90 protein-coding genes, 1 pseudogene and 1 riboswitch (1 of these 92 only partly in view) are annotated in these 108,418 nt (G+C 74.0%); of the genes and pseudogenes, 61 read left to right on the forward strand and 30 right to left on the reverse strand.

Features of this window, described 5'->3' with window-relative positions; translation table 11 throughout:
- The 9 genes from ACFYUZ_RS25890 to ACFYUZ_RS25930 form a co-directional block, all read left to right on the forward strand.
- Positions 1 to 1,734, forward strand: partial view of a serine/threonine-protein kinase gene (locus ACFYUZ_RS25890; RefSeq protein ID WP_389313020.1) — the 3' portion only. 156 nt of this gene lie to the left of the window's left edge; 1,734 of the gene's 1,890 nt are visible here — the last part of the coding sequence; the start codon falls outside the window, past its left edge; the stop codon is at positions 1,732 to 1,734.
- A gap of 128 nt (positions 1,735 to 1,862) precedes the next feature.
- Positions 1,863 to 3,452 (forward strand): sensor histidine kinase, encoded by a 1,590-nt coding sequence (locus ACFYUZ_RS25895; RefSeq protein ID WP_389313022.1) that lies wholly within the window; start codon positions 1,863 to 1,865, stop codon positions 3,450 to 3,452.
- The gene (locus tag ACFYUZ_RS25900) at positions 3,449 to 3,850 is read left to right on the forward strand and encodes a roadblock/LC7 domain-containing protein (RefSeq protein ID WP_030212242.1); all 402 of its coding nucleotides are present in this window, start codon (positions 3,449 to 3,451) and stop codon (positions 3,848 to 3,850) included. Before ACFYUZ_RS25895 ends, ACFYUZ_RS25900 begins: the two co-directional genes overlap by 4 nt.
- A complete protein-coding gene (locus ACFYUZ_RS25905) occupies positions 3,847 to 4,200 on the forward strand; it encodes a DUF742 domain-containing protein (protein WP_382870144.1) in 354 nt (117 codons plus the stop codon). Before ACFYUZ_RS25900 ends, ACFYUZ_RS25905 begins: the two co-directional genes overlap by 4 nt.
- The gene (locus ACFYUZ_RS25910) at positions 4,181 to 4,807 is read left to right on the forward strand and encodes an ATP/GTP-binding protein (protein WP_389313024.1); all 627 of its coding nucleotides are present in this window, start codon (positions 4,181 to 4,183) and stop codon (positions 4,805 to 4,807) included. The genes ACFYUZ_RS25905 and ACFYUZ_RS25910 overlap by 20 nt, the downstream gene beginning before the upstream one ends.
- A complete protein-coding gene (locus ACFYUZ_RS25915; protein WP_389313025.1) occupies positions 4,804 to 6,033 on the forward strand; it encodes a cytochrome P450 in 1,230 nt (409 codons plus the stop codon). Before ACFYUZ_RS25910 ends, ACFYUZ_RS25915 begins: the two co-directional genes overlap by 4 nt.
- Complete coding sequence (locus tag ACFYUZ_RS25920; protein WP_389313027.1) at positions 6,030 to 7,274, forward strand: cytochrome P450; 1,245 nt, start codon at positions 6,030 to 6,032, stop codon at positions 7,272 to 7,274. Before ACFYUZ_RS25915 ends, ACFYUZ_RS25920 begins: the two co-directional genes overlap by 4 nt.
- Positions 7,275 to 7,495: 221 nt before the next feature.
- Positions 7,496 to 8,581: a tryptophan--tRNA ligase gene (trpS, locus tag ACFYUZ_RS25925; RefSeq protein ID WP_389313029.1), complete on the forward strand. Its 1,086-nt coding sequence runs from the start codon at positions 7,496 to 7,498 to the stop codon at positions 8,579 to 8,581.
- 55 nt (positions 8,582 to 8,636) lie between these two features.
- On the forward strand, positions 8,637 to 9,074 hold the full coding sequence (locus ACFYUZ_RS25930; protein WP_389313184.1) for an Lrp/AsnC family transcriptional regulator: 438 nt from the start codon (positions 8,637 to 8,639) through the stop codon (positions 9,072 to 9,074).
- 9 nt (positions 9,075 to 9,083) lie between these two features.
- Here the strand turns inward: ACFYUZ_RS25930 and ACFYUZ_RS25935 are convergent, their stop codons facing one another.
- Positions 9,084 to 9,536: an SRPBCC family protein gene (locus tag ACFYUZ_RS25935; RefSeq protein ID WP_389313031.1), complete on the reverse strand. Its 453-nt coding sequence runs from the start codon at positions 9,534 to 9,536 to the stop codon at positions 9,084 to 9,086.
- Between the two features lie 469 nt (positions 9,537 to 10,005).
- Between ACFYUZ_RS25935 and ACFYUZ_RS25940 the strand changes: the two genes are divergently transcribed.
- From ACFYUZ_RS25940 to ACFYUZ_RS25955, 4 genes are all read left to right on the forward strand, one after another.
- A complete protein-coding gene (locus ACFYUZ_RS25940) occupies positions 10,006 to 11,094 on the forward strand; it encodes a substrate-binding domain-containing protein (RefSeq protein ID WP_389313033.1) in 1,089 nt (362 codons plus the stop codon).
- A 103-nt stretch (positions 11,095 to 11,197) separates the two neighbouring features.
- Entirely contained in the window at positions 11,198 to 11,977 is a 780-nt protein-coding gene (locus ACFYUZ_RS25945) for an ATP-binding cassette domain-containing protein (RefSeq protein WP_389313035.1), read from the forward strand.
- A complete protein-coding gene (locus ACFYUZ_RS25950; RefSeq protein WP_389313037.1) occupies positions 11,974 to 13,251 on the forward strand; it encodes a sugar ABC transporter permease in 1,278 nt (425 codons plus the stop codon). Before ACFYUZ_RS25945 ends, ACFYUZ_RS25950 begins: the two co-directional genes overlap by 4 nt.
- 37 nt (positions 13,252 to 13,288) lie before the next feature.
- Entirely contained in the window at positions 13,289 to 13,792 is a 504-nt protein-coding gene (locus tag ACFYUZ_RS25955) for a DUF6328 family protein (protein ID WP_389313038.1), read from the forward strand.
- 27 nt (positions 13,793 to 13,819) lie between these two features.
- Here the strand turns inward: ACFYUZ_RS25955 and ACFYUZ_RS25960 are convergent, their stop codons facing one another.
- Positions 13,820 to 14,827, reverse strand: coding sequence for an aminoglycoside phosphotransferase family protein (locus ACFYUZ_RS25960; RefSeq protein ID WP_389313040.1), 1,008 nt, complete (start codon positions 14,825 to 14,827; stop codon positions 13,820 to 13,822).
- Between the two features lie 232 nt (positions 14,828 to 15,059).
- Between ACFYUZ_RS25960 and ACFYUZ_RS25965 the strand changes: the two genes are divergently transcribed.
- Together ACFYUZ_RS25965 and ACFYUZ_RS25970 are read left to right on the forward strand one after the other, a co-directional pair.
- A complete protein-coding gene (locus tag ACFYUZ_RS25965) occupies positions 15,060 to 16,361 on the forward strand; it encodes an amidohydrolase family protein (RefSeq protein ID WP_389313042.1) in 1,302 nt (433 codons plus the stop codon).
- A gap of 185 nt (positions 16,362 to 16,546) precedes the next feature.
- Entirely contained in the window at positions 16,547 to 17,896 is a 1,350-nt protein-coding gene (locus ACFYUZ_RS25970; RefSeq protein ID WP_389313044.1) for an amidohydrolase family protein, read from the forward strand.
- Positions 17,897 to 18,022: 126 nt separating this feature from the next.
- On the opposite strand, the gene ACFYUZ_RS25975 is transcribed toward ACFYUZ_RS25970, so the two are convergent.
- The 3 genes from ACFYUZ_RS25975 to ACFYUZ_RS25985 form a co-directional block, all read right to left on the reverse strand.
- Positions 18,023 to 18,397 (reverse strand): VOC family protein, encoded by a 375-nt coding sequence (locus ACFYUZ_RS25975; RefSeq protein ID WP_389313046.1) that lies wholly within the window; start codon positions 18,395 to 18,397, stop codon positions 18,023 to 18,025.
- 457 nt (positions 18,398 to 18,854) lie between these two features.
- Positions 18,855 to 19,541 (reverse strand): hypothetical protein, encoded by a 687-nt coding sequence (locus tag ACFYUZ_RS25980; RefSeq protein ID WP_389313047.1) that lies wholly within the window; start codon positions 19,539 to 19,541, stop codon positions 18,855 to 18,857.
- Positions 19,542 to 19,654: 113 nt separating this feature from the next.
- Positions 19,655 to 20,215: a L,D-transpeptidase gene (locus ACFYUZ_RS25985; protein WP_389313049.1), complete on the reverse strand. Its 561-nt coding sequence runs from the start codon at positions 20,213 to 20,215 to the stop codon at positions 19,655 to 19,657.
- Positions 20,216 to 20,414: 199 nt separating this feature from the next.
- Between ACFYUZ_RS25985 and ACFYUZ_RS25990 the strand changes: the two genes are divergently transcribed.
- Positions 20,415 to 21,650, forward strand: coding sequence for a hypothetical protein (locus tag ACFYUZ_RS25990; protein WP_389313050.1), 1,236 nt, complete (start codon positions 20,415 to 20,417; stop codon positions 21,648 to 21,650).
- A 65-nt stretch (positions 21,651 to 21,715) separates the two neighbouring features.
- On the opposite strand, the pseudogene ACFYUZ_RS25995 reads toward ACFYUZ_RS25990, so the two are convergent.
- Positions 21,716 to 22,062: pseudogene (locus ACFYUZ_RS25995) on the reverse strand (alcohol dehydrogenase catalytic domain-containing protein); the annotation flags it as partial.
- Positions 22,063 to 22,273: 211 nt separating this feature from the next.
- On the opposite strand from ACFYUZ_RS25995, the gene ACFYUZ_RS26000 reads away from it, so the two are divergent.
- Positions 22,274 to 22,972, forward strand: a complete 699-nt coding sequence (locus ACFYUZ_RS26000; RefSeq protein ID WP_389313186.1) for a beta-glucanase — start codon at positions 22,274 to 22,276, stop codon at positions 22,970 to 22,972.
- Positions 22,973 to 23,002: 30 nt separating this feature from the next.
- Here ACFYUZ_RS26000 and ACFYUZ_RS26005 read toward each other — a convergent pair whose 3' ends face one another.
- A complete protein-coding gene (locus ACFYUZ_RS26005; protein WP_389313052.1) occupies positions 23,003 to 23,212 on the reverse strand; it encodes a hypothetical protein in 210 nt (69 codons plus the stop codon).
- 695 nt (positions 23,213 to 23,907) lie between these two features.
- Between ACFYUZ_RS26005 and ACFYUZ_RS26010 the strand changes: the two genes are divergently transcribed.
- From ACFYUZ_RS26010 to ACFYUZ_RS26025, 4 genes are all read left to right on the forward strand, one after another.
- Complete coding sequence (locus ACFYUZ_RS26010) at positions 23,908 to 24,639, forward strand: hypothetical protein (RefSeq protein ID WP_389313054.1); 732 nt, start codon at positions 23,908 to 23,910, stop codon at positions 24,637 to 24,639.
- A gap of 196 nt (positions 24,640 to 24,835) precedes the next feature.
- Entirely contained in the window at positions 24,836 to 25,888 is a 1,053-nt protein-coding gene (locus tag ACFYUZ_RS26015; protein ID WP_389313056.1) for an iron-siderophore ABC transporter substrate-binding protein, read from the forward strand.
- A 15-nt stretch (positions 25,889 to 25,903) separates the two neighbouring features.
- A complete protein-coding gene (locus tag ACFYUZ_RS26020) occupies positions 25,904 to 26,938 on the forward strand; it encodes a FecCD family ABC transporter permease (RefSeq protein ID WP_389313058.1) in 1,035 nt (344 codons plus the stop codon).
- Entirely contained in the window at positions 26,935 to 28,023 is a 1,089-nt protein-coding gene (locus ACFYUZ_RS26025; protein WP_389313060.1) for a FecCD family ABC transporter permease, read from the forward strand. Before ACFYUZ_RS26020 ends, ACFYUZ_RS26025 begins: the two co-directional genes overlap by 4 nt.
- 24 nt (positions 28,024 to 28,047) lie before the next feature.
- On the opposite strand, the gene ACFYUZ_RS26030 is transcribed toward ACFYUZ_RS26025, so the two are convergent.
- A complete protein-coding gene (locus ACFYUZ_RS26030) occupies positions 28,048 to 28,623 on the reverse strand; it encodes a histidine phosphatase family protein (protein WP_389313062.1) in 576 nt (191 codons plus the stop codon).
- Positions 28,624 to 28,788: 165 nt separating this feature from the next.
- A riboswitch (cobalamin riboswitch) is annotated at positions 28,789 to 28,867 on the forward strand.
- Between the two features lie 59 nt (positions 28,868 to 28,926).
- Here ACFYUZ_RS26030 and ACFYUZ_RS26035 point away from each other — a divergent pair.
- The 3 genes from ACFYUZ_RS26035 to ACFYUZ_RS26045 all read left to right on the forward strand — a co-directional run bounded on the left by ACFYUZ_RS26035 (position 28,927) and on the right by ACFYUZ_RS26045 (position 30,586).
- Positions 28,927 to 29,154, forward strand: a complete 228-nt coding sequence (locus tag ACFYUZ_RS26035) for a CbtB-domain containing protein (RefSeq protein ID WP_356904422.1) — start codon at positions 28,927 to 28,929, stop codon at positions 29,152 to 29,154.
- 14 nt (positions 29,155 to 29,168) lie between these two features.
- Positions 29,169 to 29,996: a CbtA family protein gene (locus ACFYUZ_RS26040; protein WP_389313064.1), complete on the forward strand. Its 828-nt coding sequence runs from the start codon at positions 29,169 to 29,171 to the stop codon at positions 29,994 to 29,996.
- A 182-nt stretch (positions 29,997 to 30,178) separates the two neighbouring features.
- Positions 30,179 to 30,586: a VOC family protein gene (locus ACFYUZ_RS26045; protein WP_389313066.1), complete on the forward strand. Its 408-nt coding sequence runs from the start codon at positions 30,179 to 30,181 to the stop codon at positions 30,584 to 30,586.
- Positions 30,587 to 30,630: 44 nt separating this feature from the next.
- Here ACFYUZ_RS26045 and ACFYUZ_RS26050 read toward each other — a convergent pair whose 3' ends face one another.
- On the reverse strand, positions 30,631 to 35,367 hold the full coding sequence (locus ACFYUZ_RS26050) for a hypothetical protein (protein ID WP_389313068.1): 4,737 nt from the start codon (positions 35,365 to 35,367) through the stop codon (positions 30,631 to 30,633).
- Positions 35,368 to 35,569: 202 nt separating this feature from the next.
- Between ACFYUZ_RS26050 and ACFYUZ_RS26055 the strand changes: the two genes are divergently transcribed.
- Complete coding sequence (locus ACFYUZ_RS26055) at positions 35,570 to 36,595, forward strand: LacI family DNA-binding transcriptional regulator (RefSeq protein ID WP_389313069.1); 1,026 nt, start codon at positions 35,570 to 35,572, stop codon at positions 36,593 to 36,595.
- Between the two features lie 60 nt (positions 36,596 to 36,655).
- Here ACFYUZ_RS26055 and ACFYUZ_RS26060 read toward each other — a convergent pair whose 3' ends face one another.
- The gene (locus ACFYUZ_RS26060) at positions 36,656 to 39,424 is read right to left on the reverse strand and encodes a glycosyl hydrolase (RefSeq protein ID WP_389313071.1); all 2,769 of its coding nucleotides are present in this window, start codon (positions 39,422 to 39,424) and stop codon (positions 36,656 to 36,658) included.
- Positions 39,425 to 39,714: 290 nt separating this feature from the next.
- Here ACFYUZ_RS26060 and ACFYUZ_RS26065 point away from each other — a divergent pair, with 290 nt between their 5' ends.
- The 4 genes from ACFYUZ_RS26065 to ACFYUZ_RS26080 all read left to right on the forward strand — a co-directional run bounded on the left by ACFYUZ_RS26065 (position 39,715) and on the right by ACFYUZ_RS26080 (position 44,533).
- Positions 39,715 to 41,019 (forward strand): extracellular solute-binding protein, encoded by a 1,305-nt coding sequence (locus ACFYUZ_RS26065; RefSeq protein WP_389313073.1) that lies wholly within the window; start codon positions 39,715 to 39,717, stop codon positions 41,017 to 41,019.
- 167 nt (positions 41,020 to 41,186) lie between these two features.
- Entirely contained in the window at positions 41,187 to 42,149 is a 963-nt protein-coding gene (locus tag ACFYUZ_RS26070; protein ID WP_389313074.1) for a carbohydrate ABC transporter permease, read from the forward strand.
- On the forward strand, positions 42,146 to 43,072 hold the full coding sequence (locus ACFYUZ_RS26075) for a carbohydrate ABC transporter permease (RefSeq protein WP_389313076.1): 927 nt from the start codon (positions 42,146 to 42,148) through the stop codon (positions 43,070 to 43,072). The genes ACFYUZ_RS26070 and ACFYUZ_RS26075 overlap by 4 nt, the downstream gene beginning before the upstream one ends.
- Positions 43,073 to 43,129: 57 nt before the next feature.
- Positions 43,130 to 44,533: a GH1 family beta-glucosidase gene (locus tag ACFYUZ_RS26080; RefSeq protein WP_389313078.1), complete on the forward strand. Its 1,404-nt coding sequence runs from the start codon at positions 43,130 to 43,132 to the stop codon at positions 44,531 to 44,533.
- A gap of 127 nt (positions 44,534 to 44,660) precedes the next feature.
- Here ACFYUZ_RS26080 and ACFYUZ_RS26085 read toward each other — a convergent pair whose 3' ends face one another.
- Positions 44,661 to 46,079 (reverse strand): chondroitinase-B domain-containing protein, encoded by a 1,419-nt coding sequence (locus ACFYUZ_RS26085; protein ID WP_389313080.1) that lies wholly within the window; start codon positions 46,077 to 46,079, stop codon positions 44,661 to 44,663.
- A 560-nt stretch (positions 46,080 to 46,639) separates the two neighbouring features.
- Here ACFYUZ_RS26085 and ACFYUZ_RS26090 point away from each other — a divergent pair.
- Entirely contained in the window at positions 46,640 to 50,368 is a 3,729-nt protein-coding gene (locus ACFYUZ_RS26090) for a choice-of-anchor D domain-containing protein (protein WP_389313082.1), read from the forward strand.
- A gap of 60 nt (positions 50,369 to 50,428) precedes the next feature.
- Complete coding sequence (locus ACFYUZ_RS26095) at positions 50,429 to 51,766, forward strand: hypothetical protein (RefSeq protein WP_389313084.1); 1,338 nt, start codon at positions 50,429 to 50,431, stop codon at positions 51,764 to 51,766.
- Positions 51,767 to 51,823: 57 nt separating this feature from the next.
- Here the strand turns inward: ACFYUZ_RS26095 and surE are convergent, their stop codons facing one another.
- Both surE and ACFYUZ_RS26105 read right to left on the reverse strand, forming a co-directional pair.
- Positions 51,824 to 52,897 carry a 5'/3'-nucleotidase SurE gene (gene surE / locus ACFYUZ_RS26100; RefSeq protein ID WP_389313086.1) on the reverse strand — a complete coding sequence of 358 codons (1,074 nt, stop codon included), beginning with the start codon at positions 52,895 to 52,897 and terminating at the stop codon, positions 51,824 to 51,826.
- A gap of 189 nt (positions 52,898 to 53,086) precedes the next feature.
- Positions 53,087 to 53,944 (reverse strand): PaaX family transcriptional regulator C-terminal domain-containing protein, encoded by an 858-nt coding sequence (locus ACFYUZ_RS26105; protein WP_389313088.1) that lies wholly within the window; start codon positions 53,942 to 53,944, stop codon positions 53,087 to 53,089.
- Positions 53,945 to 54,099: 155 nt separating this feature from the next.
- On the opposite strand from ACFYUZ_RS26105, the gene ACFYUZ_RS26110 reads away from it, so the two are divergent.
- Genes ACFYUZ_RS26110 through ACFYUZ_RS26125 form a run of 4 tightly spaced genes read left to right on the forward strand, consistent with a single transcriptional unit; the run spans position 54,100 to position 57,913 of the window.
- Positions 54,100 to 55,011 carry an SDR family NAD(P)-dependent oxidoreductase gene (locus ACFYUZ_RS26110; RefSeq protein ID WP_389313090.1) on the forward strand — a complete coding sequence of 304 codons (912 nt, stop codon included), beginning with the start codon at positions 54,100 to 54,102 and terminating at the stop codon, positions 55,009 to 55,011.
- Between the two features lie 50 nt (positions 55,012 to 55,061).
- Entirely contained in the window at positions 55,062 to 55,901 is an 840-nt protein-coding gene (locus tag ACFYUZ_RS26115) for an amidohydrolase family protein (protein WP_389313188.1), read from the forward strand.
- 10 nt (positions 55,902 to 55,911) lie between these two features.
- Positions 55,912 to 57,426 (forward strand): long-chain fatty acid--CoA ligase, encoded by a 1,515-nt coding sequence (locus ACFYUZ_RS26120; RefSeq protein ID WP_389313092.1) that lies wholly within the window; start codon positions 55,912 to 55,914, stop codon positions 57,424 to 57,426.
- A 31-nt stretch (positions 57,427 to 57,457) separates the two neighbouring features.
- Positions 57,458 to 57,913: a MaoC family dehydratase gene (locus tag ACFYUZ_RS26125; RefSeq protein ID WP_389313094.1), complete on the forward strand. Its 456-nt coding sequence runs from the start codon at positions 57,458 to 57,460 to the stop codon at positions 57,911 to 57,913.
- A gap of 66 nt (positions 57,914 to 57,979) precedes the next feature.
- Here the strand turns inward: ACFYUZ_RS26125 and ACFYUZ_RS26130 are convergent, their stop codons facing one another.
- From ACFYUZ_RS26130 to ACFYUZ_RS26160, 7 genes are read right to left on the reverse strand one after another with little or no spacing between them, the layout of a single operon-like run.
- Positions 57,980 to 59,161, reverse strand: coding sequence for a 4-hydroxybenzoate 3-monooxygenase (locus ACFYUZ_RS26130; protein WP_389313096.1), 1,182 nt, complete (start codon positions 59,159 to 59,161; stop codon positions 57,980 to 57,982).
- A 35-nt stretch (positions 59,162 to 59,196) separates the two neighbouring features.
- A complete protein-coding gene (gene pcaD / locus ACFYUZ_RS26135; RefSeq protein WP_389313098.1) occupies positions 59,197 to 60,615 on the reverse strand; it encodes a 3-oxoadipate enol-lactonase in 1,419 nt (472 codons plus the stop codon).
- Positions 60,612 to 62,105, reverse strand: a complete 1,494-nt coding sequence (pcaB, locus tag ACFYUZ_RS26140) for a 3-carboxy-cis,cis-muconate cycloisomerase (RefSeq protein ID WP_389313100.1) — start codon at positions 62,103 to 62,105, stop codon at positions 60,612 to 60,614. Before pcaB ends, pcaD begins: the two co-directional genes overlap by 4 nt.
- A complete protein-coding gene (gene pcaG, locus ACFYUZ_RS26145) occupies positions 62,092 to 62,667 on the reverse strand; it encodes a protocatechuate 3,4-dioxygenase subunit alpha (RefSeq protein ID WP_389313102.1) in 576 nt (191 codons plus the stop codon). Before pcaG ends, pcaB begins: the two co-directional genes overlap by 14 nt.
- Positions 62,664 to 63,494 (reverse strand): protocatechuate 3,4-dioxygenase subunit beta, encoded by an 831-nt coding sequence (gene pcaH / locus ACFYUZ_RS26150; RefSeq protein ID WP_389313104.1) that lies wholly within the window; start codon positions 63,492 to 63,494, stop codon positions 62,664 to 62,666. Before pcaH ends, pcaG begins: the two co-directional genes overlap by 4 nt.
- Positions 63,491 to 64,132, reverse strand: coding sequence for a CoA transferase subunit B (locus tag ACFYUZ_RS26155; RefSeq protein ID WP_389313106.1), 642 nt, complete (start codon positions 64,130 to 64,132; stop codon positions 63,491 to 63,493). Before ACFYUZ_RS26155 ends, pcaH begins: the two co-directional genes overlap by 4 nt.
- Entirely contained in the window at positions 64,129 to 64,914 is a 786-nt protein-coding gene (locus ACFYUZ_RS26160; RefSeq protein ID WP_389313108.1) for a CoA transferase subunit A, read from the reverse strand. Before ACFYUZ_RS26160 ends, ACFYUZ_RS26155 begins: the two co-directional genes overlap by 4 nt.
- A gap of 184 nt (positions 64,915 to 65,098) precedes the next feature.
- On the opposite strand from ACFYUZ_RS26160, the gene ACFYUZ_RS26165 reads away from it, so the two are divergent.
- Positions 65,099 to 66,874, forward strand: coding sequence for an IclR family transcriptional regulator C-terminal domain-containing protein (locus ACFYUZ_RS26165; RefSeq protein WP_389313110.1), 1,776 nt, complete (start codon positions 65,099 to 65,101; stop codon positions 66,872 to 66,874).
- 46 nt (positions 66,875 to 66,920) lie between these two features.
- On the opposite strand, the gene ACFYUZ_RS26170 is transcribed toward ACFYUZ_RS26165, so the two are convergent.
- Positions 66,921 to 68,159 carry a pyroglutamyl peptidase gene (locus tag ACFYUZ_RS26170; RefSeq protein WP_389313112.1) on the reverse strand — a complete coding sequence of 413 codons (1,239 nt, stop codon included), beginning with the start codon at positions 68,157 to 68,159 and terminating at the stop codon, positions 66,921 to 66,923.
- Positions 68,160 to 68,326: 167 nt separating this feature from the next.
- Positions 68,327 to 69,031 (reverse strand): helix-turn-helix domain-containing protein, encoded by a 705-nt coding sequence (locus ACFYUZ_RS26175; RefSeq protein ID WP_389313114.1) that lies wholly within the window; start codon positions 69,029 to 69,031, stop codon positions 68,327 to 68,329.
- A gap of 92 nt (positions 69,032 to 69,123) precedes the next feature.
- On the opposite strand from ACFYUZ_RS26175, the gene ACFYUZ_RS26180 reads away from it, so the two are divergent.
- Positions 69,124 to 70,758, forward strand: coding sequence for an amidohydrolase (locus ACFYUZ_RS26180; RefSeq protein WP_389313116.1), 1,635 nt, complete (start codon positions 69,124 to 69,126; stop codon positions 70,756 to 70,758).
- 6 nt (positions 70,759 to 70,764) lie between these two features.
- Here ACFYUZ_RS26180 and ACFYUZ_RS26185 read toward each other — a convergent pair whose 3' ends face one another.
- Positions 70,765 to 71,823 carry a LacI family DNA-binding transcriptional regulator gene (locus ACFYUZ_RS26185; protein WP_389313118.1) on the reverse strand — a complete coding sequence of 353 codons (1,059 nt, stop codon included), beginning with the start codon at positions 71,821 to 71,823 and terminating at the stop codon, positions 70,765 to 70,767.
- A gap of 141 nt (positions 71,824 to 71,964) precedes the next feature.
- Here ACFYUZ_RS26185 and ACFYUZ_RS26190 point away from each other — a divergent pair, with 141 nt between their 5' ends.
- Genes ACFYUZ_RS26190 through ACFYUZ_RS26210 form a run of 5 tightly spaced genes read left to right on the forward strand, consistent with a single transcriptional unit; the run spans position 71,965 to position 77,213 of the window.
- A complete protein-coding gene (locus ACFYUZ_RS26190; RefSeq protein WP_389313119.1) occupies positions 71,965 to 73,602 on the forward strand; it encodes an ABC transporter substrate-binding protein in 1,638 nt (545 codons plus the stop codon).
- Complete coding sequence (locus tag ACFYUZ_RS26195) at positions 73,599 to 74,552, forward strand: ABC transporter permease (protein WP_389313121.1); 954 nt, start codon at positions 73,599 to 73,601, stop codon at positions 74,550 to 74,552. The genes ACFYUZ_RS26190 and ACFYUZ_RS26195 overlap by 4 nt, the downstream gene beginning before the upstream one ends.
- Positions 74,549 to 75,418 (forward strand): ABC transporter permease, encoded by an 870-nt coding sequence (locus ACFYUZ_RS26200; RefSeq protein WP_389313123.1) that lies wholly within the window; start codon positions 74,549 to 74,551, stop codon positions 75,416 to 75,418. The genes ACFYUZ_RS26195 and ACFYUZ_RS26200 overlap by 4 nt, the downstream gene beginning before the upstream one ends.
- 5 nt (positions 75,419 to 75,423) lie before the next feature.
- A complete protein-coding gene (locus ACFYUZ_RS26205) occupies positions 75,424 to 76,425 on the forward strand; it encodes an ABC transporter ATP-binding protein (RefSeq protein WP_389313125.1) in 1,002 nt (333 codons plus the stop codon).
- A 5-nt stretch (positions 76,426 to 76,430) separates the two neighbouring features.
- The gene (locus tag ACFYUZ_RS26210) at positions 76,431 to 77,213 is read left to right on the forward strand and encodes an ABC transporter ATP-binding protein (RefSeq protein ID WP_389313190.1); all 783 of its coding nucleotides are present in this window, start codon (positions 76,431 to 76,433) and stop codon (positions 77,211 to 77,213) included.
- 40 nt (positions 77,214 to 77,253) lie between these two features.
- On the opposite strand, the gene ACFYUZ_RS26215 is transcribed toward ACFYUZ_RS26210, so the two are convergent.
- Positions 77,254 to 78,753, reverse strand: coding sequence for an alpha/beta fold hydrolase (locus tag ACFYUZ_RS26215; protein ID WP_389313127.1), 1,500 nt, complete (start codon positions 78,751 to 78,753; stop codon positions 77,254 to 77,256).
- A gap of 144 nt (positions 78,754 to 78,897) precedes the next feature.
- Here ACFYUZ_RS26215 and ACFYUZ_RS26220 point away from each other — a divergent pair, with 144 nt between their 5' ends.
- The 9 genes from ACFYUZ_RS26220 (at position 78,898) to ACFYUZ_RS26260 (ending at position 88,932) form a co-directional block, all read left to right on the forward strand.
- Positions 78,898 to 79,830 (forward strand): MerR family transcriptional regulator, encoded by a 933-nt coding sequence (locus tag ACFYUZ_RS26220; protein ID WP_389313129.1) that lies wholly within the window; start codon positions 78,898 to 78,900, stop codon positions 79,828 to 79,830.
- A 167-nt stretch (positions 79,831 to 79,997) separates the two neighbouring features.
- Positions 79,998 to 80,765, forward strand: coding sequence for a GntR family transcriptional regulator (locus ACFYUZ_RS26225; protein ID WP_389313131.1), 768 nt, complete (start codon positions 79,998 to 80,000; stop codon positions 80,763 to 80,765).
- Positions 80,766 to 80,805: 40 nt separating this feature from the next.
- Positions 80,806 to 81,033, forward strand: a complete 228-nt coding sequence (locus ACFYUZ_RS26230) for a ferredoxin family protein (RefSeq protein ID WP_030689518.1) — start codon at positions 80,806 to 80,808, stop codon at positions 81,031 to 81,033.
- 20 nt (positions 81,034 to 81,053) lie between these two features.
- The gene (locus tag ACFYUZ_RS26235; RefSeq protein WP_389313192.1) at positions 81,054 to 82,388 is read left to right on the forward strand and encodes an ABC transporter substrate-binding protein; all 1,335 of its coding nucleotides are present in this window, start codon (positions 81,054 to 81,056) and stop codon (positions 82,386 to 82,388) included.
- Positions 82,385 to 83,359 carry an ABC transporter permease gene (locus ACFYUZ_RS26240; RefSeq protein WP_389313133.1) on the forward strand — a complete coding sequence of 325 codons (975 nt, stop codon included), beginning with the start codon at positions 82,385 to 82,387 and terminating at the stop codon, positions 83,357 to 83,359. Before ACFYUZ_RS26235 ends, ACFYUZ_RS26240 begins: the two co-directional genes overlap by 4 nt.
- Positions 83,356 to 84,111, forward strand: a complete 756-nt coding sequence (locus ACFYUZ_RS26245; RefSeq protein ID WP_389313135.1) for an ABC transporter ATP-binding protein — start codon at positions 83,356 to 83,358, stop codon at positions 84,109 to 84,111. The genes ACFYUZ_RS26240 and ACFYUZ_RS26245 overlap by 4 nt, the downstream gene beginning before the upstream one ends.
- Before the next feature lie 34 nt (positions 84,112 to 84,145).
- Positions 84,146 to 86,878, forward strand: a complete 2,733-nt coding sequence (locus ACFYUZ_RS26250; RefSeq protein ID WP_389313137.1) for a fumarate reductase/succinate dehydrogenase flavoprotein subunit — start codon at positions 84,146 to 84,148, stop codon at positions 86,876 to 86,878.
- 141 nt (positions 86,879 to 87,019) lie between these two features.
- Positions 87,020 to 87,847: a VOC family protein gene (locus ACFYUZ_RS26255; RefSeq protein ID WP_389313139.1), complete on the forward strand. Its 828-nt coding sequence runs from the start codon at positions 87,020 to 87,022 to the stop codon at positions 87,845 to 87,847.
- A gap of 113 nt (positions 87,848 to 87,960) precedes the next feature.
- Entirely contained in the window at positions 87,961 to 88,932 is a 972-nt protein-coding gene (locus ACFYUZ_RS26260) for an SMP-30/gluconolactonase/LRE family protein (protein WP_389313141.1), read from the forward strand.
- A gap of 3 nt (positions 88,933 to 88,935) precedes the next feature.
- On the opposite strand, the gene ACFYUZ_RS26265 is transcribed toward ACFYUZ_RS26260, so the two are convergent.
- Positions 88,936 to 90,117, reverse strand: coding sequence for an amidohydrolase (locus ACFYUZ_RS26265; protein ID WP_389313143.1), 1,182 nt, complete (start codon positions 90,115 to 90,117; stop codon positions 88,936 to 88,938).
- Complete coding sequence (locus ACFYUZ_RS26270) at positions 90,114 to 91,514, reverse strand: MFS transporter (RefSeq protein ID WP_389313145.1); 1,401 nt, start codon at positions 91,512 to 91,514, stop codon at positions 90,114 to 90,116. Before ACFYUZ_RS26270 ends, ACFYUZ_RS26265 begins: the two co-directional genes overlap by 4 nt.
- A 370-nt stretch (positions 91,515 to 91,884) precedes the next feature.
- Between ACFYUZ_RS26270 and ACFYUZ_RS26275 the strand changes: the two genes are divergently transcribed.
- Positions 91,885 to 92,925 carry an Lrp/AsnC family transcriptional regulator gene (locus ACFYUZ_RS26275; protein ID WP_389313147.1) on the forward strand — a complete coding sequence of 347 codons (1,041 nt, stop codon included), beginning with the start codon at positions 91,885 to 91,887 and terminating at the stop codon, positions 92,923 to 92,925.
- A gap of 62 nt (positions 92,926 to 92,987) precedes the next feature.
- Here the strand turns inward: ACFYUZ_RS26275 and ACFYUZ_RS26280 are convergent, their stop codons facing one another.
- Positions 92,988 to 94,457 carry an MFS transporter gene (locus ACFYUZ_RS26280; RefSeq protein ID WP_389313149.1) on the reverse strand — a complete coding sequence of 490 codons (1,470 nt, stop codon included), beginning with the start codon at positions 94,455 to 94,457 and terminating at the stop codon, positions 92,988 to 92,990.
- 120 nt (positions 94,458 to 94,577) lie between these two features.
- Between ACFYUZ_RS26280 and ACFYUZ_RS26285 the strand changes: the two genes are divergently transcribed.
- Positions 94,578 to 95,033: a MarR family winged helix-turn-helix transcriptional regulator gene (locus ACFYUZ_RS26285; protein WP_389313151.1), complete on the forward strand. Its 456-nt coding sequence runs from the start codon at positions 94,578 to 94,580 to the stop codon at positions 95,031 to 95,033.
- A gap of 30 nt (positions 95,034 to 95,063) precedes the next feature.
- On the opposite strand, the gene ACFYUZ_RS26290 is transcribed toward ACFYUZ_RS26285, so the two are convergent.
- The gene (locus ACFYUZ_RS26290; RefSeq protein ID WP_389313153.1) at positions 95,064 to 95,432 is read right to left on the reverse strand and encodes a YrdB family protein; all 369 of its coding nucleotides are present in this window, start codon (positions 95,430 to 95,432) and stop codon (positions 95,064 to 95,066) included.
- Between the two features lie 204 nt (positions 95,433 to 95,636).
- Between ACFYUZ_RS26290 and ACFYUZ_RS26295 the strand changes: the two genes are divergently transcribed.
- The 4 genes from ACFYUZ_RS26295 to ACFYUZ_RS26310 all read left to right on the forward strand — a co-directional run bounded on the left by ACFYUZ_RS26295 (position 95,637) and on the right by ACFYUZ_RS26310 (position 103,404).
- Entirely contained in the window at positions 95,637 to 98,615 is a 2,979-nt protein-coding gene (locus ACFYUZ_RS26295; protein ID WP_389313155.1) for a carbohydrate binding domain-containing protein, read from the forward strand.
- Positions 98,616 to 98,834: 219 nt separating this feature from the next.
- A complete protein-coding gene (locus tag ACFYUZ_RS26300; protein WP_389313157.1) occupies positions 98,835 to 100,610 on the forward strand; it encodes a S8 family serine peptidase in 1,776 nt (591 codons plus the stop codon).
- A 202-nt stretch (positions 100,611 to 100,812) separates the two neighbouring features.
- Positions 100,813 to 101,715, forward strand: a complete 903-nt coding sequence (locus tag ACFYUZ_RS26305) for a diiron oxygenase (RefSeq protein WP_389313159.1) — start codon at positions 100,813 to 100,815, stop codon at positions 101,713 to 101,715.
- 33 nt (positions 101,716 to 101,748) lie between these two features.
- Entirely contained in the window at positions 101,749 to 103,404 is a 1,656-nt protein-coding gene (locus ACFYUZ_RS26310; RefSeq protein ID WP_389313161.1) for an FAD-dependent oxidoreductase, read from the forward strand.
- A gap of 63 nt (positions 103,405 to 103,467) precedes the next feature.
- Here the strand turns inward: ACFYUZ_RS26310 and ACFYUZ_RS26315 are convergent, their stop codons facing one another.
- Together ACFYUZ_RS26315 and ACFYUZ_RS26320 are read right to left on the reverse strand one after the other, a co-directional pair.
- Entirely contained in the window at positions 103,468 to 104,052 is a 585-nt protein-coding gene (locus ACFYUZ_RS26315) for a Type-2Aa cytolytic delta-endotoxin (RefSeq protein ID WP_093872544.1), read from the reverse strand.
- A gap of 253 nt (positions 104,053 to 104,305) precedes the next feature.
- Positions 104,306 to 105,112: a LysR family transcriptional regulator substrate-binding protein gene (locus tag ACFYUZ_RS26320; RefSeq protein ID WP_389313163.1), complete on the reverse strand. Its 807-nt coding sequence runs from the start codon at positions 105,110 to 105,112 to the stop codon at positions 104,306 to 104,308.
- 64 nt (positions 105,113 to 105,176) lie between these two features.
- Between ACFYUZ_RS26320 and ACFYUZ_RS26325 the strand changes: the two genes are divergently transcribed.
- From ACFYUZ_RS26325 to ACFYUZ_RS26340, 4 genes are all read left to right on the forward strand, one after another.
- Positions 105,177 to 105,575 (forward strand): DUF5997 family protein, encoded by a 399-nt coding sequence (locus tag ACFYUZ_RS26325; protein WP_389313164.1) that lies wholly within the window; start codon positions 105,177 to 105,179, stop codon positions 105,573 to 105,575.
- 104 nt (positions 105,576 to 105,679) lie between these two features.
- Positions 105,680 to 106,639: a universal stress protein gene (locus ACFYUZ_RS26330; RefSeq protein WP_389313166.1), complete on the forward strand. Its 960-nt coding sequence runs from the start codon at positions 105,680 to 105,682 to the stop codon at positions 106,637 to 106,639.
- A 247-nt stretch (positions 106,640 to 106,886) separates the two neighbouring features.
- Positions 106,887 to 107,387, forward strand: a complete 501-nt coding sequence (locus ACFYUZ_RS26335) for an NUDIX hydrolase (protein ID WP_389313168.1) — start codon at positions 106,887 to 106,889, stop codon at positions 107,385 to 107,387.
- Positions 107,388 to 107,485: 98 nt separating this feature from the next.
- The gene (locus tag ACFYUZ_RS26340; RefSeq protein WP_389313170.1) at positions 107,486 to 108,286 is read left to right on the forward strand and encodes a VOC family protein; all 801 of its coding nucleotides are present in this window, start codon (positions 107,486 to 107,488) and stop codon (positions 108,284 to 108,286) included.
- Positions 108,287 to 108,418 lie beyond the last annotated feature (132 nt).

The following is a 108,418-nucleotide window of genomic DNA, read 5'->3' on the forward strand; positions in this document are numbered from 1 at the left end:
GTGGCGATCAAGCTGATCCGTCCCGAGTTCGGCGAGGACGCGGAGTTCCGCCGCCGGTTCGCCCAGGAGGTGCGCTCGGCGCAGCGCGTCCAGGGGCTGTTCACCGCCCCCGTCATCGACGCGGACCCCGACGGCGCGCAGCCCTGGCTGGCCACCGCGTACGTGCCGGGACCCTCGCTCGCCGACGCGGTCGTGGCGCACGGCGCGCTGCCCGTGGAGACGGTGCTGCTGCTCGTCGCGGGCATGGCCGAGGCCCTGCACGTCATCCACGGCGCGGGCATCGTGCACCGCGACCTGAAGCCGTCGAACGTGCTGCTCGCCGCCGACGGGCCCCGCGTCATCGACTTCGGCATCGCGCACGCCGCCGACGCGACCTCCCTGACGGGCAGCGGGGTCACCATAGGGACGCCGTCGTTCATGGCGCCCGAGCAGGCGGCGGGCCGGCGGGTCACCCCGGCCACGGACGTGTTCGCGCTCGGTCAGGTCGCGGCGTACGCGGCGACGGGCGTCCCGGCCTTCGGGGAGGGGACCGGGCACGGGGTGCTGTACCGGATCGTGCACGAGGAGCCGGACCTGAGCGCCGTGCCGGAGCGGCTCACCGAGCTGGTCACGCGCTGTCTCTCGAAGGAGCCCGAGGACCGGCCGACGCTCTCCGAGATCATCCGGCTCTGCCAGGCCGCGAACGCGGCGACGGTGCTGCGCCGGCCCGAGGACTGGCTGCCGGGCGCGGTCTCCGCCGAGATCACGGCCCGGGCGGCGGCGCCCGCTCCCCCGCAGGCTCCTCCGCCGCCGACCGTCGCCCCGTCCGCGCCTTCCGTGCCCTCCGCGCCTCCTGTGGCGTACTCGCCGACGGCGCCGGCCGTGCCCTCCGCGCCGTCGACCCCGCCGCCCGGCTACGGCCCGCCGCCGAGCACCGTCTCCGGCGTTCCGGCGGGCCCCGTCCCGCCGGCGGCGCCGGTCGCCGCCGCTCCGGCGCCCGCCTTCGCGTACGCGCCGACGCAGGGCCCCGGCGCCCCCGCGTACCCCCGGCAGCCCTGGCAGGGGCAGCCGGGGCCGATGGGTCATCAGCCGCCGCAGCCGCCCGGGCAGCAGAAGAAGGGCGGCGGGCGCGGCCTCGTCGTCGCCCTGGCCGCCGTCCTCGCCTTCGCCGTCGCGGGCGGCGTGACCGCCTACGTCGTCCTGAAAGACAAGGACGGGCAGGCCTCCTCGACCGCCGGCGGGAAGGGCTCGGCGGGCGCGGGGAGCTCCGGGGGCACGGGGACCGGGACGGGCACGGGGACCGGGACGGGCACGGGATCGGGGAGTTCGGCCCCGAAGCCCTCGACGGCACCGGCCCCGCGGGCGGCCACGTACAAGGACATCGACCTCACGGCCGGCTACCACCTGACCCTGGGGGACGAGAACGTGCGCCCGCAGGACGGGGAGGACAACAACTACGAACTCTCCTACGACACGGGCGGCTACCTCGACGCCGAGAGCAGCGGCGGCAATCTGGTCCTGCTCGACCCGGGCCAGGAGGGCTCCCTCGAAGCGTGCCGCGCGGAGACCCGGTTCACCCAGAACATCTACGTGAACAAGCTGTCGCCGGGCCGTCAGGTCTGCGTCACCACGGGCACGGGCCATCTCGGTCTGCTCACCGTCAAGGCCTTCTCCCCGGAGGACTCGCCGAGCACCTACATGACGCTCGATCTGACGGTGTGGCGCAACGCGGCTCCCTCCGCGTCGTCGAGCTGATCGCTTTTGATGACATATTCCGTGACCTGAATACCGATCCGATCAAGGGAGGTTCCGAACCGATCAAGATCGGATCTATAGTGCCGTCGTTACGACTCCCCCCGTGCCTGCCCTCGAGAGTCTGGTTGATGTCGGCGCCGTCCACCCCCCTCCGCCCTGCCCTGCTCGCCTCGTTGCTGACGGCCGCGGTGGGTGGTGCGCTCGCCGTCGCGGCGACCGCCGCGGCGCCGGCCGGGATCCGTCCCGCGCTCGGCTGGTTCGCCGGCGGCGGCGTCCTGCTCCTCGCGGCCGCGGCCTTCGCGGTCACCTGGTACGGGCGGACCTCCCGCTCCCTGAGCCGGCGGGTCGAGGCCCTCACCGCCGAACTCGCCGCCCAGGAGGCCCGGGCCGTCCGGCACGCGGCCGACTTCGCGCGCGAGGCGGCGGCGTCCAAGGAGCGGTACGAGACGGAGGCCGCCGCCTCGGAGGCGGCCCACCGGGCACGGACCGAGGAACTGGTCCGCGCCCACACGGCCCGGACCGCCGAGCTGACCGCGGATCGGGCCGCCGAGGTGCGGCGCCTCGAAGCCGAGCTGCGCCGCGCCGAGTCCGGCCGGTCCGCCGCCATGGCCGCCGCGGCCAACGCGGCCGGCCGCATGCAGGCCCTCGCCACGAGCATGCTCGCCGACCTGCGGGAGATGGAGCACCGGCACGCCGACGAGGACGTCCTCGCCGACCTGCTCCACCTCGACCACCGCACCGCACAGGCCGGACGCCTGGCCGACTCCGTCGCCGTGCTGACCGGCGCCCGGTCCGGCCGCCGCTGGGCCCGCCCCATCGTCATGGAGTCGATCCTCCGCGGCGCCATGGGACGGATCGGCGGCTACCAGCGGGTGCGGCTGCACTCCAGCAGCGACGCGGCCGTCGCCGGGCACGCGGCGGAGGGCGTCATGCACGCCCTGGCCGAACTGATGGACAACGCGGCGAACTTCTCGCCGCCCACCGCCGAGGTCCACGTCTACGTGGAGGAGGTCCCGGCCGGGGTCATCATCGCGGTCGAGGACAGCGGTCTGGTGATGAGCGACGTGCAGCTGCGCCGCGCGGAGGCCGCCGTCGGCTCGACGGCACAGGACCTGGCCGGCCTCTCCGGCACCCGTCTCGGCCTGGCGGTCGTCGGCCGACTGGCCCGGAAGCACGGCCTGACCGTGTCGTTCCGTCCCTCGGCGCGCGGCGGCACCGGCGCCCTGCTGATGCTGCCCCAGGAACTGATCAGCCACGCGCCCGTCGAGCCGCCGGCCGCGCCCGCCGCCGCCCTGCCGCCCGTGACGGGCCGCGGACCGACGGCGCCGGTCCCCCGGGAGGCTCCGGCCGCCCCCGCCCCCGCCGCGGCCGTCGAACCCGAGACCGTCCACGACAGCGCGTCCGAAGGCACCGGCGAACACCCCCGGTTCGGCGAGAGCGGTCTGCCCCGTCGCCGTCGCGGCCGCGCGATGGCCGCCGCCCACCCCGAGGGTCCGGAGGCCGCCGTGAAGCCGCGCGCCACGGGTCCGCGCACCGGCGCCGCGGCCGGGGCCGCCACACGCTTCGGCACCTTCCGCCAGGCTGTCCGCGGCACCGGCACCCCGCCGGCCGGGACACGGACGACGCCCGACGACGAGCCCGCCGCCGAACCCCCCGCCGCGCCGAGCGCCGGCACCCCCACCACGAACTCCCCGCACCCGGAAGGCACCCCGTCATGACCGGCACCACCACCGACGAGAAGCTCAGCTGGCTCCTGGAGGGCCTGCTGGAACGCACCCCGGGCACCCGCCACGCCCTGGTGCTCTCCCGTGACGGCCTCAAGCTCTGCCGCACCCCCGAGCTCTCCGTCGACCAGGCCGACCAGCTCGCCGCGATCGCCGCCGGCATCCAGAGCCTGTCGCACGGTGCCTCCGTGGAGTTCGGCGACGGCACGGGCGGAGTCCGCTCCGCGATGGCCGAGTTCTACGGCGGCATCCTGTTCATCGTGGAGGCGGGCGAGGGCGCGCACCTCGCGCTGGTCGCCGACGAGGACGCCGACGCCGGGCTCGTGGGCCACAACATGTCCGAGCTGGTGGAGCAGTTGGGCGAGCACCTGGTCGCGAGGCCCCGGGGATGAGCCGCGGCAGGCCGGGCCGGGACGACTCTCCCGACCGGCTCTACACCCTGACCGGCGGTCGCAGCCGCGCCGGGTCCGACGCCTTCGACCTGGTGACGCTCGTGGTCTCCGAGAGCGATCCGGTCGCCGGCATGCAGTCCGAGCACGCCGCCATCCTGCGCATGTGCCGTTTCCCCACGGCCGTGGTGGAGGTGGCGGCGGGGCTCGGCCTGCCGGTGTCGATCACACGGATCCTCCTCGCCGACCTGCACGACACCGGCCGGATCAGCGCACGGCACCCCCGCGCCGCGTACCGCCTTCCCGATCACGACATCCTGGAGCAGGTGCTCGTTGGACTCCGTAACCTCTGAACAGCGCCAGGCCCTGCACAGCACCGCCGACAACGGCCTGAAGATCGTCGTCGTCGGCGGTTTCGGAGTCGGCAAGACCACCCTGGTCCGCTCGGTCAGCGAGATCCGTCCGCTGAACACCGAGGAGACCATGACCCAGGCCGGCGAGGGCGTCGACGACACCGTCGGCGTCGCCGCGAAGACGGCCACCACGGTCGCCTTCGACTTCGGCCGGATCTCGCTGGACGCGCACAACGTCCTGTACCTGTTCGGGGCGCCCGGCCAGGAGCGCTTCTGGTTCCTGTGGGACCGGCTGTTCTCCGGGACGCTCGGCGCGGTCGTCCTCGTCGACACGCGGCGCCTCGCCGACTCCTGGTACGCGATCGACCGCCTGGAGCACCACGGCACGCCGTTCGTCGTCGCCTGCAACGACTTCGGCGGCCCCGCCCACACCCCCGCCCAGATCCGCGAGGCCCTCGACCTCGCCGACGAGGTGCCGCTGGTCTTCTGCGACGCCCGGTCGCGCGAGTCCAGCAAGCAGGTGCTGATCTCGCTCGTGGAACACCTGCGGACCGTCGTCGCGGCCTCGCGGCCGGCCCCCCACCCGATCCCGGAGCCCACCCCGTGACCCTCCCCGAGCCCCAGCCGGTCCCGCTGAGCGGCCCCCGGTTCCAGACCGACCCCACCGAGCTGTACCGGCAGATACGACGCGAGCACGGGACCGTCGCCCCGGTCGTGCTCGACGGGGACGTGCCGGCCTGGCTGGTCCTCGGCTACCGCGAACTGCACCAGGTCACCAGCGACCCGGTCCTCTTCTCCCGCGACTCGGACCTGTGGAACCGGTGGGACGCGATCCCGGCGGACTGGCCCCTGCTGCCGATGATCGGCCGCAAGCAGCCCTCCATCCTCTACACGGTCGGCGAGCGGCACCGGGAGCGGGCCGGAGTGATCTCCGACGCCCTGGAGGCGATCGACCCCTTCGTGCTGCGGGAGCGGGCCGAGCGCTTCGCCGACGAGCTCATCGACGCGCTGTGCGGCAAGGGCTCCTGCGACATCATCGCCGAGTACGCGATGCTCCTGCCGGTCCGGGTCCTCGCCAGCTGCTACGGCTTCGCCGACGAGCAGGGCCCCGGTCTCGTCACCGCCATGAACGACATGATCAACGGTCAGGAGGGCGCGCTCGCGGGCCAGCGCCACCTGGCCGAGTCGATGTTCGCGCTGCTCGCCGCCAAGGCCGAGGCGCCGGGGGACGACGTCGCCTCCCGGATGCTGGCCAACACCGCCGGGTTCACCGTCGAGGAGGTCGCCCAGGACCTCATGGTGATGCTGGCCGCGGGCCACCAGCCGACGGCCGACTGGATCGGCAACTCGCTGCGCCTGATGCTCGTCGACGACCGGTTCGCGGCCTCCCTCGCCGGCGGCCGGCACAGCGTCGGCGAGGCGATGAACGAGGTCCTGTGGGAGGACACCCCGACCCAGAACGTCGCCGGGCGGTGGGCCTCGCGCGACACCCACCTCGGCGGACGGCGGATCGACCGGGGCGACCTGCTGCTGCTCGGTCTGGCCGCGGCCAACTCCGATCCGCACGTGCGCACCGACTCCGGCGCGTTCACCGGCGGCAACAACGCCCACCTCTCCTTCGGCCACGGCGAGCACCGCTGCCCGTTCCCCGCCCAGGAGGTCGCCGAGACGATCGCCCGGACGGGGATCGAGGTGCTGCTCGACCGGCTCCCGGACGTGGACCTCGCGGTCGCCGAGAACGCCCTCGCCCGCCGTCCCTCCCCCTGGCTGCGCGGCCTGACCGCGCTCCCCGTGACGTACACCCCGACCCCCGCCCTTGGAGCCCTCGGATGAGCTGCCCGTACGACCACACCGCCGCGCCCGGCACCGACGTGATCGAGCTGGACCCCTTCGTCGCCGACCTCGACGGCGAGAGCGCCCGGCTGCGCGCCGCCGGTCCGCTGGCCCGTGTCGTCCTGCCCGGCGGGGTGCCCTGCTGGGCCGTCACCCGGCACGCCGAGGCGCGCAAGCTGCTCACCGACGCCCGTCTCGTCAAGGACATCGACGTCTGGGGTGCGTGGCAGCGCGGCGAGATACCCCTGGACTGGCCGCTGATCGGTCTCGCGAACCCCGGCCGGTCGATGCTGACCGTCGACGGCGAGGAGCACCGGCGGCTGCGCTCGCTGGTCGCGCAGGCGCTGACGGCGCGTCGGGTGGAGCGGCTGCGGGCGGGCATCGAGTCGCTCACCGGGGGGATGCTGGACCGGCTGGCCGAGCGGCCGTCCGGCGAGGTCGTGGACCTGAAGGCGGAGTTCGCGTACCCGCTGCCGATGAACGTGGTGGGCGAGCTGATGGGCGTCGACCCGGCCGACCACCCGCGGATGAAGGCGCTGTTCGACAAGTTCTTCTCGACGCAGACGCCGCCCGAGGAGGTGCCGCAGATGATGGCGGACCTGGGCACGCTGTTCGCGGGGATCGTGGCGGGCAAGGCGGAGAAGCCGGGTGACGACCTGACGAGCGCGCTGATCGAGGCGTCGGAGGGCGGTGACCGGCTGACCACGGAGGAGATCACCAACACCCTCCAGCTGATGGTGGCGGCCGGGCACGAGACGACGATCAGCCTGATCGTGAACGCCGTGGTCGCCCTGGAGACCCACCCGGAGCAGCGGGCGCTGGTGCTCAAGGGCGAGGTGCCGTGGGAGAACGTGATCGAGGAGACCCTGCGCTGGTCGACGCCCACCTCGCACGTGCTGATCCGCTTCGCCACCGAGGACGTCGAGGTCGGCGACCGGGTCCTGCCGAAGGGCGAGGCGCTGATCGTGTCGTTCGGGGCGATCGGCCGGGACGAGGAGCAGCACGGTCCGACGGCGGGCGAGTTCGACGTGACCCGGACGCCGAACCGGCACATCTCCTTCGGCCACGGCCCGCACGTGTGCCCGGGCGCGGCGCTCTCCCGGCTGGAGGCCTCGGTGGCGCTCCCCGCCCTCTACGCGCGCTTCCCGGAGCTGCGCCTCGCGGTGCCGCGCGAGGAGCTCCGCAACAAGCCGGTCGTGACCCAGAACGACCTCTTCGACCTCCCGGTCCTGCTGTCCTGACGGCCCCCGGCGGGTCCTGCTCGAAACGCCCCGTGGCCTCGGCCACGGGGCGCTATGCTGGCTCCATGCATCTGTCGTCGTGCCTCAACTGGTGGCGCTCCTCCTAGGAGCGGCCACCACTCGCGCACGACCGGGCCGTTCGGACGAACGGCCCTTCTGCGTTTCCCGGCTCATGGGTCCTGTCGTCCCGACGGCGCCACCGACCCACGCCAGGAGACGCCATGACCATCCTCGCCACCGACGACGCCACCACCACCGACGACGCCCTCGGCACGTCCGCCGCACGGACCCGCAGCGCGGTCCTGGAGCGACAGATCCACGAGAACCCGGGGCGCTTCCGTGTCCTGACCGGCGACCGCCCCACCGGGCGGCTGCACCTGGGGCACTACTTCGGCACCCTGCACAACCGGGTGCGGCTCCAGGACCTGGGGGTGGAGCTGTTCGTGATCATCGCGGACTACCAGGTCCTGACCGACCGCGACGTGGCGGACAACCTGACCGGGCACGTCGAGGAGCTGGTGCTCGACCACCTCGCGATCGGTGTGGACCCGGAGCGCAGCACGGTCTTCACCCACAGCGCCGTCCCCGCCCTGAACCAGCTGCTGCTGCCCTTCCTCAGCCTGGTGTCGGTGGCCGAGCTGAACCGCAACCCCACCGTCAAGGACGAGATCGCCCACTCCCGGCAGTCCGCCGTCAGCGGCCTGATGTTCACCTATCCCGTCCATCAGGCCGCCGACATCCTGTTCTGCAAGGCGAACCTCGTCCCCGTCGGCCAGGACCAGCTGCCGCACCTGGAGATCACCCGGACCGTCGCCCGCCGGTTCAACGACCGCTACGGCGCCGTCTTCCCCGAGCCCGACGCCCTGTTGTCGGGCGTCCCGCTGCTGCTCGGCACGGACGGCGCCAAGATGAGCAAGAGCCGTGGCAACGCCATCGCGCTCGCCGCCGACGCCGACGAGACGGCCCGGCTGATCAAGGGCGCGAAGACCGACTCCGAGCGTCACATCTCCTACGATCCGGCCGGCCGCCCCGAGGTGTCGTCCCTCCTGCTGCTCGCGGCCCTCTGTCAGGGCCGCGCCCCGGAGGAGGTCGCCGCCGACATCGGCTCCGCGGGCGCCGCCGCGCTGAAGCGGACCGTGACGGAGTCGGTCAACGAGTACCTGGCGCCGGTCCGGTCCCGCCGCGCCGAGTACGCCCGGGACCGCGCGTATCTCCGCCGGGTCCTGCGCGAGGGCAACGAACGGGCCCGGGCGGTCGCGGACGCGACCCTCGCCGAGGTGCGCACGGCGATGAACAGTCACTACTGACGTATGTTTCCCGCATGGGAACGACGGAGGGGAGCCGGGAGTGACGGAGGGGACCGTGGACGCCATCGACCGGGCGCTGCTCGCCGAACTGCAGCGGGACGCCACGCAGGCGTACGCGGCGCTGGGCAGGGCGGTCGGCCTGTCGGCCGGCGCCGCGCACGAGCGGGTGCGGAAGCTGCGGGAGCGCGGTGTCATCCGCCGCACCACCGTGGACGTCGATCCCGCCGCGCTCGGGCAGGAGGTGCTCGCCTTCGTCATGGTCGACTCGTCCGCCTGGATCGGGGACTCGGCGGCGGCGTTCGCCGCGATCCCCGAGATCCAGGAGGCGCACGTCATCGCCGGCAGCTCCTCGGTCCTGGTGAAGGTGCGCACCGCGACCACGGCGCGACTCCAGGACGTGCTGCGCCGGTTGTACGCGATCGAGGGCGTGAGCGGCACGCAGGCGACGGTGTCCCTGGAGACCTTCTTCGAGCGGCCGGTCTCCGCGGACTGACGCCCGCCGTCAGCCGGTCGTGCCGCTCTCCAGGATGCCCTTGAGGGTCAGTTCGTCCCTCGGCATCTCCCTTCGCACCTGCGGGCGGACGACGAGGGGGACCAGGGCCTTGCCGACGCCGTGGCCCTCGAAGTCGAGGGAGAGCGTCAGGCGGCAGTGCTCGCCGTCCTCCAGCGGCTCGATCGTGCCCTGCACGTCGCCGCGCACGGGGCCGTCGATGCCGTGCACGTGCCAGTGCGTCGGCGGCTCCCACTCGATGACCTGCATGGTCGAGGTGAACTCCCGCTTGCCGAGCCGCCGGGTGACGGCGACCTTGGAGCCGACCGCCAAGGGGGTGTCGACGATCTTGCGGACCGAGACCGCGCTCTCCTGCCACTCGGGCAGGTGCGTCGGGTCGGTCACGTAGGAGAAGACCTCCGCGGGCTTGCGGGAGATGTCGATGGTTTCGGTGATGGCAGACATGGCGCCTTCTCCGTTCGACGGGAGGCCCCGCCGGAAGCCGATGCCGACGCGGGCCCGTAGTCGCTTCGTACAAATCGTCCCACTCCCGTCGGTGCCCCGCCAGCCTCGATCCGAGGAGCGGTGCTCATGCCGGGATCCGGCTCCGGCGGGGGCATGACGGCAGGCGGACGGGCCGGTCCGGAGGGGGTCGCATGAGTCGCGCGGGCAGGGTCGTGGGCGTGTTCGGTGGGGTCCCGCGCACGGCTTCTCCTCGCCCGGTCGGCGTCATCTTTTTATGACGATCGTCATAAACAAGGGTCACGCCAGGCCATCACGAGCGTCCTATCCAGGGAAAGGCCACCCGCCGGCTCCAGGCTCACCCGCTTGCCGGTCCTCCGGTTGACGCTAATGTCGATATATAGGCGATATGTACATCCTCGTTCCCGCGCTCACGAGGTGAGGGAGAGGGGGCGTACGAAAGGAGCCTCCCATGACCCGTACTCTGCGGAGCGCGATAGCCCTGGCCGGAGCCGCAGCCCTCTCCCTCGGAGTGGTGGCGACGAGCGCGACGGCCCTGGGCGCGGGGAGCGAGAAACAGGGGAACATCCGGATCGGACTGCTGCTGCCGGAGAGCAAGACCACCCGGTACGAGAAGTTCGACCGGCCCTACATCGAGCAGAAGATCAAGGAACTGGCGCCCGACGCCCAGATCGACTACTACAACGCCGCCGAGAGCGCCACCACCCAGCAGCAGCAGGTCAACACCGCGCTCGCCAAGGGCGACAAGGTCCTCATCCTCGATGCCGTGGACGCCAAGTCCATCCAGTCCTCCGTGCAGAAGGCCCATGACGCGGGCGTCAAGGTCGTGGCGTACGACCGCCTCGCGCAGGGCCCCATCGACGCCTACGTCTCGTACGACAACCACAAGGTGGGCGAGCTGCAGGGCCAGGCGCTCCTCGCCGCGCTCGGCGACAAGGCCAAGAGCGGCGAGATCGTGATGCACAACGGGTCGCCGACGGACCCGAACGCCGCCGAGTTCAAGGCCGGAGCGCACTCCGTCCTCGACGGCAAGGTGAAGATCGGCAAGGAGTACGACACCCCCAACTGGGACCCGAACAACGCCAACCAGCAGATGTCCGGCGCCATCAGTTCCCTCGGCAAGGACAAGATCGTCGGCGTCTACTCGGCCAACGACGGACTGGCCGCCGGCATCGCCACCGCCCTCAAGGCGGCCGGCATCAACGTGCCGCTGACCGGACAGGACGCCCAACTGGACGCGATCCAGCGGATCCTGATCGGCACCCAGACGATCACGGTCGAGAAGCCGTACAAGCCGGAGGCCGACATCGCGGCCACCATGGCCGTCAACCTGGCGGAGGGCAAGAAGCTGTCGTCCGACCTGGTTCCCACCACCGTCACCAGCGACGGCGACCGCAAGGTCGCGGCCCGGCTGCTCAACCCGGTCGTGGTCCACAAGGACAACATCAAGGGCACCGTCGTCAAGGACGGGCTCTACACGGTCCAGGAGATCTGCACCCCGACCTATGCGGCGGCCTGCAAGGACGCCGGTCTCGAATAAGGACGCCGGTCTCGAATCACCGGCCTCGGACAGCCGGTCCCGAACGACCGACCGGCTTCGAACAGCCGCGGAGCGGTTCGCGCGAGCGGAGGAGGCGGTTCCCTTGCCGGAGCCAGCCGTGCTCACCCTGCGGGGGATCTCCAAACGGTTCGGCGCGGTCCAGGCGTTGAAGGACTTCGATCTGGAGGTCCACGCCGGCGAGGTCGTCGCCCTCGTCGGCGACAACGGCGCCGGCAAGTCCACCGCCGTCAAGTCGATCGCCGGGGTGAACCCACCCGACGAGGGCGTCATCGAATGGGAGGGCCGGCCGGTCAGCATCAACCGGCCCCACGACGCCCAGAACCTCGGCATCGCCACCGTGTACCAGGACCTCGCCCTGTGCGACAACCTCGACGTGGTCGGCAATCTCTTCCTCGGCCGCGAACTGCGCCGCTTCGGCGTCCTGGACGAGGTGCGGATGGAGCAGCGCTCGCGCGAACTGCTCGACACGCTCTCCATCCGCATCCCCAGCGTCCGGATCCCGGTCGCCTCCCTCTCGGGCGGCCAGCGCCAGACCGTCGCGATCGCCCGCTCCCTGATCGGCGACCCGCGGATCGTCATCCTGGACGAACCCACGGCCGCCCTGGGCGTGGAGCAGACCGCCGAGGTGCTCGACCTGGTCGAGCGGCTCCGCGAGCACGGCCTCGGCACCATCCTGATCAGCCACAACATGGTGGACGTGATGGCGGTCGCCGACCGCATCGCCGTCATGCGCCTCGGCCGGAACAACGGCCTCTTCGACAAGCGCTCCACGACCACCGAGGAGATCATCTCCGCCATCACCGGGGCCACCGACAGCGCCGTCACCCGCCGCCAGGCCCGCAAGCGGGAGGAGGAACGATGAGACGGGACCGCACCCCCGGCGACACCTCCGCCCAGGAACCGGCACCCCAGTCGATGCCCGCGGTGGACACCCGGCTGCTCGTCCGAGAGGAGGGCCTGAAGGGGTACCTCGGGGAGTTCCGCCGCAAGGTGCGCAGCGGAGAGCTGGGGTCCCTGCCCGTCATCATCGCCGTGATCATCATCTGGACGGTGTTCGGCAGCCTCGACAGCACCTTCCTCTCGGCGCAGAACCTCTCCGACCTCAGTCAGCAGATCGTCGGCACCGGCATGATCGCCGTCGGCATCGTCTTCGTCCTGCTGCTCGGCGAGATCGACCTCTCCGTCGGCTCCGTCAGCGGCCTGTGCGCCGCCATCTTCGCCGTGCTCAACGTCCTGAACGGCATGAACGAGTGGCTGGCGCTCCTCGTCGCCATCGCGGGCGGAGCGGCCGTCGGGCTCATCCACGGCTTCTTCTTCGCGAAGGTCGGTGTGCCCGCCTTCGTGGTCACCCTCGCGGGCAACCTCGCCTGGAACGGTCTGATGCTCCAGATCCTGGGCAGCAGCGGCACGGTCAACATCCCGAGCGAGAGCATCGTCTCCAAGCTCTACTCGACGATCTTCCACAGTCCCGCCGCGGCCTACGTGACCGCGGCCGTGGGCGTCGGGCTCTTCCTCGCGGCCTCGCTCCTGGACGCCAGACGCCGCCGGGTCGCCCGGGTGCCGTTCCGGCCGGTCGCCGAGATCGTGCTCCGTACGGCCGTGATCGCCGCGATCGCGTTCGTCTCGGCGTACATCCTCAACCGGTACCAGGGGCTGCCGCTCGCGCTCCTCATCTTCCTGATCCTGCTGGTGGTGCTGGACTTCGTGCTGCGCCGTACGACCTACGGGCGGCGGATCTTCGCCGTCGGCGGGAACATCGAGGGCGCGCGCCGGGCCGGCATCAGCGTGCCGTTCGTCCGGATGACCGTCTTCTCGATCTCCGGGACCATGGCGGCGGTCGGCGGCCTCTTCCTGGCCGGACAGATCCAGTCCGCGAGCCAGACCTCCGGCGGCGGCAACCTGCTGATGAACGTCATCGCCGCGGCCGTCATCGGCGGCACGAGCCTGTTCGGCGGGCGCGGCTCGGTCTGGTCCGCCCTTCTGGGCGCACTGGTCATCGGATCCATTCAATCGGGCATGAACATCATGGGGGTCAGCAACGCCGTTCAGTTCATGATCACCGGATCGGTGCTGCTGGCCGCCGTCGTCGTCGACTCGCTGTCCCGCCGGAGCCAGAAGGCCGCGGGGCGCGCCTGACCCACCGGGCTCCCCGGGAAAGGAGACAGAAGACCTCATGGAGGCGGAGCCGAACCGGCGGAACGGGCGGCGTCACGGCCGCGACGAGACCGAGGAGGAACGGGCCGACCGGCGCTGGACGGATCTCATGCAGGAGATCCGGGTGGCGCAGACCGGCGTGCAGATCCTCCTCGGCTTCCTCCTCACCGTGGCCTTCACCCCGCACTTCCAGGGGCTGGAGCAGACCGACAAGACGATCTACGTCATCACGATCGTCCTCGGGTCGCTGGCCACGGGCGCGCTCATCGGCCCCGTCGCCTTCCACCGGGTCGTGTCGGGGCAGCGGATCAAACCCCAGGCGGTCGTCTGGGCCTCCCGCCTCACCTTCACCGGTCTCGTCCTGCTCCTGGCGACCCTGACATCGGCGCTCTTCCTCGTCCTGCGGGTGGTCACGCACGACTCGTACGTGCCCTGGCTCGTCTCCGGGGTCCTGGCCTGGTACCTGCTCTGCTGGTTCGCCCTGCCCCTGTGGACGCGTTTCCACCACACCGAGGAGGACTGAACGCCGGGCCGGCGGGGGACCGCGGGTTCAGAGGACCGCCGATTCGGCGAAGAGCTCGTTCACCCAGTGGGCGCTCGCCTCCGCGCACCCCGTGGTCGGCGTGCCCGGGAAGAGACGGAACCAGGAGACCGCCCGGCCCAGCGCGGCGAGCCGCGTGGCGAGCGCCGCGGCGCGGCGGAGCTCCGGCAGGGAGGGGCCCAGGTCGGTCCAGGGCTCCAGATAGGCGTCGCGCAGCCGGTCCACGTGCTCGGGGCCGTGGCGCTCCCGGACGGCGCGGGCGGGGACCAGCAGGCTGGTGAAGGGATGGGCGACGTTGGCGTCGCCCCAGTCGAAGAAGGTGAAGCGGCCGGCGGCGGGGGCGAGGAGCTGTGCGTCGTGCAGGTCGCAGTGGTCGAGCGAGTCCGGGATCCCGTACGCGTCGAGCTCGGCGCACCAGTCGAGGAGCCGGGGACGCCGCTCCCGGAGGGCGCGGCGGGCGTCGGGGTCCAGGGTGGCGTTGCCCTCGACGAGGCCGTCGAAGATCTCCGGCAGCTGAGCGGTGCGGCCGCCGGGCACGCCGAGGGCGGTCATCCGGTCCGCGTACGGGGTCAGCGCCCGCTGCATCCGCGCGTACTGGCCGAGCGCCTGCGCCCAGGACTCCGGCCCGGCGCCGCCGGCGTCGAGGACGTTCCGGAAGAGGGGTCCGCCGTCGGGAAGGAGCGACCAGCCGCGCTCGGCGTCGACCGCGAGCGGCGTCACGACGTGTCCGGGCACCCAGTCGGCGAGCGCTCCGCCGAGGGCGGCCTCGAAGGCGGCGTCGGGGGCGCTCGCCTTGAACCACACCGCGTCGCGTTCGCCCGCTCCGGTCCGGAACCGCACGAGGATCGACCAGGGCCGGACCCTGACGTCACGGGGCCCCGTCTCCTCCAGACCGTGCCGGCCGAGCTCCCGCTCCGACCAGCCGAGGGCCTCCGCCCGCCAGCCCTCTTCCTCCCAGGGGGTGACCGCGTCGGCGAACTGCCCGCGGTCGACCGTCATGGATGTCACTCGTCCCATCGGGCGATTGCACCATCCGGGAGGGTCCGGCGCACCCGAATATCCGGGGCGCGCACGAAAGCGGAACGACCCCCTGGAGATATTCGTATACCAAAATCACGGACCACGAAACCCCAGACTCAAGGCAGGCCAGGTCCAAAGCTCCATCTTAGATCTTCACCCTTGTCCGCCTCCCCGAACTTGGTATACAAAACGGGGAGCCGCCGTCGGCCCACTCCCCCAAGGAGCTCCCATGTGCCTCGAAGCCACCCCGCCGCCCTCCCCCTCGGTGACCCGCCGGGGCGTCCTCGCGGGCGCGGCCGCGCTCGCCGGCACCGTGGCCGCGGCCGGCACGGCGACGGCCGCGGGCTCCTCGACAGCCGTGGGCTCCTCGACGGGCGCGGCCCGGGGCGGGGGGACTCCGGCGGGAGGCGACCTCGTGATCCGGGGCGGCACCCTCCTCGACCCCGCCACCGGCGAGGTCACCGAGAACGCCGTCGTCGTCATCGAGCGCGGGACCGTGCGCGCGGCGGGCCGCGAAGACGCCGTCGCCGTCCCGCAGGGCGCCGAGGTCCTCGACGCCCACGGCCACTGGGTCCTGCCGGGTCTGGTGGACGCGCACATCCACCTCGGCACCGCCGCCGAGGCCCGCGAAGCCGTCCGCCGGGGCGCGACCAGCGCGCGCAGCGGATCGACCACCTTCTACCAGGACATCGCCGTCCGCGAACTCGCCCGGCACAGCCCGGCACTCGCGCCCCGCCTGACGGCCGCCGGCGTCTTCGTCACCCCGGACCTCGGCGACACCGTCCTCGCCGACCCCGACCTCACCCCGCTCGCCCGCCTCAAGGAGGGCGTGCGCTCGGCCGAGGCGCTGCGCCGGGTCGTCGAGGTCAACCTCGCCCGAGGCGCCGACGTCATCAAGACCCGCGTCAACGAGCGCGCCGGGCTGCCGGAGCAGGACCCGCTGGCCCAGGTGTACTCGTACGAGCAGCTCGCCGAGATCGTCGCCGCCGCCCGGCGGCGCGGCAAGGGCGTCCTGTGCCACAGCTACAGCGAGCAGGGCTGCCACGACGCCGTCACGGCCGGCATCCGCTCCCTGGAACACGGCGCGTTCGTCGGCGAACGCACCCTGCGCGAGATGCGCCGCAGGGGTACGTACTTCACCCCCACCCTCACCGCCATCGCCGGCCTCGCGGAGTCCACGAACCCGATCCTCGCCGAACGCGGCCGCACCTACCTCCCCGTGCTGAAGCGGGCCGTCCTCGCCGCGCACGAACTCGGCGTCCCGCTCGCCGCCGGCACCGACTCGTCCGGCGGCACGGTGCGCCCGATCGGCCGCGAGGTCGAACTCATGCGCGCCGCGGGGCTGTCCGCGCTCGACGCGATCCGCACCGCGACCACCGGGGCCGCCCGTCTGCTGGGCGCGGACCGCACGGTGGGCCGCCTGGCCCGGGGCTACGCGGGCGACGCGATCCTCGTGGCGGGCGACCCCCTGGCCGACGTGAGCCTCCTCAAGCACCCGACCCGCGTGATCCGAGCGGGCCTCCCCCTCTGACCCCACCGGTCCGGCGCCCGCGTGGTGGTGCCGCCCCACCCCACCGCCGTGTGGGCAATCGTCCCGCTGGGGCGATGGGGGTCCCCCGGACGGAGTCCGGGGGAGGAACGACCGCCCACAACGGGGTGGGAACCGCACCGGACCGCCCGACGACCTCCCCGCCCCACCCCTCCCAAGGAGCCCCCATGCAGCCCCCGTCCACCCCCTCCGCCCTCTCCCGTCGCACCGTGCTCGCCGGTGCCGCCGCCCTCGCCGGTGCCACGGCCACCGCGGCCGCCACGACCGGAACCGCGCAGGCGGCAGGCGCTCCGGCCGCCACCGGAGCCGCGACGTCCCCCCGCGCCGGCCGCCGCGACAGGACCGTCGTGTTCCGCGACGTGCGCCCGTTCGGCGCGGCGAGGCCCACGGACCTCGTCGTCGTCGACGGCCGGATCTCGGACGGCCCCGCGCCGCACGGCGCGAAGGTCGTCGACGGCGGCGGCCGGATCGCCCTCCCGTCCCTCGTCGACGCGCACGTCCACCCCGACAAGACCACCTGGGGCGGCTCCTGGGTGAGCCGGCGGCCCGCCTCCGCCATCGCCGACTACGTCGCGCAGGACGTCGAGCTGTTCCGCGCCCAGCGACGGCCCGTCGCCGAGCGCGCCTACGGCCTGATGAGCCACGCCGTCTCCCGCGGCACCCGCGGCATGCGCGCCCACGCCGACGTGGCCCCGGCCTACGGCCTGGCCGGCGTGGAAGGCCTGGCGGAGGCCCGCGAGCGGCTGCGCCACGCCCTCGACGTCCAGATCGTGGCCTTCCCGCAGCACGGCGTCATCCGCACCCCGGGCACGGCGGCGCTCCTGGAGAAGGCGGCGCGCGAGGGCCTCGTCGACATGATCGGCGGCATCGACCCGATCGGCTTCGACCAGGCCCTCGACGAGCAGCTCGACGTCGTCTTCGGCATCGCGGACCGCCACGGCGTCGGTGTGGACATCCACCTGCACGACCGCGGCGAGAAGGGCATGCGGGCGATGCGCGGCATCGTCGAGCGCACCCGTGCCCTCTCCCTCACCGGCAAGGTCACGGTCAGCCACGTCTTCTGCCTTCCGGGCCTGACGGACCGTGAGCTCGGCTCCATCGCGACGGACTTGGGCGAGCAGGACATCGCGCTCACCACGGTCGCGCCCTCGGACTCCCTGGTGCTCCCGATCGCCCGGCTGCGCGAGCACGGCGTGCGGGTCGGACTCGGCTCGGACGGCGTCCGGGACTCGTGGAGCCCGTTCGGCGACGCCGACATGATGCACCGCGCGCACATCCTCGGCTGGGTGACGGACGTGCGCCTCGACGACGAGCTGTCGGAGTGCTACCGGGTCGCGACCCACGGCGGCGCGGACGTGATGGGCCTCGCGCACGCCGACTTCCGGGCGGGCGCCCCGGCCGACTTCGTCCTGGTGCGCGGCGAGTGCCTGCCGCAGGTCGTCGTCGACATGCCGCGCCGGGACATGGTCGTCCACGGCGGCGTGGTCGTGGCCCGCGACGGGGAGTTCCTCGCCTGACGGGCGCGGCACCGGGTGCGGGTCGACGGGCCGGGCGCGTCCCGGCCCGTCGACCCGCGGACGTCTCCTCCGTCATCGGAGGAGACGCCCCGGCCCACGGCTCTACGGTTCCACGGCTCTACCGGCCTACAGGTACGGGCGCGTGATCAGCTCGATCGCGTGCCCGGACGGGTCCTTGAAGTAGACCCCGCGCCCGCCGTGTTCGGTGTTGGTCTCACCGGGGCGCCGCATCTGCGGGTCGGCCCAGTGCTCGATGCCGCGCTCGCACAGGCGCTGGTACGCCCGGTCGAACAGTTCGTCGTCGACCAGGAACGCGTAGTGCTGCATCTGGATGTCCACCGGGGGCTCGGCGAACTGGAGCAGGACGCCGTCGGCGAGCTGGATGTTGAGGAAGGGCCCCCAGGACGGCGCCTCGGGGATCTCCAGCAACTCCCGGAAGAACCGGGCGGATTCCTCGCGGTCCTTGGACGCGATGATGGTGTGGTTGAACGTGACTGCCATGTGGATGACCTCGCTGTTGATTCGACACGTGGAAGGGATGCGCAGTGCTGACGCACTGGGGGCCCTCGTGCCGAACCTTCGGGGTGCCTGTCGCGCACCCGCCGAGCGATCAGCCTTCCACCGGATCGCCCGTCCGTGCATGGCGTATCGCCGGTCCGGTGTTCATGACGGGCGACGCTACTTGATCAGGAGGGCAGGGACAAGGCGGGCCGTCGGTTCGGCCCCGGAAATGACCGGAAACGCATGCCGCCCGCAGGCAGTCCCGTAGAAAGTCGGCAGGCGATTCCCCCACCGAGTCCCCCACCGAGGGAAGACGAGCACGAGACGAGGATCGCACGACGATTCCAGGCGGCGCCGACACGACCGGCTCCGTGTCGATCGAGTGGGGCACCCCCACCGCCGTCCCCGTGATCGCCGTCCGGGAGACGGCGGGCACCACGGGCCGCATCGGCTCCTCTCACTCCGTACCGGTCACGAACTCCCGGTCGCCGTACCGCACCCGTGCCTGGTCCCAGTCGGCGCCGAGGGAGGTGGTGAGCCTGCGGGCCGGCGGCAGGTCGTCGACCGGAGCCACGAGGACGAGCCGGCCGTCGAGGGTGACGGAGCCGCCGCCCAGCTTGTCGCGGGCCTCCGGGTCCGCGACGAGCGCCTCCCGCAGGCCGCTCGCGCGGACGCCGGGGACCTCGATCTCGACCGCGTCGGTCTCCGGCGACGTGCGCGGCAGGCAGCGGAAGGTGAGGACGGCCTCCTGGTCGTACTGCTTGGCGATGACGCCCGCGATGTGGTGGAGCCCGTCGCGGCCGATCCTCTCGACGTCGAACCCGCGGGACCGCTCGTACGTCGCCTGCTTCAGCTCCTCGGACCAGAAGACGCCGTCCAGCAGCTCCGATCCTCCCGGGCGTGCCCCGTGGGCGCGGATGATCCGCCGCACCTCGTGTCCGAAGCGGGTGAGGCGGGTGTCGAGCCTCGGGTCGTCGGGGTCCGTGATGATCGCGGTGTTGTCGGTCGCGAAGACCTCCGCCGCCGGACAGTCCTGCGCGTCGGAGCCGGCGTACGTGCTCGGCGCACCCGCGACGCCGAGCAGCAGGGCGGCGACGGTCGAGGCGAGAAGGCGGGCGCGTCGTCCGGTGTCGGCGTTCTTCATGGCGTGGTCAACGAGCCTCGGTGGAGATCGTCGCGTCGCGGTCCGGACAGGCGCCCGCGTCCCGGGCGCGCCGACCGGTGGCGGCGCGCCCGGGACACGGGGAGGTGGGCAGGTCAGGCGATGACCTTGAGGGTCTTCGCCTCTCCGTACGCGTCGAGGGTCCTGAACAGGGCCTTGATGTGGTTCGGGTGCAGCTTCACGCAGCCGAGGGACTTGTAGTCCCGGTCGCCGCGCCACTGCGAGGCGCCGTTCACGGTCATGCGGCTGTGGATGAAGAGCTCGTCCCGGTTGGCGCCCTCGCCCCCCTTGCACTTCTTGTCGGCGAGCCGGATCGCGTACCCCTTGATCGCGTCGCCGTTGTAGGTCCTCGTACGGGAGGAGATGGCGTACGTGCCGTTCGGCAGCCATCCGCCGCTGTTGCGACGGCCGACCTGGCACTCGTCGGTGGTCGTGCCCGACCCGGCGCGCCACTGGCCGAGCACCCGCTTGCCGAGGTACGCGGTGAGCTTGGAGTACGTGGGGTGCTTCGGGTTCTTGTCGAAGACCAGCGTGACCGGGCCGCGGGCCTCCCGGCTCTGGGGCGCGGCGGTGGCGGCGGTGCCCGCGGGGGCGGCCAGGGCGAGGGCGAGGACGGTCGAGGCGAGGGCGAGGGCGCGTGTCCTGGAACGAAGCATGATCGTTCTTCTCCTGTCAGAGAGGTGGGAGCGCCGGGCCGTCGAGCGGCTCGGCGGAATCAGAATCCCGGGGGCCCGGCGGGGGCGGCAGTACCTTCGCCGGGTCGGCTCACCCGGCGTCGTTTCATCCCGGTCCCGGGGCCGACTCACTTCTCTGACCTGCGGGTTCGATCGGTCGTGGGACGGCGGAGGGATGACGATGGGTGAGGCGTCCGGCACGACGGGGGGCGGCACGGCCCGTGCGGAGCTCGCCCGCCGGATCGGTGAGGCGTGGACGCGGTCGGGTTGTCTGGCGCAGGAGCGGATCGAGGCGCGCCTCAAGTCCCGTTTCGCCGGCCGGGGCATGCGGGGGCTGAGCGATTCCAGCTTCAACCGCTACAAGGATCCGGAGGCCACCGCGTTACCGGACGCGGAGGTGCTGGCGGCGTTGGCCGAGCTCTTCGGCGTCGGGGACGAGGAGGGGGAGCGGTGGGCGCGGCTGCTGGAGGAGGCGCGGACCGAGGCGCGCAGGCGCAGGGCCGCCGTACGGGGGACGAAGGCGTCCCCGGAGCCGTCCGGCGGCGTCGGGGACGCGTCGCCCGCCGCTCCGACGGAACCGCCGGTCGGGCGGCCGGGGCGGGTGGTGGGGCCGGCTCCGTCCGGGGTCCGGGAGGCGGACCGGAGCGAGGGACGACAGGAGGACCAGCCTCCGGACGGGCAGGAGGACCAGACACCGGACGGGCACGAGGGGCGACGCGAGGACCGGGCCCCGGCGCTGTACGAGGGCCGGGACGCCGCGCGTGCCGAGGGTCCTGGGGTGGGGCGCCGTCGCGCCGGTCGGCGGGTGGTCGTGGGCGTGGTCGCGCTGGGGGCGGTCGTGGCGGCCTGGGCGGTCTTCCACCTGCCGTCCCCGCCCGTCGGCGACCCGCCGACCGGCCCGTCGGCCGGGCGGGCCGCACCGCCGGGCGTCGCCGCGGCGGAGGACGGCGCCGACGCGCTCGGAGGGCCGGTCGGGCCGTCGGCGGTCACCGGCACGGCGGCCCCCGGACCGATGACGGGCGACTACCGCTGCGGCAAGGTGCGCCCGGTGGAGCATGCCGCGTGGAGCGCCTGCAGCCAGGTCCTCGACGGCGGCGACACCCTGCGGTTCGCCGTGCGGATCGACAACCCGGGCAGTCGCGCCGTGACCGTACGCGCGCGGCTGTCCTGGGTGCGGAGCCGTGTCGTGACGCCCTGTCCCGCGCCCTGGGGCACCGGGGTGCGGCTGACCGTCCCGGCCGGCCGGTCCGCCGTCACCCCGCTCGACGCCTGCCCCCGGAAGTCCTCGCGTCCGAGTGCCTACCAGGCGATGGCCTGGGTGATCGGCGAGTCGGACATGGGCTGGGGAGAGCGGGAGACCTCCATGACGGTGCACGTCCAGCCGGACCGCTACCGCTGGAACGACCAGCTCCCCTGACCGGGCGTCACCGGCCGTCTCCTCGGCGGGGAGCCGGCCGGCCCGGCGGCAGCGGAGGCCGCGCGCGGAGTGGCGTGCGCCGGGTCGGGGTCGCCGAGCGGCACCAGGGGGCGCGGGCCGTCGACGATCATGTACTCGGCGAGGGCACCGGGCGCGCCGAGCCCGGGCGGCCTGATGCCGAGCTCCCCGGCGCCGGGGCCGAGGGCGGTGACGGTGCCGACGCCCTCGTGACCGAGGGTCAGGGGCAGCGAGAAGGGCGGCTGGTCGACGGGCCGGCTCATCACGGGGATGTCGGAGTGGCAGACACCGGCGGCGGTGGCCCGGAGGAGCACCTGACCGGGCCCCGGCTCCGGGCCGGGGACGGTGACGACCTCGGGCGGGCGCCCACGGCGCGGTACTGGAGTGCCTTCACGGCCTTGTCCTTCCGTTGGCTCGGCGGTCGGCGCGGGCGGCGCTGCCCGGCGTGGTCCGAAAGGCAGGCCTTGGCGCCGTCCGTGACGACTTGTCGCCAATAGACCGCTCTCGACGCGTGTGCCGGGCAAGGTTGGGCAGATTGTCCGTGGGCCGACGGAGGTCCGCGCGAAAGGAAGGGGGGCGCCGTGCTGAAGGACTTCTTCGACCGGCTGCGGCGGGGCGGTGGGCGTTCCGGTGGGGGCGGTTCGGTGTCGGCCCCCGCCGACCTCGTCCTCGAAGCGGACTTCTCGTCCACCGAGCAGTGGGTGGCGGGCCGCTCGTGGGCCTATCCCGGCGGCGGGCCGACGAACCCCGGCGACAACAAGCTGGACCACCTGGTGGAGGACCCCTCGTACAGTCGGACGGGGACGTTCCGGGCCACCCGCAGGAGCGACGGCTTCTGGGACGCCGGGCTGCTCACGACGGAGGGCAGCGCGGAGGGCTTCCAGGTGCGGGCGGGCGACGTCCTGGAGGCCCGGGTGCGCCTGCCCGAGGAGACGGGCGCCTGGCCGGCGATCTGGACCTGGCTCGACGGCGGCCAGGAGGTCGACGTCTTCGAGTACCACCCCGACAATCCGGACCTCCTGGAGCTGTCGAACCGGGTGCGGGGCCGGTACCTCTACTTCCGGGACCCCGCCGTCCGGCCCGGGGCGTGGGTGGACCTCCGGGTCGAGTTCGGGGCGCGGTCCGTCGTGTGGTGGGTCAACGGCGCCCGCGTCTTCGACGACCGCCGGGGCGTGGGCCGCTCCTGGCGGGCCCATCTCATCGTGAACCTGTCGGTCTGCGCGGGCCGGTACCACCCGGCGCCCGACCCGGACGCGTCGGAGATGTCGTACGAGGTGGCGGAGCTGCGCGTGTACCGACGCTGAACCGCCCGGGATCGAAGCACCCCTCCCCTCTCAGCGGTCCGCGAGCAGTGTGCGTGGGCCGGCCGCGAGGCGGTCGTACTCCTCGGCCCGGTTGTAGATCCGCCCCGAGATCCGGATGTCGCCTCCGTCGGGCCACGGCCGGATCAGCACCCGGCAGCCGGGCCGGGCGACGACCTCCTCGCACAGCGTTGCGGCCTCCTGCCGGGTGCGGCGAGGCCCCTGGGCAGGCGCGGCGACCACATCGCGAGGCCCTCGGTGTGCGGCAGCGGGGTCAGGGCGGGGATCTCGGCCGGCAACTCGGCTCCGTGGCACAAGAGTTCGCTGTTGTGGATGTGGACGCGACCGGCGCCGAGGGGCGCGATCAGACCGAGGCCTTCGGGCGGCGAGCATGCCGGGCGCGTGGGCCCCGTCGACGAGGTTGGTGACCCCGCGCTCACGGAGCTCGGCGAGCAGCCGGCGGCCGGCGACGGTCCGGGCCCGGCGGGCCGCCGCCGCGACGACCGTGCCGCAGCCGTGGTCGGTGGCCGGGATCTCGTCGTCGGCGTCCAGGCGCAGGGCGTCGAGGGCGAGCCGGGCGGCCTCGGTGGCATGGGTGACGAAGGCGATCCCGTCCGGGTCGGCGCCCAGGGGGCGGCGAGGCGCCGGCGGACCTCGGCGACGCGGCCGGGGACGCCGGGGAAGAAGGCGTCGGGGTCGGCCGCCGCCTCGGCCGCCGGGTCGCGGTGCGCCCGGGCGACCGGGGTGGGCAGGGCGCCGAAGGAACCGCGGTCGAGGTGGGCCACGTCCGGGCCGAGGCGGAACAGCTCCGGTCCGCCCGGGAAGCCGGCCGGCGGGCTCGTCGCGCCTCGACGGGCCCGGCTGCCCGCTCGTCGCGCCGGGTGTTGCGTAGGCTCGAACTGAGCGTTTCGCACAGCCGTCATGACGAGGAGGACCCTGTGAGCACCGCCGGAGAAGGACGGCAGCAGCTGGACGAGGCCAGTGTCCTCAATGCGAAGAGGACGCTGCTCCAGCTGCTCGCCCGGGCGGGCGTCTGGTCCGGTGACGCGGAGGAGCTGATCGGGTTCGTCGAGGCGGGCGCGCTGGCCCTCGCGTACGAGGAGGTCGGCGGGGCCGGGCGGAGCGCGCCCGAGGGGAAGGGCGAGCCGTACGCCTCCGGCTGGCTCGACGGGGCGCGGGCCGTCGTCGACGAGCTGGGCGCCGTCGCCGAGCGGGCGCTGAGGCACGCCGTCGCCTCGGATCCGTCGGCCGCCTCCCCGGACGACCGTCCGCCCGTCGGGCGGACGGAGCTGGAGCGGACCAAGGTGGCGGTGACTCCGCTCTACCTCTCCTTCGCCGACGTCTCCGATCTCGACCCGGAGGTCACCGAGCAGGTGCTGCGGGCCCTCCTCGGCACGATGAGCTCGCGTCAGCGGGCGGGGTACGCGGGCCGGCTCACCGAGTTCACCTCGGCCCACCGTGCGCGCCTGGAGCGGCTGTACACCGAGTACGGGCCGGGCAGCGCGATCGCGATCCACGGCCGGTACTCCCTGATCCACTCCCCCACCAGTGTCGCCGTCCTGGAACGGCTCGCCACGTCCCCGGCGGACCTGCACGAGGAGTGGGACGCCGCCGAGCTGCCGCCGGCGTGGCTGGACGGCCTGACGACGGCGTGGGAGGCGTCCGCCTGACGGCGCCTCACACCACGGCCGGGCGGCCGGGGCGGGGTGCTCCCCGCCGAACGGCACCTGGCACTCCACACCGAACGGAGATAGGTTAGGCTCACCTAACAAGCGCCTCGCGATGGCCGCTGCCCCGGCATTCCCATGACGGGAGGGGCGTCGGGCGGGGCGTCAGCACACCTCTGCCCGGAGACAAGGATCCGCCATGCCTGCTGTGTTCACCCCCCTCCGCCGTCGCGTTCTCGTGGCGGGCGCCGCCGCGGTCTCGCTCGGCCTCATGGTGACCGGGTGCGGCTCGGACGACAAAAAGGACGACGCGAAGGACACGGCGGCCAAGGCTCCGGCGGGCGCGTTCCCCGTCACCATCAAGAGCGCGCTCGGCGAGGCCGTCATCAAGGAGAAGCCGAAGCGCGTCGTCACCCTCGGCCAGGGCTCCGCCGAGACGGCCATCGCCCTCGGCAGCGTCCCCGTCGGCATCGAGAGCTACCCGTGGGGCAGCGACAAGACCGGCTACCTGCCCTGGATCCACGACGCGGTGACGAAGTCCGGCGCCAAGCTGCCCCAGCAGTTCGACGGCGGCGAGGAGCTCGACATCGAGGCCATCACCGAGCTGGAGCCCGACGTCATCCTCGCCCCCTGGTCGGGCATCACGCAGAAGCAGTACGACCTCCTCAAGGACATCGCGCCGACCGTCGCCTACCCCGACAAGGCGTGGAGCACCGACTGGGACCAGCAGATCGAGATCGTCGCGAAGGCGCTCGGCCAGCCGGAGAAGGCCAAGGAGCTCACCTCCAAGATCGACAAGCAGCTCGCCGACGCCGCCGCCACGCGCCCGAACTACAAGAACGTCACGTTCTCGTACATCTACAACACCGGCCCCGGCACCCTCGGCGTCTTCAAGCCCGAGGAGCAGCGCGTCGCGATGGTCTCCAAGCTGGGCCTCAAGGTCGACCCGGTCGTGAACACCTTCAAGGAGACCGAGGGCACCGACTCCGCCCTCATCGGCCTGGAGAACGCCAACAAGCTCTCCAAGAGCGACATCGCCTTCACCTTCTACATGGACGAGAAGTCCCGCAAGGAGATCGAGGCGCAGCCGCTGTACGCGGCCATCCCCGCGGTCAAGAAGGGCGCCCTCGTCCACAGCAACGACCAGCCCTTCGTCACGGCCTCGTCGATGATCAACCCGCTCACCGTGCCGTACAGCATCGAGCGGTACCTCCCCATGATCGACAAGGCCGTCGCCAAGGCCGGGAAGTAGCAGCGGGTCCCCAGCGTGACCACTCTCTCCCGGATCGGCCAGGGCCCCGCCGTCGTACGGCGGGGCCCTGCCCGGCACTTCGCAGCCGCCGCCCTGTGCCTGGTCCTGCTCGCCCTGGCGGTCCTCGCCAGCGTGATGTTCGGCAGCAAGCCGACGTCCGCCGCCGACGTCCTCCGGGTCGTCACCGGTGACGGCGACGGCTATCTCCGCACCGTCGTCGAGAGCCGCTATCCGCGCACCGCGCTCGGCCTGCTCGCGGGCCTCTGCCTCGGGGTCGCCGGCACGCTGATGCAGGGCATCACCCGCAATCCGCTCGCCGAGCCGGGACTTCTCGGCATCAACGCGGGCGCGTCCGCCGCCATCGTCGCCGCGACCGCGTTCCTCGGCGCCTCCGGGCAGCGCGAGACCATCTGGTGGGCCCTCGCCGGCGCCCTGGCGACCGGTGTGGTCGTCCACCTCGTCGGCACGGCCGGCGGCGGCAGCGGGCCGGTCCGCCTGGTGCTCGCCGGCGCGGTGCTCGCCGCCGTCCTCGCCGCGTTCATCCAGGCCGTCGCGCTGTCCCGGCCGCAGGTCTTCGACACGTACCGCTACTGGGTGGTGGGCTCGCTCGGCGGGCGCGGCTTCGACGCCTTCTGGGCGGTCCTGCCCTTCGCCGCCGTCGGCCTCGTCCTCGCCGTGCTCCTGGCGCCGGGACTCAACGCCATGGCGATGGGCGACGACAAGGCCGCCTCCCTCGGCATCAGCCCCGCCCGCGTCAAGGGCGCCGGTCTCCTCGCGGCGACGCTGCTCAGCGCCGCCGCGACGGCCGCCGTCGGCCCCATCGCCTTCGTCGGGCTCGCCGTCCCGCACCTCGTCCGGGTGCTCGTGGGCGCCGACTTCCGCCTGCAGATCCTCTTCACCTCGCTCCTGGGACCCGCCCTGCTGCTGTTCGCCGACGTCATCGGCCGGGTGCTGCTCCGCCCGCAGGAGCTCATGGTCGGCGTCGTCACCGCCTTCGTGGGCGCGCCCGCGCTGCTGTTCGCCGTCCGTCGCATGAGGGGAGCGGCATGAAGACCGCCGAGCGGATCGACACCCCGGCCGTGACGGCGTCGCGGCCCGTAGGGCCCTCGGGCCGTGGCCTCCTGAGGATCGGGCCGTGGGTCGCCGTCCCCGTACGGCGCCGCACCGCGATCGCCGCCGCGGTGACGCTGCTGCTGCTCCTCGGGGCGGCCGTGGCGACCCTTTCCCTGGGCCGCCTCGGCATCCACCTGGCCGACCTGCCGTCGGCGCTGGCGGGCGAGGCCAGGGGCAAGAACGCCTTCGTGCTGAACCGGCTGCGCGGCCCGCGGCTCGTCGTCGCCATCGCCACCGGCGCGGCCTTCGGCCTGTCCGGGGCCCTCTTCCAGTCGGTCACCCGCAACCCGCTGGGCAGCCCCGACGTCATCGGGCTCGGCGCCGGTTCCGGAGCGGGTGCGGCGGCCGCCGCCCTGTTCTTCCCCGACCTCGTGCCGGTGCCCGTCGGCGCGCTGCTCGGTGCCGTGATCGCCATGGCCGTCGTCTACTTCTCCACCGGTTCGGGATTCCGCAATCCCGGGCGCCTGGTGGTGGCCGGCATCGGCGTGTCCGCGATGTCGACGGCCCTCACCCAGTACGTGGTCTACGCCGTCGAGCGGGACAAGGCGAGCGCGCTGACCGCCTACATCAACGGAAGCCTGTCCGCCCGCTCCTGGGACGACGCGCGGACGATCTGGCTGGTGCTGCTCGTCTGCCTGCCGCTCGCCGCGCTCCTGGCCCGGCCGCTGGGCATCGGCGAGATGGGCGACGACCTCGCGACCGGCCTGGGCGCCCGTCCGGCCCGCACGGCGACCGCGGCGGTCTCGCTGTCGATCGTCCTCTCCGCCGGCGCGGTCGGTGTCGCCGGACCGATCGCCTTCGTCTCCCTGACGGCGCCGCAGATCGCCAAGCGGGTGACCCGGGGCGGCGGCCCGCACCTGGTCATGTCGACCCTGCTCGGCGCCCTGCTGCTGGTCCTCGCCGACCTCGCCGCCCAGCAGCTGCCGCTCTTCGACAACCTGCCGGTCGGCCTGTACACGATGGCCGTCGGAGGGGCGTACCTCGGCTACCTCCTGCTGCGGGAGTGGAAGCGCCCGGCCTGACCGGGCCCGCGGCTGACGGGACGTCTACCGCCGCGGTACGAGGGGCTCGCCCGGGCGCAGGTTCCAGCGCCCGGCACGGCCGCTGAGGTGGACGGCGGACAGGGGGCGGACGTCCAGGCGCCAGGCCGTCGCGTCCGGTGCCGCGAGGGCGTGGACCATCGCGGCGCGGATCACGTCCGGTTCGGCGACCGCGGTGACGCGGCCGGATCCGTCCCCGAGGCCGTCGAGCCAGGCGCCCACGCGGGCGCGCAGCTCGCGCAGGGACTCCCCGCCGTGCGGCGCCGCCGCCGGGTCGGACAGCCAGGCGGCGACCCCGGCCTCCTCGGCGGCGGCCACGGCCTCCAGGGTCTGCCCGCGCCACCTGCCCATGGCGCAGCCGGCGAGTTCGTCGAGGGCCTCCGCGCGCAGGCCCAGGGCCCGCGCCGTGCCACGGCAGCGCCGGGACGGGGAGGCGTACGCGGGCGGGGACGGGTCGACGGCGGAGGCGACGGCCTCGGCGCGGGCGATGCCCGCCGGGTCGAGAGGGCCGTCGTCGTCGAACCGCACCTCACGGAGCGCTGCGCTCGTCGCGGGCGAGATCAGCGTCAACCGGACTGTCATCGGGATCCTTTGCGGCGGGCGGGACGGCGGGGCCGTCGTGGCCGGAGTGGTGCGCGGGACTCTACCCGGGGGCGTACGAAGGTGATCCGGGCCTCACACCCTTGGCGGCGCCTCCCCCGCGCGGTACGGTCAGGCGACATTTGAACAGCGTGACGACGGCGAGACGGAAGTCCGGTGAGAATCCGGCGCGGTCGCGCCACTGTGAGCCGCGGCGCCCCCAGGGTGACGTCACGGCGAGTCAGACCCGTGGACCGTCGTCCTGCACCACCGTCTGGGACGCGAGTTCCCGCAGGAGGTTCCATCATGGCCGAGGCCGTCGTCTCCGCTGCCGTTTCCACCCCTTCCGTCGCCGTACCGGCTCCGCTGCCCGTGCGCGCGGTGCTCCCCTGGGCCTTCTTCGTCGGGCTCCTCGCGCTGATCGCGCTCTACTTCGTCGGCGCCGAGCAGGGCGCCACCTCCCTGATCGCGGGCACCGACGTGCACGAGTGGGTGCACGACGGACGCCACCTGCTCGGCTTCCCCTGCCACTGAGGGGCGACCGGCACATGCACGCCTCGACCGTTCGGTCCCTGCTGGTCCGCGGCATGCTCGCGGGCCTGATCGCGGGGCTCTTCGCCTTCGCCGTGGCCTACGCGGTGGGCGAGCCCCCCGTGAACGGCGCGATCGCCGTGGAGGAGGCCAAGGCCGCCGGGGAAGCCCCGGCCGGCCACGGCTCCCACGCGGGCCACGGCGGCGGCACCGTCGCCGTGGAGGCCGCCGGGGAAGAGGAGGAGGGGATCAGCCGCTCCGCCCAGTCGACCTTCGGCCTCGCCACCGGCGTCCTCGTCTACGGCGTGGCGCTCGGCGGCATCGCGTCCCTGGCGTTCTCCTTCGCGCTGGGCCGCGTCGGCCGCTTCAGCCCCCGGGCGACGGCGGCGCTCACGGCCGCCGCCGCGTTCACCACCGTCTACCTGGTGCCGTTCCTCAAGTACCCGGCGACCCCTCCGGCCGTCGGCAATCCGGACACCATCGGGAAGCGCACCACCCTGTTCTTCCTGATGATCCTGCTCAGCGTGCTGCTCGGGGTCGCCGCCCTGATCGCCGGACGGCGGCTCGCGCCGCGCCTGGGGAACTGGAACGCCACCCTGGCGGCCGGCGCCGGCTTCGTCGTCGTGACGGCCGTCGCCTTCGGCGTCCTGCCCGACAACGAGGACGCCGTCGCGGCGGGCTTCCCCGCCGGGCTGCTCTGGGAGTTCAGGCTCGCCTCCCTGGCCGTCCAGGCGGTGCTGTGGGCGGTGTTCGGGATCGCCTTCGGCGTCCTCGCGCAGAAGACGCTGGCCCCCCGGGCGGCCTCCGACCAGGAGGTCCGACGGGGAGCCCCCGCCGCCGGCTGACCGGCGAACCGTTCCGCGACGCCGCCCCGCCCACCCTCCCGGTGGGCGGGGCGGCGTCGTCGTTCCGCCGGCCGCCCGCGCGCCCACGGAGGCGGCCCGCCGCATCGGTGGACCGTCCCCCGTCACGTTCTCCCGCCGGGCTCCGTCAGTGAGGCAGGACCAAGGAACGGAAGGACACCACCATGTTGTCGAACATCATGTACGTGACGCTCTACGTCACCGACCAGGAGCGCGCGCTGCGGTTCTACACGGAACAGCTCGGCCTGGAGAAGCGCGTCGACCACACCGGCGCCGAGGGACGCTTCCTCACCGTCGGCGTCCCCGGCAGCGCGACCGAGATCGTCCTCTGGCCCCACGCGGCGTCGGCCGGGCAGCCGACCGGGGCACGGGCGGGCACCGCTCCCGGACCGCTGTTCCTCGAATCGGAGGACCTGCGGGCGGACTTCAAGGTGCTGCGCGACCGCGGCGTGACCTTCGACCAGGCCGAGCCGGACGACTACGGGTTCGGCATCCGCATCGAGGCGGTGGACCCGGACGGCAACCGGATCTCGCTGCGTCAGCGCGGCGGGGCGAGCCGCGGCGACGGCTGACGGGCCCGGCGGGGCGGCCCCGGTCGCACGGGGCCGCCCCGCCGCTAGCCGGACACCCGGTCCCAGGCCTCATCGAACATCTCGTGCAGGGGTGCCGTCGGCAGCACGCGTACGAACGGGGAGCGGATCCACTTGTCCCACATCGGCCGCACCAGGTGGCTCGTCAGCTTCGCGGTCTCCAGCGGCAGGTGCGGGGCCTTGAGGTCGGTCCAGTCGCCGGGCAGGAACAGGGTCCGGCCGGCCCGTGCCCGCTTGGCCTCCAGGACCGCGCCGGTGGCGAGGAGTTCCGCCCGGACCTCCGTGTGCCGCTTGGCCGACCAGCCGTTCCACCGCCGTACGTTCCGGTCGGTGGGCGCGGCGAGGGTCGCCAGCTGGAGGTACAGGGCCGCCGCGTCCGGGCCCACGCCGAGCTTCGCCGTCGCCCGGGCGACGAGCTCCGGGCAGGAGTGGCGCGGATCGGCCTCGTACGCCCCGGCCGGTACGGCTCCGGACCCGGCGCGGCGCATCATGCGGGCGAGTCCGCCGCCGGCGAGGAGCGGTGCCATCCGGTCGAGGTCCTCGGCGAGGTCGGCGACCTCGCGGACCCGCCGCCACGTCCCGGGGTCGGCGACGGCCGCAGGGCGCAGGAAGGCCGTGCCGTGCGGGGCGCACACCACCAGCGGTCCGGAGTCGTAGGCGGTGGCCGGTTCGGTCCGGTTCTCCGGGTGCGCCGCCACCGGCATCGTCCGGGGCCCGAACCGCTCGGCGATCCGCTCCGCCGTGTCCCTCACGCGGGTCTCGGAGAGGGCGAGCAGCAGCTCGGGGCGGTCCAGCTCGGCGCGCAGCCGCTCGTACAGGGCGGGCGCCCCGGCCAGTGCCGGATCCCCGACGGGCCGGTCCGTCCACGCCCAGACGAGGGCGCTCGCGACGTCCGTCAGCGCGAGCCCCACCGGGGTGCGGTACGGCAGTTCGGGCCCGGCCGGCGGCACGGGCCTGACCTCCACCCCGCTGCCCTGCCGGCTCGCCGTGAGCGCCCAGCCCGCCGCGGGGACGGTGGCGTCCTCGGCGGCGTCGTACCCTCCGGCCAGGCGCCGGGCCCACACCTCGCCGAGTCCCAGGTCGGCCTCCAGGGCGTCGGCCGTCTCCTCGTGCACGGCGGGCCGTGCCCCGAGGAGCTCCCGCCACACGCCGGCCATCCGCTCCACGGCGGCCTCGATCCCGCCCGGCCGCCACAGCTCGGCCGGGTCGTCGGGCAGGGCGGCGGCCAGCACGGCCCTGCGGCCCGCGCCGCCCAGGCGGGTGCGCAGCAGCTCGTACGACTCCGCCGTCAGCGGGGTCGCCTTGTACGGGGCCTTGCGCACCAGGGCCCGCTCCTCCTCGCGGTCGGCGCGGCCGACGAGCCCGGCGACGACGAGCCGGGCCACGGAGCGCCGTACGCCCGTCAGTTCGGCGAAGCGCGCGGCCGCCGACTCCGGCACCGCGACCGGCCCGTGGGCGTCGACGGCGGCCAGCAGGGCGCGCAGCCGCCCGGCGTCGTCCCGCTCCACGCGCACGTGCCGCGCCTCGGAGGCCTGGACCGGGACGGGGTCGCTGTGCGGGTTCTCCGCGACGGGCGCCACGAACCAGTGCTCCGCGCCCCCGTCCCGCACGCCGGCGGACACGACGACCGCGCCGGCGGCGCGCAGGAGGTCCACGAACCCCGGGCCGGACATCCGCCCCGCCCACCAGCGGCTGCCCGCGCGGGCGAACGGCTGGTCGGCCCAGGTGTCCAGGAGCGCGAGGAGAGCGGTCCGCTCCGCGTCCGGGGTCGGGGCCACCGCCGCCCGCCAGGCGACGGCGTCGATCGCGCCGAGGAGCTGCGACCAGTCGTGCGGCGGGGCGGGCGGCGAGAGCCGGCGCACCTCCTCGGCGATGCTCCCGGCCAGGCAGGCGCCGTCGGCGGCGAGCGCGGTCAGCGTCGCCGGCAGCGCCACGTCGGGGGTGCGCCGCCACCGATCGGACCCGCCGGTGTCGACGAGGCCGTGCAGCGCGGGGACGAGCTCGGTGTCCGGCGCGGGCCGGCCGAGCCGCACGGGCGGCGCCTCGGCGAGGAGGGTGACGCGCCGGTGCAGGGCGCGCCGCCGCTCCTCCACCCGGGCGGCCCGCTCGGCCACCGCGACGACGGCTTCGGCCAGGACGGGGTCGGTGACGTCCGGCAGCTCCCGTGCCACGGCCCCGCGGAGGGCCGCCGTGCCGTCGGACGCGGCCGCGAGCAGCGTGTCCGCCGTCTCCCGGCGCACGGTCCGCAGCGCCCGCGACCCGGCGGCGTCCCGGGTCCGGAGCAGGTACCAGAAGGCCGGGGGCAGGGCCACGCCCCCGGACGGGGTGGCCCGCCGGCCCGGCTTCACCCGGGGGTGCCGGGGCGAGTGGTGCCCGTCCAGCTCCCACAGCAGGACGCCGTCGGCGGTGTACGCGCGCACGCCCGTCCGCGTCTCGGCCTCGGCGAGGACCACGTCCTCCGCGGCGCCCTCCGGCGGTGCCCACAGGGCCCAGGGCTTCTGTCCCTGCCGGTCGACGGCGAACCGGGCCGTGCGCCCGTCGATGCTCTGCACCAGATAGTGGTCGGGCGCGGGGTCGCGGTGCGGGGTGCGGAACAGGATCCGGGTCCCGACGAGGCCGTCCCTGCTGCCGAGCGGGGAGTCGGTCAGGCCGGCGGGCAGCGGGGCGAGGTGGAGTGCCTCGGCGGCCAGGGCCATGCCCGCCTCGGACGGTTCCGTCGCCGGGTCCGCGCTCGCGGGGCGGCCGGGGAAGTCGGGTACGTCGGTGCCGCCCCGCGGCTCTCCGGTGACCGGGTCCACCAGCTCCCACGGGCGGTCGCGGTACACGCCGTTGGTCCAGGTCCGGGAGCCGTCGGAGAGCTGCAGCTCGTTGCTGTCGATGCCCTCGGTGCCGCCCGGCCGCAGCGCGCGGCCGCCGCCGTGCCGCCCTCCTCCGTCGGCGGTCTCGAACTGGAAGCCGTACCCGCCGTCCAGCTCTCCGCCGAACGGCACGAGGCCGCCCTGCTCGTCCGGGGTGAACGGCTGGTCGGACCGGTCCGCCCAGCGGGCGGTGTCGCAGAAGCAGGGGTCCGGCTTGACCGACCAGCTGACGAGGAAGGATCCGCCGACGTGATGGACGGCGTGCATCGTCGCGTCCTCGGGCAGCGTGAACCGGCAGGAGGCCCGGACCCCGTCGGGGGCGACGGCGACCGCCCGGTCGGTCCCGAAGACGGTGAGCACGGGCCAGGTGCAGGTCACCCCGGCGACTCCCGGCACGGGTCCGGTGCCGGCTTCGCCTCCGGGCTGCTCGGCGGCGAACTCCGCGTACACCGACTCCAGGGCGGGCCAGGCCAGTTCCTCCGGGAGGCCCGCCGTGAGCGAGCGGTGCAGGGCGCCCGCCGCGCTCGTCGCGCCGAGGGCGTCGGCGACACCGCCGAGCGCCGTCACGGTCGGCCGGTCGAGGAGGGTCTCCAGCTCGGCCACGGACTCCTCGGCGCCCGCCATGCCGCCGCCCCCGACGGTGTCGACGAGCTTGCCGACGCGTCCGGCCACCTCGTGGGCGATGCCCTCGTTCCCCGGGAGGAGCGTCACGGCCGATCCGGGCCGGCGGCCGTGCGCCACGGGCCGGCCGGGCAGCAGGTCCGCGTGCACGGTCCCCTCCAGGCGGGGGCCGAACACGGGGTCGGCGGCCAGCGCGGCGAGGTCGCGCCGGGACCTCTCGCCCCAGAAGCGCATCCGGACGTCCGGGCCCGGGTCGGCGACCGCGACCCCGGCCGCCAGGCAGGCGTCGAGGACGTCCGCGTCGAATCCCTGGTAGTGGTGGCGGGTGGTGTGCAGCGTCACCGGGGTGCCCTCGTCCCGCAGGCGGGGCCCCAAGCGGCCGATGAGATCGAGGAGTTCCGGCGGGAGCGGCCGGCGCCCGACCCCTCCGCCGGGCTGCGGGGCGTACTGGTACATGCGGACGAAGGTGCCGAGCCAGTGGTGGAGGCCGCCCTCCGGCACGACCCGTCCGGCTTCCATCGCCGCCGTCGCGCCGCAGCCGATCAGCATCCGCAGCCATGCGCCGCCGTCGGTGGCCCCCTCGGGGAAGACCTCCAGCAGACCGGCCGCGATCGCGTCCGTCGGCGGACGGGCCGTCAGGATCGGCTCGGCCGCCGTCAGCAGGGCGTCCGGGACGGCCTTCTTCCGCGTGACCGAGAGGATCGCGCCCACCATCCGGGCGGTCTCCGCGTCCCCGAGTCCCGCCGCCCTTGCGGAGGCCCGGACCCGGCGCACCAGATCCGCCGGCAGGTCCGCGGGCGAAGCCGCCCACGCGGTCAGGAACGCCTCCAGGGCGGTGTGCGCCTCGGCGGGCTCCAGCGTCTCGGCCAGGAACCGCTGGTGGGCGCCGAACTCCTTGGCGGGCATGGCGCCGCCCTCGGCGAACAGCAGTCCGTTGGCCCGGCGGTAGGCGGGGTCCACCGGAAGCCCGTGCCGGGCCTCGGCCGCGCGCGCCGCGGCGTAGGCCCGGCCGCCCGGCCGGCTCCCGTATCCGATCAGCCGGTGTCCCACGGTGTCCCAGAACCACGGCAGGTGCGCCGGCGGCAGCTGTCGCGCGCGCCGCGCCATGGCGTCGACGACGGCACCGGGCTTCGTCCAGGACCGGTCGACCTCGGCGCCCATGTCCTGGACCAGGCCGCGCGCGGCCTCGACCGCGCCCGGGTCGTGGGCGGCGACCCAGTCGACGTAGGTGGTCGACACGTGCGCACCGGTGGTGGGCAGCAGGGCATCCAGCGAGACGATCATGCCCAGGATCGTCGCACGTCCCACTGACACGGCCCCGGTCGGCGGGTGTTCCCGGGGCCCGCTCCGGAGGGGGTTCCCACAGGTCCTGGGAGCGCTCTCAAAAAGCGGCGGCCACCGATATCCTGGTCCGCGCGGGACCGCGCACCACCGGACGCGCCCACCCCACGCCCCGTACAGCCGACGCAGCAGAGGAGCGCACGCCTTGCCCGAGCAGAGCACGGGGCCCCGTCCCACGCTGGAAGCCGTCGCCGACCGTGCCGGGGTCTCCCGCGCCACGGCCTCCCGGGTCGTCAACGGCGGCGCGGGCGTGCGCGCTCCGCTGGTGGAGAAGGTGCGCCGGGCCGTCGAGGAGCTCGGATACGTGCCGAACCACGCGGCCCGCACCCTGGTCACCCGGCGCAACGGCGCCGTGGCCGTGATCATCGCCGAGCCCGAGTTCCGGATCTTCTCGGACCCGTTCTTCGAGCAGCAGGTGCGCGGGATCAGCCGGGAACTGACCGCCCACGACGCCCAGTTGGTGCTCCTGTGGGTGGAGGGGCCCGGGGACCACGAGCGGATCTCGCGCTACCTCGGCGGCGGGCACGTCGACGGCGCGCTGGCGTTCTCGCTGCACAGCGACGACGCCCTGCCGTCCGTGATCGAGCGGGCCAGGATCCCGGTGGTCTTCGGCGGGCGGCCCGCGCCGGGGACCGACCCGGCCGTGCCCTTCGTCGACTGCGACAACCGCGGTGGCGCCAGGGAGGCGGTGCGGCACCTGGTGGAGCTCGGGCGGCGGAACGTCGCGCACATCTCCGGTCCCCCCGACCAGACGTCCGCGATCGACCGGATCCACGGCTATCGGGACGTCCTCCTCGACGCCGATCCCGCGCTGCTCCGGCGGGGCGACTTCACGGAGGAGAGCGGGGCCCGCGCGATGGCGGAGCTCCTCGACCGGCGGCCCGACGTCGACGGCGTGTTCGTCGCCAACGACCTGATGGCCTCGGGGGCGTTGCGGACCCTGCGGGAGCGCGGGGTGCGGGTCCCGGAGGACGTGGCAGTGGTCGGCTTCGACGACATGGCCTCGGTGGTCGACAGGACCGTCCCGGCCCTCACCACCGTGCACCAGGACATCGAGGGGATGGGGCGGCTGATGGTGAAGCTGCTCATGCGGCTGCTCGACGGGACCGGGCCCGGGGTCCCGGCCTCCGTGATCACCCCGACCTCGCTGGTCCGGCGCGCCTCCGCCTGACGGCGCACGAGGGGCGGCGGGCCCGGAACGCGTCCGGGCCCGCCGCCCCTCGCCCGGGGGTCAGTCGTACGGGATGACGAGGACGGACCGGTCCGTGCCCGTCTGGAGCCGTGAGTCGCCGTTGCCGATCGCGCTCCAGACCTCCAGCCGGACCGTGCCGCCGCGCAGGTCGCCGAGCGTTCCGGTGGCGGACTTCAGCCCTCGGGACTGGCCGTACTCCTCCCAGCCGGTGACGGGGTCCGTCGCGAAGTACTGGTACGTCTCCGTCCGGTCGAAGGTGCCGTCGCCGGTGAGGTCGTAGCTGACGCGGGCCTGCTGGCCGAGTCCGACCGTCGTGCCGGCGTCCACCTGGAGGCGGAAGGCCGTCGAGCCTCCGCTCCTGAGCGTTCCGTCGACCCCCCTGGCCTCGTAGACGAGGGGGCGGTACGGGGTGCCGTCGTGGTTGGCGCCCTGCGCCGAGGCGATGGTGTCGCCGCCCGCCGCGGCTCCGCCGGCCGTGGTGAGGGCGCCGCCGGTGCGGAGCTGGAAGGTGTCGCCCGTGGAGGGCCCCGGGCCGGGGTCGGTGGTGCCCGCGCCCGTGCCGGTCGCCGTGGAACGGGCCGGGACCGAGAGGGACCTGCCGTCGGAGAAGGTCACCGTGCGGGCGGTCGTGCCGTGGTTGTGGGCCACGTACGTCCTGGTCGCCCCCTTGGTGAAGACGGCGGAGGTGGGGATGGATCCGGTGACCGTCGCGTCGGGCGCGCCGAGGGTGTCGAGCGCCGTCAGCCAGTGGTACGTGTGGGCCTTCGACTCGCCCGCCTCCGGGGTGTAGCCGGCGTTGCCCGCGTCCCACTTGGCCTTCGCGGCTCCGGGGTCGGCGAGGGACTGGAACTCCCAGAGGATGTCGCGCCACTCGACCGCCGGTCCGCCGTTCTCGCGTTCCATCTCGGCGATGTTGCGCCGGACGGCGTCCTTGCGTCCGCCGAGCTGGAGCGAACCGCCCGTCACGGGAAGGACGTTGATGCCGTGGATCTCCTCCGGGTTGGCGGTCCACCAGGTGGAGTACGCGGCGCCGCTGCCCCACACCATGCCCACGGTGTCGTGCTGGAAGGCGGCGGGGAAGACCTGCTGGTCGGCGTCGAACCAGTACTGGGCGACGGCCTCGCCCTCGGTCGTCAGCAGATAGCTGCCGAGGTCGCGGAGCTGGATGTCGCCGGTGGCCGCGCCCCAGAGGACGAGTGCGGCGCTGAGGTTCGTCGACTCGGAGGACGACTCCTGGTTGTTGCCGGCGGCGAAGCCCTGGTGGCCGCTGGCCCAGCTGTGTCCGGCGTAGACGTCGAAGCCGCGCAGGAAGGGGAAGGCGCTGTCGGTGCGGCTGGGGTTGGCGGTGTCGCGGACCAGGGTCTTGACCATCGCGCCCCATGCGGAGTCGGCGGCCCAGGCCGGGTCGTACTGGGCGACGATCGCGGCGGCGTACACGTAGTAGCCGTAGTGGAAGTGGTGGTCGTTGAGTTCGGTGTCGCTGCCGTAGGAGGCCGGGTAGCCGGTGAGGGCCTTCCAGGTCCGGTCGTAGGAGAACTCGTTGGCGCCGCCGGCCGTGAACCAGTCCTGGAGGCGGGTCTTGATCAGCCCGAGGAGCTTGTCGCGGATCGTGCCCTCGCCGATCTGGTCGGCCAGCGGGACCAGTTGGGCGAGCTTGCCGAGGGCCTTGCCGGTCCAGTACGTGTCGACGGCGCCGGAGAAGGGGTCGGCGGCGTTCGCGACCTCGTTCAGGTGGCCGCGCAGCCGGGCGGGGTCCACGCCGGCGCCCGGGAGCGCGGGCAGGGTGGCGGCGGCGCGCTGCGAGGTCGTGAAGGAGGCGGACTCGCGGACCTTCATGGTGCCGCGCGGCGAGACGTAGGCGTACGGGGTGAGCGGGTCGGCGGTGTGCAGCCACTGGTGCCGGTAGAGCGCCTGGAGGGTGCCCCGTTCGGTGCCCTCCTTCGCCTCGGTGGTGAGGGTGTAGGTGGCGCGGACGGTCCCGGCGTCGTAGCTCCAGTTCACGGTGGAGCCGGTGACGAAGCTGTACGCGTACTTCCGGTAGGTCGCGAGGGCGTCGGTGGAGGGCAGGACGGCGACGGAGAAGTAGTCCTTGCCGCCGAGGCCGGCGGTGACGGTCGTGCCGGAGACGTTCCAGTCGGTGCCGGTGGGGGCGAAGAGGGCGTAGTGGTGGCCCGCGACGGTGATGCCGAGGACGTTGCCCTGGTCGGCGAAGACGGCGGGCGGCTCGGCGGTGGTGATCCGGGCGTCGCCGCCGCTGCCCTTGGCGTACACGAAGGGCAGGCCGTGGCCGATGGTGGTGCGCAGGGTGCGGGCGCCGTCGGACCAGTAGGGGGTGACGGTCCAGTCGGACCAGGCGTCGGCCCTGGTGTCGGGCGAGTTGAGGCCGGTGAGGCCGAGGGTGAGGTCGCGCTTGTGGGCGAACTCGTACTGCCGTCCGTCGCCGACGACGGCGGGGCTGGTGGGGTAGCCGATCTCCAGGCCGCCGGCGACGGCCTGGTAGGTGAGCGGGTGGCCGTACATGGGGGTGGAGTACGGGTTGCCCCCGTAACGCTGGAAGGCGAGGGAGGACCACCAGTCGTTGGTGGGGACCGGCTTGCCCTGGGCGGCCGGGGTGACCTTGGGGGTGACCGGGGTGCCGGTGTCGGTGGTGGGGCCGGACGTGCCGGCGGGGCGGGTGTCGGAGTAGCTTCCGGCGCCCACCGGGACGGTGGCCGCCGCCGCGGGACCGGCGGCGGGGCCGAGTCCCAGGGCGGCGAGGGCGGAGACCAGGACCAGCGCTGCGGCCGGCCTGCTGCGGGGGGCTGGCATGAAGGAGCACCTCATGTCGTCGTGGGGACGGGGGACGTGACACAGGAATGTGTGAGAGCGCTCTCAGGCCGCCGGAAACGTAAGACCCGCGAAACGACTGTGTCAATAGATTGAACACAGAGGGGAGTTGAACCTCCCGCTCGCCCGATACGCCTTCGAGCCTTGACGGAAACCCCTCTCCACGGGCACGCTCCCCCCGCAGGCTTGAGAGCGCTCTCAGAAATCGCCGTCGCTCTCGTCCGCGTGCGACCACCGCTCTCGCTCGACCACCGCAGCCAAGGAGGCTTCCCATGCCCATCGCCCGAGCCGCCAGGAGAACCGCCGCCCGCCTGGGGGCGGTCGTGCTCACCGGGGCCCTGCTCGCCGCCTGCGGGAGTTCGACGGACGGCGCGTCCCGGGACGGCGCCGGGGGCGGGGTCACGATCACCGTGGACCTGTTCGGCTCCTTCGGATACAAGGAGGCCGGGCTGTACGCGGAGTACGAGAGGCTCCACCCCGGCGTCACGATCAAGCAGACGGACACCGAGGACGAGGCCGACTACTGGAAGTCCCTCCAGACCCGGCTCGCCGGCGGCGGCGGCCTCGCCGACGTGCAGGCCGTCGAGGTCGGCCGGATCGCCTCCGTCACCCAGCAGCAGGCCGAACGCTTCGAGGACCTCGGGAAGTACGGGGCGGGCGCCCTCAAGGACCGGTTCGCCCCGGCCAAGTGGGCCGCCGCCACCGGCAGGGGCGGCGAGGTCCTCGGCCTCGGCACGGACGTCGGCCCCGAGGCCCTGTGCTACCGCACGGACCTGTTCGCGCAGGCCGGACTGCCCACCGACCGCGAGGAACTGGCGAAGAAGTGGGCCACCTGGGACGGCTACCTGGAGCTCGGTAAGCGGTACAAGGCGAAGGCCCCCGGCAGGAGCGCGTGGATCGACAGCGTCGGCAGCCTGTACTCGATCATGATCGGACAGGAGAAGGAGCGGTACTACGACGCCTCCGGGAAGCTGATCTGGGAGGACAACCCCGCTCTGCGCACCGCCTGGGACCACGCCGTCGAGGCCGCGCAGGGCGGGCTGAGCGCCAAGCTCGACCAGTGGTCCCCGCAGTGGAACCAGGCCTTCGCCGCCGGTTCCTTCGCCACGATCCCCTGCCCCGCCTGGATGCTCGGGTACATCAAGGGCCAGGCCGGTGAGGCGGGCAAGGGCAAGTGGGACGTCGCCGCGCTGCCCGGCGGCGCGGGCAACTGGGGCGGCTCCTACCTGGCCGTGCCCAGGGCGGCGAAGCACAAGAAGGAGGCGTACGAGCTGATCGAGTGGCTCACCGCGCCCGAGCAGCAGACCCGGCTCTTCGAGAAGCAGGGCAACTTCCCCTCCGCCACCGGCGCGATCGACAAGGTCGCCGGCGCGAAGGACCCCTTCTTCTCCGACGCCCCGATCGGGAAGATCTTCGGCGACGCGGCGAAGGCGGCCCCGGTCCAGGTCCTCGGCGTGCACGACCAGAACATCGCGCAGCAGATCACCAACGCGCTGAGCGAGGTCGAGCGCAAGGGCACCTCGCCCGAGGAGGCCTGGTCGAACGCCAGGAAGGGCGTCGAGAACACCATCGGCTGACGCGGAGCCGGCCGCCGGCCCGCCGCGCACTCCTGCCGTCCGCCGCGTATGCCCGCCGGGCACCACGCACGGCCGCCGGGTCCCGCGTACGGCCCAGCCACCGCGCACGCCCGTCCGGCGCCGTCCCGCACCCCCCTCGCCCCGACCCCTCATCGAAGGGCCGCATCGTGACCCTCACCGCACCCCAGGCGCCGCCCGTGCCGCGCGCCGTCCCGCCGGCCCGGCCGGGGGCCGCCCGGCGGGCCTGGCGGACGGTCTCGCCGTACGCCTACCTGGCCCCGTTCTTCACCCTGTTCGCCGCCTTCGGCCTCTTCCCGCTGCTCTACACGGCCTTCGTCTCGCTGTACCGGGTGGAGCTCCAGGCCCCCGGCGACATGGAGTGGCGCGGCCTCGGCAACTACACCGCGCTCCTCGGCGACGCGTACTTCTGGGTGTCGCTGCGCAACACCTTCACCATCGGCGTGCTCTCCACCGTGCCGCAGCTGGTCATGGCCCTCGGGCTCGCGCACCTGCTGAACTACCGGATGCGCGGCCGCACCTTCCTGCGGACGGCGGTCCTGCTGCCGTACGCGACCTCGGTCGCCGCCGCCACCCTCGTCTTCGCCCAGCTCTTCGGCCGCGACTTCGGACTGGTCAACTACGCGCTCGGCCTCGTCGGCGTCGACCCCGTCGACTGGCAGAACGACACGGTCGCCTCGCAGATCGCGGTGTCCACGGTCGTCGTCTGGCGCTGGACCGGCTACAACGCGCTGATCTACCTGGCCGGCATGCAGTCCGTCCCGGACGAGCTGTACGAGGCGGCCGCGATGGACGGCGCCTCGCGGTGGCGCCAGTTCTTCCACGTCACGCTGCCGGGGCTGCGGCCCACCATCCTCTTCACCGTCATCGTCTCCACGATCGGCGCGACCCAGCTGTTCGGCGAGCCGCTGCTCCTCGAAGGCTCGGTCTCGGGCGGCATCTCGCACCAGTACCAGACGCTCGGCCTCTACATGTACGAGCAGGGCTGGGGCTTCTTCCACCTGGGGCGGGCCGCCGCCGTCGCCTGGGTGATGTTCCTGCTCATCGTGGTGATGGTCGGGCTCAACGCCCTGGTCGCGCGCCGCCGTTCCCGCAAGGAGGCCGGCCGATGACCGCGCCCGCCGCCCCGGCGAAGGCCGCCGGGCCGACCGTGCCCGCCGGTCCGCCGGCCGCTCCCCCGGCCCCCGTACGCACGCGTGGCACCCGGCGGGCCGGACGCACCCTGCACGCCGGGCCGCTCGCCCACGCGGTCCTCGTCGTCGCCGTGCTGTTCTCCGCCTTCCCCCTCTACTGGACGGTCGTCGCCGCGAGCCGCTCCAACGCCGATCTGGCGAAGGTCCCGCCGGCCCTGCTGCCCGGCCCGCACCTGATGCGGAACTTCGAGGCGGTCCTCGAAGAGGCCGACATCGGCAAGGCGCTGCTGAACTCGCTCCTCGTCTCCGGATCGATCACCCTGGGCACGGTCCTGTGCTGCACGCTCGCCGGTTTCGCCTTCGCGAAGCTCCGCTTCCGGGGCCGGGGCGCGCTGCTCGCGGTCACCGTGGGCACCATGATGATCCCGCCGCAGCTGGGGGTGATCCCGCTGTTCATGCTGATCGCCGAGCTCGGCTGGGTGAACCAGCTCCAGTCGGTGATCCTGCCCGGCCTGGTGTCGGCGTTCGGGGTGTTCTTCATGCGGCAGTACCTGGTGCAGTCGCTGCCGGACGAGCTGATCGAGGCGGCCCGGGTCGACGGCGCGTCCACCGCCAGGATCTTCTGGTCCATCGTCGTGCCGGTCGCCCGGCCCGGCATGGCCGTGCTCGGTCTGCTGACCTTCATGGCCGCGTGGAACGACTTCTTCTGGCCCGTCGTCGCGCTCTCCTCCTCCGAGCCCACCGTCCAGGTCGCGCTGCGCCAGCTCGGCGGCGGCTACGTCCACGACCAGTCCGTGATCATGGCGGGCACCCTGCTGGGCACCCTGCCGGTGCTGCTCGTCTTCGGCCTCCTCGGCCGGCAGATCGTCGGCGGGATCATGCAGGGCGCGGTCAAGGGCTGACGCCGGTCGTTCCCCTCCCCTTCCCCTCCACCTCTCATTCCAGGGAGTTGTCACCTCATGACCGCGCTCGACACCCGCTCCGGCCCCACGACCCCCCTCCGCTTCCCCGAGGGCTTCCGCTGGGGCACGGCCACGGCCGCGTACCAGATCGAGGGGGCGGCGGCCGAGGACGGCCGCGGCCCCTCCATCTGGGACGTCTTCAGCCGTACGCCCGGCAAGGTGCGCAACGGCGACACCGGTGACATCGCCGCCGACCACTACCACCGGGTCGACGAGGACGTCGCCCTGATGCGGCGGCTCGGGGTGACCGACTACCGCTTCTCGATCGCCTGGCCGCGGGTGCAGCCCACCGGGCGCGGACCGGCCGTCCGCGAGGGCCTGGACTTCTACCGGCGGCTCACCGACACGCTCCTGGAGGCCGGCATCCGGCCGGTGGCGACGCTCTACCACTGGGACCTGCCGCAGGAGCTGGAGGAGGCGGGCGGCTGGCCGCACCGGGAGACCGCGTACCGGTTCGCCGAGTACGCGCACGTCATGGCGGACGCGCTCGGCGACCGGGTCGCCACCTGGACCACGCTCAACGAGCCCTGGTGCGCGGCCTTCCTCGGCTACGGGAACGGCGTGCACGCCCCGGGCCGGACCAGTGACCTCGCCGCGCTGCGCGCCGCGCACCACCTCAACCTGGCGCACGGCCTCGCGGCCCGGGCGCTGCGCGGAGCGGCGCCCGGTGCGGCGGAGGTGTCCCTCACCCTCAACCTCCATGCCGTGCGGGCTCGTTCGCAGGCGCCGGAGGACCTGGACGCGGCCCGCCGGATCGACGCCGTCGGCAACCGGATCTTCCTCGACCCGGTCTTCCACGGACGGCTGCCCGAGGACCTGGTCCGTGACACGGCGGCCGTCACGGACTGGTCGTTCGTCCGGGACGGCGACCTGGCGACGGCGGCCGCGCCGATCGACTCGCTGGGCATCAACTACTACTCCCCGGCCGTCGTCGCGGCCGGCACCTCGGAGTCGCCGTCGCCGTGGGCGGGCGCCGAGCGGCACGTACGCTTCGAGCCGGCGCCCGGGCCGCGCACGGCCATGGACTGGCCGGTGGACGCGGACGGGCTGCACGAGCTCCTGGTCCGGCTGCGGGACGAGCTGCCGGGCGTGCCGCTGGTCATCACCGAGAACGGCGCCGCGTACGACGACTACGCCGACCCCTCGGGGAACGTGAAGGACCCGGAGCGGGTGGCGTATCTGCACGCGCACCTGGCGGCGGTGCACCGGGCGCTCGCGGACGGCGCCGACGTGCGCGGCTACTTCCTGTGGTCGCTGCTCGACAACTTCGAGTGGGCGTACGGCTACAGCAAGCGGTTCGGCATCGTCCACGTGGACTTCGCGACACAGCGGCGGACCCTGAAGGACAGCGCCCTCTGGTACGCGGAGGTCATCGCCCGGGGCGGCCTCGGAGAGGCCTGAGAACGCCCGGACGCCACTTCTTCGGGGCGCCGTGCGGACGGTGCGTCGACACCGCCCGCGCGGCGGCCCGCACGACGGCACGACCGGAGAGGGCCCGTACGCCCCGGCCCTCGGCGGCCGACCCCCGTCAGGAGGCGTTCGGGCCCACGTCCGTCGGGGTGAGCGGGCGGCGGACCGGCGCCAGGGTCGAGTACTCGTCGGAGCCGATGTCGCGGGCGGTGCCCCGGGCGTGGCCGTCGATGTCCTCCGGGACCGGCGTCGTGGTGAGGGTCGCGGCGCCGATCGCGGGGCTGCCCGCCGAGAGGCGGAAGACGCCGTCGGGGGACTGCGTCAGGCGGGGGTCGACGCGGGTGTAGCCGGCGTTGGGGAGGGTGCCGTCGGAGGCCGCGCCCCAGAGGATGTTGCCCTGCCAGAGGAAACCGGTGGTCGCTCCCATCGCGACGAGGCTGCCGCTGTCCCCGACGATGAGGTTGTCGGCGACGACCACGTCGCTCGGCGCGTAGGTGCGGGTCTCGCCGGAGAGGGAACTCTTGTTGCCGCGGAGGGTGTTGTGCACGATCACCGCACGGTCGCAGGCGTCGTTGCCGCGCCGCTCCGCGGTGGTCTCGCCCTCGTGGTGGTCGCGCGTGGTGCCGCTGCCGATGACCAGGGCCCGGCCGGTGAGGCCGGCGAGGTGGTTGTTCACGACGAGGTGGTCGTTGCCGTAGAGGCGGATGCCCTCCTTGCCGCCGAGGAGCCAGTTGCCCTCGACGGTGGAGCCGTTGCCGTGGCGGAGCACGATGCCGCCCTGGCTGTCGCGGATCGTGTTGTACCGGATCGTGTTGCCGGAGGACTTCACCGAGACGGCCTCGGGGTCGCCGTCGCACCGCTCGAACAGGTTGTACTCCACGATCGCGTCCGCGGTGGACAGCGCCCGGCTGCTGACGCCGAGCCGGATCGCCTCGCCGCCGTTGGCGCCGGTGTAGCCGTGGTCGGAGAAGTGGTTCTTGAAGACGTGGAGGCGCTGGGCCACGGCGGTCGTGCCGGGACCGTCCACGACGAGGAAGATGCCCTGGGTGGTGCGCTCGTGGAAGTGGTTCCGGTCGATCTTGGCGTCGTCGCCCTCCACGAGGACCCAGTCGAGGCCGTCCACGTCCGCGAACCGGATGTCGTTGCGGGTCAGCCGGATGCCCGTGCTGTCGGCCGGGATCTCCAGGGTGCCGCTCTGCCGGAGCGCGAAGCCGCTGATGGTGACGGCGCTCGCGCCGTCGAGGACGAAGCTGCGCTCGCCGCGCAGGACGGCTCCGCCGCGGGTCTGCGAGACGATCGTGATGCCGCTGCGCCCGGAGACGTCGATGGCACCGCCCGAGGGGACGGTGTACGTGCCGTCGGCGACGACGATCCGGTCGCCGGGGACCGCGCGGTCGATCGCGCTCTGCAGCGCGCTCAGGGAGGTGACCGGTGCCGGTTCGGCCGCCGAGGCGCCGGTGGCGAGCAGGGTGTCGAGCGGGACGGCGGCGGCCGCCGCACCCAGCAGCGAGCCCTTGAGGAAGGTACGTCGTCGCATGATGTCTCCTGGTAGTAGGGGAGGTCGTCGTTCTGTGCCCTGTCACCAGGGACGTGCCGGTGTCGGTCCGGTCCCGTCGGCCTGGGCGCCGGGGCGGCCCTGACGCGTCGGGGCCCGGGGCGGGCCCCCACGGCCCGCCCCGGGTCCCGACCGGTCGGAGGCGGTCCGGAGCGCCGCCTCGCGGCGGCCCCGCTCCGTCCTGCCCGGTGCCGCCCCCACGACGGCATCCGTCAGGACGGCGGCCGCCACGGCGGCCGCCTCGGTCCCGCTCGTTCCGGTCCGTTCCTCGGAACGCGCCGGCGGGCGTGCCGGGCGGACGGTCGTCCCTCCCTGGCCTGCCGGCACGCACCAGCCTGCCGCGTGCCGCTCACGTCTCGCTCACGTTCCGCTAACGCCCGGGGACATGACGGGCCGGCGGGAAAGGCCGCCGGATCCCTCCGTTCAGGTGGATTTGGGGCGAGCGACCCGACACGATGGCGTCCTCGCCAGACGGCAGGCCGACGATGGGGCCGGCGGAGCGTCCCGGTCTTCGTCCTCGTGCGTCCACGTGAAGGGGAGAGATGGCCGGCCGACGCAGAGCGATCGCCCGTTTTCTGACGATGTCCCTCACGGCGGGCCTCCTCGGCGGCGCGGCCGTCGGGACGGCAGCGCCCGCCGGGACCCGGCAACCGGCCGCCCCCGCCGCCGCCGACCAGACGACGATCTCCCACGACGACCTGCGCACCGGCTGGGACCGGGACGAGCCGAGGCTCGCCCCCGACCAGGTGTCCAGCTCGGACTTCGGGCTGCAGTTCTCCACCACCGTCGACGGCCAGGTCTACGCCCAGCCGCTGGTCGTGGGGCGCACCCTGGTCGCGGCCACCGAGAACAACAAGGTGTACGGGATCGACGCGGCCACCGGCGCCATCGGCTGGACGAAGGACTTCGGCGCCCCCTGGCCCGCCTCCGCCATCACCTGCGGCGACCTGGTGCCGAACATCGGGGTCACCTCGACGCCGGTGTACGACCCGGCGAGCGATGCCGTGTACCTCACCGCCAAGGTGAACGACGGCCCGGACGTCCAGCACCCCGGCTGGTACGTGCACGCCCTCGACCCGGCGACGGGCGCCGAGCGGGCGGGCTGGCCCGTGAAGGTGGCGGGCGCCCCGGTGAACGACCCGGGCCGGGCGTTCAACCCGTACACCGCGGCCCAGCGGCCCGGACTGCTGCTGATGGGCGGGTCGGTGTACGCGGCGTTCGCCTCGCACTGCGACCGGGGGCCGTACGTCGGTTACGTCATGGGGGTGAACACCTCGACCCGCAGGACGACGCTGTGGGCCACCGAGGACTCCTCCGCGAACGGCATGGCGGGCGTGTGGATGAGCGGGGGCGGTCTGGTCTCCGACGGTCCGGGCCGGATCCTGTTCTCGACGGGCAACGGGGTCTCCCCCGCGCCGGGTCCCGGCGACCGGCCGCCGGGCCAGCTTGCGGAGTCGGTGGTCCGGCTCGGGGTGAACAGCGACGGCACCATGTCGGCGCAGGACTTCTTCAGCCCCTCCGACGCGCCGCTGCTCGACCAGAACGACACGGACCTCGGTTCGGGCGGCCCGGTGGCCCTCCCGGAGCCGACCTTCGGGACCAGCCGGTACCCGCGGCTCCTCGTCCAGATCGGCAAGGACGGACGCCTGTTCCTGCTGGACCGGGACGACCTCGGCGGCCGGAGCCAGGGCCCCGGCGGCACCGACAAGGTGCTCGGCACCTTCGGTCCGTACGAGGGCGTCTGGGGGCATCCCGCGGTGTACGGCGGGCAGGGCGGCTACGTGTACACGATCGGCAGCCGGGGGCCGCTGCGGGCGTTCGCGTACGGTCTCACCGGCTCGGGCCTCCCGGGGCTCACCAACACGGGCAGCAGCGCGGAGCGGTTCGGCTACACCTCGGGTTCGCCGGTGGTGACGTCGACGGGGACGAACCCGGGTTCGGCGCTGGTGTGGGCCGTCGCGTCGGACGGGGCGAACGGTGCCAACGGGCAGCTGCGCGCGTACGACGCCGTGCCGGTGAACGGGGCGCTGCGGCTGCGCTGGTCGGCGCCGATCGGCGTGGCCTCGAAGTTCGCGGTGCCGGCCACCGACGGCGGACGGGTCTACGTGGGGACGCGGGACGGGCACGTGATGGCCTTCGGCCGCCCCGCCAACTCGGCGCTGACGGGTGAGCCGGTGGACGCCGGCGAGGTCGCGGTCGGGGCGACGGGGACGGTGACGGCGACCGTCACGGCGACGCGGGACGTGACGGTCAACGGGGTGAGCACGCCGGCGGGCAGTGCGTTCTCGGCGTCCTCCTCGGGTCTGCCCCGGACGCTGCGGGCGGGCGAGACCCATGCGGTGCGGGTGGCGTTCTCGCCGACGGCCCCGGGGCCCGACACCTCGGCCCTGACCTTCGCCACCGACCTGGGCGACAGCGCGCTCGGCCTCACCGGCTACGGGACGAGGCCCGGGCTCGTCGCGTCCCCGGCCGCGCTGGACTTCGGCACGGTGGCCACGACGACCCGCAAGACGCTCGGCGTGACGTTCACCAACACGGGAACGGCGGACGAGAGGGTCTCCTCGGTCTCCCCGCCCGGCGGCCCGTTCACCGCGTCCGACCTCCCGGCGGCGGGCACGGTCGTCCCGCCGCGGCAGTCCGTCACCGTGCAGGTGGCGTACGCGCCGACGGCCGCCGGCCAGGACACCGGGACGCTCGCCGTCACCGGGACGAACGGCACGGTGTCCGTCGCCCTGAGCGGCACGGCCGTGACCGGGCGGGCACAGCTCACCATCACGCCGACCTCGACGGACTTCGGGCAGGTGAAGGTCGGCGAGTCCGTGACGAGGACCTTCGACATCAGCAACACCGGAAACATCCCCCTCACCCTGACCAAGGCGAAGCCTCCGGCGGCCCCCTTCCACGTCAGCAACCCGGTCAGCGAGGGCCAGGTCCTCGGCCCCGACGACGTGGTCCACCAGGCCGTCACCTTCTCCCCCACGTCCATCGGTGCGGCAACGGCCGCGTACGAGCTGACCTCCGACGACGGGAGCGGTCCCCACAACGAGACGCTGACCGGATCCGGTGCCACCGGGACCACGGTCACCGTCCCCACGCCCGGCGCGGGCGGCTGGAAGCTGAACGGCTCCGCGCGGATCTCCGGCAACGACCTCCAGCTGACCCAGGCGAGCACCTCCCAGCGGGGTTCCGCGGTCTGGCCCGTGCCCGTGCTCACCGACGGGCTGAAGGCCTCCTTCACCACGGTGATCGGCGGCGGCACCGGCGGCGACGGGCTCACGTTCTCGCTGCTCGATCCGGCGAGGACCACGCCCTCCGCGCTCGGCGGCGTCGGCGGCGGCCTCGGCTACGTCGGTCTGCCGGGCGTGGCCGTCGCCTTCGACACCTACCGGAACCCGGGCGATCCGTCCGCGAACTTCGTCGGCATCGCCACCGGGGGCAGCGGCTCGGCCCTCACCTACGCGTCGACCACGTCGAGCGTGCCGAACCTGCGGTCGGGCACCCACACGGTCTCCGTCTCGGTCACCGGCAGCACCGTCACCGTCTCCGTCGACGGCACCCAGCGGCTGCGGACCACGGTCGCCTCGCTCCCCCCGGCCGCCCTGCTCGCCTTCACCGGCGGGACGGGCGGCGTGACCGACATCCACGCCGTACGGGGCGCGTCGGTCACCGCCGCCTCGTACGCCGTGCCGCCGCCCGGCCCCAACGGCTGGAAGTACAACGGCAGCGCCGCCCTGTCGGGCACCACGCTCGTCCTGACCCCGGCCCAGACGTACCTGAGGGGTTCGGCGGTCCAGGCCACCGCCGTGCCCTCGGCGCGGCTCAGGGCGCGCTTCACCGCCACGCTCTCCGGCGGCACCGGCGGCGACGGGCTGGCGCTGCTGCTCCTCGACGCCTCCCGTACGACGTCCGGCGCCCTCGGCGGCGGAGGGGGCGGCCTCGGCTTCGCCGGCCTGAGCGGAGTGGCGGTCACCCTGGACACGTACCGCAACGCCGGGGAGCCCTCGTCGAACTTCGTGGGCGTCGCGACCGGCGGCTCGGGCACCACCCTGCGGTACGCGGCCACCTCGACGGCCGTGCCCGCGCTGCGTACGGGCAGTCATGTGATCGACGTCTACGTCACCGCCGCCGGCCGCCTCGTCGTCCTGGTCGACGGCGCCCAGGTCATCGACGCGGCGGTCACCCTGCCCCAGAACGTCCTGGTCGGTTTCTCGGCCGCCACCGGCGGATTGACAGACCGTCACGCGATCACGGGAGTGCGCATCGGTTACTGAGGTACCCTGCTCGCCGCTCGGAGCACGTACCCGATCTCTTCGAAGAAGCGAGCGACGCCGATGACCGACCTGAGCCGGATGTACGTGGACGAGTGCCTGCGCGGGGAGGGCGGGCTCGCGACGGCCGTCGCGCGGGCCGAACTGCCACCGGCCTTCGAGGAGGCCTGGCGGGCCCACCTGCTGCCGCGGCCCTGGTTCGTCCGGGCCTCGGAGACGGCCGCGTTCGCGCGGGACCTGGAGGGTCTGTTCGACCTCCTCCTGTCGCTGCCGGAGAGGCTGTTCGGCGGGGACGTCGAGCGGTACGCGGCGGAGATCGGGCTCGCACCGGAGCTCGTGGCCCTGCTCCGCCGGGGCGGGTCGGGCGTCCCCGCCAAGCTGGGACGCGCCGACGCGTACCACGACGGCACCTCGTTCAAGCTCCTGGAGTTCAACCTCGGCAGCGAGGTCGGCGGCCTCGACATGGACGTCCTCGACCAGGCGCTGCTGAAGGTCCCCGAGTTCGCCGCCTTCGCGCGCGAGCACGGCCTCGGCCATGTGGACATCGCCGAGCGGATGGCCGCCGTCCTGCGCGACCGCGCCCGCCCCGCGCTGTCCGGCTCCTCGGAGCCGGTGATCGGTCTGATCGAGGGGCGCGGCGGCGTCGGCCCGTACGGACGGCTGATGCGCGCCACCCAGGAGGCGATGGCCGGGCAGGGCCTCGACCTGAGGATCGGCGAGATCGGCGACGTACGCGCGCGTGCCGACGGGAAGCTCACCCTGGACGGCACCCCGCTGGACCTGGTGCTGCGGAACTTCGCGGCGAGCCAGCTGCTCGACGACCCCGAGGGGCCGGGCGTGGCGGAGCCGTTCTTCCGCGCCCACGAGGCGGGCAGGACCGTGCTGTTCACCTCGCTGGAGAGCGGCCTCTACTCCCACAAGAGCGCCCTCGCCCTCCTCTCCGACCCGCGCTCGGGCGACGCCTTCGACGCCGGTGAGCGGGCCCTGATCGAGCGGGTCCTGCCGTGGAGCCGGGCGCTGCGCGCCTCCGGTCCCGCCGGGTTGGTGGAGCTCTGCCGGGAGCGGCGGGAGCGGCTCATCCTCAAGCCGGGGGCCGGGTACGGCGGTCTGGACACGTTCGTCGGCTGGGAGTGCACCGACGCCGAGTGGCGAAAGGCCCTGGACCTCGCGGTCGAGCGCGGCGGCTACGTGGCGCAGGAGCGGGTCGTGCCGCGGCCCGAGCCCGTGTACGACCCGGCGACCGGGACCGTGGACGACTGGATCGCGGCGCTGGGGTTCTTCCTCACCGACGACGGCTACGCGGGCGCGCACGCGCGCGTCAACCGTGCCGACGGCGGCGCGATCGTCGGGATGAGCAGCAACCCGGACACCCGCATGGTCGGGGTGTTCACCCATCCCTGACGGCGCGCGCCGCCCGGGCGGAAGCCGTCCCGTCCGGCCCGGTCCGCCTTGCGGGGGTCAGCGGCGAGGAGCGTCGTGTTCGACGTACCGGCGGATCTTCCCCAGCGTCTCGGCGTGCGGTTCCCGCACGCCGTAGGTGCGGTCGGCGGTCACCGGGGCCACGGTGATGCGGCCGTCGCGGAGCAGGGCGGTGGAGTCGGCGTCCTTCAGGGTCTCGGTGCACGGGTCGCCCGGCGTCTCCTCGCAGAGGCCGAGGCCGATCCGGAAGGAGTTCCCACCGGTCCGCTCGTAGGCGTGCCAGACGACCTGCCCGTGGCCGACGCGTGTCCAGCGCGGCGGTCCGGCGGGCGTCCCCGTGCTGACGTCGGGGTAGTCCACCTTGAGGGCGAAGTCGGCGGTGAGCAGGCCGCGTTGTCTGAGGCCGGCGACGAAGCGGGCGCCGAACTCGGCGTTGGCGCGGTAGTTGACGCGCGGGAAGGACGTGTTCGTCCCGTCGCCGGACGAGGAGAACGCGATGGCGGGGACGTCCTGGTCGATGGCGGCGACGGCGGCGCCCACCGTCCCGGAGTCGTTGACCTGGGCGGAGACGTTGGGGCCGGAGTTGATGCCGGTGAGGACGAGGTCGGGGGCCCCGGTCCAGCCCGCCTCGGCGTCGAGACCGGCGCGGAGGGCGAGCTTGACGGTGTCGGCCGGGGTGGCGGACGGGGAGTCCGCGGCGCAGTGGCCGTCGGCGAGGCAGACGCCGTAGACGGCTCCCCGTGAGGGCGCCTGGGCGCAGTCGTTCTCGTAGCCGGCGGGCAGGGCGGTGCGGCGCTGGGCGGTGAGGACGCCGCCGTTGGTGACGGCGGTGCCCTTTCCGGACTGGACCTGCCAGGGCGCCATGACGACGACGTCGGCCCCGGCGGCGCACATCGCGCGGCGGAGCTCGTAGAGGCCGAGACCGTCGGAGTTGCTCGCCTTCGCCGCCTGCATCGAGTCGTCGTTGGAGATCAGGATCCGCATCCCGGTGAGAGGGAGGGGGGCGGTCCGCTCGGGCGTGGTGGCGTACGCGGTCACTCCCGTCGCGGCCAGCAGGACGGCTCCCAGGGCGGCGAGTCCGATTCTGCGCGGGGTCGACGACTTCGACGACATGGGCGTGGTCCCTTCGGTGGGGAGGGCTGCGGCGAGGACGTGGGACCTCGCCGTGGTGACACGTGTCAATAAACGCGGAGGCAGGCACCGGTGTCAATGGACCGGTGCCGGGCGCGAGGGAGGCGAACCGCTTCCGCCTGCGGAAACGCCGTGGAGAAATCTTCGGCGTCGGGACGTCGCCTCCGGCTGCTACCCCTCCGGCTCCCAGCGGTCCAGGATCTCGTCGGCGATCCGCCGGGCCCCGGGTTCGAAGCGGGCGGAGAGCTCGCGGAAGAGGGCCTCCGCGGCCTCGGCGGGCCAGTCGGCGGGCAGGTGCTCGGCGGGCAGGTGCGGGTCACGGCGGACCAGGTCGAGCCAGTCGGCGTGGAGCAGGAGCAGCCGGCCCAGGTCGTCGCGCGCCTCGGCGGGGGCGGCGCCGGCACCCCAGCGGGCCAGGAAGGCGCGGTAACCCTCGGCGATGGCCTCGACGTCGAAGGCGGTACGGAGCAGGGGCCCGGCCTCGGTGGGCGGGGCGGCCTCGCCGTGGAAGGCCCTGATGCGGTCCCCGAGGCCGAGTTCGGCCGCGAGGGGGGCGACGTCCACCCGGCCGGGGGCCACCCAGAGGCCGCTCTGCAGCGGGCCGAAGCCCGCCCAGACGAGCCGTGAGCGCAGGTCGTGGCGCTCCCGGCGCCAGGACTCGGGCAGCGAGAAGCCGACCAGGGTCCAGGTGCCGTCCCAGGCGCGGTTGACGGCGCCGGTGCGGTGGACGCGCTCCTGCCCGTCGGCGAGGACCTCCGCGGCCCGGGGCGTGAGCGAGAAGTACATGCGGCGGCCGCGCCGGTGCCGTTCGAGCAGTTCGCGGCCGACCATGCGGGTGAGGGTCGAGCGGACGGCGTCCTCGCCGACGTCCACCCGGGCGAAGGCGTCGATCACGCTCGCCGAGGACAGGGCGGTTCCGGTGCCGAGGACGTGGATGCCGAAGAAGGTCAGCATCAGGGACTGGGGGCGGGGCGAGGAGCCGGGCTCGGCGGGGGTTCCGGTCTCGGCGGTCGGGGCGGGCTGCGTCACGGGAACAGCGTAGGGCGGGCTCGGGGAATCCGCCTCAACATTCGGCATTTCATTGACGGCCGACAGAAGAATGCCTAACTTGTTCGCTCGACGGTGCGCGTCCGGTCGCGATTCCCCGCGCCCCGCACCGCGTTCACGGGAAAGGACCCCCGTTCATGACTCATGTGGATCTCTCCGGCAAGGTCGCCGTCGTCACCGGCAGCGGACGCGGACTGGGCCTCGCCTACGCCCGCTCGCTGGCCGCCGCCGGCGCCGCCGTGGTGGTCAACGACGTGGACCCCGACGCCGCCGTCGAGGCCGTGCGCCTGATCACCGCCGACGGCGGGCGGGCCGTCGCCGAGGTGGTGCCGGTCGGCTCCACGGAGGCCGCCGAGGCCCTGGTCGCCCGCGCCGTCGACAGCTACGGCCGGCTCGACGTCATGGTCACCAACGCCGGAGTCCTGCGGGACCGGGTGCTGTGGAAGATGACGGACGAGGACTTCGACACCGTCGTCGAGGTGCACCTGCGCGGCACCTTCACCTGCGTCCGCGCCGCCGTCGAGCGGATGCGCGCCCAGGGCGACGGCGGCCGGATCGTGGTCGCCGGCTCCCCCGCCGGGCAGCGCGGCAACTTCGGGCAGACCAACTACGCCGCCGCCAAGGCGGGGATCGCCGCCATGGTGCGCACCTGGGGCATGGAGCTGGCGAAGGCCGGCATCACCGCGAACGCCGTCATCCCGGTCGCCGCGACCGCGATGACCAAGACGATCCCCGTCTTCGCCCCGCACGTCGAGGCCCTGGAGCGGGACGGCATCGCGTTCCCCGACAGCCTGCGCAAGGGCGAGGGCTTCGGCACCCCCGAGGACGTCGCCGGTCTGGTGACCTTCCTCGCCTCGGACGCGGCCGCCGGGGTGACCGGTCAGTGCGTCGGCGTCGGCGGCGACAAGCTCTCCCTGTGGGCGCACCCGCGGGAGGTGTCGGTGGCGTACGCCGACGGGGGCTGGAGCGCCGAGGCGATCGCCGCCGCCTGGCCGGTGACCGTCGGACGCGCCCCGGAGACCTTCGGCATCCCGGCGCCGCAGCTGTGAGCGGCGGCAACCCGACGTCCCTGGACGTGGACGCGCTCGTCGCCATCGACATGCACACCCACGCGGAGGTGTCGGAGAAGGGCGGGGCGTCGCTCTCCGCCGAGCTCGACGCCGCCGCGGGCGCGTACTTCAAGGCGGAGCACCGCCACCCCACGCTGCCGGAGATCGCCGCGTACTACCGCGAGCGGCGGATGGCCTGCGTGGTGTTCACGGTGGACGCGGAGTCGGCGACCGGCACCCCGCCGGTGCCGAACGAGGAGATCGCCGAGGCCGCGCTGCGGAACCCGGACGTGATCATCCCGTTCGCCGGGGTCGATCCGTACAAGGGAAGGGCGGCGGTCCGTCAGATCCGGCGGCTCGTCGAGGAGTTCGGGGTCAGGGGCTTCAAGTTCCACCCGAACATCCAGGCCTTCCACCCCAACGACCGCATGGCGTACCCGCTGTACGAGGCGATCGAGGAGGCCGGCGCGATCGCGGTCTTCCACACCGGGCAGACGGGCATCGGCGCGGGCGCCCCCGGCGGCGGGGGCATCCGGCTGAAGTACTCGAACCCGATGGACGTGGACGACGTCGCCGCGGACTTCCCGGGGATGCGGATCGTCCTCGCGCACCCGTCCTTCCCGTGGCAGGACGAGGCGCTCGCGGTGGCGACCCACAAGCCGCAGGTGTACATCGACCTGTCGGGCTGGTCGCCGAAGTACTTCCCGCCGCAGCTGGTCCGGTACGCCGACAGCCTCCTCAAGGACAAGGTGCTGTTCGGCTCCGACTTCCCGCTGCTCGCCCCGGACCGCTGGCTGGCGGACTTCGCCGAGCTGCCGATCAAGGACGAGGTCCGTCCGAAGATCCTCAAGGAGAACGCGGCCCGACTGCTCGGTCTCACCGGAAACTGAGGGGTACCCCATGCGCAACCAGGGCATCGGCTCCTGGCCCGCCCGCCGCGGCCGCAGGTCGCCCCGGCGCACCGCCCTGCTGTACGAGGGCCGCGCGATCGACTACGCCGAACTCCACGAGCGCTGCACCCGGTTGGCCCACGCCCTGCGGGGCGCCGGGGTCGCGCGCGGCGACCGGGTGGCGTTCCTCGGCCCCAACCACCCGGCGTACCTGGAGACCCTCTTCGCCACCGGTCTCCTCGGGGCGGTGTTCGTCCCGCTCAACGCCCGCCTCGCCGTACCGGAGCTGCTCCACCAGCTGACCGACTCGGGCAGCGCCGTCCTGGTGCACGCCGGGCAGCCGGCCGGGCGGACGGCCGAACTGGCGGCGGGGGCCGCCCTCGCCACCGTCCTCGCCGTGGACGGCGGGCCGGGCGTCCCGTACGAGGAGCTGCTCGCGGCCTCGTCGACGGAGCCGGTCGACGAGGAGGTGGGGCACGAGGACGTCTGCCTCATCATGTACACCTCGGGCACGACCGGACGCTCCAAGGGCGCCGTCCTCACCCACGGCAACATCGTCTGGAACAGCCTCAACGTCCTCGTGGACACCGACCTCGCCGGCGACGAGGTGGCCCTGGTCGCCGCGCCGCTGTTCCACACCGGGGCGCTCAACATGAGCTGCCTGCCGGTCCTGCTGAAGGGCGGCACGGTCCTCCTGGAGGCCTCCTTCGACGCCGGCCGCGCCCTGCGGCTGATCGAACGGCACCGGGTGACCTGCATGTTCGGCGTGCCGACGATGTACGACGCGATGGCGGCGGCCCCGGGCTGGGCGGACGCGGACCTGACCAGCCTGCGCGGCCTGCTCTGCGGCGGCGCCCCGGTGCCCGGCCGCACCACCCGGGCCTATCTCGACCGGGGCCTCGCCTTCGTCCAGGGGTACGGCATGACGGAGACCGCGCCCGGCGCCCTGATCCTGGACCGGACCGACTCGGCGAGCCGGGCCGGTTCGGCGGGCGTGCCGCACTTCTTCACCGACGTACGGGTGCTGCTGCCCTCCGGCGAGGAGGCGGCGCCCGGGGAGAAGGGCGAGGTCGTCGTCGCGGGGCCGAACGTCACCCCGGGCTACTGGAACCTCCCGGAGGCGACCGCCGCGGCCTTCCGCGACGGGGGGCGCTTCCGGTCGGGCGACGTGGCCACCGTGGACGAGGACGGCTACGTCCGGCTCGTCGACCGCCTCAAGGACATGATCATCTCGGGCGGGGAGAACATCTACCCGGCCGAGGTCGAGGACGCCCTGCTCGGGCACCCGGACGTCGCCGAGGCGGCCGTCATCGGCGTGCCCGACGCCCGCTGGGGCGAGGTGGGACGGGCCGTCGTCGTCACCCGCGCGGGGGCGACCGTCACCGAGGGGGAGCTGATCGCCCACCTGGAGGGCCGGCTCGCCCGCTACAAGATCCCCAAGAGCGTCGTCCTCGCCCCGGACCTCCCCCGCAACGCCGCCGGAAAGCTGCTCAAGGCGCCCATCAGGGCGCGCTACGGCGCCTGACCCCTTCCTTCCGATTCAGAGGAGTACCCCCATGGCTCGCACCGTCCACGGCATCGACGAGATCAAGGCGCAGGCCGGGGCCGACCTCGGCCACAGCTCCTGGGTCGAGATCGCCCAGCCCCGCGTCGACACCTTCGCCGACGCCACCGACGACCACCAGTGGATCCACGTCGACGCCGAGCGCGCCGCCGCGGGCCCCTTCGGCGGCACCATCGCCCACGGCTACCTCACGCTCTCGCTGCTCATCCCGATGTGGAGCGAGCTGCTCGAGGTCGAAGGCGTGTCGATGGCCGTCAACTACGGCCTGAACAAGGTGCGCTTCCCCTCCCCCGTGCGCGTCGGGTCGAAGATCCGCACGCACGGCCGCGTGGTGTCCGTGGAGGACGTCAAGGGCGGGGTCGAGGTCGTCGTGGACCTGACCGTGGAGATCGACGGCGTCGCCAAGCCGGCGTGCGTCGCGCAGGCGGTGTACCGCTTCTTCGCCTGATCCGCCCGTACGCGGAAGGGGGCGGCTGCTTCGAGCAGCCGCCCCCTTCCGTGTGCCGACGGACCGTCAGCCGGTCCTGAATCCGACGTAGTTCTCGGCGAGGGAGGCCGAGGCGGCCTCGGAGGCCGCCAGGTAGCGCAGGTGCGAGAGGCGCAGTTCGCGGTCGAAGGCGGACTCGGCGGGGTCGGCGTGGAGCAGGGTGGTCATCGTGTACGAGAAGTGCTCGGCCCGCCAGATCCGGCGCAGCGCGGTCTCCGAGTAGGCGTCGATCGCCGACTCGTCGCCGTGGGTGTGGTGGCGGGTGAGGGCCCGGGCGAGCAGGGTGACGTCGGCGACGGCGAGGTTGAGGCCCTTGGCACCGGTGGGCGGCACGATGTGGGCGGCGTCTCCGGCGAGGAACAGACGGCCGTGGCGCAGGGGTTCGGCGACGAAGCTGCGCATCGGGGTGATGCTCTTCTCCGTGATCGGGCCGCGCCGGAGCGTCCAGTCGCCGTCGACGGCGAAGCGGGCGTCCAGCTCGTCCCAGATCCGCTCGTCGGACCAGTCGTCGACGGTGTCGTCCGGGTCCACCTGGAGGTAGAGGCGGCTGACCTGCGGCGAGCGCATGCTGTGCAGGGCGAAGCCGCGCTCGTGGTGGGCGTAGACGAGCTCGTCGCAGGAGGGCGGGACGTCGGCGAGGATGCCGAGCCAGGAGAAGGGGTACGTCCGCTCGACGACCTTGAGCAGGTCCTCGGGGAGGGAGCGGCGGCCGATGCCGTGGAAGCCGTCGCAGGCGACGACGTAGGCGCACTCCAGGGTCTCCTCCGTGCCCTCGTGGCGGTAGCGGACGGTGGGCCGGTCGGTGTCGGCGCCGTCCACGGAGAGGGCCTCGGCCTCGAAGAGGACGGTGCCGCCGTCCTTCAGGCGCAGTTCGACGAGGTCCTTCACGACCTCGGTCTGGGCGTAGACCATGACGGAGCGGCCGCCGGTCAGGGACGGGAAGTCGATGCGGTGGGAGCGGCGGTCGAAGCGGAGCTCGATGCCGTGGTGCTCCAGGCCCTGGCGGTCCATCCGGGCGCCGGCGCCGGAGGCGCGCAGCACGTCGACGGTGTCCTGTTCGAGGATGCCGGCGCGCTGGCGGCGCTCGACGTAGTCCCGGTCGCGCAGTTCGAGGACGACGCTGTCGATGCCCTGGCGGTGGAGCAGGTGGGAGAGGAGGAGGCCGGCGGGACCGGCTCCGATGATGCCGACGGTGGTGGTGCGGGGCATGGGTCGCTCCGTGAAGGGTCGGTGGGACGGGGTGATCAGGAGGAGGGCGCGTCCTCGGCGAGGACGCGCTGGGCCGTGGCGAAGGCGGCGTTGGCGGCGGGGACGCCGCAGTAGACGGCGGAGTGCAGCAGGACCTCCCCGATGTCCTCGGGGGTGAGGCCGTTGCGCAGCGCGGCCCGGACGTGCAGGGCGAGCTCCTCCAGGTGGCCGTGGGCGACCAGGGCGGTGAGGGTGATGCAGCTGCGGGTGCGGCGGTCGAGTCCCGGGCGGGTCCAGATCTCTCCCCAGGCGCAGCGGGTGATGTAGTCCTGGAAGTCGGCGGTGAGGGCGGTCGTCCGGGCGACGGCCCGGTCGACGTGCGCGTCCCCGAGGACCGCGCGGCGGACGGCCATGCCCTGGGCGTGCCGGCTGCCGTCGTCGGCGGGGGCGCCGAAGTGGCCGAGGAGCGCGGTGAGGACGGCCTGCGGGCGTTCGGCGGGGGCCAGGTGGGAGGCTCCGGCGAGTTCGAGGAGGCCCGCGTCGGGGATGCCGTCGGCGAGTTCGCGGGAGTGGGCGGGCGGCGTGGCCGGGTCGGCGCGACCGGCGACGACCAGGGTCGGGGCCGCGATCCGGCCGAGCGCCTCGCGCAGGTCGTACGTGGCGAGGGCGTCGCAGCAGGCCGCGTAGCCCTCGGGGTCGGCGGCCCGCAGGTCGGCGAGGAGCCGGTCGGCGGTCCTGGTGGAGGCGAAGCCGGGCGTGAACCAGCGCGCGGCCGTCGTCCCGGCCAGGGGCGCGGTGCCCCGGGCACGGACGAGCGCGGCGCGCTCGCGCCAGGCCTCCGGGGCGCCGAAGCGGGCCGAGGAGCAGACGACGGCGAGGCCGGTGACCCGCTCGGGGTGGTGGGCGGCGAGGTGGGCGCCGACGGCACCGCCGAGGGAGATGCCGGCGTAACCGAAGCGCTCGGCGCCGAGGTGGTCGGCGAGTTCGAGGACGAGGCCGGCGAGGTCGGCGACGGTGGTGGCCCCGGGCGTGGTGTCGGGCAGCGCCTCGGCGGGGGTGCCGCCGTGCCCGGGAAGGTCCCAGCGGACCACCCGGTGGTGCCGGGCGAGGGCGGCGGTCTGCGCGTCCCAGACGGCGAGCGAGGTGCCGAGGGAGGGCCCGAGGAGGAGGACGGGGGCGTCGGAGGGCCCGTCGACGCGGTGGTGGAGGGCGGGGGCGCGATGCCCTCCGGGGGAACGGGGCCCTTCCGGGCCGCCAGGGCCTTCGAGGGAGCCGGTCCCTTCCAGGCCGCCGGGCCCTTCGAGGGAGCCGGGCCCTTCGAGGGAGCCGGGCCCTCCGGGGACGTCGGGCCCTCCGGCGGTGCGGGATCGCGTGGGGGCGCCGGCCGTGCCGGGCGGGCCGGTCACGACGTGGAGGCCCGGGGGCTGCGGGGCGTCGGAGGCCTGCGCCTTCGTCGGGCGCGGGTCGGGTGTCATGCGGGGCCTTCCGGGTCGGCGGAGGGGTCTCTCCGCAGGGCGTGGTCGAGGGGGCGGCGGGCCGCGCCCGGCGCGACGGGCGGGTCCGCGGGCCGTGTTCTCCCCAGGGCTCGGTCCACGAGCACGGGCGCCGCGCCGGTCGCGCCGGCCGGGTCCGCGAGGGCCCTGAGGCGGTCCTGTGTGAGCGGGCCGGTGAGTTCCGGGGCCTCGGCGAGGACGTCCACGAGGTGGCGGCGCTCCGACAGGGCCCGGTGGGAGGCCTCGTCGAGGAGCCGCCGGGCGGCGGCGCGGCCGAGGAGCGCGGAGAGCTCCGCGGCGAGGCGTTCGCTCGCCACCAGGCCCCGGGTGCGGTGCAGGTTCTCCCGCATGCGGCCGGGGAAGACCTGGAGGCCCTCGGTGAGCGCGGCCAGGTGGTGGGCGGCGCCTCCGGCGAGGCGGAGGAGTTCGCGCAGGGCCTGCCATTCGGCGTGCCAGGCGCCGGCCGGCCGTTCGTCCTCGGCGGTGAGAGAGCCGAGGAGGACGGCGGCGAGCGGGGGCGCCTGACGGGCGGCCGCGGCGATGAGGGTGGCGTGGACGGGGTTGCTCTTGTGGGGCATCGCGGAGGACCCGCCGCCCTCGCCCTCGGCGAGCTCACCGGTCTCGGTGCGGCTGAGCAGCAGCACGTCGGCGGCCGGTTTGCCGAGCGCGGCCGCGGTGAAGGCCAGCGCGGTGCCGAGGTCGGCGACGGGGGTGCGCAGGGTGTGCCAGGGCAGGACCGGGGCGGCGAGGCCGAGTTCCCGCGCGTACGCCTCGGCGAGGTCGGGCCCGCTGCCGGGTGCGCCGGCCAGCTGCTCGAACGCGGCGAGGGTGCCCGCCGCGCCGCCGAGCTGGGCGGGGAGCGTGAGGGCGGTGAGCCGGTCGGCAGCGTCGAGGACGAGGCTGCGCCAGCCCGCCGCCTTGAGTCCGAAGGTGGTGGGGACGGCGTGCTGGGTGAGGGTGCGGCCGGCCATGACGGTGTCGCGGTGCTCGGCGGCGAGCCGCCCGAGGGCTGCGGCGGCGCGGTGCAGGGGTGCCGTGACGAGAGGCAGGGCGCGGGCCGCGACGAGCATCGCGGCCGTGTCCATGATGTCCTGGCTGGTCGCGCCCCGGTGGACGTGGGGGGCCACCTCCTCCGGTACGGCGGCGGTGAGTTCGGCGACGAGGGGGATGACGGGGTTGCCGCCGCCGCGGGCGCGCAGGGCGAGCGCGCGCGGGTCGTACCGTTCGGTGCGGGACGCGGCCTCGGTGACGGCGGCGGCGGCCTCGGCGGGGGCGTGGCCGAGGGCGGCCTGGGCCCGGGTGAGGGCGGCCTCGGCGTCGAGCATGGCCCGGAGGAAGGCGCGGTCGCCGGTGGCCGCCTCGACGTCGGTGCCGGCGCGGACGGGGGCGAGGAGTCCGAGGTCGTACGGTTCCTCGTCCTCGTACGGCCCCTTCTCCTCGTACCGCCGCCCGTGCTGCTCAGCGGAAGTCAAGGAACACCGTCTCCTCCGGGCCCTGGAGGCGGACGTCGAAGCGCAGGGTGCGGGGTCCGGTCCCGGTCGCGAGCAGGGTGGCGCGCCGCTCCGTCGGGAGCGAGGCGAGCAGCGGGTCGGCCTCGGCGGCCGGTCCCGGCAGGTAGATCCGGGTGAAGAGGTGGTGCAGGAGGCCGCGGGCGAAGACGCAGACGGAGAGGTACGGCGCTCCGGCGGGCGGCAGGGTGCGGATCGCCCAGCGGCCGTCGGCGTCGGTGGCGACCCGGCCGAAGCCGGTGAAGGTGACGCCGTCGCGGCCCGCGTGGCCGCCGGTGACGGGGTCCTTGCGGAGGGAGCCGGGGGCGCCGGAGCGGTCGCCGTCGGGGCCGGGCTGCCAGATCTCCAGGAGCGCGTCGGGGACGGGGGCGCCGGCTCCGTCGTACACGTGGCCGTGGACGGTGAGGGTGTCCGGGTGGCCGGCGGGGGCGAGGTCGGGTCCGCCGGGGAAGGGCAGCGCGTATCCGTAGAAGGGGCCGACGGTCTGCGCGGGCGTCGGGGGCGCGGGGGTGGGCGTGCCGGTCATCGGCCTTCCTCGATCCAGGTCGCGGCGGGTCCGTCGAGGACGATGTCCCAGCGGTAGCCGAGGGCGTGTTCGGGGGTGGTGAGCTCGTGGTCGTAGGCGGCGACGAGCCGGGCGCGGGCGGCGTCGTCGGTGACGGACTGGAGGATGGGGTCGTAGGCGAAGAGCGGGTCGCCGGGGAAGTACATCTGGGTGACGAGCCGCTGGGTGAAGGCGCTGCCGAAGAGCGAGAAGTGGATGTGCGCGGGGCGCCAGGCGTTGGTGTGGTTGCGCCAGGGGTAGGCGCCGGGGCGGATCGTGGTGAAGCGGTACGTGCCCTGGTCGTCCGTCAGGCAGCGTCCCGCGCCGGTGAAGTGGGGGTCGAGCGGGGCCGGGTGCTGGTCGAGCCGGTGGGCGTAGCGTCCGGCGGCGTTGGCCTGCCAGACCTCGACGAGCTGGCCGCGCACGGGGCGGCCGGCGCGGTCGAGGACGCGCCCGGTGACGGTCATCCGCTCGCCGAGGGGTTCGCCGGCGCCGCCGCGGGTGAGGTCGGCGTCGAGGGCGGTGACGTCGGTGACGCCGAAGACCGGGCCGGAGAGTTCGACGGCCTCGGGGTCGCGCACGGCGACCAGGGGCTGCCGGGGGTGGCGCAGCGCGCTGCTGCGGTAGGGCGGGTAGTCGCGGGCGGGGTGGTGCCGGGTCTCGCCGGCGCGGAGGTACTCCTCGCGCCGGGCGTCGATCTCCTTCGAGATGTCCTGCTGGGTCGGGTCCTGGGCCTGGGTGGGGGCCTGAGTCTGCGTCGGGGCCGCGGCCCGGGTAGGGATCGAGGCCGGGGCCTGGGTCGGGGTCATGCTGCGGTTTCCACCTTCACGGGAGCCGCCGTCAGGCGGACGATGTCCTCGGGGGTGACGCCGGGGGCGGTCTCGACGAGCCGGAGTCCGTCCTCGGTGACGTCGAGGACGCCGAGGTCGGTGATGATCCGGTCGACGCAGCCCCGGCCGGTGAGCGGCAGGGAACACTCCTGGACGATCTTGGGGGTGCCGTCCTTGGCGGTGTGCTCCGTGAGGACGAGGACCCGGCGGGCTCCGTGGACGAGGTCCATGGCGCCGCCCATGCCCTTGACCATGCGGCCGGGGATCGTCCAGTTGGCGAGGTCGCCGCGGGCGGAGACCTGCATGGCGCCGAGGATCGCGGTGTCGATGTGGCCGCCGCGGATCATGCCGAAGGAGAGCGCGGAGTCGAAGAACGCGGCGCCGGGCAGGACGGTGACCGTCTCCTTGCCCGCGTTGATCAGGTCGGGGTCGACCTCGTCCTCGTACGGGTAGGGGCCGACGCCGAGGAGTCCGTTCTCGGAGTGGAGGACGACGTCGACGCCGTCGGGGAGGAAGTTCGGTACGCGGGTGGGCAGTCCGATGCCGAGGTTGACGTACGAACCGTCCGTCAGCTCGCGGGCGGCGCGGGCCGCCATCTCGTCCCTGGTCCAGCTCATCGGGTGCGTACCGTCCTTCGTTCGATGCCCTTGTCGGCGGCCTGTGCGGGGGTGAGCGCCACCACCCGCTGGACGAAGACGCCCGGCAGGTGGACCTGGTCGGGTTCGAGCTCGCCGGGTTCGACGAGCTCCTCCACCTCGGCGATCGTGATCCGGCCGGCCATGGCGGCGAGCGGGTTGAAGTTGCGGGCGGCGCGGGCGAAGACGAGGTTGCCGTGCCGGTCGCCGCGGGCCGCGCGGACGAGCGCGAAGTCGGTGGTGATGCCGTGTTCGAGGACGTACGGACGTCCGTCGTACTCGCGGATCTCCTTGGGCGGGGAGGCGACGGCGACGGGGGCTCCCCCGGGCTCCGTCCGGGGGGCGTCGTCGGCCGCGTACCGCCAGGGCAGTCCGCCGTCGGCGACCTGGGTGCCGACGCCCGCGGGAGTGAAGAAGGCGGGGATGCCGCAGCCGCCGGCGCGGAGCCGTTCGGCCAGGGTGCCCTGGGGGGTGAGTTCCAGTTCGAGTTCGCCGCCGAGGTAGCGGCGGGCGAACTCCTTGTTGTCGCCGATGTAGGAGCCGGTGACGCGGCTGATCCGGCCGGCGGCGAGGAGGACGCCCAGGCCTCCGCCGTCGACGCCGCAGTTGTTGGAGACGACGGAGAGGTCTCCGGCGCCGTGGGCGTGCAGGGCGCGGATGAGGACGTCCGGTACGCCGCTCAGCCCGAAGCCTCCGACGGCGAGCGAGGCGCCGTCCTCGATGTCCGCCACCGCTTCGGCGGCGCCGGCGACCACTTTGTCCATGTAAGGGACCGTTTCACTCGGGATTGACGGTTCGGGTGTTCGCCTGCTGAACTTGAGTTCAGAATTTTGGCGGGGGTGAGTGTCCATCCGGGCCACGGGCCCTGTCAACGGCCCGGGTACGGTTTTCCCGCGCGGCTCCCCGTGCCCGTTCCCCAGGCCCCAGATCTCCCGAGGAGTCCGCACCGTGCCGCAGCCCAGCGATGCCCAGGCCGCGCCCGACGAACTGGTCGGGCCGCTCGAACGCGGCCTCGCCGTGCTCCGCGTCATGGCCACGGGACCCGAGGTCCGGCACCGGCCCGGCGACCTCGCCCGGACGACCGGCCTCGCCCGCTCCACCGTCGACCGGGTCGCGACGACCCTCGTCCGCCTCGGCGTCCTCCGGGCCGAGGGCCGCGACCTGCTGCTCGCGCCCGGCGCCGCCGAGCTCGGCAACGCCTACCTCGCCTCCTGCGGGCTGCCGGAGCTCCTCGGACCGCACGCCGTCGCCCTCGCCGACGCGCTCGACGAGTCGGTGTCCGTGGCCGTCCCGGACGGCGACGGCGTCCGCTTCCTCGCCCAGGCCACCCGCCGCCGGGCGATGGCGATCTCCTTCCGGACCGGGGACCTCCTGCCGGCCGAACGCTGCGCGCCAGGCGCCCTGTTCGCCGGGCGGTGGGACGCGGCGGACCTCGAACGGTGGCGGGCCCGCCGCGCGAAGGACCCCCTGGACGCCGGTTTCCCCTCCGTACCGCCGCGGCCGGCCGGGGCGCCGCCCACGCCCGAGCAGGTCGAGGCCGAGTTCCTCGACCGGGTGCGCGAGGCCCGCGCGACCGGACTCGCCGTGGACGACCAGCTGATCGAGCCGGGGCTGCTCGCCGTCGCGCTGCCGGTGCGGGGACCGGACGGCACGGTCGTCTGCGCGGTCAGCGTCGTCAGCCACACCAGCCGGCACAGCTCCGCCTCCCTCACGGCCCAGGCCCTGCCGCCGCTGCGCCGCACGGTCACGGCGATGGAGGCCGCGCTGGCCGCGGCGCCGGCCGCCGGCGCACCCGCGAGCGGAGGCCCGGCGCCCGTGGCCGGGCCCGCGCCGGCCGCCGGCGCCCCGGGAGGGGCGGAGACGGCACCGGCCCCGACCGGACCGGCGTCCACGCCGACGGCTCCGGCGCCCGTCGCGGGCGCCGCGCTCAAGGAGGAGCTCGGCTCGGGTTTCCTCCAGTCGCTCGCGCGCGGTCTCGACGTCCTGCGCGCCTTCGGTTCCGTCCGGGGGCCCGTCCGGCTCTCCGAGCTCGCCCGGCTGACCGGGCTGCCCCGCGCGACCGCCCGCCGGTCGCTGATCACCCTGCGCCACCTGGGGTACGTACGGGAGGAGTCCGGCGGTTTCCTGGTGCTCCCCCGGGTCCTGGAGCTCGGCTACGCCCGGCTCTCCGGCCTGACCCTGCCGGAGATCGCCACCCCGCACCTCGTCGCCCTCGTCCTGCGGGTCCACGAGTCCGCGTCCGTCGCCGTGCTCGACGGGGACGACATCCGGTACGTCGCCCGGGTCGCCGGCACCCGCATCATGCACATCGACATCACGGTGGGCACCCGGCTCCCCGCGTACGCGACCTCCATGGGCCGCGTCCTGCTCGGCGCGCTGCCCGCGGCGGAGCGCGCCGCGCGGCTCGGCCGGATCACCCCGGAGTCGCTCACCCCGCGCACGCTGACGACCCGCGAGGGGCTCGACGAGGCCGTGGCGGCGACCGCGGCGCGCGGCTACGGGTGGGTGGAACAGGAGCTGGAGGAGGGGCTCCGCTCGCTGGCGGTGGCGGTCACGGACGGTGCGGGCCGGACGGTCGCCGCGGTCAACGTGGCCCTGCACGCGGGCCGGGCCACCCCCGAGGAGAGCCTCGCCGCCCTGCTGCCGCCGCTGCGCGAGACGGCCGCGCTGATCAGCGCGGACCTCGCCGCGGTGGACCGCTTCTCCCCGGTCACCACGGGCTGAACGGGCGCGTCGCGACCCCGTGCGCGGTCGCGACGCGCCCGGGCCGCTACCGGGACCCGGCGGCCACGGTGAGGATCGCCCGCACCTGGGCGATGATGTCGAGCCGGTTCCGTACGAACGCGGCGTCGGTGACCGCACCCGTCGCCGGATCGGTGTTGCCCGGTCCGAACTCGAGGACCGGCGTGTGCACATGGCCGCCGGGCAGGTCCCTCAGGCCGAGGCGGTCGCGCAGCAGGGTGGCCCGGTAGGCGATCTCGTTGGACAGGTAGTTCCCGCCGCCGCCCGCCCGGGCGGCCGAGCCGGGCGTCGGTCCGTCGGGACGGACCACGGGCGTGTCCGCCCCGGCCGGCAGCTCGGTCACCGAGGTGTTGTCGTAGACCGGGAAACGTCCGGTGGACGCCGCCGTGATCGCCGCGTGCGGAAGGGTCGTCGACGTCCACTGGGGCTGCGTGGCCGGGTCGGCGACGGGCACGGTCCCGGTGCGCGACAGGTTCTCGTTGTCGGGGAAGCCGCCGCGCCAGGCGCCGTTGGTCCGTTCGACGTCGAAGCGGCCGGGGCGGCCCTGGCTCACCGTGGTGAAGAGGTCCACCTCCGGCAGGTGCGGGCGCAGGGTCCGTTCGACCGTGCCGTCGGCGAAGTCCTGCCAGCGGACGGGGAAGACGGCCGTCTCGACCCGGGCGAGGGAGCCGTCGGAGGTCCGCAGCCAGGTGCCGTCCAGGGCGAGCGCGGTGGCCCCGGAGGGGTTGCTGATCCGGGTGTCCCGGTCGAGCGTGAACGGGTCGAAGCCGGTCAGCAGGATCCTCTTCACGCCCTTCCCGGCCGGGTAGCGGATCGAGTCCTGGCCGCGCGAGGAGCGTTCGAGCCGGTCGAGCAGCCGGGCCCGGCCCTCCTCGGTCAGCGTGAACCCGGGCTGCCAGGAGCGGAGTTCGCGGGTGAGCGCGAGTCGCGACCAGTACAGCGGCCGGTCGTCGTCCCGCGAGAGCGTGCCGCCCGCCTCCCCCCGGCCCTGCGCCCGGTCCACGGCCCGTCGCCAGAGCTGCGACCCGTACCGGCCGACCGTCCGCTCGGCCGCGGCGAAGGAACCGGCACCGGCGAGGCCCTCGGCGAACTCCGGTGCCAGGGAGGCGAAACCGCTGCGCCGCAGGATCTCCTGGGGTGCGGCCCGGTCGAGCCGGGCCTCCTCGGCGGTGACGGCGGCCGTCCCGGCCGCCGGGGCGGGCGGGGTCGCCAGGGCCAGGGAGACGGCGGCGAGGGGAAGGGCGAGTGCGCTGCGTATGGAGATCACGGGGGTCCTTTCGCGCGTACGTGTCGCTTCGTCAGAACGGTCTCTGCACAAGGCGACTCATGCTACGGCGCCCCCCACCAGGGCCTGCCTTCCGGATCAGGCCGCACCAGGACCCGCGAGCCCGGCCTGATCCGGAAGACGGGCCCTGGCCCCTCCCCCCGCTGGGGTCACCCGTCCGCCGGCCGCAGCGCCGCCACCGCGGCGAGCATGAGTTCCAGGGCGAACGGGTAGCCGCTGTCGCGCATGTCGGCGGCGAGCAGGGGGAAGGTCGCGGCGATGTTCGGGTGGGTCTCGGGCGACAGCCTGCCGTAGACGGCGTGCCAGACCTCCGTCTCCTTCTCCTGGGCCGCGGGCGGCAGGGCGAGCGCGGCGGCGTCCTGGGCCGCGAAGGCGAGGGCCTGGTCGACGAAGGCGTGGTAGATCCGCACGGCGAGGGCGTCCGGGAAGCCGGCCGAGCGCAGGACGCCGAGGATCCGCTCGACGGCCCGGGTCTCGTACGGCCTGCCGGTGGTGCGGTGGGCCGCGAGGGCCGCCGCCCGCGGGTAGGCCTGGTAGCAGCCGTGGATGCGGAGTCCCAGCTCGCGGAGGTCCGTTCGCCAGTCGCCGGTGGCCGTCCAGCCCTCCTGCGCGCGGCCGATCATCTCGTCGGCGACGGCGAGGAGCAGGGCGTCGGTGTTCCGGAAGTAGCGGTACAGGGCCGTGGGGTCGGCGCCGAGCGCGGCGCCCAGCCTCCGTACCGACAGGGCCTCCGCGCCGTGCTGGGCGATCAGGCGCAGCGCGGTCTCGACGATGAGCCGCTCCGAGAGGACGGCGCCCTGCTTGGTGGGGCGGCGGCGCTGCCGCCTGCCTTCGGGAACCACGCGTTCGGACATGGCCGCCACCTTACGTCAACACCATTGACGCGTGAACGGCCCGCCCGCTTGCATGGCGCCCACCAACCGACACCACATGTTCTGGAGCGCCCATGACCACGGCCGATCTGGTCTTCACCCGCGGGCCCGTCTTCACGGCGGACCCGGCCCGCACCCGGGCGACCTCGCTCGCCGTCGTCGGCGAGCGGATCGCGGCGGTCGGCCACGACGAGGTGCGGGACCTCGTCGGGCCCGGCACGGAGGTCGTCGACCTGACGGGGAAGCTGCTGCTCCCCGGCTTCCAGGACGCCCACGTCCACGCCGTCTCCGGCGGCAAGGAGCTGGCCGAGTGCGATCTCACCGGCACGGTCGGCGTCGCCGACTACCTGGCGCGGATCCGGGACTACGCGGACGCCCACCCGGAGCGCCCCTGGATCACCGGCGGCGGCTGGTCGATGGAGAGCTTCGAGGGCGGACTGCCCACCCGGCAGCTGCTCGACTCCGTCGTCCCCGACCGGCCGGTCCTTCTGTCGAACCGGGACCACCACGGCGCCTGGGCCAACTCCCGGGCCCTCGAACTGGCGGGGCTCACCGCCGCCACTCCCGATCCGGCCGACGGGCGGATCGAGCGGGAGGCGGACGGCTCCCCCAGCGGCATGCTCCAGGAGGGCGCGATCGGGCTCGTCGCCGGGCTGGTGCCGGCGGCCACCGCCGAGGACCGCCTCGCCGGGCTGCTGCGCGCCCAGAAGCTGCTGCACTCGCTCGGCATCACGGCCTGGCAGGACGCGCTGCTCGGCTCATTCGGCGGCATGTCCGACCCGTCGGAGGCGTATCTGACGGCCGCCGGCGACGGTTCGCTGACCGCACGGGTGACCGGGGCGCTCTGGTGGGACCGGGAGCGGGGCTCCGAGCAGATCCCCGAACTGGTCGCCCGCCGCGAGAAGTTCAGCCTCGGCCGGTTCCGTGCCGGCTCGGTGAAGATCATGCAGGACGGCATCGCGGAGAACTTCACGGCCGCCATGACCGCCCCGTACCTGGACGGCTGCGGCTGCGCCACCGCCAACAGCGGGCTGAGCTTCGTCGATCCCGGAGCGCTGCGCGGGTACGTGACCGAGCTCGACGCCCTCGACTTCCAGGTCCACTTCCACGCCCTGGGCGACCGGGCCGTGCGCGAGGCCCTGGACGCGCTGGAGGCCGCGATCGCCGCGAACGGGCGGCGCGGCAACCGCCACCACCTCGCGCACCTCCAGGTCGTCCACCCCGACGACCTGGCCCGGTTCGCGACGCTCGGCGCCATCGCCAACATCCAGCCGCTGTGGGCCGCGCACGAGCCGCAGATGGACGAGCTGACCATCCCGTTCCTGGGCCCCGAACGCGCCGCCTGGCAGTACCCGTTCGGCGATCTGGTACGGGCCGGGGCCACCCTCGCCGCCGGCAGCGACTGGCCGGTCAGCAGTCCGGACCCGATCGCGGGCATCCACGTGGCCGTCAACCGCCGCGAGCCCGAGGCCGCCGACGACCGGGTCTTCTACCCCGAGCAGCGCCTCGACCTCACGACGGCGCTCGCCGCCTACACGGCGGGCACCGCGCACGTGAACGGTCTCGACGACACCGGCAGCCTGCGCCCCGGCCACCTCGCCGACCTGGTCGTCCTGGACCGGGACGTCCTCACCGGCCCGCCGGAGGAGATCGCCGAGGCCCGGGTGGAGCGGACGTACGTCGGCGGGCGCCTGGTGCACGCGGTCTGACCGGCCCTACGGAGAAGGCCTGACCGACGAGGCCCGCACGTCGAGGCGCGTCGCCACGAGCGTCCCGGTGGGCTCCCGGCGGCCGTGCTCCAGGACCGCGACGAGGTGTTCAACGCCGGCCTCCGCGATCGCCTCGGGCCGCAGGCTCAGGGTGGTCACCGGCGGGTCGGTGAGCAGGGCCGTGGCGTCCTCGCTGACCAGGACGACCAGCAGGTCGTCCGGGACCGCGTACCCCTGGCGGCGCGCCGCCTCCAGCACGAGGGGCGGGCTCGCCTCGGCGACCACGAGCAGGGCGTCGGGACGCTCGTGCCCGTCGGCGGTCAGGGCGGCCTCGACGCCGCGCACGACCGGCGCGTTGCCGGGTTCCCCGACCCGCACCACCCGCTCCGGCAGGCCGTGGGAGGCGCACCACTCCCGGTGCGCGGCGTACACCTCGGCGTGGAAGCGGGTGGTGCTGTCCGGCACCACCACGACCGGCCGTCTGGCCCCCTGTTCGTGGAGGTGGTCGAGGGCCTCGCGGACGGCGCCGGCGGCGTCGACGTCCACCCAGTAGGCGCCCGGGAGCCCCTCGACGGAACGGTCCGTGAAGACGGGGACGCCGGCCGCCAGGAGGCCTTCGACGACCGGGTCGTCGGCGACGGGGTCGGCGACGACCACCGCGTCGAGGGACAGGTCGGCCCACTCGCTCTGCAGGGAGCCGGCGGGCAGCAGCACCACGGCGTAGCCGCGGCGCAGCGCGGTGGCCGCGGTGACGCCGGTCAGCCGGGCGAAGTACGGCGACTCGAGAAAGGTGGCCCAGGGAGTGGCGGCGAACTCGCCGACCACGTATCCGATCAACCGGGCCCGTCCCGCGCGCAGATGGCGCGCGGTGGCGTTGGGCCGGTAGCCCATTCTGCGCGCGGTCTCGCGGGCCTTCTCCCGCACCTCGGGAGAGAGCCTGCCGGTGCCGTTGAGCGCCGCCGAGACGGTCGTCTTGGACAGGCCCGCCTCGCGGGCCACGTCGACGAGGCGGACGCGCGGGGTGGGCGGCGAGGGCTGCCCGCCGTCCCGTGAAGCTTCGGTCATGGGGGTGATGCTGCCACCCTCTCGACCTCTGCAAAACCGTTCCCGCAAAGTCGGGTGCAGGTCTTGTGCGGGAACGTTCCCGCACCAATACTCGCTCCATCCCCCCGAGCCCGTCACTACACCCGTAAAGGGGTGGGTCCCATGCGCATGCCCAGAGCCATCGCGCTTCTCGTCTGTACCGCCGCGCTCGCGGCCACCACGTCCGCCTGCTCCGGCGCCACGAAGCCCGCCGCCGGCGGCGGCGGAACGCACTTCGAGGTCGGCCCGACCTCCCCGCCCGCGCAGGGCCCGCTGGACTCCTTCACCTGGTCCCTGTACGCCGAGCCGTACACGCTCGACTACGCCCTCGCGTACGACTACCCGCCGAACACCATCCTCGCCAACGTGTGCGAGCAGCTGCTGCGGGTCACGCCCGACCTGAAGATCGTGCCCGGCCTCGCCGTGAAGTGGCGGCGGCCCGACCCGCGCACCCTCGTCTACACCCTGCGGCCCGGGGTGAGGTTCCACGACGGCACCACCATGACCGCCGACGACGTGGTCGCCTCCCTCGAACGCCAGATGGACCCGAAGACCGGCTCGCCCTGGGGCTCCGCCTTCAAGACCGTCGACTCCGTCGAGAAGACCGGCCCCCTGGAGGTGACGATCCGCCTCGGCAAGGCGGACGTCCTCTTCCACGAGCTGATGGCCGCCTCCCCCGGCACCGTCGTCAGCGCCGCCTCGCTGGCGAGGGAGGGCAAGGACTACGGCACCCCCAAGGGGAGGCTGAACTGCACCGGTCCGTACGCCCTCGACTCCTGGGCCCAGGGCGACAGCATCACGCTGAAGAAGAACGCCGCCTACTGGGACAAGACGCTCTCCCCCAAGTCCGAGAAGGTGAGGTTCACCTTCATCGAGGACGCCGCGGCCCGCTCCAACGCCTTCCTGTCCGGCACGGCGGACGGCGGCTACATGGTCCCGTCCTCCTCCTTCGCCCAGCTGAAGGCCGGCGGCAGGGGTTCGCTCCTCTTCGGCCCCAACACCGGCGCCGCGAACCTCGCGGTCCTCGACTTCCACGGCGCGCTCGGCAACCTCAAGGTCCGCAGGGCCCTGTCGATGGCCCTCGACCGGAAGAACATCATCAAGGCCGCGGCCGGCGGCGTCGGCGTCCCCGCCAAGGCCCCCGCCGCGCGCGGCGCCTGGGCGCTGGCCCCGGAGAAGACGGCGCAGCTCTACGACACGCTGCCCGAGCCCGTGTACGACGTCGAGGCGGCGAAGAAGCTCGTCCAGGAGGCGCACGCGAGCGGCCGGACGGTCACCCTCGCCACCAGCACCCTCGCCCCCGAGATCAGCGTCGTCGCGAACGCCGTCCAGGCGGCGGGCCGTCAGATCGGCCTGAACGTCGTGCTGAAGCCGGTCTCTCCCGACGCGTACAGCAGCATCTTCGTCGACCCGGACGCGCGCGAGGGCCTCGACCTCGTCATCACCAACGGCTACGACAACACGCCCGACCCGCTGGAGTTCTACCAGTACCTGCGCACCGGCGACTTCGGGAACTACGGCCGCTGGTCCGACGCCGAGTTCGACGTCGCCTTCGACCGGGCGAACTCCGAGCCCGACCCGGCCAAGCGCGCCGAACTCACCGCGAGACTGCAGAAGATCGCCCTGGACGAGCTGCCCGTCATCCCCGTGTACGAGGCGCCCTACTCGGTCTTCCTCGGCAAGCGGATCACCGGCGCCCCGACCGGCATCGCCCAGCTCTACTTCCCGTGGGCCGCGACGATCGGGGCCTCGAAGCGATGACGCGCTACCTCGTCGGACGGCTCCTCGGCCTGGCGGCGGTGCTGTTCGTGACCTCCCTCGTGGTCTTCGGCTCCGTCCACCTGGCCCCCGGCGACCCGGTGTCCTTCCTCCTGCACGGCCGCCCCGCGACCCCCTCGGCCGTGGCGGCCCTGCGGGCGGAGCACCACCTCGACGACCCGCTGGTCACCCAGTACGCGAAGTGGCTCGGCGGCGTGCTGAGCGGCGACTTCGGCCGCTCCGCCCAGTACCACCAGGACGTGGCCTCGCTCATCGGCTCGCGCCTCACCGGCACGGCGCTGCTCGTCGGCTGTGCCGCCGTGCTCGTCGCGGTGATCGGGGTGACCGCCGGCATCCTCGCCGCCCTGCGCCCCGGCCTGCCGGACCGGGTGGTGCTCATCGTCACCGGAGTCGCCACCGCCACGCCCTCGTTCGTGACGGCCATCGCGCTCGTCTCGCTCTTCTCCGTGCAGCTCGGCTGGTTCCCGGGGCCGGGCGGCGGCACCCCGGCCGGCCTCTCCGAGCGGCTGTACCAGCTGACCCTGCCGGCCGTCGCCCTGGCGCTGTCCTTCGCGGGGCTCCTCGCCCGGGTGACGCGCTCGGCGATGCTCGACGAACTGGGGCGCGAGCACGTCGAGGTGGCGCGCGCCCGGGGCGTCGCGGGCCGGTCCGTGGTCCGTCGGCACGTGCTGCGCAACGCCCTCGGGCCCGTCGTCACCGTCGGCGGCACGATGCTCGCCGGCCTCCTCGTCTCCACCTCGATCGTCGAGACCGCCTTCGACGTCCCCGGGCTCGGCTCGCTGCTCGTGCAGTCGGTCACCGCCAAGGACTTCGCGGTCGTGCAGGCGATCACGCTGCTCAGCGTCGCGGCCTTCGTCCTCGTCAACCTCGTCGTCGACCTGCTCGCCCCGCTCATCGACCCCCGTCTCTCCCTCGGGGAAGGCTCCTCATGACCTCCACCACCTCCGCGGTGCCGTACCGCAGGCCCGGGCTGCGCGCCCTGCGCCCCTTCGGCCAGGGGCCGCTCTTCGCGGTCTCGGTCGCGGTGCTCGCCGCGCTCGTCCTGGTCGCCCTGCTCGCGCCCGTCCTCGCCCCGTACGACCCCGAGGCCCTCGACCTGTCGGCGAGTCTCGTCGGCACCACCGGCGACCACCTGCTCGGCACGGACCAGTCGGGGCGGGACGTCCTGTCCCGGCTGCTCACCGGCGCCCGCACCGGGCTGCTCGGACCGCTGCTCGTCGTCGGCGTGTCCACCCTCCTCGGCACCCTGCTCGGGGTGGCGGCGGCCTGGCGCGGCGGCTGGGTGGACACGCTGCTCTCCCGGTCCATGGACCTGGTCTTCGCGATCCCCGGTCTGCTGCTCGCGATCCTGCTCGTGTCGGTCGTCGGCGAGGGACTCACGGCGCCCGTGATCGCCATGTCCGTCGCCTACACCCCGTACGTGGGCCGGCTGGTGCGGGGCATCGCGCGGCAGGAGAAGGCCCGCCCGTACATCGAGGCCTATCGGGTGCAGGGCTGGTCCGGCTGGACCGTCGGCGTGCGCCATCTGCTGCCCAACATCGCGCCGACGGTCTTCGCCCAGTCCGCGATGAACTTCGGGTACGCCCTGATGGACCTGGCGGCGCTGTCCTTCCTCGGCTTCGGCGTGCAGCCGCCGACCGCCGACTGGGGCGCCATGATCAACGAGGGGCAGGCGGCCGTCCTGCAGGGGGCGATGCTGCCGGCCCTCGCGCCCTCCGCGTGCATCGTGCTCGCCGTGGTGGCGTTCGGCATCGTCGGCGAGGGGCTCGCCGACCGGATCGCGAAGCGGGAGCGGTGAACGCGATGAGTACGGTGGCGAAAGCGCCGCTTCCCCAGGACGCTCCGGTCCTCGAGATCGAGGGCCTCGGCGTCCGTCTGGCCGGCGACCGGGCCGCCCGGCCGATCCTGGACGGGGTGAGCCTGACGGTGCGGCCCGGGGAGACGGTCGGCCTGGTCGGCGAGTCCGGCTCCGGCAAGTCCGTGGCCTGCCGCAGCGTCCTCGGGCTGCTGCCCGCCGGCGCCCGCACGGAAGGGGAGGTCCGGGTCTCGGGGCGGGACGTCCTCGCGATGAGCCGCGCGGAACTGACCGCGCTGCGCGCCCGGCAGGTCTCCATGGTCTTCCAGGACCCGCGCGCCTCCGTCAACCCGCTGCGGCGGGTGGGCGACTTCCTCACCGAGGGGCTGCGCGCGGCCGGGACGCCCGCCGCCGAGGCGACCGCCCGCGCCGAGGAACTCCTCGACGCGGTCGGCATCCGCGACCCGCGCGGCGCCCTGCGCCGCCATCCGCACCAGTTCTCCGGCGGCATGCTCCAACGGGTCGTCATCGCGGCGGCCCTCGCGAGCGAGCCGGCCCTGCTCGTCGCCGACGAGCCGACGACGGCGCTCGACGTCACCACCCAGGCCGAGGTCGTCTCGATCCTGGCCCGGCTGCGGGCCGAGCGGGGCACGGGCATGCTGTTCGTCACCCACGACCTCGAACTGGCCGCCACCGTCTGCGACCGGGTGTACGTCATGTACGCGGGCCGGATCGTGGAGACCCGGTCCACGGACGAGCTGTTCGACGCGCCGCGCCACCCGTACACGGCGGGCCTGCTGGCCTGCACCCCGCGCATCGAACCGGGCGCTCCGGCCCCCCGGCCCATCCCGGGCCGGCCCGTCTCCCTCGCGGAGGCGCCGCCCGGCTGCTCCTTCGCCGCGCGCTGCGCCCACGCGCTGCCGCGCTGCGCCGAGGAGACGCCCGCGCTCGTACGCCACGGGGACGGGCTCGCCGCCTGCCACCGCGCCGAAGAAGGGATCACCCTGTGACCGTCCTGCTCGAAGACGGCCTGGTCGTCGACGGACTGCGCAAGCGGTACGGGGACCACACGGCGGTCGACGGCGTGTCCTTCGCCCTCGCGCCCGGGTCCTGCCTCGCCCTCGTCGGTGAGTCCGGCAGCGGCAAGACGACCACGGTCCGGATGCTCGTGGGCCTGGAGCGCCCGGACGGCGGCACGGTCCGCCTCGACGGCCGGGACCGCTCCGCGCGGGCCCGGGGACGGGCCGAACGGCTCGCCAGGGCCCGGGAGATCCAGATGGTCTTCCAGGATCCGTACCTCTCGCTCGACCCCCGGGTGACCGTCTCGGGCTGCCTGGACGAGGTCCTGCGCCTCCACACCGGCCTCGACCGGGACGGTCGCCGGGCCCGGGTCGCCGAGCTCCTCGACCAGGTGGGGCTCGGCGCGCGCGAGGCCTCGGCCCTCCCCCGGGGCCTCTCCGGCGGGCAGCGCCAACGGGTGGCGATCGCCCGCGCCCTCGCCGTGGAGCCAAGGGTCCTCGTCCTCGACGAGGCGGTCGCCGCGCTCGACGTGTCGATCCAGGCGCAGATCCTCGAACTCCTCGGCACGATCCGCCGCGAGTCGGGCATCGGCTACCTGTTCGTCACCCACGACCTGGCCGTGGTCCGGCACGTCGCGGACGAGGTCCTGGTGCTCAGGTCCGGCCGGGTCGTGGAGGCCGGCCCGGCCGCGCGCGTCCTGGAGGCCCCGGAACACCCGTACACCCGGCTCCTGCTCGACTCCGTCCCCCGGCGCGGGCGACGGCCGACGGGACGGTGACGCGCGGGCCGGGGGCTCCCCCTCCCCCGGCCCGCGCGGGTCAGTCCCGCAGGCGGGCGAGGACCGCGCGCATCGAGCGCTCCAGGACCGCCCGGGACTCGTCGGTGGGATCGACGAGTTCGAAGCCGTGGTGGGCGTGCGGCGCGTCGATGACCTCGACGTCGGCCCCGCGCTTCCCGGCGGCGGCGAGGAACTCCTCGACGGTCGCCGCGAGGACCTCGTGCTCCAGACCGGCGCGGGTCAGGACCACCGGCGGCCCGTCCGCCGTGCCCACGGCGTCCACCGGACGGAAGCGGGGTTCCACCGTCTCCCAGCCGGGCAGCGGCGCCAGGGCGGGATAGTTCGCCGCCACGCACCGCAGCCACGGCGGGGGCGCGGCCAGCCAGTCCGCCGCGAGCAGCCCGCCGGTGGAGAAGAACCAGAGCGCGATCCGGTCCCCGTCGACGCGCGGGTCGGCGCGGACCCGCTCGACGGCGTCGGCGAGGTCCTGGGCGGCCCGCGGGTAGTCGACCAGGCCGTGGAGCCGGAGGTCCACGGTGACGCCGACGACGCCCGCGCCCGCCGCGAGGCGGCCGTACCCCAGGAAGAACGGCAGGTCCCGCGGGGTGGGCCGCCGGTCGGGCTCGATGGGGCCGCCGTGGACGAAGACGACCGCCGGCCGGGGCCCGTCGGCGTCCGGGAGGTGGAGGTCGACCCGTCCGACGCGGTCGCGCGGCCGCTCGGGCACGTCGACGAGGAAGGGCAGGAGGTGGGACGGCTGCTCGTGGTCGCTCCCGGGCGCCGTCACCCGGTGGCCCTCGCCGGCGGCCGCGCGGAGCAGCACCCCGGCCAGTTCCCCGGGCGCGGAGAGCATCGGCCAGTGACCGGTGGCGAGTTCGAAGAAGCGGAACCGGTCCTCGGTCAGCACCCGGAACTGGGGCGGCCCCGCGGCCACCGCCATCTCGACCAGGGCGATGCTCTGCCCGTTGGCGGTGCACAGGACGCCGGTGGTCGGCAGGGCGTCCGCGGCGCCGGTCAGGCGGAGCGGGTCGGTGAGCGTGCGGCCCGGCTGGGGCGCGGCCTCGCGCTCCAGCCGGGCGAGGGCGTCGGCGGGGATCCCCTCGACGCTGCCCCACCGCGACCAGGTGCCCGGCGCGGGCGGCGGGACCGCCGCTTCGGGGCGCCCGGCGAGCAGCTCCCGGACCTCGGGGTCGGGTACGGAACGCACGGCGGGCTCGCCCGCCTGCGGGGGTCCCGTGTCCACGGAGACGATCCGGGCGACGCGTCCGGCCCGCCGGTCGGCGGCGCCGAGCACCGGGTGCAGGCCGTAGCCGTGTCCGACGAGGACCACCTCGGGCGCCGTGATCCCGTCGAGCAGCCGGACGAGCTCCTCGACGTGCGTGTCCAGGCCGGTGCCGGCACCGGCCTCGGCGCGCCGGTCCCCCGTCCCGGTCAGGGTCACCGGGTGCGCCTCCGCTCCCGCCTGCCGCAGCCGGGCGGCGGTCTCCTCCCACACCCAGCCACCGGTGAAGGCGTCCGACACCAGTACGAATGCCGTCATGGCCGTCTCCTCGTCACTCCTCGGGGATGTCTCGCGGTCACGCTAGGAACTCCCCCTGCGGGAGATTCAAGTCCGCCGGCCGGGCCGCGCGGCAGAATGGACGGGCCCGAAGACCGTCCGTTCCCGCCGAAAGAGGTCCACCTGGTGTCGTCCGACGGTCTGTGGAGCATCGGCGAGCTGGCCGCGCGGGCGGGTGTCACCGTCAAGACCGTGCGGTTCTACTCCGATCGCGGTCTGCTGCCCGAGGCGGTCCGCAGCTCCGGGGGCCACCGCAGGTACGGGGCCGAGGCGCTCGACCGGCTGCGGTTCATCCGGTCGCTGCGCGCCCTCGACCTGCCGGTGCCCGAGGTGGAGCGGGTCCTCCAGGAGGACGGGGCCGACGCGGTCCTCGAGGAGGCCGTCGCGGGGCGGTTGCGGGACGTGGGCTCCCAACTGGTGGCGCTGCGCTGGAAGGAGGCCTCCCTGCGGCTGCTCCAGGAGAGCGCCGCCGGGGAGCGCGCGGAGCGGCTGCGGCTGCTCGGTGCGCTGCCCGCCCCTCCGGACACGGACGCCCTGGTCCGGTTCTGGCGGCGGGCCCTGCCGGTGCGGCTGCCGGGGCGGGTGGTGGCCACGGTCCTCGACGCGGTGGTGCCGCGGCCTCCGGAGGAGCCGGGCCCCGAGCAGGTGCTCGCGTTCGCGCGGCTGCACGCGCTCGTCACCGATCCGCGCCTCGAACGGCCGGAGTTCCGGCCCTCGCCGCCGCTCCCGGACGGCGAGTACCGTCCGGCCGTGCTCTACGAGGGTCTCGCCGAGGCGTACGGGCTCGCCTCGGCCGAGGCGCGGGCCGGGCGGGCGCCGCAGGACGGCGGGGCCCTGGACTGTTTCGTCTCCGCCTACGCCCTGGCGCGGGAGGAGCCGGACACGCCGGACTTCCGGCGTCGGCTCGTCGGGCTGCTCGCCCTGGACGACAGCCCCGTGCTGCCCCGGTACTGGAAGCTGGCCGCCGGCCTGTTCGCCCCGGACCAGCCGGTCCTCGGCATGCTGCACCACCACCTCTCGGTGGCCCTCCGCGACCAGGTCCACGGGCCGGCCGCCTGATCCTTCCCACATGGTGGGCGGCCGATCGTCCACGTGCTGGGCGCCAGAGTGGCGGATCTCGCCGCTTCCCCGCCGTCGCCGCAGGTCAGAGACGTGCGGAGGGGATGTCAGGTGGCGCAATACTGCGGCAACACCATCGGGGCCGGTCCGCCGCTACGTTCCGTGCCATGCCCGCCGAACCCGCTCCCGCCGCCCGCCCCGTCGCCGCCGCCCGCCGCCGGCGGCTGCGCGCCGACCAGGCACGGCAGCTCGCCGACCTGCTGCGCCATCAGATCCTGGCGGGCGGCTTCCCCGGCGGCGTCCTCCCCCTGGAGGACGCCCTCGCGGCCGACTACCGGGCCAGCCGCAACACCGTCCGGCAGGCGCTCGACCTGCTGCGCGGCGAGCAGCTGGTCGACCGGCAGCCGGGGGTGGGGACGGTGGTGGTCTGCGAGAAGTACCCGCACGGTCTCGACCGGCTCCAGGGCCTCGCCGAGACCCTCCACGAGCACGGCAGGGTCACCAACGAGGTCCGGACCATGGGCCCGGTCGGGGCCCCGGGGCCGGTGGCGCACCGGCTGGGCCTGCCCGAGCACGCGGACGTGCTCTGCGTCGAGCGGCTGCGCCGTCTGAACGGACTGCCGCTCTCCCTCGACCTGTCGTACCTCCCGATGGACATCGGGGGCGAGCTCCTCGGCTGCGACCTGGAGAACACGGACGTGTTCCGGCTCCTGGAGCAGCTGACCGGCGGCCCGCTCGGGCACGCCGAGATCACCCTGGAGGCCGTCAACGCCGACGCGCACTCCGCCGCCGTCCTCCAGGCGCCGCGCGGCGCCGCCGTCCTGATGCTGGAGCGGCTGACCCGCCTGCCCGACGGGCGGCCGGTGGACCTGGAGTTCATCCGGTTCCGCGGCGACCGCATCACCATGAGCGGCGTGCTCCGCCGCTCCCTCTGACCTCCCCTCTCCCCCGCCCACCCCTTTCCCGGAGACAGCCATGCCTGTGGTCCCCCAGCGCGGTGACGTGCCCGTCACCATCGACGAGTCGAAGTGCATCGACGGCTGCACGCTGTGCGTCGACATGTGTCCGCTCGACTCGCTCGCGATCCGCGAGGAGGACGGCAAGGCCTACATGCACGTGGACGAGTGCTGGTACTGCGGCCCGTGCGCGGCCCGCTGTCCGACCGGCGCGGTGACCGTCAACATGCCCTACCTGCTCCGGTGAAAGGCCGAACTCCCATGCGCATACGAAGACTCGCCGCGACCGCCCCGCTCGCCCTGCTCCTTCCGCTCGCCACCGCCTGCGGCGGCGGGGCCGGCGGTCCGGCGGACGGGAAGACGGTCACGGTGACCGTCGGCTACCAGTCGAAGACCATCAACACCGTCACCGCCGGCACGCTGCTGCGCTCCCTGGGCTACTTCGAGGAGGAGCTCGCGGCGCGCGGCCGGAAGGACGGCGTCGCCTACCGGGTCGTCTGGCAGGACTACGCGACCGGTGCCCCGATCACCGCCCAGATGACGGCGGGGAAGATCGACATCGGCTCGATGGGCGACTTCCCGCTGCTGATCAACGCGGCGCGCGGCAAGCAGCTGAAGGAGCCGACGCGGCTCGTCGCGGTGACCGGCTACAACCTGCGCGGCGGCCTCAACACCGTGGTCACCGCCCCCGGTTCGCCGCTGCGGACGCTGAAGGACCTCAAGGGCCGCAAGGTGTCCACGAGCGTCGGCTCGGCCGCCGACGGCACCCTCGTCCGGGCCCTGCGGCGGGCCGGGATCGATCCGGCGAAGGACGTCGACAAGGTCAACCAGCAGCCGAGCGTGGGCGCTTCGGCCCTGACGGCGGGCACCGCCGACGCCCTCTCCCAGTTCGTCGCCTGGCCCGGTCTGCTCGCCTTCCAGGGCCGGGCGACGGCGCTGTACGACGGGGCCGAGCTGAACCTGCCGACCTTCCACGGGGTCACCGTCCGCGAGCGGTTCGCGAAGCAGCGGCCGGAGGTCCTCGACGCGTTCCTGCGCGCGCAGCGGCGGGCCACGGACGAGTTGCGCAGCCGTCCGGTGGCGTCCGCCGAGTCGGTCGCGAAGGAGACGGGGCTGCCCGCCGAGGTGGTCTACCTCTACAACGGCGCCCAGGGCATCGCCACCTTCGACCCGGCGCTCCGCCCCGAGCTGGTCGCCGCGCTCAAGGAGGACGTGCCGGTCCTGGCGGAGGCCGGTCTGGTGAAGGACGTGGACGTGGACGCCTTCGTCGACGCGGCCCCGCTGCGGCGGGCGGTCCCGGGGGCCTCGTACCCGAAGGCGGGCGCCGCCAGGTCCGAGCTCTGGCTGAAGGGGCAGGAGTCGACCCGTACCTTCGACAGCCCCGGGGCGCTCCTCAAGGCCGTCAAGGGGGCGGCCGTCCGGGCCGCCTACGTGCCGGACGCGGTGACCGGGACGCTCTGGTTCGCGGACCGCGCGGTGTGGGTCCAAGGCGGCGGGCAGTGGCGCGCCTTCGTGACCCGGGAGGGCGCGGAGCGGTACGTCACGGCGCACGCCGGCTCCCGGATCGTCGGGTACGCGGACGCCGTGAGGCTCGCGTCATGAGCTGGGGCCGCCGCCTGGTCCGGGTGGCCTCGCCGCTCGCGGCGCTCGGCGTCTGGCAGCTGCTGACCTCCCTGGACGTCAACCTGTGGCTGCGGTTCGAGCAGTTCCCCACGGTCGTCGAAGTGGCCTCCGCGCTCGCCGACCGGATCGGGACCGAGGCGTACTGGCAGGACCTCGGCCACAGTCTGCGCCGGATCGCGCTGGGCTTCCTGCTCGCGGCCGTCCTCGGGGTGGCCGCCGGCACGGCCGTCGCCCGGTCGCGGTGGGCCGCGGACGTCCTGGGCCCGCTGGTGGAGGTGGTGCGGCCGGTGCCGGCCATCGCCCTGGTGCCGGTCGCGATCCTGCTGCTGCCCACCAACGAGCAGGGCATCGTCTTCATCACCTGCGCCGCCGCGTTCTTCCCCGTCCTCGTGTCGACCCGGCACGCGGTGCGGGCCCTGGACCCGGCGTGGGAGGAGGCCGTGCTCACCCTGGGCGGGGGCCGGGTCCGGGTGCTGTTCTCGGTGGTCCTGCCGGGCGCCCTGCCGGGCGTCTTCGGCGGTCTCTCGGTGGGCATCGGCGTGGCGTGGATCTGTGTGATCTCTGCGGAGATGATCTCCGGCGAGTACGGGGTGGGCTACCGCACCTGGCAGGACTACACGGTCGTCGACTACCCCGGGGTCTTCGTCGGCATGGCCACCATCGGCGTCCTGGGCCGGCTCACCTCCACGGCGGTCGAGGCGCTCGGCCGCCGGGTCACCGCCTGGCTGCCGAGCGCCGCGGAGGGCGGCGCGGCCGGCCCGGCCCGTCCGGCGGACTCCGCGTCGACGCCCACGCGCCGCGCGGTCCCGGCGGACCCGACGTCCCCGGATCGGCCCACGAGCCCCGGGCCCGGCCCCCTCACGGGCCCCGCCCCGGGCGCCCCGGCGGACTCCGCCGCCGCCCGTGCCTCCGTCGCCCCGCCCGCACCCGAGAAGGAGCCGGTCACATGACCACCGCGAGCCCGCCCGTCACCGCCGCGCCGACCGGCGCGGAACTGGCCCTGCACGGCGTCCGGCTCGGTCATCCGGGCGGTGCCGGCGTGTCCGGTCCCGTCGGGCTGCGGATCGCGCCCGGTGAGCTCCTCGCCGTGGTCGGCCCCTCCGGCTGCGGGAAGACGACCCTGCTGCGGACGCTCGCCGGGCTGCTGCCCCCGCTGGAGGGGCGGGTCACCCAGGACGGGGAGCCGGTCCGGCGGCCCGGCGCCGACCGGGCCCTCGTCTTCCAGCACGACGCCCTGCTGCCCTGGCGGTCGGTCCGGGCCAACGTGGAGCTGCCGCTCGCGATCCGCCGCGTCCCGCGTGCCGAGCGGCACCGCTCGGCCGAGGAGTGGCTGGAGCGGGTCGGGCTCGCCGGGCACGCGCACAAGCTGCCGAGCCGGCTGTCCGGCGGGCAGCGGCAGCGCGTCCAGCTGGCCCGGGCGCTCGCCGGGCGGCCCCGCGCGGTCCTGATGGACGAGCCGTTCGGCGCGCTCGACGCGACGACCCGCGCCGGGATGCAGGACCTGCTCGTGGAGATCCTGCGCGGCACCGGCGCGACCGTCGTCTTCGTCACCCACGACGTGGACGAGGCCCTCCACCTGGGCGACCGGGTCCTCCTCTTCGGGTCCGGCGAGGTCCTGGACGTCCCGCACCCGCGCTCGCGGGACGCCCGGGACGCGCCCGCCACGGCGGCGCTGCGCCGCCGCGTCCTCGACTCCCTCTGACTGAAAGCCCCTTCGAAAGGCCACCCCCGTGGACATGGACACCCCCCTGACCGTCCCCGACCTCGCCGACGCGACCGAGCTCTCCTGCGACGTGCTCGTGATCGGCGGCGGCACCGCCGGCACGATGGCGGCGCTGACCGCCGCCGAGCGCGGGGCGGACGTCCTGCTCCTGGAGAAGGCGCACGTCCGTCACTCCGGCGCCCTGGCCATGGGCATGGACGGCGTCAACAACGCGGTGGTGCCCGGCCGGGCCGAACCCGACGACTACGTCGCCGAGATCACCCGGGCGAACGACGGCCTCGTCGACCAGTCCACCGTCCGCCAGACGGCGACCCGCGGCTTCGCGATGGTCCGGCGCCTGGAGTCGTACGGGGTGAAGTTCGAGAAGGACGAGCACGGGGAGTACGCGGTCCGGCAGGTGCACCGGTCCGGCTCGTACGTGCTGCCGATGCCCGAGGGCAAGGACGTGAAGAAGGTCCTCTACCGGCAGCTGCGGCGGCGCGAGATGCGGGAGCGGATCCGGATCGAGAACCGGGTCATGCCGGTCCGGGTGCTCACCCATCCGGACGACGGCCGGGCCGTCGGCGCGGCCGGATTCCACACCCGCACCGGGGAGTTCGTGATCGTCCGCGCGGGGGCCGTGATCCTGGCCACCGGCCCCTGCGGGCGGCTCGGCCTGCCCGCCTCCGGCTATCTGTACGGCACGTACGAGAACCCGACGAACGCGGGTGACGGCTACGCCATGGCGTACCACGCGGGCGCGGCGCTCACCGGGATCGAGTGCTTCCAGATCAATCCGCTGATCAAGGACTACAACGGGCCGGCCTGCGCCTACGTCGCCAACCCCTTCGGGGGGTACCAGGTGAACCGGCACGGCGAGCGGTTCGTCGAGTCGGACTACTGGTCGGGGCAGATGATGGCCGAGTTCGCGGCCGAACTGGCCTCGGACCGGGGGCCGGTGTACCTGAAGCTGAGCCACCTCCCCGAGGAGACCATCGGCGCCGTCGAGTCGATCCTGCACACCACGGAGCGGCCCACCCGGGGCACCTTCCACGAGAACCGGGGGCACGACTACCGGACCCACGACATCGAGATGCACATCTCGGAGATCGGACTGTGCGGCGGCCATTCGGCCTCGGGGGTGCGGGTCGACGACCACGCCCGCACGACCGTGCCCCGGCTGTACGCGGCCGGTGACCTGGCCTCCGTGCCGCACAACTACATGATCGGCGCGTTCGTCTTCGGCGACCTGGCGGGCGAGGACGCCTCCCGGTACCGGGCGTACGAGGGCGAGCTGGACCACGAGCAGCTCGCGGCCGCCCACGAGCTCGTCTACCGGCCGCTGCGGAACCCCGACGGCCCGCCGCAGCCCCAGGTCGAGTACAAGCTGCGCCGGTTCGTCAACGACTACGTGGCGCCTCCGAAGACGGGGGCGAAGCTCTCCCTGGCCGTGGAGGCCTTCGACCGGATGTCGACGGAGATCGCCGGCATGGGGGCGCGCACGGCGCACGAGCTGATGCGCTGCGCGGAGGTGTCGTTCATCCGGGACTGCGCCGAGATGGCGGCGCGGGCCTCGCTCGCCCGGACGGAGTCGCGGTGGGGCCTCTACCACGAGCGGCTCGACCACCCCGAGCGGGACGACACGGACTGGCTGCACCACCTGGACCTGCGCAAGTCCCCTTCCGGGGCGATGGAGTTCACGGCCAGGCCGGTCGAGCCGTACGTCGTCCCGGTGCCGGAGTTCTCGCCGCCCGGCGGTCCCGAGCGGCTCCTCGGCGAGGTGGCGCTCGTGCCGGTGGCCACGGCCGGAGCCCGGGACGCGGCCCCGGCCGCCCTGACCCCCCGCCCGGTCGCCGCCGACGCGCCGGCCGTGGTCCCCGCGTCCGCGCCGCCCCACCCCCGGCTGCTGCGGCTGCTCTCGCTGGTCGAGGACTCCCCCGACCTGGACGCGCTCGGCCCGTACCTGGCCGACGCCGATCCGGCGGTGCGGGCCGCCGCGGTCACCGCGCTCGGGGAGACCGCGCCGGCCGGGACCGGTCCGGTGCTCGCCGCCCGGCTGCGGGACGAGGCGGCGCCGGTCCGGGCCGCGGCGGCCGCGGCGCTGCGGGAGCTGGTCGAGGTGCTGCCCGCCGAGCCGGTGCTCGCGGAGGGCCTCCGGGAGGCCCTGGGCGTGTCCGATCCGGCGGTGCGGGCCGCCGCGCTCGACGTCCTGCGGGCGCTGCGGCTCGGGGACGCCGGGCTGTACGCGGGCGCGCTCGCCGACCCTTCCGTGGAGGTGCGCGTCCAGGCCGTGCGGGCCCTGGTGTCGGTGGACGCGGTCGGGGAGCTGGCGGGGGCCGGGGCGGATCCGGCGCGCGAGGTCCGGGTCGCGGTGGCCCGTGGGCTCGCGGCCGTGCGGAATCCGGCGCCGGAGCCGCTGGCGCCGCTGCTCGACGACCCCGATCCGCTGGTCAGGGGCGCCGCCCTGGCCGCCCTGGCGGGCACCGGCTGCCCGCCGGCGTACGCGGCGGGGGCGGGGGCGGCGCTCGGCGACCGTGCCTGGCAGGTGCGGTCCGGGGCGGCGACCGCGCTCCGGGCGGCGACGCCCGGTCTCGCCGTCCCGGCGCTCGCGGGGGCGCTCGCCGATCCGAACGCGGACGTGCGCAAGGCCGCCGTCCTGTCGCTCCTCGTCCACCGGGCCGAACCGGCGGCGCGCGCCGCGCTCGCCGGGGCGGCCGACGACGCGGACGCCGACGTCCGCGCGTACGCGTCCCGCGCGGCCCGCTGAGCCGTTCGGGGTACCGGGGCGCGGTGATCGGCGGCACGCGGGTGAGTGCGCGCTTGCGGGGTGGCGAGGCGGGGAAGGGGCGCACGGACTCAGGACGACGAGGAGGTGGTGCCGGTGTCGGGGCCGACGACCGGGGAGGGGATGGGAGCGCCGTGCTGGCTGCATCTGTCCGCACGCGATCTGGAGGCGGCGAAGCGCTTCTACGGGGCGGTGCTCGGGTGGACGTTCCGCCGGGGCGCGCTCGGCGACGACGTGCACGTGGTGGGTGAGCGGGACGGGGTGCCGGTGGCCGGGATCGCGGCGGTGGCCGCCGAGCCGGGGGTGCCGGTGGCCTGGACGGTGTTCTTCTCCGTCGACGACGCCGACGCGGCGGTGGCGCGGATCCGGGAGCGCGGCGGCACGGTCGGCGTGGGGCCGCTGGCGTACCCGCTGCGGGGGCGTGCGGCGATCGCGACGGATCTGGAGGGTGCGGCGTTCGGCGTGTGGGAGGGGCGGCTGGTCTCGCGCTGGCACGTCGGCGAGCGACGCGCCCCGGCCTGGGTGGAGCTGCACACCCGCAACGCGTTCGACGCCGCCGTGTTCTACGGCGGGGTGCTCCGCTGGGCGGACGGGAGTCCCGGCTGCTGCGAGGTGTCGTACGAGCACGACCAGGTGGTGCTGCGTCGGGACGGCGAGGCCGTCGCCCGGCTCGACAGCGGGCCGGTCGAGTCCGCCTCGTCCCGGCCGCAGTTGAGGCCGCGCTGGCTGGTCCGGTTCCGGGTGCGCGATCTGGCGGCGGCCCGGGAGGCGGTCGTGGCGCACGGCGGGGCGGTGGTTCCGGGGGGCGAGTGGGCCGACGTGCGGTCGTCGGCCGGCGACGAGGAGCGCCGGGTGATGGTCCGGGATCCGGACGGGGCGCTGTTCACGCTGGAGGCGGAGGAGGAAGGGGACCGGGAGGAAGGAGAGGAGGGGGAGGCGGGGGCCGTGTGATCCGCAGCTCTCCGTTCGAAAGTTCCTTGTGGCGACCGTAGATGATCCTGCAATCTTCATTTCACACAGGATCAGGTTCGGCATGCACGAGGAATGCAGGAAGGGAAGGGCCCATGAGCGGCGAGCGCCCCGAGTTGTACGAGATGTTCGACGAGCGGTTCCTCACGGGACGGTGCATGTACGGCGACGACTCGCTGGACGTCCTGTACACGGGCTGCCGTTGGGCCGAGGGCCCGGTCTACCTGCCCGCCTGGCGGCAGCTGATCTGGAGCGACATCCCGAACGACCGGTTGCTGCGCTGGGACGAGGAGACGGGCGCCGTCGCCGTCTTCCGCCGCTCGGCCGGGCACACCAACGGCAACACCCTGGACCGTGAGGGCCGGTTGATCTCCTGTGAGCAGGGCAACCGCCGGGTGACGCGCACCGAACACGACGGCACCGTCACCGTGCTCGCGGACCGCTGGCGGGGCAAGCGCCTGAACAGCCCGAACGACGCGGCGGTGAAGTCCGACGGCTCGATCTGGTTCTCCGATCCGGACTTCGGCATCACCAGCGACTACGAGGGCCACCGCGCGGAGAGCGAGATCGGCTCCAACAACGTCTACCGCATCGACCCCGACAGCGGTGAGGTGCGCCTCGTCTCCGACGGGTTCGCCGCGCCGAACGGACTCGTCTTCTCCCACGACGAGCGGCAGCTGTTCGTCTCCGACACGCGGGCGGGCTTCATCCGGGTCTTCGACGTGCGCGAGGACGGCACGCTCTCCGACGGCAAGGTCTTCGCCGACGCCTCGGCCCGCGAGGAGGCCCGCTTCGACAACCTCCGCTTCGACGCCGACGGCCGCCTCTGGGCCGCCGCGATGAACGACGGGGTGCACTGCTACGACCCCGACGGCACCCTGATCGGACGGCTGGACGTCCCGGAGCCGGTCGCCAACATCTCCTGGGGCGGCGCCAAGCGCAACCGTCTCTTCATCGCCGCCCAGACCAGCCTGTACTCGGTGGTCATGAGCACCACGGGCACCCACCCGACCGGCCCCGGCCGCCGGCCCTGGTCGGGCACAGCGGCCCGGAGCACGGCCGGGTGACGGTCAGTTCGCGGCGCGGGCGGCGACCCCGGCGAGGAGCCGCTCGCGCTGGGCCGGGTCGGTCGCCAGGTCGATCGCGGTCCACGCCATGGCCAGGCCCCCGTCGAGGACGGCACGGTCGGCGGCGGCCGTGGTGCCGTACCGGGTGAAGTCCGGGTGGTGCATGATCGTGTCGCCGCAGTCGTATCCGATCGAGGGGTGGATCGTCGGGACGAGGTGCGAGACGTTGCCCATGTCGGTCGAACCGCCGCGCAGGCCGGGGTCGCGGGGAAGGACGGTCCGGCCGAGGGCCTCGGCGGCGGCCTGGTAGCTCCGGCCCATGGCGAGGTCGTGGCGGAGGTCGGCGTAGTCGTTGCCGACGGTCTCCAGGACGAGCTCGGCTCCGGTGGCGAGGGCCCCCGCCTCGAAGCAGGCCCGCACCCGGGCCTGGAGCTCGGCGAGCTCCTCGCTGGTGCCGGCGCGGACGTCGTACGTCGCGGTGGCGCGGCCGGGGATGACGTTCGCCGCGTCGCCCGCCGAGGTGACGACCCCGGAGACGACGGCTCCGGGGACCATCTGCTGGCGGTGGGCGGCGATCGCGACCTGCGCGATCATCATCGCGTCGGCGGCGTTGACGCCCCGGTGCGGCATCGCGGCGGCGTGCGCGGGGACGCCGGTGTAGGCGACGGAGAGGCTGCTGATGGCCAGGGTGTTCAGGCCCACGGCGTCCTGCGGTGCCGCGTGCACCATCATGGCGGCCGCCACGTCGTCGAAGGCCCCGGCGCGGAGCATGTCGACCTTGCCGCCGCCCGACTCCTCGGCGGGGGTGCCGAGGAGCGCGACGGTGAGGCCGAGGTCGTCGGCGAGCGGTGCCAGGGCGAGGGCGGCGGCGACCGAGGCCGAGCCGTTGACGTTGTGGCCGCAGGCGTGGCCGATGCCGGGGAGCGCGTCGTACTCCGCGCAGATCGCGAGGACCAGGTCGCCGGAGCCGGCGGTGGCGCGGAAGGCGGTGGGCAGCCCGTACGCCTCGCGGGTCACGTCGAATCCGGCGCGCTCGACGAGGTCGGTGATGCGGCGGGCCGCGCGGTGCTCCTCGTAGGCGAGTTCGGGATCGGCGTGCAGGGCGTGGCTGAGCCCGACGACCGCGTCCCGGTGGCGGGTCAGGGTGGCCCTGCTGTGGTCGCGGGCCGGGGTGGTCGTCGTCATCGGAGGTCCTTGGACGGGGTGCGGTAGAGGAGGGAGGCGGCGGCGCCGGCGAGGGAGATCACGGCGCACAGCACCCAGGAGGCGGTGTAGGCGCCGAGGTCCGGCAGGGTGCGGCCGGCGGGGGTGTGCCCGGCGAAGACGGTGAGGACCGCGGCGGCGCCGAGCGAGCCGCCGACGTTGATGATCAGCTCGTTGATGCCGGAGCCGACGGACGTCCGGTCGTGGGGGACGGACTCCACGGCGAGGGTGCGCGTGGAGTGCTGGAGGAAGCCGTTGCCGAGTCCGGCGAGCGCTGTGCCGAGGAGGAAGAGCGGCGCCGAGGAGTGCGCGGCGAGGACGGTGCCGTACCCGACGGCCATGAGGGCGGAGCCGGTGACCAGGGTGAGCCGGTCGGTGACGCGGGCGGCGACGGCGGGGGCGGCGAGCGCGCCGAGGGCCATGGCGAGGAGGTTGGGGAGCATTCCCAGACCGATGACGACGGGGCTGTAGCCGAAGCCGTACCCGGTCTCGTCGGGGCTCGTGCCGAGGAAGACCGGGTGGGCGACCTGGAGCCCGAGCATGCAGAAGCTGAAGGAGAGCGTCACGACGGAGACGACGACCACGTTGCGCCGGGCGAACATCCGGACGTCGATCATGGGCTCGGCGGTACGGAGCTCCACGAGCACCCACAGGGCGGTGACGAGCACGCCGCCGACCAGGGTGGCGAGCGTGCGGGTGGAGGTCCACTCCCAGCCGGGGGTGCCGCCGAGGCCGAGCGCGAGCATCAGGGCGACGAGGCCGACGGAGAGCAGCACCGCCCCGGCCCAGTCGACGGAGCCGCCGGGGCGGTCGTCGGACTCGGGGAGCAGCGGCCAGGTCACGACCAGCGCCAGGCTCGCGCCGATGGCGGGCACCCAGAGGGCGGCGGTGGGGCTGTCGACGGTCGCGGCGATGAAGCCGCTGGCCAGCAGGCCGAGGGTGAGGCCGCCGATCAGCGCGGCCACCATGAGGCTGATGCCGCGGCGGCTCTCGGCGTCGCCGCCGTCGGGGCGGTTGCGGAGGATGCCGACGAGGAGCGGGAAGAATCCGGCGATGGCGCCCTGGAGGATCTGACCGGCGAGCAGCACCGGGAAGGAGCGGCTCAGTCCGACGAGGACCGAGCCGGCGATGACGATCGCGAGGTTCCAGCGCAGCAGGCGGCGGTGGCCGTGGAGGTCGCCCATGCGGGCGAGGACCGGGGTGAACGCGACGCTCGCGAGCAGGTTCGCGATGCTGATCCAGTTCAGGTCGGCCGCGGTGACCTTCAGGGTGTCGGTGAGGCCCTTGAGCAGCGGCGAGAGGAAGCCCTGGGTGATGCCGCTGGAGAGCTCGACGAGTGCGACCGAGGCGATGACCGCGCCGGCGGGCACGGGACGCACGGCTCTTCTTCGTCCGGGGGCTCTGCGGGTACCGACGTCCGTCATACGTATTACCTCTTCGGGAGGGCCGCGTGGGCTCGATGGAGAAGGGGGGCCGCCCCGACGGGTGGGGCACGGGGGCGGAAGATGCACCACAATGTGGCGAGCGGACGGCACTTCGGGCAAGAGTCGACCGTGAAGACGGCCGATTGCGGCAAGCGGTGGGGGGTCGGCGGCGGATTCGGGCACATCGCGGGTGTGCGGAGCGCCTTCGGGCGAGCGCGGGGCGCCTTCCGGCGGGCGCGGGGCGCCTTCGGGCGGGCGCGCGGGACCGCTCCGGCGGACGCGCAGACCCCCTGGCGGGTGCGCGACCAGGAGGAGAAGAGGCGGGATGGCGGCGGAGCGGAGCTCGTGGCACGGCGGCGGCGCCGGTGGTGCCCGGAGCGACGGGGCCGGGGGCTCCGGCCCCGCCGGTGACCTGGACGCGCTGGACCACGGGATCCTGAAGGTCCTGCACCGCGACCCCCGCGCGCCGTTCGCGGAGGTCGCGGCGGCGGTCGGGGCGCACGAGCGGACCGTCGCGCGCCGCCTGGAGCGGATGACCGCCGACGGAAGGGTCGCCTTCGTGGCGGCGCTCGTCCCGGAGTACCTGCACGAGGGGGTGACGGCGGAGATCGCCGTACGGTGCGCGCCGGGCCGCGTCCACGAGGTGGCGCTGACGCTCGCCGCCCTGGACGAGACGCGTTCGGTGGAGGTCGCCACCGGGGCGCTCGACGTGTTCGTCGAGCTCCAGGCGGCGGGTCACGACGCGCTGCTCACCCTCGTGGACACGGTGATCGGCCGGCTCGACGGGGTCGTGGACATCCACTCCTCGGTGGTGCTCCGGCTGCTGCTCACGGCCAGCGACTGGGCGCCGTACGACGACGAGCCGACGGACGTGCGGCGGCACGCCGTGGAGGGCACCCCGCTCCCGGAGCCGCCGGTCGTGGACGAGCTCGACCGGCGGCTCGTCGAGCTGCTCCGGCGCGACGCCCGCATGTCGACGACCCGTCTCGCCCGGGGGCTGAGCGTCGGCGAGACGACGGCCCGGCGGCGCCTGGCCCGGCTGACGGCCTCGCACGTGCTGCACCTGCGGCTGCACGCCGACCCCGCCGTCCTCGGATACCCGGTGGAGGGACGGTTCCGGCTCGGGGTGCCGCACCGGGAGCTCGCCGCCGCGATCCGGCTGCTCGCGCGCGAACCGGCCCTGCGCCACCTGGTGGTCACCAGCGGCCGGACGAGCCTGCTCGGGTACTCCAGCCACCGCGACACCCGGGACTTCCAGGAGTTCACCGGCCGGGTCCTCGCACGGCTGGAAGGCGTGACGTCGACGGAGACGGCGCTGCTGATGCGGACGTACAAGAGGGCGGGGTTCGCCTCGGTCCGGAACTGAGGCCGCACCCTCACGGACGTCCGTGAGGGCGCGGCGCCCGGACGCCCCGAGGGGCGCGGCGGTCAGGCGGTGCCGGCCCGCGAGGTCGCGAGGGGGCCGGCACCCGGCTCCCCGCCGGGGACGTCTCCGGCGGCCGGAGCGGCGGACCTCGCGGGGATCAGCGCGGCGACGACCGCCGCCACGAGGCCGACGCCGCAGCCGATCAGCATGGCGGCCCGGAAGCCGTCCTCGGAGGGCAGCACGTGGCCACCGAGGGTGGTGGTCAGCTGGGCGAGGACGACACCGATGACGGCGGCCGAGGCGGAGGTGCCGATGGAGCGCATCAGCGTGTTGAAGCTGTTGGCCGAGGCGGTCTCCTCCTGCGGCACCGCGCCCATGATGAGCGCCGGCATCGCCCCGTAGGCGAGTCCGACGCCGGTGTTGCAGATGAGGGTCACGGTGAGCAGGCCCCAGGTGGAACCCATCAGGGCGAGGGAGGAGCCGTACCCGGCGGCGATGACGAGCGCGCCGACCGAGAGCGTGACCTTGGGGCCGCGGGCGGCGGAGAGCTTGGCGCCGAGGGGCGCCAGGATCATCATCATCAGGCCCGCCGGGGCCATCCAGAGGCCCATGGCCATCATCGACTGACCGAGGCCGTACCCGGTCGCCTCGGGCAGCTGGAAGAGCTGGGGGACGACCAGCGACTGCGCGTACATGGCGAAGCCGACCAGGACCGACGCCGCGTTGGTCATCAGGACGACCGGGCGGGCGGTGACGCGCAGGTCGACGAGCGGCTCGGGGGTGCGCAGCTCCCAGGCTCCCCAGGCGAGCAGGACGACGGCCGCGAGGGCGAACAGGCCGAGGGTGGTGCCGCTGCCCCAGCCCCAGGTCGCGCCCTTGGAGACGGCGAGCAGCAGGGCGACGAGTCCGACGCCGAGGCCGAGGGCGCCCGGCAGGTCGAAGCGGCCGGGGGCGGCGGCGCGCCGGCCGGCGGGGACGACGCGCCAGATCAGGAGGCCGACCAGGACGCTCAGTCCGGCGGCGACCCAGAAGAGCACGCGCCAGCTGGCGTTCTCGGCGACGGCCGCGGAGAAGGGCAGTCCGAGGGCTCCGCCGACGCCCATGGAGGCGCTCATCAGGGCGATGGAGCCGCCGAGCCTCTCGGGCGGCAGGATGTCGCGGAGCAGGCTGATGCCGAGCGGGACGACGCCCATGCCGAGGCCCTGGAGTCCGCGTCCGACGATCATCGGGACGACGGAGGAGGCGAGCGCGCAGACGACCGAGCCGGCGACGAGCGGGACCACGGAGACGAGCAGGACGCGCCGCTTGCCGAGGGTGTCGCCGAGCCGCCCGGCCACGGGCGTGGCGACGGCTCCGGCGAGGAGGGTGGCGGTGATCACCCAGGAGGCGTCGGAGGCGGTGGTGCCGAGCAGTCTGGGGAGGTCGCCGATGAGGGGCACCACCAGGGTCTGCATGAGCGCGGCGACGATGCCGGCCAGGGCGAGGACGCCGACGACGCCGCCGGGGCGGGCCTCGGGCTTGGAGCCGTCCACGGGTTCTCCCTCGTGCTTTCTTCGGTTTTCGGGATCAGGTGTATGCATGATGCACATCAATTGCTTCATACACAAGCTGTGCATGATGCACATGATCTCGGGACAGGAGAGAATGCCCTCATGGACAAGCCCACCCATCTGGTCGAGTTCGAGAGCATGCTGCTGGGACGGCACGCCCACCTGTACGGGCCCCGCTCGCGGGCGGCCGGCGGCCACCTCGACCGCAGCGCGTACGTGCTCCTCACCCGCATCCGGATGCACGGGCCGATGTCCATCGGGCAGCTCAGCGAGGCCTTCGGCCTCGACGCCTCCACCCTCAACCGGCAGACCGCGGCGATGCTGCGCGCCGGGGTCGTGGAGCGCATCCCGGACCCGGACGGCGGCATCGCCCGCAAGTTCCGCATCACGGAGGAGGGCGAGCGCCGCCTGGACGCCGACCGGGCCTCGAACGTGGAGGGCCTGGAGCGGGTGATGGAGGACTGGTCGCCCGAGGACGTGGCCCGCTTCGCCGCCTACCTCGAACGCTTCAACCGGGACATCGAGCGGCTCGAAGGACGCCCCTGGCCGCGGCCGTGACGCTCACCCCGCGGGGGCCGTCCCACCCCTTCAGACGCCCCGCCGCATCGCGGCCCGCCGGTCCGCCGTCGCCAGGGCGGTGTTGACGAGCGCCACGACGGCGAAGGAGAGGGCCCACGCCGGCCGGTCGAGGGCCTGGAGCGCGACCGCCGCCGCGCCGAACACCAGGGCCTTCACGAGCAGAACACCCGGAAGCGGCAGGGGGATCCGCGCCCTGGGGGCGGCGAACAGCCCCCAGATCACGGCCGCGGCGGCAGGCGCCGCGACCGCGAGCAGCAGCCGGAGCGCCCCGCCCTCCGCGCCCTCCCATCCCCACCGAGCCAGTACGGCCAGGGCGGCGAGTTCGAGCAGGAACGCCAACCCCTCGTTCAGCACGTGCAGGGGCGCGGGCAGCTTCATCGGGACCTCTCGACGTCGATCACACGGACGATCGCGCCGAGCGTAGACGCGGCTTCGGTCAGAAGTCTTTACCGCGGAACCCGGCGGCGGTAACTTCCCGCCGACGCAAGGAGTTTCAGAAACTTTCCGACTGCGTTTCCAACGGTGCCGATCCCCGCTCCTCCCACCGGCCCGTACGGAACGCGACTCCGCCTGGAGAACCAGATGAGCCGCACCCGCATCCCGCCGCCGGCGCGCCCGGTGGCCGTCCTGGCCGTGGCCGCCGGCCTGCTCGGCCTGCTCGCCGCCCCGCCCGACGCCCCCTCGCCCCGCACCGCCCCCGCCGGGGCCGTCGCGGAGAACACCGCGACGGTCTTCTACTGGACCAGGACGAAGAACTGGGCCGCCTACAACCTGCATTACGCCCCCGACGGCGGCGCCTGGACCACGGTCCCCGGCGTCGCCATGGAACCCGCCTGTACGGACTGGGTGAAGAAGACCGTCGACCTCGGCAGCGCCGCCGGGCTCCGGGCCGCCTTCAACGACGGCAACGGCACCTGGGACAACAACGGCGGCGCGGACTACGCCCTGGGGACGGGGAGCATCACCGTCAAGGACGGGGCCGTCGCCCACTCCGACCCCTGCGCGGACACCATCCCCACCCCCGCCGCGAAGGCGACGGTCTACTACTCCACCGAGTCGCTCGGCTGGTCCACCGCCAACATCCACCACCAGCCCGCGGGCGGCGCCTGGACCGCCGTCCCCGGCGTCGGCATGCAGGCAGCGTGCACCGGCTGGTGGAAGCGGGAGATCGACCTCGGGACGGCCGCCTCCCTCAAGGCCGCCTTCAACAACGGCAACGGCACCTGGGACAACAACGGCGGCTCCGACTACACCATCGGCACGGGCGTCTCCACGGTCCGGAACCGGGTGGTGACGGCGAACGCGGCCGACCCCTGCGCCGCCACCCCGCCCGACACCCGGGCCCCGACGGCCCCGGCCCGGGTGACCGCCACCGCCGACGGCGTCTCCGTACTGCTCACCTGGGACCCCGCGACCGACGACCGTGGCGTCACCAAGTACCAGGTCACCCGTACCGGCGGCAGCGGCGGCACGGTCGTGACCGACGTAGGTTCCACCGTGCACTCCGACACCGGCCTCGCCGAACGGACCGCGTACACCTACACGGTGAGGGCCGTGGACGCCGCCGGGAACGTCTCCGACGCCTCGGCCGCCGCGACCGCCACCACCGGCGACGAGCCGCCCACGCCCGCGACCGGCAAGCCGCTCGGCACCGACCCGCGCAAGGACCCGATCTACTTCGTCCTCACCGCCCGCTTCAACGACGGCGATCCGTCGAACAACCGGGGCGGCGGCCAGCACGTCACGTCGGGCAACGCGGCGAACGACGACCCCATGTTCCGGGGCGACTTCAAGGGCCTGATCCAGAAGCTCGACTACATCAAGGGCCTCGGCTTCTCCGCCGTCTGGGTCACCCCCGTGGTGCTCAACCGCTCGGACTACGACTACCACGGCTACCACGGCTGGGACTTCTACGAGGTCGACCCGCGGCTGGAGTCCGCCGGAGCCTCCTATCAGGACCTGATCGACGCGGCCCACGCCAAGGGCATGAAGATCTACCAGGACGTCGTCTACAACCACTCCTCCCGCTGGGGCGCCAAGGGCCTCTTCGTCCCGACCGTGTACGGCGTGCGGGACAGCCAGTGGAGCTGGTACTACGACGAGAAGCAGCCCGGCTTCGAGTACGACGGCCTGACCATCGACGCGAAGAGCGGCAAGTCGTACTACAACGGCGACCTGTGGTCGACGGCCGAGCCCACCGGCAACACCTGTGTGAACTGGGGCAAGCCGACCGGCGGAAAGAGCGCCGAGGGGTACACGGTCTACAACTGCCAGTGGCCGAGCCCCACGTCGGGCATGTTCCCGAGGGAGCTCTACCACCAGTGCTGGATCGGCAACTGGGAAGGGGAGGACTCGCGTTCCTGCTGGCTGCACGAGGACCTGGCCGACTTCGACACCGAGAACACGACCGTGCAGAACTACCTGATCGGGGCGTACGACAAGTACATCGACATGGGCGTCGACGGATTCCGCGTCGACACGGCCGTGCACATCCCGCGCACCACCTGGAACCGCCGCTTCCTGCCCGCCGTCCAGGAACGGGTCACCCGGCGCCACGGCGCCGAGGCGGCGAAGAACTTCTTCGTCTTCGGCGAGGTCGCCGCCTTCGTCAACGACAAGTGGAACCGCGGCTCGGTGAACCACTCGGCGCAGTTCTACACCTGGAAGGAGCGCAAGGAGTACGACGCCGACGACGCCGAGGCGGCGCTGGAGATGTACGACTACGAGCAGCGGCAGGGCACCGGGAACCAGCCCACGTCCACCAACGCCTTCCTGGACGGGAACGCCTACCACGCGCCCGACCACAGCCGCTTCTCCGGCATGAACGTCATCGACATGCGCATGCACATGAACTTCGGCGACGCGCAGAACGCCTTCTCCAACGGCAAGGACTCGGACGACAGTTACAACGACGCCACCTACAACGTCGTCTACGTCGACAGCCACGACTACGGACCGAACAAGTCCTCCGAGCGGTACGCGGGCGGCACCGACGCCTGGGCCGAGAACATGTCCCTGATGTGGACCTTCCGCGGCATCCCGACGCTCTACTACGGCTCCGAGATCGAGTTCCAGAAGGGGAAGAAGATCGACTGCGGGCCGACCTGCCCGCTGGCGACCACCGGCCGCGCCTACTACGGCGACCACCTCGCCGGCTCCGTCACGGCCTCGGACTTCTCCCGGGTCTCCTCGGCCTCCGGCGCCGTCGCGACCACGCTCCGGCAGCCCCTGGTCCAGCACGTGCAGCGGCTCAACCAGATCCGGCGGGCGATCCCCGCGCTGCAGACGGGCCAGTACTCCACCGAGGGCGTCTCGGGAGGCATGGCGTTCAAGCGCCGCTGCACGAGCGGCTCGACGGACAGCTTCGCCCTCGTCACGGTCTCGGGCGGCGCCACCTTCTCCGGCGTCCCGAACGGCACCTACACCGACGTCGTGACCGGTGACGTCCGCACCGTCACGAACGGCGGCCTCTCGGTCGCCGCGCCCGGCAAGGGCAACCTCCGGGTGTACGTCCTGAACGGTCCCGGCAAGATCGGCACGGCCGGCCCGTATCTGAAGTAACAAGACCCGGCGAGGGGGCGGAGAACGGGAAAATCGCCCCCTCGTCGCCATGCTCAAGTCAAGATTCTGTTACACGAACGGGCTTGTCGGACAGAAGACTTCCTTCCGCCCCGTTTGTCTGCGATCTTGCGTCCACCCCACACATCACAGGGCCCGGTCGGCGCCACCCGCGCCGCCGGGTCATCGGAGGACGCATTGTTTTCCCACATATCCGGTCGCATGAGACTCTCGGCCCTCGCGCTCGGCACGTCCCTGGCGCTCGGCACGACCGTCGGCCTCGCGCAGGCCGCCCCGCTGGACAACGAGCCCCTCGCGGCCCGTTCGGCCGCTCCGGCCGCCGCTCCCGCGATCGCCGCGGCGCCCGCCGCCTGGGCCGCGGGCACCCGCGCCTACCTGGTCATCACGGCCCCGGGCGACACCACCGCCGTCCGCGCCGCCATCGCGAGCAACGGCGGCTCGGTCTTCGCCTCGTACGACGCGATCGGCGTGATCGTCGCGCACTCGACCTCCGCCTCCTTCGCCGCCACGATGCGCGGCGTCCCCGGCGTCCAGAAGGTCGGCGCGACCCGCACCTCCGACGTCCCCGCCGACGCCTACAACCCGGCGCTGCCGGCCAACCCGACGCAGGCCGCGGCGCCCACGACGGAGCCGGTCCGCTCGGACATGACCCAGATCAAGGCCGACCAGGCCTGGGCCGTCAACAAGGGCTCCGCCACGGTCAAGGTCGGCATCCTGGACACCGGCGTGGACGACCAGCACCAGGACCTGGCGCCGAACTTCAACGCCGCCGACTCGGTCTCCTGCGCCTACGGCAAGGCGGACACCCGTGTCGGCGCCTGGCGCGACGTCGACCAGCACGGCACCCACGTGGCCGGCACGGTCGCGGCCGCCAAGAACGGCAAGGGCGCCATCGGCGTCGCGCCGGGCGTGAAGATCTCCTCGGTGCGCATCGCCGAGCCCGGCACCACGCTGTTCTTCGCGGAGAACACCGTCTGCGGCCTCGTGTGGGCCGGTGACCACGGCTTCAAGGTCACCAACAACAGCTACTACACGGACCCGTGGCAGTTCAACTGCCCGAACGACCTCGACCAGGCGGCCATTCTGGAGGGCGTGGGCCGCGCCCAGGCGTACGCCGAGAGCAAGGGCTCCCTCCAGGTCGCGGCGGCCGGCAACTCCAACGTCGACCTGGCCAACAAGACCACCGACTCGTCGAGCCCGAACGACTCGACCCCGGTGACCCGGACCCTCACCAACGACTGCCTCGACATCCCGGCCGAGCTCCCGGGCGTGGTCACGGTCGCGGCGAACGGCACCAGCGGCACCTCCAAGGCCTCGTTCTCCAACTACGGCCGCGACGTCATCGAGGTCTCGGCCCCCGGCGAGTCCGTCTACAGCACCGTCCCCGGCGGCAAGTACGCCTCGCTGAGCGGCACCTCGATGGCCTCCCCGCACGTGGCGGGCGTGGCCGCGCTGCTGGCCAGCGCCAACCCGGCGTACACCCCGGCGGACATCCGGGCGAAGCTCGGCGAGCAGGCCACCGACCTGGCGTGCCCCGCGGACGCCCGGTGCACCGGCACCACGGCGAAGAACAGCTTCTTCGGCGAGGGCCGCGTGGACGCCCTGAAGGCCGTCGGCGGCTCGACCCCGCCGGCCGGGGCGTACTTCGAGAACCTCACGGACTACGCGATCGCGGACAACTCCACGGTCGAGAGCCCCCTCACGGTCAGCGGCGTGACGGGCAACGCGCCGGCGACCCTCAAGGTGGGCGTCGACGTCAAGCACACCTACATCGGTGACCTGAAGGTCGACCTGGTCGCCCCGGACGGCACCGTGTACACGCTGCACAACCGGACCGGCAGCGGCACGGACAACATCCTCCAGACGTACACGGTCGACGCCTCGACGGAGGTCGCCAACGGCGTCTGGAAGCTGCGCGTGAACGACAACGCGAGCCAGGACACGGGCCGGATCGACGCCTGGAACCTGACCTTCTAGTACATACCGACCCGGGAGCGGGGCCGGAGCCGCGAAGGCTCCGGCCCCGTTCGCGTACCTGCGGTAACTCCCGTGGAAAGAAAGTCCGTACCGAGGGGTAGGCCTCCCCCGGGCCCTTGTTGTACGTTCCGTCTAACAAGCTTGCTAGACGCGACGTCTAACAAGTGCCCGAGCCGCTCGAGCGACCCCGAGGAGCCGCACCATGGCAAGCAGCACCGTCCGCCCGGACCACGAGAACGACGACGTCGCCGCGCGGCTGCTCCTGTCGGCCGCGAAGCTCTCCTACGACCCCGCCGCCGAGGTCGACTGGGACACTCCCCTCGACAAGGACTTCCACGGCCAGAGCCCCGAGTGGAACAGCCTCTACGGGACCGCCTACTGGAACGAGATGACCGAGGAGCAGCGCAAGGAGCTGACCCGTCAGGAGTCCGCCTCGGTGGCCAGCACCGGCATCTGGTTCGAGATGATCCTCCAGCAGATGGTGCTGCGCGACATGTACGCCAAGGACCCCACCGACCCCCGGTTCCAGTGGGCCCTCACCGAGATCGCCGACGAGTGCCGCCACTCCATCATGTTCGCCCGGGGCGCCCAGAAGCTCGGCGCCCCCGCCTACCGGCCCAGGCGGGCGGTGCTCGAACTCGGCAGGGCCTTCAAGACCGTCGGCTTCGGCGAGGCCGCCTACGCCGGCATCCTCGTCGCCGAGGAGGTCCTCGACGTCATGCAGCGCGACTGGATGCGCGACGAGCGGGTCGTCCCCTTCGTCCGCACGATCAACAACATCCACGTCGTCGAGGAGTCCCGGCACATGAAGTTCGCCCGGGACGAGACGCGCCGCCGCCTGGCCCGCGCCGGCCGGGCCCGCCGCACCTTCCACGCCCTGGTCGTCGCCATCGCCGCGTACTACATCGTCACCAGCCTGGTCAGCCCCGACGTCTACGCGAAGGCCGGCCTCGACCCGGTGCGCGCCCGGCGCGAGGCCGCCGCCAACGAGCACTACAAGGCGCAGATGCGCGCCAGCTGCGCCGGCCTCATGGAGTTCCTGGCCTCGGTCCGCCTGCTGACCCGGCCCGCGCTCTTCTTCTACAAGCGCGCGAACCTCATCTGACCCCCTCCCCCGGATCCGAGCTGAGCCGACGACATGACCTACGCCATCACCCAGACCTGCTGCAACGACGCCACCTGTGTCGCCGTCTGCCCGGTCAACTGCATCCACCCGACGCCGGACGAGCCGGACTTCGGGACCACGGAGATGCTCTACATCGACCCGAAGAGCTGCATCGACTGCGGGGCCTGCGCCGACGCCTGCCCCGTCGACGCGATCTTCCCGGCCGACCGGCTCACCGAGCGGCTGCGGGAGTACGAGGGGATCAACGCCGCCTACTACGCGGACCGCGAGCCCGCCCCGGTCCTCGCCTCGCCGCCCTTCCACCACTGGGGCGAGCCGGTCTTCGACCGCTCGATCCCCGCCGACTTCGCGCCGATCCGCGTCGCGATCGTCGGCACGGGACCGGCCGGCATGTACGCCGCCGAGGACCTCCTCCTGCACACCAACGCCGAGGTGACGCTGATCGACCGGCTGCCGGTCGCCGGCGGCCTCGTCCGGTACGGCGTGGCTCCGGACCACCCGGCGACCAGGGGGGCCGGGGAGACCTTCGCCCGCTTCCACTCCCACCCCCGGGTCCGCATGCGGCTCGGCGTCGAGATCGGCACGGACGTCACCCCCGGGGAACTCGCCGCGCACCACGACGCGGTGGTCTACGCGGTGGGCGCGCCCTCCGACCGGAGGCTCGGCATCCCCGGCGAGGACCTGCCGGGCAGCGTCTCGGCGACCTCCGTCGTCTCCTGGTACAACGCCCACCCGGAGACCGGCGCGGACGCCGTCCGGCTCTCCGCCGAACGGGTCGTCGTGGTCGGCAACGGCAACGTGGCGCTCGACGTCGCCCGCGTCCTCGTCACGGACCCCGACGCCCTCGCCCGTACGGACATCGCCGACCACGCTCTGGCCGCCCTGCGGGACGCGCGGGTCCGCGAGGTGGTGCTCCTGGGCCGCCGGGGCCCCGAGCACGCCGCGTACACCACCTCCGAACTGCTCGCCCTGAAGCACCTGCCCGGGGTCGACCTGGTCGTCGACGACCGCGACCCGCGCACCGGCGCGGCGATCGACGCGGCCGCGCCCGGCGCGAAGGCCGCGCTCCTGAAGGGCGTCGACCGGGAGGCGGTGGACTGGACGCGGGCCCCGGCGCGGGACCGGCGGCGGATCGTGCTGCGCTTCCACTCCGCCCCGGTCGAGGCGCTCGGCACCGACGGCGTGCGGGCGGTCCGGGTGACGGAGGACGGGGAGCCGGCCGGTGCGGAGATCGGGGCCGGGCTCCTGGTCCGGGCCATCGGCTACCGGGGCGTGCCGCTCGCGGGGCTGCCGTTCGACGAGGCGACCGGCACCGTGCCGCACGAGGCCGGCCGGGTCGTGGGGCTGCCCGGCAGCTACGTCGTCGGCTGGATCAAGCGCGGTCCCTCCGGGGGCATCGGGGCCAACCGGGCCTGCGCGGAGGAGACGGTGGGGACGCTGCTCGCGGACGCGGTCGCCGGGGCGCTGCCGAAGCCGACGGGCACCTCCCAGGAGTTCCGCCGTCTGGCGCGGAGCCGCAGCGGACGGGGGCTCGTCGACGCGCGCGGGCTCGCCTCCATCGACCGGGCCGAGCGGGCGCGGGGCCGGGACGCGGGGCGGCCACGGGTCAAGCTCGCCACGGTGCCGGAGCTCGTCGCGGCGGCGCGGGGGAGCAGGCGGCGGGGCTGAGGACGTCCGCGCTCCTCGGATCCGGCCCGGGACGGCGGGCCGGTGCGGAGCGGGTCGCCCGGGTCAGACGGAGACCGGGGCGCCCAGCGCCTGGCGGAGCACGATCGCGTTGAGCCGTACCGCGAAGGGCACGACGTCGGTCAGGTCGAGCGCGAGGGTCTCGGCCTTCGGCAGCTCGACGGTCACGTCGACGCAGAAGGCCAGGGCGTACATGTGGTCCCCGGTCTCCTCGTCCTGGAGGGCGAAGAACAGGTCCCGGTAGAAGCGGGTGCGGTCCCCGGACTCCTCGTAGAAGGAGAGGCCGGGCTGCCCCTCCTGCGCGGCGAGCCCGGTGAAGGCCTGGACGAGCTCCCGCTCGACCGTGGCCCAGAAGCCGGCCTCCGCGCACTCCGGCGGCAGCGCCTGGCGGACGGCCTCCTTGAGGGAGAGGACCATGACGAGGGCGGGGGCGTGCTCCTGGAGCCCCCAGCCCCGGACCATCTTCACCACGTCGCTGTCCGGGACGGCCGAGGCCGCCCGGTGGATCGCCTCGAAGTCGAAGTTGACGGTCGCCGGGGCGATCGCCTCCTGGAACACCCGGTCGATGGACCGGGCCTGCGCGAGGTGGTCCGGTGCCACCTCGACGACGGTCCTGAAACTGGCGGCCAAAGCTCCTCCTGGATGATCTCGGTGATCAGGAGGGGTCAGTATGCCGAGGTGCCGGAGACCGGGCGCCGGGTGTCCGCCGTGCGGACGGTCCGGCCGGGCCGGACGGCCCAGCTGCTGCCGGACGGTTCGGCCGGGCCGGACGGTTCAGCCCGGCCGGACGGTTCGGCCCGGCCGGACGGTTCGGCCGGGCCGGACGGTTCAGCCCGGCCGGACGATTCAGCCCGGCCGGAGGGTTCAGCCGCGGCCGGACGGTTCAGCCGCGGCCGCGGCGCGGCTTCCCGCTCCGGCCGGCGCCCCCGCCGCCCTTGCGGGACGCCGAGGGGCGGCCGGCGGTGCGGGAGCCGCCGCCCGGCTTCCCGCCCTTCGCCGGCTTCGCGGCCTTCTGCTGCCTGGGCTGCTTCTGGCCCTTCTTCTCCTCGGCGCGGCGCCCCCGGGTGCTGTTCACGGTGCGGCCGCGCACGATGCCGATGAACTCCTCCACCAGGTCGGGCGCCTCGTCCGCCGCCGGCCACGACAGGGCCACCCGCGACTGCGGGACGCCGACGAGGGTCCGGTAGGTGAGGTCCTTGCGGTGGTGCAGCCGGGCCAGCGACTGCGGGACGGCGAGCACGCCGACGCCCGCGGCGACCAGTTCGATCGCGTCGGCCGTCGTCGCCGGGCGCTCCATGGCGGGGCGGCCGGGCGGCTGCTCCCAGCCGAGGGTGTCGTCGAGGGGGTGCAGGACGAGCTCGTCGGCGAGGTCCTCGGCCGACACCTCCTCCACGGCCGCGAACAGATGGTCCTTGGGGACGACGACGACCGTCGTCTCCGTGTAGAGCGGGATCGCGCTGAGGTCGTCCCGGTCGACGGGCAGCCGGACGAGGCCCGCGTCCGCGGTGCCCTCCCGGAGCGCGCCGAACGCCTCGGCCGGGGTCACGGAGAGGAGCGTCAGGGGTACGTCGGGCAGGCGCTCGTTCCAGATCCGCACCCACTTCGCGGGTGTCGCTCCCGGCACGTAGGCCAGCCGGAAGGAGGAGGAGGGGGAAGCGGGGGAAGAGGAGGTAGCGTCCGTGCCTGTCACCCCGCCAGGTTACCGGTAGCCGCTGTGGTCGGAGCTCGCCCGCATGCTCGATACCCTTGACACCATGACGTCGCACCAGAACACCCAGACGATGAAGCCCGCGACCGCGGCGAAGAAGCTGGGTGTGTACCTCGAGGCCACCCCCGCAGAGTTCCAGGAGGGTGTCGTCTCGCGCACCGAGCTGAACGAGCTCCAGGCCGATCCGCCGGCCTGGCTCCAGGAGCTGCGCAAGAACGGTCCGCACCCCCGCCCGGTGGTCGCGGCGCGGCTGGGCGTCTCCATCGCCGGTCTCGCGCGCGGCGGCATCACCGAGCCGCTGACCACCGAGCAGATCCAGGCGCTCAGGGAGGAGTCCCCGGAGTGGCTCCGGAAGGAGCAGGCCACGCAGGCGGAGGTCCGCAAGGAGACCCTTCGCATCAAGGAGCGCAACGAGGAGCGGGCGCGCCGGCAGCAGGGCGCCTGACCGGCTCCCGGCACGCCCGACCGAACTCCCCGCGCCGGTCCGCACCGAAGCCCTTCGGTGCGGACCGGCGTGGCGTCTCCCCGGGTGAGGGAGGCATTTCCCTCATGAGTGACACCAGCACCGCGTACGAGCCGCCGGTGGTCGTCGGCGTGGACGGGTCCGAACACAGTCTCCGGGCCCTGGAGTGGGCGCTGAGCGCCGCGGAGGGTCTGGGCGCGCCCCTGGTGGTGGCCCATGTGCGCTCCGATGCGCTCCAGCTCGGCGCCGCCCGCATCGCCTCCCTGGGCACGGTGCCGGAGCTGCCCGACACGGTCGCGCGGGCCGTACGGACGGTGGTCGAGGAGCGGGGGCACCGCGTGCCGGTGCGGTACGACTCGCTGGACGGGTCCGTGACGGACGCCCTGCCGGTGGCGGCGCGGGGGGCGCGGCTGCTGGTCACCGGCTCCCGGGGGCACGGCGGTTTCGCGAGTCTGCTGCTGGGCTCGACCAGCCGGACGCTGGCCATGACGGCGCCCTGCCCGCTGGTGGTCGTCCCGCACGAGGCGCGCGCCGCCGCGCTCACGGACGGGGCGGAGGCGGGGCGGGTGCTGCTGGGGCTGCACGCGGAGGAGACTCCGGACGAGGCGGTGGGCTTCGCCTTCGAGGCGGCTCACCACCGGGGCGTACCGCTGGAGGCGGTGACGGCGTTCCGGCTGCCTCCGCCGCAGGGCGCTGTCCTTCCGGCGCCGTCTCCCGCGCTCCAGGTGCCGCCGCCGCTGCCCGTCGCGGACGAGGTGGCGGAGACGGAGGAGCTGGTGAGGGAGGTGGAGCGGGAGCAGGAGGAGCGGCTGCGGCCGTTCGCGGCGCGGTGGCCGGGGGTGGAGGTGGTCCCGGTGGTGGTGCCGGGGGACGCGGCGGGCCGCCTCGTGGACGGGTCGCGGGACGCGGGTCTCGTGGTGGTGGGGCGGCATCACCGGCACCGCTTCGGCTCGCTGCTCATCGGCTCCGTGGCCCATGCGGTGCTGCACCACGCGCACTGTCCGGTGGCGGTGGTGCCGCCGGAGGCCGCGGGAGCCCGGGCGTGACAGTCCCCGGCGGTCCCGATCGGTGCGCGTGGGCGTCGGCCGTCGCCTGCCGCTCCGTGCCCGAGGGCCCCGCCGGGGGCCTGGCCAGATACTGGTGGGGAGTCACGCGGGCCTTCGGACGTCTCCGTCGGCGGGTGCGGCTCTCTCCGGTTGTCCGGTGTAAGAACGAGTCTCCTCCCTTTTTCGCCCGTTTCAAGGCTTTTCCGATTTTTTGTTACGTGTCAGAGGCGGCTGATAGACAGGGGCCATGACGACCGCAGATCACGCCGCCACCGCCGCCCGCAACGTCCAGCCGCCGCCCGCCCGGGCCTCGCTCGGCGCGGGGGTCGTGGTGACCGACGATTCCGGCCGCGTCCTGCTCGGCCTGCACCGCTCCGGGGTGTGGGAGCTGCCGGGCGGCATGGTCGAGCCGGGCGAGTCGATCGAGGCCGCCGCCGTCCGCGAGCTGGCCGAGGAGACGACGCTGGTGGCGGACGCCGCCGACGTGGAGGTCCTCGGGCTGATCCTGGACTCCGTCACCTCGTCGCGGCTGACGCGGATGACCGCGGCGACGGCCGTGCGTGGCTTCCGGGGCGTGCCGGCGGCGGCGGAGCCGGACAAGATCGAGCGCTGGGAGTGGACGGACCCGGACGACCTCCCGGAGGCCCTGTTCCTGCCGTCGGCGCAGGTGCTGCGGATGTGGCGGCCGGGGCTCCCGATCCCCGACGGCCCGTTCCACCGCTACGCCCTGGGCCGGCTGCCCGACTGAGGCCGCACGGTGCGGTGCGTCACCGCGCGGGCCACGGCGAGCGTGGCTAGCGTGGCCCGGAGGAACACGTCATCGAATCGGAAGTGGGAGTCACCGTCATGGCCGCACGACCTGAAGGCACACCGGTCTGGACCGACGCGATGTTCACCGACGTCGAGGGCGCCAAGACGTTCTACGGCGACGTGCTCGGCTGGACCTTCGGCGAAGCCTCCACGGAATACGGCAACTACACGCAGGCGTACAAGAACGGCAAGGCGGTCGCGGCCGTCGTCCCGCCGATGCCGGGCCAGGACGGGGAGCCGCGATCGGCCTGGTGTCTGTACTTCTCCTCGCCCGACGTCGCGGCGACGGCGGAGAGGATCCGGGGCGCGGGCGGCACCGTCCTGATGGAGCCGATGCGGGTCGGCGACTTCGGCTCGATGTGCATCGCCCAGGACCCGGCGGGCGTCGCGTTCGGCGTCTGGCAGGGCGGTGAGCACGAGGGCTTCGAGCTGGAGGGCGAGCCCGGCTCGTACGCCTGGGCCGAGGTCTTCACCCGGGAGCCGGCGAAGGCCGACGCCTTCTTCACCGAGGTCTTCGGCTTCGGCTCGAAGAAGATCAAGGACGAGCACATGGACTACCGGGTCTTCGACCTCGGCGGTCCGCAGCCGGTGCTCGGGCGGATGGTGATGTCGGACGAGGACTTCCCGCCGGAGATCCCCCCGTACATCCAGGTCTACTTCGCCGTCGACAACTGCGACCTGGCCGTCGAGCGGGCCGAGGCCCTCGGCGGGAGGAAGGTGTTCGGGCCGATGGACAGCCCGTTCGGCCGGTTCGCGGCGATCGTGGACCCGCAGGGCGCGGCGTTCGCGGTGATCGACGAGAAGACGACCGTCGGGGACATGCCCGAATTCGAGTGAGCGGTGCGGCGCGGCGCCCCCGGGCGCCCCGCCCCCCGGGGGCCGGCGCCCGCGCGGGCCGCGCCCAATGCCGTGTAGTACCCCACCGAACCCGGGGCGGCGGGGGCGCTGGTGATCGGCGGCCCCGTGGTG

The organism is Streptomyces sp. NPDC004266 (genome assembly GCF_042874095.1).
Classification (GTDB): Bacteria; Actinomycetota; Actinomycetes; order Streptomycetales; family Streptomycetaceae; genus Streptomyces.

Bases quoted from the DNA above. Each gene is read 5' to 3' on its own strand.
- ACFYUZ_RS25895 (WP_389313022.1), top strand. From the start codon at position 1,863: ATGTCGGCGCCGTCCACCCCCCTCCGCCCTGCCCTGCTCGCCTCGTTG.
- ACFYUZ_RS25900 (WP_030212242.1), top strand. From the start codon at position 3,449: ATGACCGGCACCACCACCGACGAGAAGCTCAGCTGGCTCCTGGAGGGC.
- ACFYUZ_RS25905 (WP_382870144.1), top strand. From the start codon at position 3,847: ATGAGCCGCGGCAGGCCGGGCCGGGACGACTCTCCCGACCGGCTCTAC.
- ACFYUZ_RS25920 (WP_389313027.1), top strand. From the start codon at position 6,030: ATGAGCTGCCCGTACGACCACACCGCCGCGCCCGGCACCGACGTGATC.
- trpS (WP_389313029.1), top strand. From the start codon at position 7,496: ATGACCATCCTCGCCACCGACGACGCCACCACCACCGACGACGCCCTC.
- ACFYUZ_RS25935 (WP_389313031.1), bottom strand. From the start codon at position 9,536: ATGTCTGCCATCACCGAAACCATCGACATCTCCCGCAAGCCCGCGGAG.
- ACFYUZ_RS25940 (WP_389313033.1), top strand. From the start codon at position 10,006: ATGACCCGTACTCTGCGGAGCGCGATAGCCCTGGCCGGAGCCGCAGCC.
- ACFYUZ_RS25950 (WP_389313037.1), top strand. From the start codon at position 11,974: ATGAGACGGGACCGCACCCCCGGCGACACCTCCGCCCAGGAACCGGCA.
- ACFYUZ_RS25955 (WP_389313038.1), top strand. From the start codon at position 13,289: ATGGAGGCGGAGCCGAACCGGCGGAACGGGCGGCGTCACGGCCGCGAC.
- ACFYUZ_RS25960 (WP_389313040.1), bottom strand. From the start codon at position 14,827: ATGGGACGAGTGACATCCATGACGGTCGACCGCGGGCAGTTCGCCGAC.
- ACFYUZ_RS25965 (WP_389313042.1), top strand. From the start codon at position 15,060: ATGTGCCTCGAAGCCACCCCGCCGCCCTCCCCCTCGGTGACCCGCCGG.
- ACFYUZ_RS25970 (WP_389313044.1), top strand. From the start codon at position 16,547: ATGCAGCCCCCGTCCACCCCCTCCGCCCTCTCCCGTCGCACCGTGCTC.
- ACFYUZ_RS25975 (WP_389313046.1), bottom strand. From the start codon at position 18,397: ATGGCAGTCACGTTCAACCACACCATCATCGCGTCCAAGGACCGCGAG.
- ACFYUZ_RS25980 (WP_389313047.1), bottom strand. From the start codon at position 19,541: ATGAAGAACGCCGACACCGGACGACGCGCCCGCCTTCTCGCCTCGACC.
- ACFYUZ_RS25985 (WP_389313049.1), bottom strand. From the start codon at position 20,215: ATGCTTCGTTCCAGGACACGCGCCCTCGCCCTCGCCTCGACCGTCCTC.
- ACFYUZ_RS25990 (WP_389313050.1), top strand. From the start codon at position 20,415: ATGGGTGAGGCGTCCGGCACGACGGGGGGCGGCACGGCCCGTGCGGAG.
- ACFYUZ_RS26015 (WP_389313056.1), top strand. From the start codon at position 24,836: ATGCCTGCTGTGTTCACCCCCCTCCGCCGTCGCGTTCTCGTGGCGGGC.
- ACFYUZ_RS26025 (WP_389313060.1), top strand. From the start codon at position 26,935: ATGAAGACCGCCGAGCGGATCGACACCCCGGCCGTGACGGCGTCGCGG.
- ACFYUZ_RS26030 (WP_389313062.1), bottom strand. From the start codon at position 28,623: ATGACAGTCCGGTTGACGCTGATCTCGCCCGCGACGAGCGCAGCGCTC.
- ACFYUZ_RS26035 (WP_356904422.1), top strand. From the start codon at position 28,927: ATGGCCGAGGCCGTCGTCTCCGCTGCCGTTTCCACCCCTTCCGTCGCC.
- ACFYUZ_RS26040 (WP_389313064.1), top strand. From the start codon at position 29,169: ATGCACGCCTCGACCGTTCGGTCCCTGCTGGTCCGCGGCATGCTCGCG.
- ACFYUZ_RS26045 (WP_389313066.1), top strand. From the start codon at position 30,179: ATGTTGTCGAACATCATGTACGTGACGCTCTACGTCACCGACCAGGAG.
- ACFYUZ_RS26050 (WP_389313068.1), bottom strand. From the start codon at position 35,367: ATGATCGTCTCGCTGGATGCCCTGCTGCCCACCACCGGTGCGCACGTG.
- ACFYUZ_RS26060 (WP_389313071.1), bottom strand. From the start codon at position 39,424: ATGCCAGCCCCCCGCAGCAGGCCGGCCGCAGCGCTGGTCCTGGTCTCC.
- ACFYUZ_RS26065 (WP_389313073.1), top strand. From the start codon at position 39,715: ATGCCCATCGCCCGAGCCGCCAGGAGAACCGCCGCCCGCCTGGGGGCG.
- ACFYUZ_RS26075 (WP_389313076.1), top strand. From the start codon at position 42,146: ATGACCGCGCCCGCCGCCCCGGCGAAGGCCGCCGGGCCGACCGTGCCC.
- ACFYUZ_RS26080 (WP_389313078.1), top strand. From the start codon at position 43,130: ATGACCGCGCTCGACACCCGCTCCGGCCCCACGACCCCCCTCCGCTTC.
- ACFYUZ_RS26085 (WP_389313080.1), bottom strand. From the start codon at position 46,079: ATGCGACGACGTACCTTCCTCAAGGGCTCGCTGCTGGGTGCGGCGGCC.
- ACFYUZ_RS26090 (WP_389313082.1), top strand. From the start codon at position 46,640: ATGGCCGGCCGACGCAGAGCGATCGCCCGTTTTCTGACGATGTCCCTC.
- ACFYUZ_RS26095 (WP_389313084.1), top strand. From the start codon at position 50,429: ATGACCGACCTGAGCCGGATGTACGTGGACGAGTGCCTGCGCGGGGAG.
- surE (WP_389313086.1), bottom strand. From the start codon at position 52,897: ATGTCGTCGAAGTCGTCGACCCCGCGCAGAATCGGACTCGCCGCCCTG.
- ACFYUZ_RS26110 (WP_389313090.1), top strand. From the start codon at position 54,100: ATGACTCATGTGGATCTCTCCGGCAAGGTCGCCGTCGTCACCGGCAGC.
- ACFYUZ_RS26115 (WP_389313188.1), top strand. From the start codon at position 55,062: ATGCACACCCACGCGGAGGTGTCGGAGAAGGGCGGGGCGTCGCTCTCC.
- ACFYUZ_RS26120 (WP_389313092.1), top strand. From the start codon at position 55,912: ATGCGCAACCAGGGCATCGGCTCCTGGCCCGCCCGCCGCGGCCGCAGG.
- ACFYUZ_RS26125 (WP_389313094.1), top strand. From the start codon at position 57,458: ATGGCTCGCACCGTCCACGGCATCGACGAGATCAAGGCGCAGGCCGGG.
- ACFYUZ_RS26130 (WP_389313096.1), bottom strand. From the start codon at position 59,161: ATGCCCCGCACCACCACCGTCGGCATCATCGGAGCCGGTCCCGCCGGC.
- pcaD (WP_389313098.1), bottom strand. From the start codon at position 60,615: ATGACACCCGACCCGCGCCCGACGAAGGCGCAGGCCTCCGACGCCCCG.
- pcaG (WP_389313102.1), bottom strand. From the start codon at position 62,667: ATGACCGGCACGCCCACCCCCGCGCCCCCGACGCCCGCGCAGACCGTC.
- pcaH (WP_389313104.1), bottom strand. From the start codon at position 63,494: ATGACCCCGACCCAGGCCCCGGCCTCGATCCCTACCCGGGCCGCGGCC.
- ACFYUZ_RS26155 (WP_389313106.1), bottom strand. From the start codon at position 64,132: ATGAGCTGGACCAGGGACGAGATGGCGGCCCGCGCCGCCCGCGAGCTG.
- ACFYUZ_RS26160 (WP_389313108.1), bottom strand. From the start codon at position 64,914: ATGGACAAAGTGGTCGCCGGCGCCGCCGAAGCGGTGGCGGACATCGAG.
- ACFYUZ_RS26175 (WP_389313114.1), bottom strand. From the start codon at position 69,031: ATGTCCGAACGCGTGGTTCCCGAAGGCAGGCGGCAGCGCCGCCGCCCC.
- ACFYUZ_RS26180 (WP_389313116.1), top strand. From the start codon at position 69,124: ATGACCACGGCCGATCTGGTCTTCACCCGCGGGCCCGTCTTCACGGCG.
- ACFYUZ_RS26185 (WP_389313118.1), bottom strand. From the start codon at position 71,823: ATGACCGAAGCTTCACGGGACGGCGGGCAGCCCTCGCCGCCCACCCCG.
- ACFYUZ_RS26190 (WP_389313119.1), top strand. From the start codon at position 71,965: ATGCGCATGCCCAGAGCCATCGCGCTTCTCGTCTGTACCGCCGCGCTC.
- ACFYUZ_RS26195 (WP_389313121.1), top strand. From the start codon at position 73,599: ATGACGCGCTACCTCGTCGGACGGCTCCTCGGCCTGGCGGCGGTGCTG.
- ACFYUZ_RS26200 (WP_389313123.1), top strand. From the start codon at position 74,549: ATGACCTCCACCACCTCCGCGGTGCCGTACCGCAGGCCCGGGCTGCGC.
- ACFYUZ_RS26205 (WP_389313125.1), top strand. From the start codon at position 75,424: ATGAGTACGGTGGCGAAAGCGCCGCTTCCCCAGGACGCTCCGGTCCTC.
- ACFYUZ_RS26215 (WP_389313127.1), bottom strand. From the start codon at position 78,753: ATGACGGCATTCGTACTGGTGTCGGACGCCTTCACCGGTGGCTGGGTG.
- ACFYUZ_RS26225 (WP_389313131.1), top strand. From the start codon at position 79,998: ATGCCCGCCGAACCCGCTCCCGCCGCCCGCCCCGTCGCCGCCGCCCGC.
- ACFYUZ_RS26230 (WP_030689518.1), top strand. From the start codon at position 80,806: ATGCCTGTGGTCCCCCAGCGCGGTGACGTGCCCGTCACCATCGACGAG.
- ACFYUZ_RS26240 (WP_389313133.1), top strand. From the start codon at position 82,385: ATGAGCTGGGGCCGCCGCCTGGTCCGGGTGGCCTCGCCGCTCGCGGCG.
- ACFYUZ_RS26245 (WP_389313135.1), top strand. From the start codon at position 83,356: ATGACCACCGCGAGCCCGCCCGTCACCGCCGCGCCGACCGGCGCGGAA.
- ACFYUZ_RS26250 (WP_389313137.1), top strand. From the start codon at position 84,146: ATGGACACCCCCCTGACCGTCCCCGACCTCGCCGACGCGACCGAGCTC.
- ACFYUZ_RS26255 (WP_389313139.1), top strand. From the start codon at position 87,020: ATGGGAGCGCCGTGCTGGCTGCATCTGTCCGCACGCGATCTGGAGGCG.
- ACFYUZ_RS26260 (WP_389313141.1), top strand. From the start codon at position 87,961: ATGAGCGGCGAGCGCCCCGAGTTGTACGAGATGTTCGACGAGCGGTTC.
- ACFYUZ_RS26265 (WP_389313143.1), bottom strand. From the start codon at position 90,117: ATGACGACGACCACCCCGGCCCGCGACCACAGCAGGGCCACCCTGACC.
- ACFYUZ_RS26275 (WP_389313147.1), top strand. From the start codon at position 91,885: ATGGCGGCGGAGCGGAGCTCGTGGCACGGCGGCGGCGCCGGTGGTGCC.
- ACFYUZ_RS26285 (WP_389313151.1), top strand. From the start codon at position 94,578: ATGGACAAGCCCACCCATCTGGTCGAGTTCGAGAGCATGCTGCTGGGA.
- ACFYUZ_RS26290 (WP_389313153.1), bottom strand. From the start codon at position 95,432: ATGAAGCTGCCCGCGCCCCTGCACGTGCTGAACGAGGGGTTGGCGTTC.
- ACFYUZ_RS26295 (WP_389313155.1), top strand. From the start codon at position 95,637: ATGAGCCGCACCCGCATCCCGCCGCCGGCGCGCCCGGTGGCCGTCCTG.
- ACFYUZ_RS26300 (WP_389313157.1), top strand. From the start codon at position 98,835: ATGAGACTCTCGGCCCTCGCGCTCGGCACGTCCCTGGCGCTCGGCACG.
- ACFYUZ_RS26305 (WP_389313159.1), top strand. From the start codon at position 100,813: ATGGCAAGCAGCACCGTCCGCCCGGACCACGAGAACGACGACGTCGCC.
- ACFYUZ_RS26310 (WP_389313161.1), top strand. From the start codon at position 101,749: ATGACCTACGCCATCACCCAGACCTGCTGCAACGACGCCACCTGTGTC.
- ACFYUZ_RS26325 (WP_389313164.1), top strand. From the start codon at position 105,177: ATGACGTCGCACCAGAACACCCAGACGATGAAGCCCGCGACCGCGGCG.
- ACFYUZ_RS26330 (WP_389313166.1), top strand. From the start codon at position 105,680: ATGAGTGACACCAGCACCGCGTACGAGCCGCCGGTGGTCGTCGGCGTG.
- ACFYUZ_RS26335 (WP_389313168.1), top strand. From the start codon at position 106,887: ATGACGACCGCAGATCACGCCGCCACCGCCGCCCGCAACGTCCAGCCG.
- ACFYUZ_RS26340 (WP_389313170.1), top strand. From the start codon at position 107,486: ATGGCCGCACGACCTGAAGGCACACCGGTCTGGACCGACGCGATGTTC.